The sequence below is a fragment of the Micromonospora thermarum genome (genome assembly GCF_012034245.1).
Taxonomy (GTDB): Bacteria; Actinomycetota; Actinomycetes; order Mycobacteriales; family Micromonosporaceae; genus Micromonospora; species Micromonospora thermarum.
Map to the genome: position 1 here is coordinate 1 of NZ_JAATEO010000006.1, position 113,212 is coordinate 113,212.

The 113,212-nt window shown below is 71.5% G+C and carries 107 protein-coding genes and 4 pseudogenes (1 of these 111 cut by a window edge); 54 read left to right on the forward strand and 57 right to left on the reverse strand.

Annotated elements, in window-relative coordinates:
• Positions 1-96: 96 nt before the first annotated feature.
• Together HCJ94_RS07325 and HCJ94_RS07330 are read left to right on the forward strand one after the other, a co-directional pair.
• A complete protein-coding gene (locus HCJ94_RS07325; RefSeq protein WP_240944031.1) occupies positions 97-579 on the forward strand; it encodes a pyridoxamine 5'-phosphate oxidase family protein in 483 nt (160 codons plus the stop codon).
• 195 nt (positions 580-774) lie between these two features.
• Complete coding sequence (locus tag HCJ94_RS07330; RefSeq protein WP_309227177.1) at positions 775-2,445, forward strand: glycoside hydrolase domain-containing protein; 1,671 nt, start codon at positions 775-777, stop codon at positions 2,443-2,445.
• 16 nt (positions 2,446-2,461) lie between these two features.
• Here the strand turns inward: HCJ94_RS07330 and aceE are convergent, their stop codons facing one another.
• Positions 2,462-5,152, reverse strand: a complete 2,691-nt coding sequence (aceE, locus tag HCJ94_RS07335) for a pyruvate dehydrogenase (acetyl-transferring), homodimeric type (RefSeq protein ID WP_168000216.1) — start codon at positions 5,150-5,152, stop codon at positions 2,462-2,464.
• Positions 5,153-5,489: 337 nt separating this feature from the next.
• Between aceE and HCJ94_RS07340 the strand changes: the two genes are divergently transcribed.
• Positions 5,490-6,371, forward strand: a complete 882-nt coding sequence (locus HCJ94_RS07340; protein ID WP_168000217.1) for an RNA polymerase sigma-70 factor — start codon at positions 5,490-5,492, stop codon at positions 6,369-6,371.
• 167 nt (positions 6,372-6,538) lie between these two features.
• Here HCJ94_RS07340 and HCJ94_RS07345 read toward each other — a convergent pair whose 3' ends face one another.
• The 5 genes from HCJ94_RS07345 to HCJ94_RS31110 form a co-directional block, all read right to left on the reverse strand.
• Entirely contained in the window at positions 6,539-8,131 is a 1,593-nt protein-coding gene (locus HCJ94_RS07345; protein WP_168000218.1) for a GGDEF domain-containing protein, read from the reverse strand.
• A 226-nt stretch (positions 8,132-8,357) separates the two neighbouring features.
• Complete coding sequence (locus HCJ94_RS07350) at positions 8,358-8,801, reverse strand: OsmC family protein (protein ID WP_168000219.1); 444 nt, start codon at positions 8,799-8,801, stop codon at positions 8,358-8,360.
• A gap of 100 nt (positions 8,802-8,901) precedes the next feature.
• On the reverse strand, positions 8,902-9,468 hold the full coding sequence (locus HCJ94_RS07355) for a hypothetical protein (RefSeq protein WP_168000220.1): 567 nt from the start codon (positions 9,466-9,468) through the stop codon (positions 8,902-8,904).
• Between the two features lie 140 nt (positions 9,469-9,608).
• Positions 9,609-10,577 (reverse strand): hypothetical protein, encoded by a 969-nt coding sequence (locus tag HCJ94_RS07360; protein ID WP_168000221.1) that lies wholly within the window; start codon positions 10,575-10,577, stop codon positions 9,609-9,611.
• A gap of 151 nt (positions 10,578-10,728) precedes the next feature.
• Positions 10,729-11,703 carry a TetR family transcriptional regulator gene (locus HCJ94_RS31110; protein ID WP_205800874.1) on the reverse strand — a complete coding sequence of 325 codons (975 nt, stop codon included), beginning with the start codon at positions 11,701-11,703 and terminating at the stop codon, positions 10,729-10,731.
• A gap of 152 nt (positions 11,704-11,855) precedes the next feature.
• Between HCJ94_RS31110 and HCJ94_RS07375 the strand changes: the two genes are divergently transcribed.
• A complete protein-coding gene (locus tag HCJ94_RS07375) occupies positions 11,856-12,365 on the forward strand; it encodes a hypothetical protein (protein ID WP_168000222.1) in 510 nt (169 codons plus the stop codon).
• A 120-nt stretch (positions 12,366-12,485) separates the two neighbouring features.
• Here the strand turns inward: HCJ94_RS07375 and HCJ94_RS07380 are convergent, their stop codons facing one another.
• The gene (locus HCJ94_RS07380) at positions 12,486-13,127 is read right to left on the reverse strand and encodes a TMEM175 family protein (RefSeq protein WP_205800875.1); all 642 of its coding nucleotides are present in this window, start codon (positions 13,125-13,127) and stop codon (positions 12,486-12,488) included.
• A gap of 195 nt (positions 13,128-13,322) precedes the next feature.
• Positions 13,323-14,108: an alpha/beta hydrolase gene (locus HCJ94_RS07385; RefSeq protein WP_309227178.1), complete on the reverse strand. Its 786-nt coding sequence runs from the start codon at positions 14,106-14,108 to the stop codon at positions 13,323-13,325.
• Between the two features lie 137 nt (positions 14,109-14,245).
• Here HCJ94_RS07385 and HCJ94_RS07390 point away from each other — a divergent pair, with 137 nt between their 5' ends.
• The 4 genes from HCJ94_RS07390 (at position 14,246) to HCJ94_RS07405 (ending at position 16,885) form a co-directional block, all read left to right on the forward strand.
• The gene (locus tag HCJ94_RS07390; protein ID WP_168000224.1) at positions 14,246-14,812 is read left to right on the forward strand and encodes a TetR/AcrR family transcriptional regulator; all 567 of its coding nucleotides are present in this window, start codon (positions 14,246-14,248) and stop codon (positions 14,810-14,812) included.
• 386 nt (positions 14,813-15,198) lie between these two features.
• Positions 15,199-15,876 (forward strand): hypothetical protein, encoded by a 678-nt coding sequence (locus HCJ94_RS07395; protein WP_168000225.1) that lies wholly within the window; start codon positions 15,199-15,201, stop codon positions 15,874-15,876.
• Entirely contained in the window at positions 15,873-16,265 is a 393-nt protein-coding gene (locus tag HCJ94_RS07400; protein WP_168000226.1) for a phage holin family protein, read from the forward strand. Before HCJ94_RS07395 ends, HCJ94_RS07400 begins: the two co-directional genes overlap by 4 nt.
• Positions 16,266-16,285: 20 nt before the next feature.
• The gene (locus HCJ94_RS07405) at positions 16,286-16,885 is read left to right on the forward strand and encodes a DUF3618 domain-containing protein (RefSeq protein ID WP_168000227.1); all 600 of its coding nucleotides are present in this window, start codon (positions 16,286-16,288) and stop codon (positions 16,883-16,885) included.
• A gap of 47 nt (positions 16,886-16,932) precedes the next feature.
• Here HCJ94_RS07405 and HCJ94_RS07410 read toward each other — a convergent pair whose 3' ends face one another.
• Positions 16,933-17,718, reverse strand: coding sequence for an alpha/beta fold hydrolase (locus HCJ94_RS07410; RefSeq protein WP_168000228.1), 786 nt, complete (start codon positions 17,716-17,718; stop codon positions 16,933-16,935).
• 78 nt (positions 17,719-17,796) lie between these two features.
• Between HCJ94_RS07410 and HCJ94_RS07415 the strand changes: the two genes are divergently transcribed.
• Complete coding sequence (locus HCJ94_RS07415; protein ID WP_168000229.1) at positions 17,797-19,188, forward strand: hypothetical protein; 1,392 nt, start codon at positions 17,797-17,799, stop codon at positions 19,186-19,188.
• 424 nt (positions 19,189-19,612) lie between these two features.
• Here the strand turns inward: HCJ94_RS07415 and HCJ94_RS07420 are convergent.
• A pseudogene (locus tag HCJ94_RS07420) lies at positions 19,613-19,741 on the reverse strand (zinc-binding dehydrogenase); the annotation flags it as partial.
• Positions 19,742-19,859: 118 nt separating this feature from the next.
• Between HCJ94_RS07420 and HCJ94_RS07425 the strand changes: the two are divergent.
• The gene (locus HCJ94_RS07425; protein WP_168000230.1) at positions 19,860-20,576 is read left to right on the forward strand and encodes a TetR/AcrR family transcriptional regulator; all 717 of its coding nucleotides are present in this window, start codon (positions 19,860-19,862) and stop codon (positions 20,574-20,576) included.
• A gap of 80 nt (positions 20,577-20,656) precedes the next feature.
• On the opposite strand, the gene katG is transcribed toward HCJ94_RS07425, so the two are convergent.
• The 3 genes from katG to HCJ94_RS07440 form a co-directional block, all read right to left on the reverse strand.
• Positions 20,657-22,933, reverse strand: coding sequence for a catalase/peroxidase HPI (katG, locus tag HCJ94_RS07430; RefSeq protein ID WP_168000231.1), 2,277 nt, complete (start codon positions 22,931-22,933; stop codon positions 20,657-20,659).
• A gap of 23 nt (positions 22,934-22,956) precedes the next feature.
• On the reverse strand, positions 22,957-23,385 hold the full coding sequence (locus HCJ94_RS07435; RefSeq protein ID WP_168000232.1) for a Fur family transcriptional regulator: 429 nt from the start codon (positions 23,383-23,385) through the stop codon (positions 22,957-22,959).
• Between the two features lie 467 nt (positions 23,386-23,852).
• Positions 23,853-24,506: a hypothetical protein gene (locus tag HCJ94_RS07440; RefSeq protein WP_168000233.1), complete on the reverse strand. Its 654-nt coding sequence runs from the start codon at positions 24,504-24,506 to the stop codon at positions 23,853-23,855.
• Positions 24,507-24,729: 223 nt separating this feature from the next.
• Here HCJ94_RS07440 and HCJ94_RS07445 point away from each other — a divergent pair, with 223 nt between their 5' ends.
• Positions 24,730-25,311, forward strand: a complete 582-nt coding sequence (locus HCJ94_RS07445; RefSeq protein ID WP_309227179.1) for a phytanoyl-CoA dioxygenase family protein — start codon at positions 24,730-24,732, stop codon at positions 25,309-25,311.
• Between the two features lie 49 nt (positions 25,312-25,360).
• Here HCJ94_RS07445 and HCJ94_RS07450 read toward each other — a convergent pair whose 3' ends face one another.
• A complete protein-coding gene (locus HCJ94_RS07450; RefSeq protein ID WP_168000234.1) occupies positions 25,361-26,749 on the reverse strand; it encodes a cellulase family glycosylhydrolase in 1,389 nt (462 codons plus the stop codon).
• 407 nt (positions 26,750-27,156) lie between these two features.
• On the opposite strand from HCJ94_RS07450, the gene HCJ94_RS07455 reads away from it, so the two are divergent.
• Entirely contained in the window at positions 27,157-27,471 is a 315-nt protein-coding gene (locus HCJ94_RS07455) for a hypothetical protein (RefSeq protein WP_168000235.1), read from the forward strand.
• Positions 27,472-27,661: 190 nt separating this feature from the next.
• On the forward strand, positions 27,662-28,432 hold the full coding sequence (locus HCJ94_RS07460; RefSeq protein WP_168000236.1) for an SDR family NAD(P)-dependent oxidoreductase: 771 nt from the start codon (positions 27,662-27,664) through the stop codon (positions 28,430-28,432).
• Between the two features lie 31 nt (positions 28,433-28,463).
• On the opposite strand, the gene HCJ94_RS07465 is transcribed toward HCJ94_RS07460, so the two are convergent.
• The 13 genes from HCJ94_RS07465 to HCJ94_RS07525 all read right to left on the reverse strand — a co-directional run bounded on the left by HCJ94_RS07465 (position 28,464) and on the right by HCJ94_RS07525 (position 43,497).
• Positions 28,464-29,036, reverse strand: coding sequence for a M20/M25/M40 family metallo-hydrolase (locus HCJ94_RS07465; RefSeq protein WP_240944032.1), 573 nt, complete (start codon positions 29,034-29,036; stop codon positions 28,464-28,466).
• Positions 29,033-29,887 carry an amino acid ABC transporter permease gene (locus HCJ94_RS07470; protein WP_168000237.1) on the reverse strand — a complete coding sequence of 285 codons (855 nt, stop codon included), beginning with the start codon at positions 29,885-29,887 and terminating at the stop codon, positions 29,033-29,035. The genes HCJ94_RS07465 and HCJ94_RS07470 overlap by 4 nt, the downstream gene beginning before the upstream one ends.
• A gap of 118 nt (positions 29,888-30,005) precedes the next feature.
• The gene (locus tag HCJ94_RS07475) at positions 30,006-30,845 is read right to left on the reverse strand and encodes a transporter substrate-binding domain-containing protein (protein WP_240944033.1); all 840 of its coding nucleotides are present in this window, start codon (positions 30,843-30,845) and stop codon (positions 30,006-30,008) included.
• Positions 30,846-31,041: 196 nt separating this feature from the next.
• On the reverse strand, positions 31,042-31,938 hold the full coding sequence (locus HCJ94_RS07480; protein WP_309227180.1) for a MurR/RpiR family transcriptional regulator: 897 nt from the start codon (positions 31,936-31,938) through the stop codon (positions 31,042-31,044).
• A gap of 134 nt (positions 31,939-32,072) precedes the next feature.
• Positions 32,073-33,137 carry a pre-peptidase C-terminal domain-containing protein gene (locus tag HCJ94_RS31115; protein ID WP_309227181.1) on the reverse strand — a complete coding sequence of 355 codons (1,065 nt, stop codon included), beginning with the start codon at positions 33,135-33,137 and terminating at the stop codon, positions 32,073-32,075.
• A 617-nt stretch (positions 33,138-33,754) separates the two neighbouring features.
• A complete protein-coding gene (locus tag HCJ94_RS31120) occupies positions 33,755-36,064 on the reverse strand; it encodes a tetratricopeptide repeat protein (RefSeq protein WP_168000238.1) in 2,310 nt (769 codons plus the stop codon).
• Between the two features lie 290 nt (positions 36,065-36,354).
• A complete protein-coding gene (locus tag HCJ94_RS07495; RefSeq protein ID WP_168000239.1) occupies positions 36,355-36,747 on the reverse strand; it encodes a hypothetical protein in 393 nt (130 codons plus the stop codon).
• A gap of 212 nt (positions 36,748-36,959) precedes the next feature.
• Positions 36,960-38,231 (reverse strand): ABC transporter substrate-binding protein, encoded by a 1,272-nt coding sequence (locus tag HCJ94_RS07500; protein WP_168000240.1) that lies wholly within the window; start codon positions 38,229-38,231, stop codon positions 36,960-36,962.
• Positions 38,232-38,280: 49 nt separating this feature from the next.
• Positions 38,281-39,414, reverse strand: coding sequence for a branched-chain amino acid ABC transporter permease (locus tag HCJ94_RS07505; RefSeq protein WP_168000241.1), 1,134 nt, complete (start codon positions 39,412-39,414; stop codon positions 38,281-38,283).
• A complete protein-coding gene (locus HCJ94_RS07510) occupies positions 39,411-40,289 on the reverse strand; it encodes a branched-chain amino acid ABC transporter permease (protein WP_168000242.1) in 879 nt (292 codons plus the stop codon). Before HCJ94_RS07510 ends, HCJ94_RS07505 begins: the two co-directional genes overlap by 4 nt.
• Positions 40,290-40,318: 29 nt before the next feature.
• Positions 40,319-41,041 (reverse strand): ABC transporter ATP-binding protein, encoded by a 723-nt coding sequence (locus tag HCJ94_RS07515; protein WP_168000243.1) that lies wholly within the window; start codon positions 41,039-41,041, stop codon positions 40,319-40,321.
• Positions 41,038-41,883, reverse strand: coding sequence for an ABC transporter ATP-binding protein (locus HCJ94_RS07520; protein ID WP_168000244.1), 846 nt, complete (start codon positions 41,881-41,883; stop codon positions 41,038-41,040). The genes HCJ94_RS07515 and HCJ94_RS07520 overlap by 4 nt, the downstream gene beginning before the upstream one ends.
• A gap of 81 nt (positions 41,884-41,964) precedes the next feature.
• On the reverse strand, positions 41,965-43,497 hold the full coding sequence (locus HCJ94_RS07525; protein WP_168000245.1) for a long-chain-fatty-acid--CoA ligase: 1,533 nt from the start codon (positions 43,495-43,497) through the stop codon (positions 41,965-41,967).
• A 324-nt stretch (positions 43,498-43,821) separates the two neighbouring features.
• Here HCJ94_RS07525 and HCJ94_RS07530 point away from each other — a divergent pair, with 324 nt between their 5' ends.
• The gene (locus tag HCJ94_RS07530) at positions 43,822-45,345 is read left to right on the forward strand and encodes an acyl-CoA carboxylase subunit beta (protein WP_205800876.1); all 1,524 of its coding nucleotides are present in this window, start codon (positions 43,822-43,824) and stop codon (positions 45,343-45,345) included.
• 14 nt (positions 45,346-45,359) lie between these two features.
• On the opposite strand, the gene HCJ94_RS30730 is transcribed toward HCJ94_RS07530, so the two are convergent.
• The 4 genes from HCJ94_RS30730 to HCJ94_RS07550 all read right to left on the reverse strand — a co-directional run bounded on the left by HCJ94_RS30730 (position 45,360) and on the right by HCJ94_RS07550 (position 50,150).
• On the reverse strand, positions 45,360-45,959 hold the full coding sequence (locus tag HCJ94_RS30730; RefSeq protein ID WP_168000247.1) for a TetR/AcrR family transcriptional regulator: 600 nt from the start codon (positions 45,957-45,959) through the stop codon (positions 45,360-45,362).
• A gap of 53 nt (positions 45,960-46,012) precedes the next feature.
• Entirely contained in the window at positions 46,013-48,232 is a 2,220-nt protein-coding gene (locus HCJ94_RS07540; RefSeq protein ID WP_168000248.1) for a molybdopterin-dependent oxidoreductase, read from the reverse strand.
• Between the two features lie 109 nt (positions 48,233-48,341).
• Positions 48,342-49,124, reverse strand: a complete 783-nt coding sequence (locus HCJ94_RS07545; RefSeq protein WP_373684214.1) for an SDR family oxidoreductase — start codon at positions 49,122-49,124, stop codon at positions 48,342-48,344.
• Between the two features lie 12 nt (positions 49,125-49,136).
• A complete protein-coding gene (locus tag HCJ94_RS07550; RefSeq protein ID WP_205800877.1) occupies positions 49,137-50,150 on the reverse strand; it encodes an NADP-dependent oxidoreductase in 1,014 nt (337 codons plus the stop codon).
• Between the two features lie 338 nt (positions 50,151-50,488).
• Here HCJ94_RS07550 and HCJ94_RS07555 point away from each other — a divergent pair, with 338 nt between their 5' ends.
• The 3 genes from HCJ94_RS07555 to HCJ94_RS07565 all read left to right on the forward strand — a co-directional run bounded on the left by HCJ94_RS07555 (position 50,489) and on the right by HCJ94_RS07565 (position 53,849).
• Entirely contained in the window at positions 50,489-51,694 is a 1,206-nt protein-coding gene (locus HCJ94_RS07555; RefSeq protein WP_168000250.1) for a cytochrome P450, read from the forward strand.
• Position 51,695: 1 nt separating this feature from the next.
• Positions 51,696-52,646 carry an alpha/beta fold hydrolase gene (locus HCJ94_RS07560; RefSeq protein ID WP_168000251.1) on the forward strand — a complete coding sequence of 317 codons (951 nt, stop codon included), beginning with the start codon at positions 51,696-51,698 and terminating at the stop codon, positions 52,644-52,646.
• A 141-nt stretch (positions 52,647-52,787) separates the two neighbouring features.
• A complete protein-coding gene (locus HCJ94_RS07565) occupies positions 52,788-53,849 on the forward strand; it encodes a right-handed parallel beta-helix repeat-containing protein (protein ID WP_168000252.1) in 1,062 nt (353 codons plus the stop codon).
• A gap of 306 nt (positions 53,850-54,155) precedes the next feature.
• Here HCJ94_RS07565 and HCJ94_RS07570 read toward each other — a convergent pair whose 3' ends face one another.
• The 4 genes from HCJ94_RS07570 to HCJ94_RS07585 all read right to left on the reverse strand — a co-directional run bounded on the left by HCJ94_RS07570 (position 54,156) and on the right by HCJ94_RS07585 (position 57,639).
• On the reverse strand, positions 54,156-54,707 hold the full coding sequence (locus HCJ94_RS07570; protein ID WP_168000253.1) for a DUF5872 domain-containing protein: 552 nt from the start codon (positions 54,705-54,707) through the stop codon (positions 54,156-54,158).
• Between the two features lie 104 nt (positions 54,708-54,811).
• On the reverse strand, positions 54,812-55,525 hold the full coding sequence (locus tag HCJ94_RS07575) for an NADPH-dependent F420 reductase (protein WP_168000254.1): 714 nt from the start codon (positions 55,523-55,525) through the stop codon (positions 54,812-54,814).
• 40 nt (positions 55,526-55,565) lie between these two features.
• Positions 55,566-56,597 (reverse strand): LLM class flavin-dependent oxidoreductase, encoded by a 1,032-nt coding sequence (locus HCJ94_RS07580; protein WP_168000255.1) that lies wholly within the window; start codon positions 56,595-56,597, stop codon positions 55,566-55,568.
• Entirely contained in the window at positions 56,590-57,639 is a 1,050-nt protein-coding gene (locus HCJ94_RS07585) for an LLM class flavin-dependent oxidoreductase (protein WP_168000256.1), read from the reverse strand. The genes HCJ94_RS07580 and HCJ94_RS07585 overlap by 8 nt, the downstream gene beginning before the upstream one ends.
• A 115-nt stretch (positions 57,640-57,754) precedes the next feature.
• On the opposite strand from HCJ94_RS07585, the gene HCJ94_RS07590 reads away from it, so the two are divergent.
• The 3 genes from HCJ94_RS07590 (at position 57,755) to HCJ94_RS07600 (ending at position 59,956) form a co-directional block, all read left to right on the forward strand.
• Positions 57,755-58,246 carry a MarR family winged helix-turn-helix transcriptional regulator gene (locus tag HCJ94_RS07590; protein WP_168000257.1) on the forward strand — a complete coding sequence of 164 codons (492 nt, stop codon included), beginning with the start codon at positions 57,755-57,757 and terminating at the stop codon, positions 58,244-58,246.
• 152 nt (positions 58,247-58,398) lie between these two features.
• Positions 58,399-58,806, forward strand: a complete 408-nt coding sequence (locus HCJ94_RS07595; RefSeq protein ID WP_168000258.1) for a YciI family protein — start codon at positions 58,399-58,401, stop codon at positions 58,804-58,806.
• A gap of 4 nt (positions 58,807-58,810) precedes the next feature.
• On the forward strand, positions 58,811-59,956 hold the full coding sequence (locus HCJ94_RS07600) for an RNA polymerase sigma factor (protein WP_168000259.1): 1,146 nt from the start codon (positions 58,811-58,813) through the stop codon (positions 59,954-59,956).
• A 92-nt stretch (positions 59,957-60,048) separates the two neighbouring features.
• Here HCJ94_RS07600 and HCJ94_RS07605 read toward each other — a convergent pair whose 3' ends face one another.
• From HCJ94_RS07605 to HCJ94_RS07620, 4 genes are all read right to left on the reverse strand, one after another.
• Complete coding sequence (locus HCJ94_RS07605) at positions 60,049-60,789, reverse strand: class I SAM-dependent methyltransferase (protein ID WP_309227186.1); 741 nt, start codon at positions 60,787-60,789, stop codon at positions 60,049-60,051.
• 122 nt (positions 60,790-60,911) lie between these two features.
• Complete coding sequence (locus tag HCJ94_RS07610; protein WP_073838002.1) at positions 60,912-61,115, reverse strand: cold-shock protein; 204 nt, start codon at positions 61,113-61,115, stop codon at positions 60,912-60,914.
• Between the two features lie 196 nt (positions 61,116-61,311).
• Positions 61,312-62,739 carry a DEAD/DEAH box helicase gene (locus HCJ94_RS07615; protein ID WP_168000260.1) on the reverse strand — a complete coding sequence of 476 codons (1,428 nt, stop codon included), beginning with the start codon at positions 62,737-62,739 and terminating at the stop codon, positions 61,312-61,314.
• Positions 62,740-63,299: 560 nt separating this feature from the next.
• Positions 63,300-63,863 (reverse strand): PadR family transcriptional regulator, encoded by a 564-nt coding sequence (locus tag HCJ94_RS07620; RefSeq protein ID WP_168000261.1) that lies wholly within the window; start codon positions 63,861-63,863, stop codon positions 63,300-63,302.
• Positions 63,864-63,939: 76 nt separating this feature from the next.
• Between HCJ94_RS07620 and HCJ94_RS07625 the strand changes: the two genes are divergently transcribed.
• The 6 genes from HCJ94_RS07625 (at position 63,940) to HCJ94_RS07650 (ending at position 70,232) form a co-directional block, all read left to right on the forward strand.
• Positions 63,940-64,356, forward strand: coding sequence for a nuclear transport factor 2 family protein (locus HCJ94_RS07625; RefSeq protein ID WP_168000262.1), 417 nt, complete (start codon positions 63,940-63,942; stop codon positions 64,354-64,356).
• 16 nt (positions 64,357-64,372) lie between these two features.
• Positions 64,373-65,398, forward strand: coding sequence for an LLM class F420-dependent oxidoreductase (locus HCJ94_RS07630; protein ID WP_168000263.1), 1,026 nt, complete (start codon positions 64,373-64,375; stop codon positions 65,396-65,398).
• A 242-nt stretch (positions 65,399-65,640) separates the two neighbouring features.
• Complete coding sequence (locus HCJ94_RS07635) at positions 65,641-67,923, forward strand: glycosyl hydrolase family 18 protein (protein ID WP_168000264.1); 2,283 nt, start codon at positions 65,641-65,643, stop codon at positions 67,921-67,923.
• Between the two features lie 134 nt (positions 67,924-68,057).
• Positions 68,058-68,210 carry a hypothetical protein gene (locus HCJ94_RS07640; RefSeq protein WP_168000265.1) on the forward strand — a complete coding sequence of 51 codons (153 nt, stop codon included), beginning with the start codon at positions 68,058-68,060 and terminating at the stop codon, positions 68,208-68,210.
• Entirely contained in the window at positions 68,207-69,673 is a 1,467-nt protein-coding gene (locus HCJ94_RS07645) for a carboxyl transferase domain-containing protein (RefSeq protein WP_168000266.1), read from the forward strand. The genes HCJ94_RS07640 and HCJ94_RS07645 overlap by 4 nt, the downstream gene beginning before the upstream one ends.
• A 217-nt stretch (positions 69,674-69,890) precedes the next feature.
• Positions 69,891-70,232: an ArsR/SmtB family transcription factor gene (locus tag HCJ94_RS07650; protein ID WP_168000359.1), complete on the forward strand. Its 342-nt coding sequence runs from the start codon at positions 69,891-69,893 to the stop codon at positions 70,230-70,232.
• 255 nt (positions 70,233-70,487) lie between these two features.
• On the opposite strand, the gene HCJ94_RS07655 is transcribed toward HCJ94_RS07650, so the two are convergent.
• A complete protein-coding gene (locus HCJ94_RS07655) occupies positions 70,488-72,143 on the reverse strand; it encodes a sensor histidine kinase (protein WP_168000267.1) in 1,656 nt (551 codons plus the stop codon).
• Positions 72,140-72,874 (reverse strand): response regulator transcription factor, encoded by a 735-nt coding sequence (locus HCJ94_RS07660; protein ID WP_168000268.1) that lies wholly within the window; start codon positions 72,872-72,874, stop codon positions 72,140-72,142. The genes HCJ94_RS07655 and HCJ94_RS07660 overlap by 4 nt, the downstream gene beginning before the upstream one ends.
• 179 nt (positions 72,875-73,053) lie before the next feature.
• On the opposite strand from HCJ94_RS07660, the gene HCJ94_RS07665 reads away from it, so the two are divergent.
• Genes HCJ94_RS07665 through HCJ94_RS07685 form a run of 5 tightly spaced genes read left to right on the forward strand, consistent with a single transcriptional unit; the run spans position 73,054 to position 77,081 of the window.
• A complete protein-coding gene (locus HCJ94_RS07665; RefSeq protein WP_168000269.1) occupies positions 73,054-73,221 on the forward strand; it encodes a hypothetical protein in 168 nt (55 codons plus the stop codon).
• Positions 73,218-74,420 carry an alanine racemase gene (gene alr, locus HCJ94_RS07670; RefSeq protein WP_309227182.1) on the forward strand — a complete coding sequence of 401 codons (1,203 nt, stop codon included), beginning with the start codon at positions 73,218-73,220 and terminating at the stop codon, positions 74,418-74,420. The genes HCJ94_RS07665 and alr overlap by 4 nt, the downstream gene beginning before the upstream one ends.
• Entirely contained in the window at positions 74,420-75,448 is a 1,029-nt protein-coding gene (locus HCJ94_RS07675) for a D-alanine--D-alanine ligase family protein (protein WP_168000270.1), read from the forward strand. Before alr ends, HCJ94_RS07675 begins: the two co-directional genes overlap by 1 nt.
• On the forward strand, positions 75,448-76,623 hold the full coding sequence (locus HCJ94_RS07680) for a UDP-N-acetylglucosamine--N-acetylmuramyl-(pentapeptide) pyrophosphoryl-undecaprenol N-acetylglucosamine transferase (RefSeq protein WP_168000271.1): 1,176 nt from the start codon (positions 75,448-75,450) through the stop codon (positions 76,621-76,623). The genes HCJ94_RS07675 and HCJ94_RS07680 overlap by 1 nt, the downstream gene beginning before the upstream one ends.
• Positions 76,620-77,081 (forward strand): M15 family metallopeptidase domain-containing protein, encoded by a 462-nt coding sequence (locus HCJ94_RS07685; protein WP_205800879.1) that lies wholly within the window; start codon positions 76,620-76,622, stop codon positions 77,079-77,081. The genes HCJ94_RS07680 and HCJ94_RS07685 overlap by 4 nt, the downstream gene beginning before the upstream one ends.
• A gap of 217 nt (positions 77,082-77,298) precedes the next feature.
• Here the strand turns inward: HCJ94_RS07685 and HCJ94_RS07690 are convergent, their stop codons facing one another.
• The 5 genes from HCJ94_RS07690 to HCJ94_RS07710 form a co-directional block, all read right to left on the reverse strand.
• A complete protein-coding gene (locus HCJ94_RS07690) occupies positions 77,299-77,601 on the reverse strand; it encodes a DUF4193 domain-containing protein (protein WP_168000272.1) in 303 nt (100 codons plus the stop codon).
• A gap of 209 nt (positions 77,602-77,810) precedes the next feature.
• Positions 77,811-78,941: an acyl-CoA dehydrogenase family protein gene (locus HCJ94_RS07695; protein ID WP_168000273.1), complete on the reverse strand. Its 1,131-nt coding sequence runs from the start codon at positions 78,939-78,941 to the stop codon at positions 77,811-77,813.
• The gene (locus HCJ94_RS07700; RefSeq protein WP_168000274.1) at positions 78,938-80,131 is read right to left on the reverse strand and encodes an acyl-CoA dehydrogenase family protein; all 1,194 of its coding nucleotides are present in this window, start codon (positions 80,129-80,131) and stop codon (positions 78,938-78,940) included. Before HCJ94_RS07700 ends, HCJ94_RS07695 begins: the two co-directional genes overlap by 4 nt.
• A 292-nt stretch (positions 80,132-80,423) precedes the next feature.
• Entirely contained in the window at positions 80,424-81,137 is a 714-nt protein-coding gene (locus HCJ94_RS07705; protein ID WP_168000275.1) for a VOC family protein, read from the reverse strand.
• A 136-nt stretch (positions 81,138-81,273) separates the two neighbouring features.
• The gene (locus HCJ94_RS07710; protein WP_168000276.1) at positions 81,274-81,615 is read right to left on the reverse strand and encodes an MmcQ/YjbR family DNA-binding protein; all 342 of its coding nucleotides are present in this window, start codon (positions 81,613-81,615) and stop codon (positions 81,274-81,276) included.
• A 507-nt stretch (positions 81,616-82,122) separates the two neighbouring features.
• On the opposite strand from HCJ94_RS07710, the gene HCJ94_RS07715 reads away from it, so the two are divergent.
• Positions 82,123-83,439: an endonuclease/exonuclease/phosphatase family protein gene (locus tag HCJ94_RS07715; protein WP_373684215.1), complete on the forward strand. Its 1,317-nt coding sequence runs from the start codon at positions 82,123-82,125 to the stop codon at positions 83,437-83,439.
• Here the strand turns inward: HCJ94_RS07715 and HCJ94_RS31425 are convergent.
• From HCJ94_RS31425 to HCJ94_RS07740, 6 genes and pseudogenes are all read right to left on the reverse strand, one after another.
• Positions 83,326-83,658 (reverse strand): annotated as a pseudogene (locus HCJ94_RS31425) (CU044_5270 family protein); the annotation flags it as partial. The gene HCJ94_RS07715 and the pseudogene HCJ94_RS31425 sit on opposite strands and share 114 nt — an antisense overlap.
• 72 nt (positions 83,659-83,730) lie before the next feature.
• Positions 83,731-84,111 carry a hypothetical protein gene (locus HCJ94_RS07720; RefSeq protein WP_168000278.1) on the reverse strand — a complete coding sequence of 127 codons (381 nt, stop codon included), beginning with the start codon at positions 84,109-84,111 and terminating at the stop codon, positions 83,731-83,733.
• Positions 84,108-84,575, reverse strand: a complete 468-nt coding sequence (locus HCJ94_RS07725) for an RNA polymerase sigma factor (protein WP_240944034.1) — start codon at positions 84,573-84,575, stop codon at positions 84,108-84,110. The genes HCJ94_RS07720 and HCJ94_RS07725 overlap by 4 nt, the downstream gene beginning before the upstream one ends.
• A 350-nt stretch (positions 84,576-84,925) precedes the next feature.
• Positions 84,926-85,069 carry a helix-turn-helix domain-containing protein gene (locus HCJ94_RS07730; protein WP_168000279.1) on the reverse strand — a complete coding sequence of 48 codons (144 nt, stop codon included), beginning with the start codon at positions 85,067-85,069 and terminating at the stop codon, positions 84,926-84,928.
• 149 nt (positions 85,070-85,218) lie between these two features.
• Positions 85,219-85,401 carry a DUF397 domain-containing protein gene (locus HCJ94_RS07735; protein WP_168000280.1) on the reverse strand — a complete coding sequence of 61 codons (183 nt, stop codon included), beginning with the start codon at positions 85,399-85,401 and terminating at the stop codon, positions 85,219-85,221.
• Positions 85,398-86,194: pseudogene (locus HCJ94_RS07740) on the reverse strand (helix-turn-helix domain-containing protein). Before HCJ94_RS07740 ends, HCJ94_RS07735 begins: the two are co-directional and overlap by 4 nt.
• Positions 86,195-87,257: 1,063 nt before the next feature.
• Here HCJ94_RS07740 and HCJ94_RS29560 point away from each other — a divergent pair.
• Positions 87,258-87,494, forward strand: coding sequence for a glycine-rich domain-containing protein (locus tag HCJ94_RS29560; protein WP_309227183.1), 237 nt, complete (start codon positions 87,258-87,260; stop codon positions 87,492-87,494).
• 15 nt (positions 87,495-87,509) lie between these two features.
• On the forward strand, positions 87,510-88,286 hold the full coding sequence (locus HCJ94_RS07750; RefSeq protein ID WP_168000281.1) for a phosphotransferase: 777 nt from the start codon (positions 87,510-87,512) through the stop codon (positions 88,284-88,286).
• A gap of 451 nt (positions 88,287-88,737) precedes the next feature.
• Here HCJ94_RS07750 and HCJ94_RS07755 read toward each other — a convergent pair whose 3' ends face one another.
• Entirely contained in the window at positions 88,738-89,121 is a 384-nt protein-coding gene (locus tag HCJ94_RS07755; protein WP_168000282.1) for a winged helix-turn-helix transcriptional regulator, read from the reverse strand.
• A gap of 63 nt (positions 89,122-89,184) precedes the next feature.
• On the opposite strand from HCJ94_RS07755, the gene HCJ94_RS07760 reads away from it, so the two are divergent.
• Positions 89,185-90,042, forward strand: a complete 858-nt coding sequence (locus HCJ94_RS07760; RefSeq protein WP_168000283.1) for an NmrA family NAD(P)-binding protein — start codon at positions 89,185-89,187, stop codon at positions 90,040-90,042.
• Positions 90,043-90,669: 627 nt separating this feature from the next.
• Here the strand turns inward: HCJ94_RS07760 and HCJ94_RS07765 are convergent.
• Positions 90,670-91,003: pseudogene (locus HCJ94_RS07765) on the reverse strand (transposase); the annotation flags it as partial.
• A gap of 214 nt (positions 91,004-91,217) precedes the next feature.
• Between HCJ94_RS07765 and HCJ94_RS07770 the strand changes: the two are divergent.
• Positions 91,218-92,054 (forward strand): alpha/beta fold hydrolase, encoded by an 837-nt coding sequence (locus HCJ94_RS07770; RefSeq protein ID WP_168000361.1) that lies wholly within the window; start codon positions 91,218-91,220, stop codon positions 92,052-92,054.
• A gap of 729 nt (positions 92,055-92,783) precedes the next feature.
• Here the strand turns inward: HCJ94_RS07770 and HCJ94_RS07775 are convergent.
• From HCJ94_RS07775 to HCJ94_RS07785, 3 genes are all read right to left on the reverse strand, one after another.
• Complete coding sequence (locus HCJ94_RS07775) at positions 92,784-93,134, reverse strand: VOC family protein (RefSeq protein WP_168000284.1); 351 nt, start codon at positions 93,132-93,134, stop codon at positions 92,784-92,786.
• Between the two features lie 38 nt (positions 93,135-93,172).
• Complete coding sequence (locus HCJ94_RS07780; protein WP_168000285.1) at positions 93,173-94,267, reverse strand: winged helix DNA-binding domain-containing protein; 1,095 nt, start codon at positions 94,265-94,267, stop codon at positions 93,173-93,175.
• A 116-nt stretch (positions 94,268-94,383) separates the two neighbouring features.
• Positions 94,384-94,572: a DUF397 domain-containing protein gene (locus tag HCJ94_RS07785; protein WP_168000286.1), complete on the reverse strand. Its 189-nt coding sequence runs from the start codon at positions 94,570-94,572 to the stop codon at positions 94,384-94,386.
• 298 nt (positions 94,573-94,870) lie between these two features.
• Between HCJ94_RS07785 and HCJ94_RS07790 the strand changes: the two genes are divergently transcribed.
• From HCJ94_RS07790 to HCJ94_RS07875, 18 genes are all read left to right on the forward strand, one after another.
• Entirely contained in the window at positions 94,871-95,323 is a 453-nt protein-coding gene (locus HCJ94_RS07790) for a hypothetical protein (RefSeq protein WP_168000287.1), read from the forward strand.
• Positions 95,324-95,829: 506 nt separating this feature from the next.
• Entirely contained in the window at positions 95,830-96,513 is a 684-nt protein-coding gene (locus tag HCJ94_RS31125; RefSeq protein WP_168000288.1) for an AfsR/SARP family transcriptional regulator, read from the forward strand.
• Positions 96,514-96,733: 220 nt separating this feature from the next.
• On the forward strand, positions 96,734-98,632 hold the full coding sequence (locus HCJ94_RS07800) for a phage tail sheath subtilisin-like domain-containing protein (protein WP_168000289.1): 1,899 nt from the start codon (positions 96,734-96,736) through the stop codon (positions 98,630-98,632).
• Position 98,633: 1 nt separating this feature from the next.
• The gene (locus HCJ94_RS07805; RefSeq protein WP_111134925.1) at positions 98,634-99,137 is read left to right on the forward strand and encodes a phage tail protein; all 504 of its coding nucleotides are present in this window, start codon (positions 98,634-98,636) and stop codon (positions 99,135-99,137) included.
• Between the two features lie 13 nt (positions 99,138-99,150).
• Positions 99,151-99,792 (forward strand): hypothetical protein, encoded by a 642-nt coding sequence (locus tag HCJ94_RS07810; RefSeq protein ID WP_168000290.1) that lies wholly within the window; start codon positions 99,151-99,153, stop codon positions 99,790-99,792.
• A complete protein-coding gene (locus tag HCJ94_RS07815; RefSeq protein WP_168000291.1) occupies positions 99,789-100,631 on the forward strand; it encodes a hypothetical protein in 843 nt (280 codons plus the stop codon). The genes HCJ94_RS07810 and HCJ94_RS07815 overlap by 4 nt, the downstream gene beginning before the upstream one ends.
• The gene (locus tag HCJ94_RS07820) at positions 100,628-101,827 is read left to right on the forward strand and encodes a Pvc16 family protein (protein WP_168000292.1); all 1,200 of its coding nucleotides are present in this window, start codon (positions 100,628-100,630) and stop codon (positions 101,825-101,827) included. The genes HCJ94_RS07815 and HCJ94_RS07820 overlap by 4 nt, the downstream gene beginning before the upstream one ends.
• Entirely contained in the window at positions 101,824-103,698 is a 1,875-nt protein-coding gene (locus HCJ94_RS31130; protein ID WP_168000293.1) for an ATP-binding protein, read from the forward strand. The genes HCJ94_RS07820 and HCJ94_RS31130 overlap by 4 nt, the downstream gene beginning before the upstream one ends.
• A complete protein-coding gene (locus tag HCJ94_RS07830; protein WP_168000294.1) occupies positions 103,695-103,871 on the forward strand; it encodes a hypothetical protein in 177 nt (58 codons plus the stop codon). The genes HCJ94_RS31130 and HCJ94_RS07830 overlap by 4 nt, the downstream gene beginning before the upstream one ends.
• The gene (locus tag HCJ94_RS07835; protein WP_168000295.1) at positions 103,865-104,485 is read left to right on the forward strand and encodes a hypothetical protein; all 621 of its coding nucleotides are present in this window, start codon (positions 103,865-103,867) and stop codon (positions 104,483-104,485) included. The genes HCJ94_RS07830 and HCJ94_RS07835 overlap by 7 nt, the downstream gene beginning before the upstream one ends.
• A complete protein-coding gene (locus HCJ94_RS07840) occupies positions 104,482-104,745 on the forward strand; it encodes a hypothetical protein (RefSeq protein WP_168000296.1) in 264 nt (87 codons plus the stop codon). Before HCJ94_RS07835 ends, HCJ94_RS07840 begins: the two co-directional genes overlap by 4 nt.
• The gene (locus HCJ94_RS07845; protein WP_168000297.1) at positions 104,738-105,832 is read left to right on the forward strand and encodes a phage late control D family protein; all 1,095 of its coding nucleotides are present in this window, start codon (positions 104,738-104,740) and stop codon (positions 105,830-105,832) included. The genes HCJ94_RS07840 and HCJ94_RS07845 overlap by 8 nt, the downstream gene beginning before the upstream one ends.
• Positions 105,829-106,311 carry a phage baseplate assembly protein V gene (locus HCJ94_RS07850; RefSeq protein WP_168000298.1) on the forward strand — a complete coding sequence of 161 codons (483 nt, stop codon included), beginning with the start codon at positions 105,829-105,831 and terminating at the stop codon, positions 106,309-106,311. Before HCJ94_RS07845 ends, HCJ94_RS07850 begins: the two co-directional genes overlap by 4 nt.
• Position 106,312: 1 nt before the next feature.
• Positions 106,313-106,642, forward strand: coding sequence for a hypothetical protein (locus HCJ94_RS07855; RefSeq protein WP_205800880.1), 330 nt, complete (start codon positions 106,313-106,315; stop codon positions 106,640-106,642).
• Positions 106,639-107,013, forward strand: coding sequence for a hypothetical protein (locus HCJ94_RS07860; protein WP_168000299.1), 375 nt, complete (start codon positions 106,639-106,641; stop codon positions 107,011-107,013). The genes HCJ94_RS07855 and HCJ94_RS07860 overlap by 4 nt, the downstream gene beginning before the upstream one ends.
• Positions 107,010-109,511 carry a baseplate J/gp47 family protein gene (locus HCJ94_RS07865; protein ID WP_168000300.1) on the forward strand — a complete coding sequence of 834 codons (2,502 nt, stop codon included), beginning with the start codon at positions 107,010-107,012 and terminating at the stop codon, positions 109,509-109,511. Before HCJ94_RS07860 ends, HCJ94_RS07865 begins: the two co-directional genes overlap by 4 nt.
• The gene (locus tag HCJ94_RS07870; RefSeq protein WP_168000301.1) at positions 109,508-111,913 is read left to right on the forward strand and encodes a baseplate J/gp47 family protein; all 2,406 of its coding nucleotides are present in this window, start codon (positions 109,508-109,510) and stop codon (positions 111,911-111,913) included. Before HCJ94_RS07865 ends, HCJ94_RS07870 begins: the two co-directional genes overlap by 4 nt.
• A protein-coding gene (locus HCJ94_RS07875; RefSeq protein ID WP_168000302.1) for a phage tail protein crosses the window boundary here: on the forward strand, positions 111,910-113,212 show its 5' portion. It continues 761 nt past the right edge of the window; 1,303 of the gene's 2,064 nt are visible here — the first part of the coding sequence; the start codon lies at positions 111,910-111,912; its stop codon lies beyond the right edge, outside the window. Before HCJ94_RS07870 ends, HCJ94_RS07875 begins: the two co-directional genes overlap by 4 nt.

Sequence of the window (113,212 nt, forward strand, 5' to 3'; positions counted from 1 at the left end):
GACGGCCGGAATGCCGCCATGCCTCGCCAAACAGGTCACCAGACCGGTCAGGAATCGAGAAGCCCCGGCCCACGAGCCGCACCTAGCCTGACTGCCATGGCAGCCATCGTGACTGGAGGAAGCATGACGGACGCACCGCCGCGTGGCCGTGCGGAGCGGGTGCGGGACACTCGCGCGAAGCTGGAGAGCGACGTCGATCTCTGGGTCGCGACGTCGGGATCCCCGGGCGGCGTCCACCTCGTCCCGCTCTCGTACCTGTGGGACGGGACCGCGTTCCTCATCTCGACGCCGCGCGCGTCGGTCACCGGCCGCAACCTGCTGGCGGACAGCCGGGTGCGCCTCAGCCTCGGGCCGACCCGCGACGTCGTCGTCGTCGACGGCACCGCCGAGCCGGTGGACGTCGCCGATCTCGCCCCTTCGACGGGCGACGCGTTCGCGACCAGGACCGGTTTCGACCCGCGCGAGCTCGACGAGCCCTACCAGTACTTCCTGATCCGGCCGCGGCGCATCCAGGCCTGGCGTGAGGCGAACGAGCTGCGGGGCCGCGACCTCATGCGCGACGGCCACTGGCTCGGCTGACCGCGCCGACCTGGACCGGTTGGGCCCCGGACTCGGACTCCCCCGGGCCGGTCCACACCGCCGCGAACACCGTCGCACGCATCCATCGACAGCCGTCTCTAGCGCGAACGACGCCCAGGTGGTAGGAATCTGCCAAGGCGTTCGGTCTGAAGCGAAGGTTTTCACCGAGAGGGCGTCGACGAGATGAGAAGGATCATGGGCAGCCTCATGGCCGCCACCGTCGGTCTGGCCGTGGCGGCCGCACCGACCTGGGCCGCCCCCGCGGACGAACGAACCGTCAGCTACCGCGGCTACCGCCTGTCGGTGCCCGCCGACTGGCAGGTCGTCGACCTGTCCACCGACCCGCACGCGTGCGTCCGGTTCGACCGGCCCGCGGTCTACCTCGGCCATCCGGGCGACGAGCCCTGGTGCCCTCCGCGGCTCGTCGGGCGAACGGCAGGACTGATCGTCGAGCCGATCGACTCCGTCACCACCGAGCGGCTCACGGCGGACACCACGATCACGGGGAGCGGGACGGCGACCGCGGGCAGGCCGGTCTCCCGCGACGGGTCGATCCGGATCGCGGTGCGCGACGCGGGCGTACTCGTCAGCGCCCTGCACACGCCGGACACCGAGCCGGCGGTCCGGCGCATCCTGGCCTCCGCCCGGCTCGATCCGGTTGCCCGGCCGGCGCCGGTGGGCGACGTGCGGACCGGCGCGAAACCCGCCACGGTGGCGTCGTCGACGGCGTCCGGTCCGCAGCCGGGCACCTACACCGGCAGGGGCTTCGACACGTGCACCGCCCCGTCGCAGTCGACGATGGACGCGTGGCGGAACGCGTCGCCCTACCGGGCCATCGGCATCTACATCAGCGGCTCCAGCCGCTCCTGCACGCAGGCGAACCTGACCGCGAGCTGGGTGACCAACCAGACCAACAACGGCTGGCACCTCATCCCCATCGAACTCGACCGCCAGGCACCGTGCGGCACCCGCACACCGAAGATGTCGTACGACCCGACCACGGCCCGGTCCGAGGGAGCGGCCCGCGCCACCAGTGCGGTGAGCGCGGCCCAGGCGCTGGGCATCCCCGCCGGAAGCGTGGTCTACAACGACATCGAGCACTACCCGTCGAGTGAGTCGTGCAAGGCGGCCGTGCTCTCGTACCTCTCCGGCTGGACCGAACGCCTCCACGCGCTCGGCTACCTCTCGGGCATGTACTCCAGCGGATCCTCCGGGGTCCGGGACCTGTGCAGCGCCTACCACGACAGCCGGTACACCCGCGTCGACCATCTCTTCTTCGCCTGGTGGAACGGCGTGGCCGACACCGACGCCGGCGACTACTGCCCGGACGCCTACTACGCCGACCGGCAACGCATCCACCAGTACACCGGTGACAGCTACGAGACCTGGGGCGGCGTACGGCTCTACATCGACCGCGACTACCTCGACGTCTCGACCGGGACGACGCCACCGACCGGGTTCAGCGTGACGGTCGACAACACCACCGCCGGTCGGTTCACGGCGAGCGCGAACTGGGGCACGTCGGCATACTCCGCCCAGCGGCACGGCACCGACTACCGGTACGCCGGCCCCACCCCGGCCAGCGACGTCGCCTGGTACCGGGCAGACGTACCGGAGACGGGCACGTACGAGGTATCGGTCTGGTACCCGGCCGACCCCGGCTACAACGACTCGACCCCGCACCTGGTGGCGACCACCAGCGGCAACCAGACGGTGCGGGTGAACCAGCGTCTCAACGGCGGCCGGTGGCTGTCGCTCGGCGTGTTCACCCTGTCGGCGGGCGACCGCAACACGGTGGGAGTGAGCCGGTGGACCAACGGCACCGGCTACGTCATCGCCGACGCTGTCCGCATCACCCGCGTCTGACGGTGTCACCCCGGGGTCAGTCGTCGGCGATTCCGTAGCGCCTGCGGGCCTCCCGAACGGTCTCGGGCTTGACCTCGCCCCGTCTGGCCAGGGCTGCCAGCGCCGCGACCACGACCGACTGCGGGTCCACCCCGAAGTGGCGACGGACGGCCTCGCGGGTGTCGGAGAGGCCGAAGCCGTCCGTGCCGATCGAGTGCCAGTCCTGCGGCACCCACTGGCTGATCTGGTCCGGGACCGCCCGCATCCAGTCGCTGACGGCGAGCACCGGGCCGGGGGCGCCGTCCAGCACCCGGGTGACGTACGGGATCCGCTCCTCGCCCTTGAGCTGCGCCGCGTCACAGTCCAGGGCGTCGCGGCGCAGCTCGCTCCAGGAGGTGGCGGACCACACGTCGGCCGCCACGCTCCAGTCGCTGGCGAGGAGCCGCTGGGCCTCCAGGGCCCAGTGGACGGCGGTGCCGGAGGCGAGCAGCTGCAGGCGCGGGGCGTCCGCCGCCAGCTCCCGGGCATCGGCTTCCCGGAACCGGTAGAGGCCCTTGAGGATGCCCTCCTCGACGGCCTTGCCCGGCGGCATGGGCGGCTGGACCTTCGCCTCGTTGTAGACGGTCAGGTAGTAGAAGACGTTCTCCGCGTCCGGCCCGTACATCCGGCGCAGACCGTCGCGGACGATCACGGCGACCTCGTACGCGAAGCCCGGGTCGTAGGCGATCGCCGCCGGGTTGGTGGAGGCGATCAGGTGGGAGTGGCCGTCCGCGTGTTGCAGGCCCTCGCCGGTCATCGTGGTACGGCCGGCGGTGGCACCGATGAGGAAGCCGCGGCCGAGCTGGTCGGCGAGCGCCCACATCTGGTCGGCCGTCCGCTGCCAGCCGAACATCGCGTAGAAGACGTAGAAGGGAATCATCGGCTCGCCGTGGGTGGCGTACGACGTGGCGGCGGCGGTGAAGTCGGCCATCGAACCGGCCTCGGTGATGCCCTCGTGGAGGATCTGGCCGTTCCTGGCCTCCTTGTAGTACAGGAGCGTGTCGCGGTCGACCGGGTCGTAGGTCTGGCCGTGCGGCGAGTAGATCCCGGCGGTGGGGAAGAGTGACTCCATGCCGAACGTCCGCGCCTCATCCGGAACGATCGGCACCCAACGCCTGCCGGTCTCCTGATCCCGCATCAGGTCCTTGACCAGGCGGACGAAGGCCATGGTCGTGGCGATCTCCTGACTACCGGACCCCTTGGCCAGGGCGTCGAAGGGCCGGGCGGACGGCTCGGGCAGCACGACCGGGTGGACCCGGCGAGCCGGGGCGGGCCCGCCCAGCGCGGCCCTGCGCTCGTGGAGGTAACGGACCTCCGGCGAGTCGGCGCCGGGGTGGACGTACGGCACCAGCTCGTCGTCGAGCCTGCTGTCGGGGATGGGGAGTTCGAGGAGGTCCCGCAGCGCGCGGAACTCGTCGCCGGTCAGCTTCTTCATCTGGTGGTTGGCGTTGCGCGACTCGAAGCCGGGGCCGAGCGTGTGTCCCTTGACCGTCTGGACGAGGATCACGGTCGGCGCGCCCCGGTGCTCGACCGCGGCCCGGTAGGCGGCGTACACCTTGCGGGGTTCGTGGCCCGCCCGCGAGGTGTGGAAGCACTCGGCGATCTTCGCGTCGGTCAGCACCTTCGCCATCTCGACGAGCGCCGGGTCGGCGCCGAAGAAATGGTCGCGGATGTAGCCGACGTCCCGGGCCGCGTACGTCTGGAACTGCCCGTCGGGGACCTCGCGCAGCCGGCGTACGAGCGCGCCCGTGGTGTCGAGCGCGAACAGGTCGTCCCAGGCCGAGCCCCAGAGCGACTTGACGACGTTCCAGCCCGCCGCGCGGAACTGGGCCTCCAGCTCCTGGACGATCTTGAAGTTGGAGCGCACCGGTCCGTCGAGCCGCTGCAGGTTGCAGTTGATCACGAAGGTGAGATTGTCCAGGCCTTCGCGACCGGCGAGGGCGAGTGCGGCGGTCGACTCGGGCTCGTCCATCTCGCCGTCGCCGAGGAACGCCCACACCCGCGAGGCGGAGGTGTCCTTGATGCCACGGTGCTGCAGATAGCGGTTGAACCGCGCCTGGTGGATCGCCGACAGCGGGCCCAGGCCCATCGACACGGTGGCGAACTCCCAGAGCCACGGCAGGCGGCGCGGGTGCGGATAGGAGGGGAGGCCGTCGCCGCCCACCTCCTGCCGGAACCGGTCGAGGTGGCCCTCGGTGAGCCGTCCGTCGAGGAAGGCGCGGGCGTAGATGCCGGGGGCGGCATGGCCCTGGATGTAGAGCTGGTCGCCGGAGCCGTCGGCCTCCTTACCGCGGAAGAAGTGCTGGAATCCGGTCTCGTAGAGCCAGGCGGCGGAGGCGAACGTGGCGATGTGGCCGCCCAGGCCGTAGCGGCTGCCGCGGGTCACCATCGCGGCGGCGTTCCAGCGGTTCCAGGCGGTGATGCGCCGCTCCATCTCCTCGTCGCCGGGGAACTCCGGCTCGGCGGCGGTCGGGATGGTGTTGAGGTACTCGGTCTCCAGCAGCTTGGGCAGGACGAGGCCGGAGTTCTCGGCGTGTTCCAGCGTGCGGCGCAAGAGGTACGAGGCGCGGTGCGGCCCGGCTGCCGCGGTGACGGCGTCGAGAGACGCGGCCCACTCGGCGGTCTCCTCGGGGTCGCGGTCCGGGATCTGATCGAGGCCGCTTGGCTGGTTTCGCCCGGTATCGGTCATGGTGGCCGCCTTCCGATGGTTCCGGACCTCTCGTCCGCAGGGCGGGAGGTCGACACGTGAGACAGGGGCTGCCGGCCGGCTCTGTCCCTACGCCTTCCTGTTTCGTGGGCGAGCTGCCTCGCCTGTTCGCCACCAAGGACCGGGTGACCTCGGGATTCGTGACAACCGGACCGGCGTCCGGCAGGACGTCGGTCGTCACTCCCGCGCCGCCGCAGCGATTCGGATCACGGAACGGGTATGCCGGCCCCGGACGCCGCACCCCGGTGCGCCGGAACCAGGTGGACAGGAGACCCCGGCAACGGCGACAGGCGGCTACCAACGGGAGGAAACAGACGTCATGCCCCACCGCGAGGTCTCGACGGATGCCCTGCGGGTCTTCGACACCGTCCGGCCCCGGCTGTTCGGCATCGCTTACCGGATGCTCGGCACCGTCCAGGACGCCGAGGACATCGTCCAGGACACGTGGCTACGGTGGCAGCACACGGACCGGAGCGCGGTACGGGACGCGACGGCGTTCCTCGTCACCGCCACAACCAGGCTCGCCCTCAACGCGGCGACATCGGCACGCGCCCGGCGAGAGTCCTACGTCGGCCCGTGGCTGCCCGAGCCCGTCCAGACGTCGGTCGACCCGGCGACCCGAGCCGAGCAGGGCGAGGCTCTCGGCCTCGCGGTGCTCCTCCTCCTGCAACGGCTGACCCCGACCGAGCGCGCCGTGTACGTGCTACGCGAGGCCTTCGACTACCCCTTCCGGCAGATCGCCGAGGTCCTCGACATCACCGAGGCGTACGCGCGCCAGCTCGGGCGCCGGGCTCGCACGCACCTCGCGGAGGAACGGCACACGCCGGTCGCACCCGCCGACCACGGCCGGCTGCTCCACGCCTTCCTCGCCGCCGCACGCTCGGGTGATCTCGGCCAGCTGGAGAAGCTGCTCGCGAACGACGTCGTCTCCTACGCCGACGGCGGTGGCATGGTCAGCGCGGCGCGGGTACCGGTCACCGGCCGGGCCACCGTCGCCCGCTACCTCGTCGGCCTCATGACCAAGTTCGGCAGGGATGTCTCGCTGGACGTCGTCGAGTCCAACGGACAGGAAGCCGTCCTCGTCCGCCGGGCAGGATCCCTCGTCGCACTGTGCGCGATCGATGCCTCCTCCGAGGGGATCGGACAAGTGTTGATCATCCTCAACCCGGCGAAACTCGCCCGGTTCGGCCAGGGCACCTGACGACACGGCAGGTGCCCTGGCCGCCGGGGACGCAGACCGCTAACCCGACGTGACCGCTCCACGCACCGCGACCGCGATGGCAAGCCAGACGACGTACGCGACGACACCGACGCCAACCATGATCAGCGCCTTGCCGGCGGACGGGACCCGCCCCGACCGGATCCCGCTCAGGTCACGCTGTGACAGCAGGTCGCCCGGTTGCCGCCCGCGCGCTTCGCGGCGTACATCGCGCGGTCGGCGTGTGCGAGGCTCTCCGCGACCGCGTACGCGGGGCCGCTGGCGACCCCGACGCTTACTCGTGCCCGCCACGTCGTCATGCCGGCCACGGCGTCCACGGCCCGCCGGGCGACGTGCGTGGCGGCCGCGGGGTCGGCACCCGGAAGGATGGCGACGAACTCGTCTCCGCCCAACCGGGCCACGAAATCGCCCTTGCGGACGCTGGCCGTGAGCACCTGCGCGACGGCCCGCAGCACGTCGTCGCCAGTGGCGTGCCCCAGCGAGTCGTTGATGTGCTTGAACCGGTCGATGTCCATGGTCAACACCGCGACCGGATCGTCGGCGGGGATGCCGGGGGCGGCCAGGTTCAGCAGGAAGTTGTCGAGACCACGGCGATTCGCCACCCCGGTCAGTGGGTCGGTCTGCGCCGCCCGCTCGGCCTGCTCGTGCTGCCAGCGCAGGACGTCGTACGACTGCATCGTCACCGCCGTGTGCAGCCAGCGGTGCCGCTGGCGCCACAGCAGCTCCGCGAGCGCGTCTCCGTAGGTCAGCCCCGGTACGGCGTCGCGCGACCCGTTCGCCGACAGCAGCACCGCGTGCGTACGGTGCAGCGCCGCCGAGATCAGCCAATCGGTGTCGGGTGACAGGGCGGCGACGGCGTGCTCGATGACGCGCAACGCCTCGTCCGGGCGTCCCGAGCGGCTGAGCGCGACGGCGTGGAAGGGCCGGCACAGCAGCAGCTCGTGCTGCTGTTCCGCCAGGCCGTGGGTCTGTAGGAGCGCCATGTACCGGGGGATGTCGGTCGCCGCGCCGGCCGGGTCCTGGCGGTCGGCGCGTGAGCACGCCGCGTACAGCAACGCCGAGAGCCGCCACACCTCCGCCTTGGGCCCGCAGGCCTCCGCCGCCGCCCGCATCGCGTACTCCTCGGCGGCGGTACTGTGCTTCTCGGCCTCGGCGACCTGACCGACCTGGTACAGCTCCAGCGCCCACGTCAGGTTCAGTTCCGCCAGATTGCACAGCCACATCGCGCGATTGCCGTTGTCCGGGTAGGACACCCGGCAGGTCGCCTCGTACGCCGCCTGGAACTGGGGTTCGGCCAGCTCGTAGAGGCGCAGTTGGGCGTAACCGATCGCGATCCCGGTGTGGGCGTTACCCGCGATCACCGGGTCCGGTTCCTCCGCGAGCAGGGCGGTCTCCGCGCTGACGAGATCCCTGAGCACCGCCTCGATGTCGTACTCGGCGATGTCCTGGTCGCCGAGGCGCAGCCGTCTGTTGGCACGGAGCGACAGCGCACAGGAACGCCAACCGACGCTACGTTCGCGGTCGGCGGCGGCCAGCATCAGGTCGGCGGCGGCGACAGCGGCAGGCAGGTCCCCCAACCGGGTCAACGCCACGACGCGCGCGAAGTGCATCGCCGCCGGACCATCGCAGATCTCTCCGCTGGCTTCGCGAAGCGCCGACTCGGCGGCCGCCAGCACCTGCGCCGCACCGCCGGCCTGCGCCTCCTCGAGGAGGCGCAGCGCCCGGAGGGTCACATCGTCCATGCGGTCGCCTCCGCACCGCCAGGGAAGAAACAGCCCGATGCTACGGGAATCGCTCCAATTCCAGGAGTGCAACCGGTCCCCGTCAGCAGCCATGCGATGGCCGGGGTGCGGCCCGCACGGGTGGCTGCGGGAGCAGGCCACGAGTCGCTGACGACCCGGCAGCCGTGACCGTCCGAATCCTGATCAGGGCCGCAGCCGCTGCCGGAGCACCGCGGGTGGCGAAACCTCAGTCCCCGGTGGAAGCCGTAACCTCGACGATCGAGACGGGAGTGCCGAGTTCGACGGTACGGGAGACGGTGCAGAGCCGGTCGTGCGACTGCTGCAACGACCGGGGCAGTGCCTCGCGCGCCCGGTCGCCGTCCGCGCCCGCCGGGAAGGTCACGGTGAACTCGACCTTGAGGTTCTGCATCCGGTTACCGCCGGCCTCGTCCCGGATCTTGTCACCGGTGACCTGGACGGAGAACTGGGTCGGCTCGGCACGGCGGCTCGTGACGTGGTCCACGTCCACCGCGGTGCAGCCGCCGAGGGCCGCCAGCAGCAGTTCCACCGGCGTGAAGCTGCCGTCCTCGCCCGTGCCCATCGACATCGATCCGCCGCGGACGTTCCGCACGACGTACTTTCCGACGCTGGTGCGCTCGATCTCCACCGAGCGGAAGGTGTCCTTACTCATGACAGGGAAGCTACCCAGGCCTTCCGGCCCCCGAGCCACCGGCCCGCCCGGCCGATCGGCCCCTCCTCAACCGGTGTACCACGTGGCCGTCCGGTCGCGTCTACCGCTGGGCATTGAGAAATCCGACGGCGGTGGCGGTCCACCAGCCGGCTTGGGAGATCACCATGACGAGGGCCGCGGTCAGCAGGAGCCGGCGCGGCGGGCTGACCCCGTTCAGTTCCGCCAGCCGCCGCTGCACCTGCCGCGCGCAGAGACCGTTGATGGCCACGGCCAGCACCGCAACCAGTTTGACCACGGTCAGCGGCGCGGACGTGTCGGGCGCGAGGACCACACCACTGAGCGCCAGCCCGCCCAGTCCGAGCCAGATCGGCGGGTGGACACCGCGCGCGACCTGCATGACGGAATCCAGGGTTCGGCGTCGCAGCAGCCACATCAGGGCGAACCAGTCCAGGGTCAGCACCGCGCCGAAGCCCAGCACCAGCGCGGCCAGATGGGCGAAGAGCGCCAACTGCCGGACACCCGTGCTCGCTGCTACATGCGGGGCGGCGAGGAACATCGCGGTCCAGGCGACCAGCAGCGCCAGCGCCACGAGATAGGGCGCGGTCCGGCGCCGGGTCCGGGAGCGGCGCGGCCGGGTGATGCGGCCGCTCCCGTCCAGAGCTGTCATGACAATCTCCGCACTGCTTACGAACAACCACCTTGGAAGGAAGGCCGGCGGTCACCGGGGTGGTGCGAAACGCTCGTGTGGTGCCGGACCGGCGTGGGCGGGCCGTGTCCTGCGGAGCCCGCCCACTCGGCGTCGCGCCGTCAGCGCTCGGCGATGTAGCCCGTCACGATGCCCATGACGTCCTCGTGCGGATGATCGGCGACGTAGCGGGCCGCGACCTCCAGGACATCTCCGCGACGGACGGTCGCGACCGGGGCGCCGATGCAGGGCGGCGCGCTGGAGATTTCCTTGTTGCCGTGCTCGTCGATGTACTCCGGCGTACCGCCGGAGACCACGGTGACCTCGCAGAGTCGCTGACCCGTGGTGGCGTTGGTGGTCGTGATGGTCCTACCGCCGTGGTGAAGGTGACCCTTCAGGTAGACGATCTCGCCGCTCACCGTCGACTTCCACCGCTTGGTCCGGGTGACCTCTCCGGCGGGAACGTCGAAGGTGGGGTTGAGGCAGCTGACCACGTCCAACCACATCGGGGTGACCGGCGTCAGTCGCCGCGCGGCGGGGCCGGTCACGTAGGTGTACTCGATGGAGATGTAGACGGTCCTCTCCTGGTGGGCGTGATTCATCAGGTCGTACACCATGCTCCAGCGGTCGCCGGAGTCGATCCGCAGCCCGTATCCGGCGGGCAACGTCACCGGGGTCCGTTCGTTGCCGGACGAGAACAGGCGCTTCGGGCCGAGGCCGCCGAGGCGGCATACCAGGTCCGGCTCGCCGAGCTGGCCGATCACGGCGTGGTGCAGCATCGGACCGGTGTTGATGTTGGCGTTCCTGCCGTCCTCGTACACCAGGTTCGGCTTGATCGCCGTCACCATGCAGTCCGTGCACGGCTTCTCGATGTTGAACGCCAGCCGGTTGCCGGTGCCGCCCATCTCGTCGTGGGTGTGGCCGGTGGCGGCGGGAATCGTCCACGGGCCGTACCGGATGGTCCTGGTCTCGGTCATCGCGGCCTGCGGCTCGCCACCGTCGGCGGCGCTCGCCACCGGGATGCCGGCGACCGCGGTGCCGGCGACGGCGACCGCAGCGGCCACCGCCAACGTCAGTCTGCGCAGAGACACCATGTCCTCCCTTGCCGATCGGGTCCTATCCGCAAATCGGTCCATACAGGGACGGATTTGGATAGTGACCGTTCAGTAACCTGACCATCACAGGATGGCCACGGCAACGACCGATGTCAATGGATGTGACGCTGAGCCTGAACGTGCTCGGCTACGAGAGGGCCTCGTCCACCGGCAGTCCGTGCTGGCGCGCGAGGGCCAGCAGGGCGACGCGCAACTGCGGTACGGGCAGCGACGTCACCGGACCGTCGAACCAGCGCGCGATCGCGGTCCCGCCGACCACGCTGAGCATGAAGCGGGCGAGTTCGTCGGCGACGGCCGGGCGGTCGACGAGGCCGAAGACGTGGCCGAGCGAGTCGACGGCCCACTGCCGCAGTGCCAGCCGGTACTCCCCCAGCTCGGCGATGGCCGCGACACCGGCGCCCTTCTCCAGCATGCCGAGATCGAGCAGCAGCCGTAGGTCGTGCGGGTGGCGCTCGAACGCGGCGTTCGCGCCGTCGAGGAACGCGGTCAGCCGCTCCCCCACCGTCTCACCGGACGGCGGCCCCGGGAGCGAGTCGACGAGGTTGTGGCGGGCACGGCGGAGCACCGCGAGGTAGATCCCGTCCTTGTTGCCGAAGTGCCAGTAGATCGAGCTGGCCGGTGACCCGGAGGCGGCGGAGATCTTCGAGATGGAGGTGCCGGCGTAGCCGAGCCGCGCCATCAGTGCCGTGGCGGCGTCGAGGATCACGTCGCGGGAAGGAACCTCGGCACCGTGAAGGGCGGCGTCGTGCATGGCGTCCAGCGTAGGTCCGACCGTCGCCGGGCAGCCAGTCAGGCGGGACGCAGGTGGGTGCGCCGGCTCTTGCGCCCTGCCTCGTACGCGGCCCGGGGCGGCCAGCAGCTCCTCGGCCCGGGCCACATCCCGCTCGGCGGGGCGGAACGCTTCGGCGATCACCGGCAGCTGCCGGGGGTGGATGGCGGCCCGGCCGAGGAAGCCGAGGCGCCGGCCGAGCGCACAGGAGGCGGCCAGCCCGTCGGTGTCGGCGACGTTCGCGTACACCGACATGGCCGGCGGGGCCAGGGCGGCCCGCGGCCGCGACCACCACCCGGCCGCGCGCCCGCGCCGGGCGGCCCAGGCGCTCACCGCGGCCAGCAGCGGCGACGGTGGCGACCACGGCAGCGATCGCCCCGGCGGGCAGGGGCCCGCCCACCGCGACCCGGCCGTCGGCAGTCGGGGTGACGGCCAGCTCGGCGCCGGTGACCAGGTCGACGTAGCGTCGGCCGGGACGCGGCTCGGTGACCAGCCACGGGCCGTCGTGGTCGTCGCCGGAGTTCACCACGGTCCACAGCGGCTCGCCGTCGTGCGTCCAGCGGGACGCGTACACCCGGCCGGTGCCGGGGTGGTCGGCGAGCGGGACCCAGTCCTCGGCGCGCAGCCACGCGGCGTGGCTGGCCTGCACGCGGCGCATGGCCCGCAGCACGGCCCGGTCCCGCTCGTTCCAGCCGACCCAGACCCCGAAGACGCTCTCCCACACCAGCACGCCGACGCCGTTGAGCCAGGCCGAGTGCAGCTCGTCGAGGTGGCTGCGGTGCCACCGGCGGGTGTGGTGCAGCACGTGCCGGCGTTCGAACCACTTCGTCCGCAGTACGCCGGGCACCTCGCCTCACCGGCTGGAGGCCCGGCTCGGCAAGGGGCCGGCGGCACAGGGGGCGTTCACCAGGACCGGGGTGTCAGGCGTGACCGCCCAGGAGCCGGACGGTGAGATCGTGCAACTCGGCCTGGATCTGCGGGTCGAGGACGAATAGCTCCCCTGCGCGAGGGTGAGGTCATCCAGGCGCAGCCTCGCCGACAGGTGGGTGGCCGAGGCGCACTGTCGACACGGCTCGCCTCCCTCGCCTCGGTGGCCGCGGACGGACGGGCGCCGATCAGCCGCGGCGGCCCGTCCTTCCCCACTGGAAGGTTCCAGCGCGGACGCCTTCGCTGGTGAAACCGTGATAGATGATCATCACGACGATGCCGAGCAGTCCGAACAGCGGATTCACGATCCAGCCGAGCAACCCGGTCAATCCGAAGAGGACGAGACCGATGATCGGGCGAGCCTGCTGCGCACGGACCTGGTCCTGGCCGACGTGACTCGCGCGCAGTGCCGGATGGCGGCGAAGGTAGGCGAAGAACACCAACCAGGGTGCTGACATCAGCGCCGCCGCGAGCGCGTACAGCACGACAGCCACCCGCAGGTCGTCGGTGTCGCCATTGGCGAGCGCCGACGCCAGAACCATGGTGGGGAACGGGATGAGGACCACACCGAAGAGAATGGCGAGATTGATCCAGTTGAGCGCGAGTGTGGTACCGCGGACCAGTTGTAGCACCGCGTGATGGTTGAGCCAGAGGACGCCGACGTAGACGAACGACACCACGAACGCCAGGAAGGACGGAGCCTCCTCGCGGAGTGACGCGGCCAGCTGGCCCTCGTGGAATTCCGGCACCCGCAAGTCCAACACGAGCAGGGTGATGACGATGGCGAAGACAGCGTCGCTGAACGCCGCCAGCCGACCGATGTCGGCCAACCGAGGACTGGGGCCGCTCGGCTGAACCTCCTCGGGAGCTGCGGACATTGCCGCAGGCTAACAGCCCGGTGACCGTGGGCGAGCACGGTCACCGGGGCAGCCCTCCTCCGAGGTCACACACCGGATCGGCCCGGAAGAGCGAAGGCCGTAGGCGGATGAAGCAGCTGACCTCCCGCGTACTCCTCCGCCCGTGGCTCAGGCGGTCCGGGTACGCACCCAGTCGAGGACGGGCTCGGCGACGTCGCGCCAACCGCTGTCGAACACGAGGGAGTGACCGCGGTCGTCGAGCTTTCGGTACTCGGTGTTGCCGCCCGGGCGGTAGAGCCCGGCCGCCTGCCGCGCCACCACCTCGGGGATGGTGTGGTCCCGGCCACCACCGATGATCAGCAGGGGACCCCGGTTGCGGTCGTCGAGATCGACCGCAACCGGCGACGCCGGGTCCTTCTTCGCCGAGGTCAGGTCGAAGATCGGCCGGCCCGGACCGGGGATGGCCCAGCGGTCGTAGAGCTGGTCGGACTCCTCGCGGCTCAGCGCGTTGCCGAAGGCGTACCGGAACTGGCGGCGACTGAGCATCACCGCCCGATCGCGGTTGGCCTTGCGGTACAGCACCGGCAGCGCCGACCAGACCTGTGAGAACGGCAGTGCTTTGACGCCCTTGATCGGGGCGGGGTCGATCGCCACCGCGGCCCGGGCGAGGCCCGAGGCGAGCAGCTTCTGGGCGACGAGCCCGCCGAACGAGTGCCCGATCACGATCGGCGGCTCGCCGAGCCCCGCGATCCGCGTGAAGTGGTCGGTGATCTCGCGTACGCCGTATCCGGCGACACGCTGCGGCTGCTGCCGCGTCTGCGTGACGGTCTCGCCGTCACCGGGCCAGCCCGGCGCCTCGGCCTCGTATCCGGCCGAGCGGAAGAGGTCGAGCCACGGATCCCAGGCGCGAGCGTGGATCCAGAGGCCGTGCACGAAGAGAACGCGAGTCGCCACGATTACTCCTACGAACGGTTAGAGAAAGAACGGTCGTTCTCTCTGATCCTGCAAGCTAGCCACGCTTCGCACTGTTCCGCAAGGCCACGGACGTGTGACAGAAAGAACGGTCGTTCCGGCAGGTGTACGATGCAGTGATGGCGAGTAGCAGGCAATCACCGCCCCGCGACCATCTCCTCGCGACGGCGAGCCGTCTGTTCTACAACGACGGCATCAACCGCGTCGGGGTCGACCGTGTCCTCCAGGAGGCCGGGGTCACCCGCGCCACGCTCTACCGGCACTTCGCCGGCAAGGAGGCGCTCGTCGTGGCGTACCTCGAACGCGAGGACAAGGTGATCCAGGCCCTCTGGAAGGAAGGGCTCGACCGCGCCGTCTCCGCCGACCACGCGCTCGAGTTGGCCATCGAAGGGATCGCCGACGACGCCTACCGACACCACACGCGGGGCTGCCCGTTCATCAAGGCAGCCGGCGAGTACCCCGATCCCGAGAGCCCGGTACGCCAGTTGATCAACAAGCACCGCGCCTGGTTCCATGCCGAGTTGCGGCGCCTGCTCGCCGAGGCCGGCCGCGACGACGTCGACGGCAGGGCCGAGATCCTCGCCATGCTGCGCGACGCCCTCATGGTCGGCTGCTTCCTCGACGACCCTGACGTCACCCGCCGCACGTTCGTCCGCGCTGCGCGCAGGGTGGCCGGCCTCCGCTGAGCGAGTGTCGCGATCGGGCTCTTGTGGCCCGCCGGCGTGGTCGTTCCACCCTCTCCCTGATCAACCGTTCTACCGCCTACCACCACATCCGTGCCATTCATCGCGGCCTGCCCCGTCCGACCGCTCCGCCGCAGGGATGGGACAGTCCGGCGCCTTGTCTCTGCCGCTCGGAATGTGAAGGCCCTCCCCTGGTCACGCGGTTGCTACCCGCCGACCCTGCCGCCCGATCTTTCGGTAGGAAACAACGGTCGACCCGGCTCGCCATTCGCAGCCCGTTCCCCGCGTCGATTCCACCGGCCCCCGGCGGTGATTGTGCTGAGGCGCGGCGGGTACGCCGATTGGGTTCCGGGCCCGCCTGTGGCCTGGAACCAGGAAGGGAGCGCGTGATGACGGCGACCAACCAGAACAGACCGACGCACGGAACCGCCGAGCAGGCTCGGCAGCAGGCGTCCAGGGTCGGCCAGCAGACCGCACAAGCGGGCGGTCAGATCGGTCACGCCGCGGCCGAGCAGGGCCGGCACGTGGCCGCGGAGGCGCGGCAGCAGGCACGGAACCTGACCGGGGAAGCCGGCTCCCAGCTGCGTGACCGGGCCCGGTCGCAGCAGCACCGCGCCGCCGAGGGATTGCGCGGGCTGAGCCAGGACCTCGTTTCGATGGCGGACCGGGGCGGAGCCTCCGGGCTCGCCGGCGATGCGGTCCGCGGGGCGTCCGACGTGGCGCAGCGGGTCGCTGGATGGATCGACGAGCGGGAACCTGGCGACCTGCTGAACGACGTGCGCGGGTACGCCCGGCAGCACCCGGGTGTCTTCCTTGCCGGGGCGGCGACGGCCGGACTGCTGGCCGGCCGGCTCGCCCGCAACATGACCTCATCCGGCAACGGGCACCGCGGCGGCATGCAGGGCGGTGGCATGCAGGGCGGTGGCTACACACCGTCCATGGCTGCCCAGCAGCAGGAAGTCAATGCCCCGTACGTCGGTGAGAGCCCCTACGCCGGGGCGGCGCGGGCGCAGAACGTGTCGCCGGCCGGCCAGCGGGAGCCGGACATGGGTCGGGTGGCGCCGTGAGTGCCCCGGCGAAGGAGCGCGCCCAGTCGGTCGGCCACCTGCTGGGTGACGTGACCCGTGACCTGTCCACCCTGGTCCGTCAGGAGATCGAGCTGGCCAAGGCGGAACTGCGCGAAGAGGTGACCCAGGCCGGCAAGGCCGGCGGCATGTTCGGTGGCGCCGCGGTGGCCGGTTTCCTCACCGTGCTGTTCGTCTCGTACGCCATTTGGTGGGGTTTGTCCAACGTGATGGACCAGGGCTGGGCCGCGCTCATCGTCGCGGTCGTCTGGGGCGTCGTGGCCGCCATCCTGTTCGCCAACGGGCGGACGAAGATGCGGCAGGCACGTGCGGTGCTGCCCCGGACGCAACAGACCGCACGGCAGATGCCAGATGCCCTACGTGGCCGGTGACCAGCCGGGAGGGAGCGAACATGTCGACCGATCCGGACCGGATCCGACAGCAGATCGAACACACCCGGAGCGAGTTGAGCAGCGACATCAACGCGCTCGCCGACATGGTCAACCCGCGGCGGATCGCCGGTGACCGCGTCGGGCAGGCCCGTGGCGCGCTCAACCGGGCGAAGGAGAAGGTGATGGGCACACAACAGATGGACGGCCATGGCGCCGCGCAGCGGATGTCGTCCGCGGCCGGCTCGGTACGCGACGAGGCCCGCTCGCTCGGACACCAGTCCCGGGAGCAGGCGCAGGGCAACCCGCTCGCGGCCGGTTTGATCGCCTTCGGCGCCGGGCTGCTGGTCTCCGCGCTGATCCCACCGAGCCGCTCGGAGCGGCAGTGGGCCGGGCAGGCCAAGGGAATGGTCAGCGAGCACTCCGGCGTGCTGCGGGAGCAGGCCAGCCAGATGGGCCACCAGCTCCGGGACGACCTGCGCCAGCCCGCGCAGCAGGCGGCCCGCTCGGTGGGGTCCACCGCCGTCCACGGCGCATCCGCCGTCGGCGAGCAGGGCCGTTCCGCGGCCCAGCAGGTGCGGGGGCAGGCCCAGGAGGCGGCCGGTGAACTCCGACGTCGCTAGATCGGAGGCGACGGGGCGACCGCTGGAGGGCGCCCCGTCGCCCGCCGTCACTCAGCCCTGAGCCTGGTCGCGAAGCGGCGTACCGGTTCCGACCACGCCTTCGGGTCCAGCCACGGGAACGTGTGGGCGCCGGCGACTTCGACGTACTCGCCGGTGGCCGTTAGGGACGACAACCGCCGGCCCCAGCGGGCCGTACTGATCACGTCGTCTCGGCCGCGGATGACCAGCAACGGGACCGTGAGACGGGCCACGGGTTCCTCGATCGAGTGGTCGAGGTGTACGCGTGCGAGGCGCAGCATGCGACGGAGGCCGGCCCGCTTCCACTCGGGGCGGTGTGACTCGGTCAACCCCGGTGGCTCCCGACGCCCGTCCAGTCGCCAGCGGATGACCAGACGCAGTGGGCCACGAGCCACGGGATCGATGGTGGGGCTGGCCAGGACGACACCACGCACATCGGGGTGACCCACCGTGGCCTGGGCGGCGACCTGGGTGCCGCTGGAGTGGCCGGCGAGCACCACCGGACCGAGTCGCCGGGCGGCGAGCCAGTCCGCGACCGCCTCGCCGAACTGCGCCACGTTCAGCTCGTGCGGCGGCTCACCGCTGCCCGCGAAGCCGGGCAACTCGACCAGGTGCGCACGGGTCCATTCGCCGAAGGCGCCGAGGCCGGGCATGAGGTAGTCGGCCACTCCCATCCCCTGGACGAGCACCAGCTCGGGCGTACCGGATCGGCGCTCGCCGACCGCCCGGCTGCGCATCCGGCCGAGCGGACCGTCGTGGTACGAGGTCGTCACGTCGGTGGGAAACGGCGGCGCGTACGGCTGACCCTTCCGCATATCCGGCTTTACCCCGCAGCCGCGGGCGGAACCGGGCCTACCGGACGAACTTCGGGGTAACCGCCCGCGGGAGGTGCGATGAAACTACCCCGCGAGGTGGCGTCGTTTGACTCCGCTTCGGCGATGGTCATGGCAACTGCCCGTTTCCTGCGGGACCGTGCCACCCCACCGTTGGGCACGCCGGCCGGCCGCCTTCTGCGTCCGCTGGCGGTCGCCGCCAACCGGCTCCCGGTCGGGGCGCGAGAGACGATCTACAGCCTCGCCAGCGGAGCCGAGGCGCGGCCGGCGGCGCGGCTGGCAACCCTCGACATCGAGGACGTCGCGGCCTCGATCGTCGGACTCTATCCGCGGCGCCGGTATCCGGCGGTCGTCGTCGGCTCCTCCAGTGGGGCGCTCGTGCATCTGTGCGCGGCCCTCGGTATCGCGTGGTTACCCCAGACGCTTCTGCTCCCACTGCGTCAACGGCACGTGCCCACGGATGATCCGATGCGGGCCCTCCACGCCTTCGACGCCACCGCCCGTGCCCTGTTGACTCGCAACCCTCACTTCGTGCTTCACCACATGCACGACCCGAGCCAGGATCGGTTGACGTCGCGGCGGATGGCCTACTTCCGGGTGAAACGCACCCGGCTCGGACCCGCGTACGAACGATTCCTGACCGACACGCTCGAGACCGGCGGCGTCCTCCTGCTCGCCGAATGCACCCGGCGATGGCCGACCACCAGGGTCGGGGAGCGACACGTCTTCCAGTTCGGTGCGGTCGGCGGGCTGGAGCCGTCGCAGTACCACCAGGGCGATCCCCGAATTGCCGCCTTCCTGCGCCGTTACGGTATCGAGCGGGCACGGTGGGAGGCGCCGCGGCCCGACGGCGACAGTCCTGAGGCGGAGTGGGGGTTCGATCCGGCGCTACGGGAGGACGTGGTCGCGTTCGCGCGCCGGCACGGCTATCAGGTACGGCGACTGACCTTCGACGACCCCGAGGACCTCAGCCCACTCGTCGCCGACCTCTACCGCTGGTGGAACCGCCGACGCGGCCTGCCGACCAATCGGCTGCTGGTGGACTCGTTCATCCTCCTCGAGCCCTGGTGGACGCTGCGGACCGGGTGCGTACCCTACTGGAGCACGTTTCCGGTCCAGTCGTCAGCCGACGCACTCGCCCACTATCTCCACCAGTCGGACGCCTACGACTTCATCCATCTCATGCTGTTCTGCCACGGCGCGGAATCCGCGGGACTGGCCACCGTCGACCAGTGGCAAGCGCTCCTCCAGCAGGCCCGAGTGGCGGGATCCTTCGCCGGAGTGGAGCCCGGGCGGTACCCGAGCGACCTCGCGACGTTCTTCCGCTACCAGTCGGCGCTGCGCGCCATACCGGCCCGGCATCCGATCCCCGAGCCACTCCCGTTGCGGGAGTTCGACGGGTTCTTCGCGCAGCATCGCCATCGCTACCCCGCGGTGGACATGGAAGGCTGACGGCCGGCCGCGTCGCTGCGGTCACGCCAACCCGCGCCGTGGCGCGCGCCCGGACCGGCTTGGACGGCGGACGTGGCGTGCGCCGGTGGCGCGAGGTCGTTTCTCTCGCAGGGTTCAGCCACGCCCGGCTGGTCCGCCGGTCACTCGCTGGGCGAACTGACGGAGTTTCTGCTGAGTGCTCGGTTTCGCCGCTTCACGTCGCCCCCGCTCGATGAGCTTGCGCCCCTGCGGGCTGTTCAAGAATCCCCTGATTCGCTGGCCAACCGGCATCATCACCACTCCTCCACTGATGGGCTCGCACGAGCTGCGATGCGTTGGTGCCACGTATGTCATCCCTCCGCCTACCCGACGACCGGCTGGCCATTCGCGGCCGCGGACATGTCGCGTTTTGTGTGGCCAGCCGGACCATGGCGGTAATGGCGCGTCAGATGGTGATGACGACTTTCGCCCGGGCGTGCTCACCTTCGAGGTACCGAATGGCTCGGGGCACCTCGTGGAGTGGATAGCTCCGGTCGATGACCGGTGTGAGGCGACCGGCCTTGGACGATCGCCTTCATCTTCCCCTCCCCTAGGTGTACGGCGTACACCTCCATGCGGAACACTGTAGGTGTACGCCGTACACCGGTCAAGAGGATTAGGGTTCAACCCGCCGCCGAAGGACGAGGAGCGAGATGGTCGAGCAGGCCGAGATGCCGCCCCGAACGCCGCTGAGCAGGGAGCGCATCCTGCGCGCCGCCATCGCGCTCGCCGACGAGGCCGGGATCGGGTCCCTCAGCATGCGCAACCTCGCCCAGGATCTCGGCGTCGTGCCGATGGCCCTCTACAAGCACGTGGCCAACAAGGACGAACTGCTCGACGGCATGATCGACGTGGTCGTCGACGAGATCGACCCGCCGGCCCCCGCCGCCGACTGGAAGCACGAGGTGCGCCGGCGCATCCTCTCGGCGCGACAGGTGCTGCGGCGCCACCCCTGGGCGCCGCTCGCGATCGAGTCGCGGAACATGGCGACGCCGGCCGTCCTCGCCTACCTGGACTCGATGGTCGGGACCTTCCGGGCCGGCGGGTTCTCCGCCGACCTCACCCACCACGTGATGCACGCGATGGGCAGCCGGATCCTGGGCTTCAGTCAGGAACTGTTCGACGCCTCCCGGAACGCCGGCCGGTCCGGCACGACCATCCCCGACCCGCCGGCAGCCCTGCCACCGGAGGTCGCCGCCCGGTTCCCGCACCTCGCGGAGATCGCCACGGCGGCATCCCACGACACCGCGTCGGTCGTGGGGCAGGGCTGCGACGACCAGTTCGAGTTCGAGTTCGCCCTGGACCTGCTGCTGGACGGCATCGAACGGCTGCACCAGCAAGGCTGGACATCGTCGCGCCGACCCCGGTGAGACGGCCAGCACGGATCCTCATGGGCGCACGCACGAGCCCCGGTCCATCGGTGGACCGGGGCTCGTCGTTCGAAGCCAGGTCAGGCGAGGTCGAACCGGTCCAGCTCCATGACCTTGGTCCAGGCCGCGACGAAGTCGGCGACGAACTTCTCACGCGCGTCCTGGCTGGCGTAGACCTCCGCGAGGGCCCGCAGCTGGGAGTTGGAGCCGAAGACGAGGTCGACCGCGGTGGCGGTCCACTTCACCTCATCGGTGGCCAGGTCCCGGATCTCGTACACGTGCTCGTCGGACTCCGACGCCTTCCACCGCGTGCCCGGGGAGAGCAGGTTGGTGAAGAAGTCGTTGGTGAGCACGCCGGGCCGGTCGGTGAGGACGCCGTGCCGGGTGCCGCCGACGTTGGCCCCGAGGGAGCGCAGGCCGCCGACGAGGACGGTCATCTCGGGCGCGGTCAGGTTGAGCATGTAGGCACGGTCGACGAGCAGCACCTCCGGCTGGGTCTTCTCGCCGGCACGCAGGTAGTTGCGGAACCCGTCGGCGCGCGGCTCGAGGACCCGGAACGACTCGACGTCGGTCTGCTCCTGGTTGGCGTCGGTGCGACCCGGGTGGAACGGCACGGTCACCTCGACGCCGGCGTCGCGCGCCGCCTTCTCGACCGCGGCCGAGCCGGCCAGCACGATCAGGTCCGCGAGCGAGATCTTCGCCCCGCCGGCCTCGTTGAACTCCCGCTGGATGCCCTCAAGGGTCGCCAGGACCGTCGCGAGCTGCTCCGGCTGGTTGACCTCCCAGCTGCGCTGCGGCTCGAGACGGATCCGCGCGCCGTTGGCGCCGCCGCGCTTGTCGGTGGACCGGAAGCTGGCGGCGGAGGCCCAGGCGGTGGAGACCAACTGGGCGGTCGTGAGGCCGGACTCCAGGACCTTCGCCTTGAGGGCGGCGACGTCGGCGTCACCCACGAGCTCGTGGTCGACGGCCGGCACCGGGTCCTGCCACAGCTGGGGCTCGGGCACCCACGGCCCGAGGAAGCGGCTGACCGGGCCCATGTCGCGGTGCAGCAGCTTGTACCAGGCCTTGGCGAACGCCAGCGCGAACTCGTCGGGGTTCTCCAGGAAACGGCGCGAGATCTTCTCGTACGTCGGGTCGAAGCGCAGCGACAGGTCGGTGGTGAGCATCGTCGGCTTGTGCTTCTTCGACGGGTCGAACGGGTCCGGGATGATCTCCGGGGCGTCCTTGGCGACCCACTGCTTGGCGCCGCCGGGGCTCGTGGTGAGCTCCCACTCGAAGCCGAAGAGGATCTCGAAGAAGCGGTTGCTCCACTGCGTCGGCCGGTCGGTCCACGTCACCTCGAGACCGCTGGTGATCGTGTCCGGGCCCTTGCCGCTGCCGTAGGTGCTCAGCCAGCCCAGGCCCTGCGCCTCCAGCGGGGCAGCCTCGGGCTCCGGGCCCACATGGTCGTCGGCGACGCCGGCGCCGTGGGTCTTGCCGAAGGTGTGGCCACCGGCGATGAGGGCGACGGTCTCCTCGTCGTTCATCGCCATCCGGGCGAAGGTCTCGCGGATGAAGTGGGCCGCGGCCAGCGGGTCCGGGTTGCCGAGCGGGCCCTCCGGGTTGACGTAGATGAGTCCCATCTCGGTCGCGCCGACGCCCTCGGCCATCTCCTTCTCGGAGACGTAACGCTCGTCGCCGAGCCAGGTGTCCTCCGGACCCCAGAAGATCTCCTCGGGCTCCCAGACGTCCTCCCGGCCGAAGCCGAAGCCGAAGGTCTTGAAGCCCATCGACTCCAAGGCGACGTTGCCGGCGAGTACGAGCAGGTCGGCCCACGAGATCTTCTGACCGTACTTCTGCTTGACCGGCCACAGCAGCCGGCGGGCCTTGTCGAGGTTGGCGTTGTCCGGCCAGCTGTTGAGCGGGGCGAACCGCTGACCACCGTCGCCGGCGCCACCGCGACCGTCGTGGATGCGGTAGGTGCCGGCGGCGTGCCAGCTCATCCGGATCATCAGGCCGCCGTAGTGGCCGAAGTCGGCCGGCCACCACTCCTGCGAGGTGGTGAGGACGTTGACGATGTCCTGCTTGAGGGCCTCGACGTCGAGCCTGGCGAACTCCTTGGCGTAGCTGAAGCTCTCCCCCAGCGGGTTGCCCTTCGGCGAATTGGCGTGCAGCACCGACAGGTCGAGCTGGTTGGGCCACCAGTCCCGGTTGGTGCGCGGGCGACCGCCGGTCTTCGGGGTCGGCGAGTCGATCGCCGGGTTCTCGCTCTCGCTGCCGTGCGCGGTCACGGAGTCGTGCGCGACCGGGCAGCCGGCCGCCGCCTTCTTGTCCACGCCCTGCGCGCTGACGGGGGCGTTGTCCTGGGTGTCGCTCATCTACTTCCTTCCGAACTGGCGGATCACTGGGAGGTGCGTTCGGTCGCACAGCCGGGGCAGGTGCCCCAGTAGACGACCTCCGCCTCGTCGACCACGAAGCCGTGGTCATCCGAGGCGGTGAGACAGGGAGCCTGGCCGACAGCGCAGTCGACGTCGGCGATCGCACCGCAGGAGCGGCACACGACATGGTGGTGGTTGTCCCCCACCCGGGACTCGTACCGTGCGGTGGCACCGGCAGGCTGGATGCGCCGCACCAGACCGGCGTTGGTGAGCGCACGTAGCACGTCGTACACCGCTTGGTGGGACACGGTGGGATGATCCGCCCGCACCAGGGCAATCACCGTGTCGGTGTCAACGTGCGGACGGTCGCGCAGGGCGGCGAGCACCGCCAACCGGGCCCGCGTCACGCGCAACGAGGCCGCCCGCAGCTGCGCCTCGAAGTCGGACGTCATGCGATGACCCTAGCCCACTCTTTTGGAATGAATCAAGTTTTACTGGGACCCGCTTCGGTCGTCTCGCCTGGCCCTGGCGGGCGGTACGCGGCGGGACCAAACGGGCATATATCGCACAATGCATCGTAAACGGAACGAGGGGCGGAGCGGGGGCCCACACCGCCAGCGCCATCAGCGAGGCGACGGGCGGGCTCGATCCGTACCGCCAGAACGGCGTCCGCAAGCACCGCTACCGGTCCGGCTCGGTCGGGCGCGCCATGGCGGCCAGGGCGTCCTGCGGCGCCGCCGCGCGGAGGTAGTCGCGGCGCATCGTCCGCCGCCTGCGACGACACTGTCGGCACGCCCACGGAAGCGGCCACCACCGGCCGCAGATCCAACACTTCACGTCGACCCCTCTGCTGACACCGTACGCGGAACGGCACCCTCATCGATTGCCGCCACGCTTCCGCCAGCGGTCGGGCACCGGGTCAGCCGCAGCCCCGGATCCAGGTCCACCCGACGAACCAGTGCCGGGCCGTGACGGCGAGCTCGCACGCGGCGGCGCCGTCCCCGGTCAGGGTCACCCTCAGGTCGTGGGTGTTCTGGTACCAGGTGCCGGTCACGTCGAAGACGCCGCGATAGCCGAACTCGGCATGCTGCTCCAGGCGTGCGTCGGGGCATGGCCGATCGCAGCCGCCGGCCTGCCATGACTGCGCCAGGTGCCAGCCGCCGCCCCACGGCTCGCGGTTCCAGTCGGTGTCCACGGCAGTGTCCACCCGGCTGATCCGGCCGTCGGCGGCGCTCCAGCTGTGGGTGGCGGAGAGGGCGTTCATCAGGATGCCGCAGCAGTCGTACATCCGCGACCACACCCGCAACCGGCGATCACCGCTGCGCTCCCGCGACGACGGCGCGGGCACCAACCGGACCGCGCCGGCCCGTACGACGCAGTTCTCGTCCACGGTGACCGACTGCTGCGCGGCCATCCCGTCCGGCGGGGCCGGCAGCGTCGCGTCGAGGCGTACGTCGGCGCACACCCTTCCCGTGGCGGCGGGGCCACCCGGTGCCGCTGCCGCCGGGGGGCCGGGTGCCGCGATCGTGATTCCCGTCAGGACGACGGCCGCCAGGGCGATCCGCTGCCGCACGTGATGCTCCTTCCCGGGCCAGGATCGGACAGACGAACGGTAAGCGTGCAATGTGAACATCCAGGGTCCGCAGAGGACGGACGTGGGCGGCGTCACGACAACCATGCGCGTCCGTGGAGCTTGGTCCGTCGATCCACACCGGGGCCCGGCCGTGGCCGGCTCCCACTCAGGGGCCCTTGCGGCCGGAGCAGCTGCGAGGCTTCGTCGACCTGGTGACGCATCCGTGGGTGGTCGCGGTCTGCCGGGCCGCGCTCGGCCCGAGTACGAGATCGTCGAGCTCGGCTTCGACGTCCCGTTCCCCGGCGCTGCCATGCAACCCTGGCACCGGGACTTCCCGATGCCGCCCGACACCCGCCGCCAGCGGCGGCTGACCTCCCTGGCGTTCAACCTGACCACGGTGGACACCGTGGAGGAGATGGGGCCGTTCGAGATCGCGCCGGGCACGCAGTGGGGCGAGGGGGACGACTTCGACCACGGGATGTTCCCACCCAAGGAGCGCTACCCTCGCTACCAGGCGCGAGCCGTACGCAAGTACCCTCGCCGCGGCGACATCTCCGGCCGCTCGGCGCTCACCGTCCACCGGGGGACCCCGAACGTCTCCACGCTCGCCCGCCCGGTTCTGGTGCTCGGCGTGGATGCTCCCGGCGCGGGCAACGCCGCGCACCACGACATGGCCGTCACCCGGGAGTACTGGGAGAACCTGCCCGCATCGGTGCGCGCGCACCTGCCGTGCCCGGTGGTGGAGACGCTCACGCCGATCCGCCAGAAGCACACCATCGAGGGCCTGGTGATGGGCGCGGAGTGAATCCCGGGGTGGGTGGCGGACCGGGGCGGGTTCACCCCGGCCGGGACCGTCAGAAGTCGTCCGCCGTGCGCATGCGGTCGCGTACCCAACTGCCGGCCGGCTTGAGCCGGCCCGTACCGCTGAACTGCCCGCTGCCGCACGTTCCGCTGGTGAAGACCGCGCCGGAGCGGACGTCGTCGGAGTAGTTCCAGTTCACCCAACTGATCTTCCTGCGCGCCATGAGGTCGAGGTAGCGCTGGGCCATCGTGAAGTCGTTCGGGCCGTCACCGGAGGCCTCCTGGGTGCCGAACTCGGTCACGAAGATCGGGAGCCGGTCCGCCGCCCGGGCCAACGTGTCGTAGTACCGGTCGCCGTGCGAGGCCGCGTAGAAGTGGAAGACGTACATGAGATTGCTCGCGGCCACCGGGTTGGCGGCGATGGTGTCGACTCCCCCACCGGTCCCGGAGACACCCAGCGACGACCAGTCGGGTGTTCCGACGAGCACCACGGCTTCCGGATCCCGCTGACGGATGACGGGGATGACCTGGTCGGCGTAGCTCTTGACGGCACTCCAGTTGACGCCGTTCGGCTCGTTGGCGATCTCGTAGAGGACGTTCGCCTTGTCGCGGTGGCGGTCGGCGATCTCGGCGAAGAAGGTCCGGGCCCGCGACAGGTTGTGGTTCGGGTTCCCGGGCGTGAGCATGTGCCAGTCGACGATCGCGTAGAGGCCACGGGCGGTGGCCAGCTCGATGTAGTGATGCACCAGGTCGGTGAAGCGGCGCGGGTCCGTCTCGTAGCCGCCCTCCTGGATGTACATCGAGATCCGTACGACGTCCGCCCGCCACTCCTGCGCGAGGACGTCGAGGGAGGCGGGGGTCACGCAGTTGGCGTACCACTGGAGGCCGTGCGTGCTCATGCCCCGCAGTTGGATCGGTTTGCCGTTCCGGTTGCACAGTTGCCGTCCGCAGACCTGGAGCTGCCCGTTCGCCGCCAGCGGTGTGCCGGCGGGGGGCGCCGTGGTCGGTGGAGGCGGGGGTGGGCTCGTCGTCGGCGGAGCCGTCGCGTCGCAGGGCTGGCCGTTGAGACGGCAACCGCGGGGGCTGCCGGACCCGTTGCCGAGGAAGCCGAACGTCACCGAGGCGCCGGGAGCGATCGTGCCGTTCCAGGACCGGTTGGTGAAGCTGTGGTGCTGCCCGTCCCGGGTCATCAGCGCATCCCAGTACGAGCCCACGCTGGTACCCGCCGGCAGTTCGAACTCGACGCGCCAGGAGGTGAGGGTGCTGCCGCCCCCGTTGGTGACGGTGTACCGGCCCTCCCAGCCGGATCCCCAGTCGGTGATCTTGACAAAGGCCGCGGTCGGCGTGGCCGCCGCGGCCGCGGTGGCGGTGACGGCCATGGGCACCGCCGCCATGACCGCGACGACGCCGGCCAGGACGAGATTCCTACCGCCCAGTCTCATCGGGTCCTCCGGTGGAGACGTCGCCCGAACGGCTCGCTGCGCCGACGCCGGGACGGCGCTCCGGCGAGCAGCAATCGAACTATAAACATACTTAAATATTTCTGGCAACGTCCAGCCACGAGGATCGTCGGCTCGGCCTCTGGGAGCGCTCCGATCCGAATCGGCTGCCACCGATCCACGGTGACGGCAGGACGTCGACCCGCCGCCCGCCCGCGGGGCAGGCCGTCGAAGTCGCCGCAGACCGGACCTGAACCGCGCTTACCGCCCGGACACGTGCAACAGACTGCCTATAGCAGCCGGAGACGCGTTCGCCTCAGAAACCCGGAAAGCGCTCCGACCGGACATGAATCCCTTTTATGTTCATCCTGGCTCGTCGCCCAGAGACGACCAGAAAGGGAGTGAGGGACATGTCGAAGAGGTTCGCGACCAGGCTCGCCGGCGCGGTGGCGCTGGGCAGCGCCGCCCTGCTGCTCGGTACACCCGCCGCCGCGTTCGCCGACCACGGAAAGGGTTCGGACCGCGACGGCGGGGTTACCTGTGGGACGGTCGAGCAGAGCAACAGGGCGTTCGTCGCCAACATCATCAGCGACAACGAAGTCGAGGACAGCGACGTCGCCGTCGAGCAGAACGTCTCGATCGACCAGAGGAACGAGAACCGGACCCAGCCCAACACCGTCATCGTGTGCATCAACGACGTGGAGTTGGAGCTGGAGCTGGACTAGGAACCGGCCCGACGCGAAGCCCGTCACCGGTGGTTCCGGTGACGGGCTCGCCATCTGCGAATGTCTCCGCGTAGCCGACGATGAGGCCTTCGGTCTCGGCTCGGCTCGGAGTGTGCCAGTGCGGGCGGAGTACGCCGAACGCCAATCCAGGGGCGGCGGCGCGTGCGACGATCTCGAAGGGTATCTGCCAATGCGCGGACTCAAGGACAAGGTTGCCATTGTCGCCGGTGCGGCGCCGGGCAACATCGGCGGCGCGACAGCGATCCGCCTCGCCGAGGAAGGCATGCTGGTCGTCGCGGCGGATCTGAACGAGGCCGCCGCCCAGGCCGTGGTCGACGGGATCACCAGCTCCGGCGGGACGGCCGTGGCACGCGGCTTCGACATCGCCGACGAGGGCTCGTACCGGGACCTGATCACCTTCACCGTCGACCGATTCGGTGGCCTGCACGGCCTGTTCAACGTGGCCGCGGACCTCTCGCCACGAACCATCGGGCGAGACACCGACGTCACCTCGGTGCCGGTCGACGTGTGGCAGCACACCATCGACGTCACACTCACCGGCTACATGTACGGCGTCCGGCACGCTCTGCCGATCATGATCAAGCAGCGTGACGGCTCCATCGTCAACACGATGTCGAGCGCGGTGTGGTTGGGCGAAACCGAACGGGTCGCGTACCAGGCCGCCAAGAGCGGCCTGATCGGGCTCACCCGGCACACCGCGACGCTCGGTGGCAAGCACGGCGTCCGTACCAACCTCGTGTCGCCCGGCGTGATCCTCACCGGGGCCGCGCTCAACGCCACCACCGTGGAGTGGCGCGACCAGATTCTCGCGACCGTACGCTCGCCGCGGCTGGGAAAGCCGGAGGACCTCGCGGCCATGGTGGCGTTCCTCTTCTCCGACGACGGCGCCTACATCAACGGCCAGTCCCTGCTCGTCGACGGCGGCGCCAGCTTCACGTGATCCCCAACCAGCGGGCACTCGCGACAGCGGGTCACAGTGCTCGGCTGACCTCGTGGATCAGGCCGGCGAGCAGCGCGGTCCGGGGAACGACGGAGTCCAGGTCGAGCCATTCGGCCGGGCTGTGGTCGGCGCCGCCGACCGGTCCCAGTCCGTCGAGGACCGCCGCACCGGTTTCGACCAGCAGGTTCGCATCGGCGCAGCCGCCGGTGGCGGTGTGCGACACGGGTACGCCGAGCCCCGCGCCCACCTTCGCGGCCAGTTCGATCAGTCGCTGGCCGGCCGGCCCGTGCTCCCACGGCGGGGTGGGTGCGTGCACCGCCAGGTCGGCGCGGACACCGGAGACCCGCGGTTCGGCGACCAGGCGGCGGATCTCGGCGAGCGCCGCCTCGTACTCGCGGGCGTGCCACGCGCGCAGGTCGACCAGCATCCGGGCCCGGTCCGGCACCACGTTCGGCCGCTCCCCCGCAGTGAGGTGTCCGACGTTGACCGTCACCCCGGGCCAGCGGCCGTTGAGCACCTCGACGGGGCCGAACTTCTTGCTGACTCCCTCGGCCCGCACCATCGGCCGGGTCGCGACCGCCAGCCTGTCTTCGACGGTTGTCATCGGACTCCTCCCCGGGCGAAACCACGGCCGAACCGGCGCTCGATCAGCCACTGGCCGGCGGACAGCAGGCTGACCAGGGCGAGATACCAGATCGCCGCCACCACGAGCAGCGGGATCACCTTGTAGTTGCCCTGGTAGACGGTCTGCACGGCGGTCATCAGGTCCCGGCCGGCGATGATCGAGACCAGCGCGGTGGACTTGAGCATGGTGATGGTCTCGTTGCCCATCGGCGGGATGATGACCCGCATGGCCTGGGGCAGCACCACCCGCCGCAGGGTCAGCGCCGGGCTCATCCCGAGCGCGGCGGCGGCCTCGGACTGGCCGGCGTCGACGGCGAGGATGCCGCCCCGGACGACCTCGGCCGCGTACGCCATCTCGTTGAGCGACAGCGCCAGCACGGCGGCGACCGTGCCGGTGACCACCACGCTGGTCGGCTGGTCGAAGAGCACCGTGTCGGTGAACGGCACGGCCAGCGTGAGCCGGGGGAACAGGGCCCCGAGGAAGCCGAAGAAGATGATCTGCACCAGCAGCGGGGTGCCCCGGAAGACCCAGATGAAGGCCCAGGAGACACCGCGCAGCACGGGGTTGGCCGACAGCCGCATCACCGCGAGCAGGACGCCGCCGACGGTGCCGAGGACCATCGCGAGCAGGGTCAGCCAGAGCGTCGTGACGACGCCGTCGAGGATGTAGTCCTTGAACAGGTACGCGCCGATGGTGCCGGGTTCGAGGTTGGGGCTGTCCAGCAGCGCCCGGAGGAAGAGGGCCGCCATGCCGACCACGAGGATCGCGGTCAGCCAGCGACCGTAGTGCCGGACGGGGACGACCCGTACGGTCTCGGTGTCGCTCGTCATTGAGGTGCCTCCAGCGGGGACGGGGTGCGGCGGTCGCCGGGCGCGCCGTCCGGGCCCGCCCTCACGGAGTCGGAAGGGCGCCCGGCGACCGCGGTTCAGGGAGTCGTCTCCGCCGTGGTCAGTCGATGGCCTGGTCGATCGTGGCCTGCTTGATGGCGATCGGCTGCTGCTTCCACCAGGCGAGGATCTTGGTGTACGTGCCGTCGTCGATCAGCGACTGCACAGCCGCCCGGTACGCCTCGGCCAGCTCCTTGTTGGCCTTGAGGAAGCCGAACCCGTTCGGGCTGGCGAGCCAGCCGTTCGGGGCGGACGGGTCGTCCACCAGCTCGGCCTTGCCGCTCAGCGAGGCGGCGGTGTCGACCAGGTTGACCTTGGTGGCGGCGACCACGTCGACGTTGCCGGCGATCAGTGCCTGCACCGCCTGCGGGTTCTCCGGGTACTCCTTGACGTCGATATTCTTCCCGGCGCAGCTGGACTTGCTGTAGTCCGCGAGGTTCTTCGACTGGTTGCTCGCCTTCTGCACGGCGACCTTGCGGCCGCACAGGTCGGCGACGGTCTTCACACCGACCGGGTTGCCGGTCCTGACGAGGAAGCCGGCGCCGGAGGCGGAGTAGTCGACGAAGGTGGCGACCTGCTGGCGCTCCTTCTTGTCGGTGATGCCGCCGACGATCGCGTCGTACTTGGCGGCCTGCAGGCCCGGCACCAGGCCGTCGAACGGCTGCTGGCTGAAGGTGGCCTTGATGCCCAGTCGGGCGGAGGCGGCCACGAACAGGTCGTAGTCGAGGCCCTTGAACTCGTCCGCCCGGCCCTCGGTCTTGAAGTCGATGAACGGCTCGTAGGGGGCGTTGGTGGCGACGGTCAGGGTGGCCCGGTCCCGGATGGTGGCGGGGACCTTCTTGGCGAGGTCGGCGTCGGTGGCGATCTCACCGACGCCCTCGATGGTGACGGAGACGGTCATGACCTCGTCCCGCCGGAGGCGGTGGAGGAGTCGCCGCCGCAGCCGGCGGTGACGGCGAGCAGGGCCGTGGCCGCGGTGGCCAGGGCGAGCTGACGGATGCGCATGGGGCGTCCTTCCGGGTGCCAGACGAACCAGCTCCCAGACTGTAACGCTCATTACGATCCTTGTGAAGTTACAGATTCTTGTAACGTCGGGTTCAGCTCTCCCTGTAGGTCTGCTGCGCCTTCTCCATCGCCTTCAGCCGCTTGCCGGCGACCGGTCCGAGCCGGTCCATCAACGCCGCGACCAGCGTCTCCACCAGCGCCAACGTGGGCACGAAGCTGTCGTACGGCGACGGCGAGTCGACCCGGCTGGGCAGGACCACCTCGGCCAACCCGGCGATCGGCGACAGCCACCGGTCGGTGAACAGGACCACCCGGGCGCCGCGGGCGGTGACCTCGCGGGCCAGGGCCAGCGTCGGCTCCTCGTACCGCCGGAAGTCGAACAGGGCGAACAGGTCGCGCCGGCCGACGTCGACCAGCATGTCGGTGCGCTCCACCGGGGTGGCGGGGAGCAAACGGCTGTTGCCGCGCACCTGCATCAAGTGCAGCACCAGGTAGTGGGCGAGCAGGCCGGAGAACCGTCCGCCGGCCGCGGTGACCCGCAGGTGCTGGTCGGCGAAGAGGCGGACGGCGGCGTCCAGCTCACCCTGGGGCACCTCGGCGAGGGTGCCGGCGACCGCGTCGGGCAGGCTGGCCGCGGCCCGCGACAGCGCCCCGGCGGGCGGGACGCCGGTACGCTCCGCCGCCCGGTACGCGGTCAGCGGCGAGGTCTCCCGCTCGGCCAGCTCGTCCCGCAGGGCCCGCTGGAACTCCGGGTACCCGCCGAAGCCGAGCCGGCTCAGGAAGCGCAGCACCGTCGGCCCGCTCACCTCGGCCCGCTCGGCCAGCGAGGCGACCGTGCCCAGCCCGGCGGCTGGATACGAGGCCAGCAGGGCGCGCGCCACCCGGCGCTCCGCAGGGCTGCACTCACCCAGCCGCTGCCGGATCAGCGCCGCCACCCCGGGATGCTCGGTCGCCGGTGCGGATCCGCCGACAAGATCAGAGTTCGACACGGACCGAGCCTAACCGCCGGACGGCAGCGGCCCGGCACACCGCGCGCCGGGACGGGGGTGGTCGTCAGGCAGACTGCCGCCCCCGTCGGACGAGCGCGCGGCCGGCAAGGGGTGAGCGGGCCCGCGCCCGGGCATCAGGACCTGGAGGCCGTGCAGGTGTAGTCGGCGGCGCCGGAGCCGGAGTACGCCTCGACCTCGACGTAGTAGGTGCCCGTGCCGGACGCCGTCCGGGTCAAGGAGGCGGACTCGTCCGCTCCCGCGCCGTCGTTGACCGACCGGGTCACCGTGGTCCCGTTCGCGTCCAGCAGGTACAGGTCCGCGTCGTAGGCGGACGGGATGGCGCAGCTGACGCCCAAGGTCTGGCCGCTGGCCACGCTCAGCTTGAAGTAGTCGCGGTCGTTGCCGCTCTTCATGTCACCGGTGACGGTCAGGGGGTAGCTGTTGGCGGTGACGTCGTTGGCAGCGCTGCGCGAGTCGTTCGGCTCGACCTCGGTGTAGCTGGAGCCGCCGCCGGGCGGCGGCGGGTTCGTCGAACAGTCGGTGACCGGGGTGCCGGTGTAGAGGTTGCCGCTCGGGACTCCGTTGGTCACGCTGCGGAGGTAGTAGCCGCAGGTCGGCCGGTTCGCGAAGTTGTAGGTCTGGCCGTTGGTCACCCGCCAGATCTTGAAGTTCGCGTAGGTGAGCGGCTGCCCGGAGACCGCCACCTCCGGCTGGTGGTCGCCGAGGACGACGTACGCGCTCGAACCGCTCAGCGTGGCGAGACCGTTCCTGTCGACGAACAGCGACGCGCCCTCGTTGACGCCGACGCCCCAGGCCGCACCGCCGCTGGTCCGACCGTCCTTGACGGCCCGGGCGACGAACGCCATCGTGCGACCCATCCGGTCGCGCTCCGCGACGTGCGAGTCGTTGATCGTGTTGGCGTAGTGCGGCCAGCGGAACATGCCGGTGGTGAAGGTCAGCGACCGGTCGTACGGGTTGTTCAGCGCGATCGACGAGGTGGCGCTGCCGCCGCAGGCGTCGTACACGATGTCGCTGTTCACGTGGTGGCCGGCGCTGCCGCCGCCGACGCCTCCGCCCTTGGCCACGACGGACTCGACCGACGCCTCCAGCGCGGTCCCCTTCCAGGCCGCGTACCGGCACTGGTCGCGGGGTGCCGCCGTCCGAGCCGGCCAGCACCACCACGTCGATGGTGCCGGCACCGCCGCGGATCGCGTTGATCGCCTGCGTCATGGTCGCGGCCACCACGGCACCGGACCCGTTGAACGTGTACGCCGGGCCGGACCAGGCGGCGCGGCTCACGTCAGTCGTGCTGCCCTGCCGGTCGCGGATGACCTGGGCGTGGGCCGCGGTCACCCCGACCGGGACGGCGGCGGCGACGAGGCTGGCGGCGGTGACCACCGCGAGCCGGGCGCGAAGGACGTTGCGGGCAGAGGACATGGGCACCTCCGAGGGGCCACGAATCGATGAAACGACGCCAAGCCGTCGGCGAAGCAACTGCGGACGATCCGGGGCGGCTTCCACTGCGGCTTCATCGACAGCTCGCCTAGGGAAGTGGGCCGGGGCCGTCGTTAGCTTCGAGCACCACCGCGGACGGGGTCGGCTGCCCGTACCGCCCTGAGCTTCCTCCGCCAGCTCTTCTCCCGTGGCACGAGACGCATACACCGGGAACCTGACGGCGGGTAGGGGTCCACGTTCTGCCACCTTCCGGTCACTGTGGGTTCGAGAGTATTGATGGCGTCAAGAACCCCGAATGTGACCGTGACCCGAGTGGCCCGGCGAGGACCTGGCCGGAACGGCACGGCCCCGAGGAACGTGGTCAGTTGTGGACCACGATCTCGAAGCGTGCGTGGTCCGCGATGGCGGAGAGGTCGACGGGCCCGGGATCGACTGGTCCACCTCGGGTTACCTGTACGGTGCCGGCGTCAACGAGTACGCCCAGTGCGTGGCGCACCCAGTCGACATCGGTGCCGAGGTCGCCGGCGAGCCGGGTCAGGGTGGTCTGGTGGCGCCGACCACCGCGTGCGGTACGCAGTCGGTGCACGAGCCGGCCGTGGAGCGCCTCCTCGATACCGTTCACGGCTTCCCTGGTGCTGTTCGTACCGGGGTGGTTCACGCCCAACAGCCGGACCTGGTCTGCCAGCAGGTCTTTCAGAACGCGGTACGCACCAATGGCGTCGCCCTGGTCGGTGAGCATCCCGGCGAGGTCGCGGCGGAGCGCCAACGCCGCCGGGTGGTCGGGGTCCACGTGCTGTTCATAGTCAGCGATCAGAGCGGTGAGCTCGCCGATCGCCTGGGCCGGCTGCCCGGCGTTGCTGTGCAGCATCGCGAGGTTGCGTCGGGTACTCAAGGTGTCGGCGGAGTAGGCGCCGAAGACGCGCGTCTTCACGGGGAGCAGGCGGGCGAGTTGGGCCGCGCCCACTGCGGGGTTCAGCTCACCACGCCAGGCGGCCAGCTGGCTGTAGGCGGTGAGCGTCTCCGGGTGCGTGGCGCCGTACACCTCCGTGAACAGGGGAACAAGCTCGGTATACATCCGTACCGCGCGTGGGATGTCGCCGCTCTCACCGCACCAGCGCGCCAGGTTGGCCCGGGTGATGAGGGTCTTGGGATGGTTCGGCCCGTGGATCTCGGCTCGGCGCTCGGCCAGGCCCGCGAAGGTCCGCAGGGCCACCTCGACGTTCCCGGTCTCGCCGCGGTAGGTGGCGAGGTTGGCCATGTCGTTGAGGTTGTCGATGTCGTTCTCGCCCAGGGCGCGCGTGCGGTCAGCGATGACCTGTTCGAGTTCGGCCACGGCCTGAGCCGGATGTCCCGACTCGGCAAGCCAACGCGCGTGGCGGGAGCGCGCGAGGAAGGTGTCTCGGTGGCTCGGTCCGAGGTGTTCGGCCGCGGTACGCGCGAGGTCCCGAAAGTGGGCGGCGGCTTTCCGGACGTGGCCGGATCCGCCGAGACTTTCCCCGAGCCCGAACAGCACGGTGTGTCCGTCGGGATCCCAGAGCTCACCTCCGCCGTGGCCGATCAGCGTGCGGGCGTTGTGCCACACCATCTCGGTCAAGTCCCGCTGCGGCCACGGCTGGTTTCCGACGGCCACCACCGCGTCGGCCGTGGCGTGCACCAGGCGGCGCCAGTCGTCCGGCGTCGACTCGCGCCGGGTGGCCTCCCTGGTGGCGCGCTGCACAAGGGCGTGGACCCGGACCGTGTCGGCGGCGACGGTGGCGAGATTGAGTCGATGCAGGTTGCGTAACCCGTCGTTGACGTCGTCCGGGGTGACCTCGCCGCCGGCATCGGCCACGTCCGCCTTGTCTGCCGGTACGCGCCGGGCGGCCAGCCAGGCCAGGACGGCGTCGGTGGTGAACAGGGCGAGGGGGATGTTGTTGGGGTCGAGCAGGCTCGCCAACTCCAGCAGGGGCCGCGCCGACCCGGCCGGGTCGAGGGCGTCGGCGACATCGATCGACAGCGACCAGGTCGCCGCGACGGTCGACGTGTGGTCGTCCGGCAGGGCCCCGCCCTCGGGGACCAGTTGGTCGAGGGTCCTTCTCCGGTCGGCGAACCGCGCTCGGTACTCGGCACAGGTCAGCCCGCGGTCGATCATGTAGGTGGCGGCCTGCGCCAGGGCCAGCGGCAGCAGTCCGAGGTCGGCGGCCAAGCCATCGATCTCGGCGTCCTCGTCGCCTGCGCCGGGCCGGTTGGCGAGTTTCGCCGTCAGGTAGGCCCGTGCCTCGCTGGGCGTGAACAGGCCGACGTCGACCAGGGTCCGGCCCGAGCCACCCAGGGCATCGTCACGGCGGCGGGTGGTGACCACCGTCGCTCCGGCCCCCGCGCTGGGCGGCCACAGTCCGCGTAGATCACCGGGGACGGTCAGGTCGTCGAGAACGACCAGCCACCTCTTGTCCGTGCCGGCAAGCCAGGTCAGCAGTCGGGCCGCGGCCCGTTCGGCGTCACGGTCGCGGTCGTCGACCAGGCCGATCGCGATGGCGGTCTCGGCATAGCCCTCGAGAATCTGCTCCCGGCTGGCCGCCGTGATCCACACCAGCAGGTCCACATCGTTCGCGTTCCACCGCGTGCGGGCGTAGTGGGCGGCGAGCTGGCTCTTGCCTACCCCACCGAGACCGGACAGGACCTGGCACACCACCGCCGTACCACCGTCGGCCGCCGCCGATGCCAGATCAACACCGGCGGCCCGGGGTTGGAAACAATCCACCTCCAGCGGTGCCGCACCAACCCGTTTCGGCCACACCACCTCCCGCCTCGCATGGACGTGGATGTGTCGGCTCTGGTCGACGTTGGTGCTGACCGAGCCGAAGTTGTGCCCGCCGACCGTGACGGCGCCATCACCGGTACCGGCTGGTAAGACGGCATCGGCGGGCGGGGCGGGTGCCGGCACCACGTGACCGCCAGCGGTGGGCCGCCGCCGTTTGAATCTCACGGCTGTGGGGTGCGGTCGAGGTCGACCCGGGTGGTGATCGGCGCGCTGCTGCTACCTCCCACCAACACCGATCCCGCACCGGCACCACCCGCCGCCGGCGGTAGGGTTCGGCCGGACACCGACGTGGAGATCGACCCGAAGTTGTCCTGTCCGACCACGACACCCCCGGAACCCGCAACGGAGAGCTGAGGCGTCGTGACAGGGCCACGCAGCGTCCGCCACGCCAGTGCCGCCGTGGCCACCGACAGCAGCGTCGACGCGAAGAACCCGACCACGGTCACCCACCGGTCGGCGTTCTCGAGCCCCTGCCCGGTCAGAAACACGGCCCAGCCCACAAGCGACGACCCGAACAACACCACGGCGGTGATCACTGACAGTGTCCGGCGCATGCACTCACAACTACCATCGCCGGCCCGCCGCGAGCAACGGACCTCGCCCATCCGGATCTCGCTGTCTGCACGCGCCACGTGCGTCGTGTCCGAGGGCCGACACTCGCCCGACGCCCTTCGCCTCAGGATGTGCGGCGGCATCGGAACGGGCCGCCACAGCGCGTGGCGGCCCGTTCCCGATCCCTCCGCCGGCCTGGCGACCGACGGCCGGGTCAGGATGTCGGAATGGCGTCCTCGGGCGGTGCGACCGGCGGCTCGGGGAACTCCCGGACCTGGTCCTCGCCGTCGTCGGTGATGTAGGTCGGACCGAAGTAGGACTGCACTCCGTTCTGCACCTTGTTCAGCCGGACGCCGCTGTAGCCGGCGTGGACGAACTTGCTGTACCGGAACGGGGTCAGGCCCGGTCCCCGGAAGCCGCCCTTCTGCACCGCCTCGACCAGCTTCTCCCGGGTGAGGTCCGGCCCCGCTGAGAGCAGCGCCTGAATGAAGGTGTACGCCATCGAGTAGCCGTAGATGGCGTTGCCGTCGAGCGGGTTCGCGGCGTTGTAGTGCTCGTGGATCTTCCGGAACGCCCGGATCCACGGGTCGTTCGCGTCGCCGGCCATCGGCAGGTAGTTGTCGGCGATCATGCCCTCCAGGATCACCTTCTTGTCGCCGAGCTGCTTCGACAAGGTGGTGTAGTCGGCGCCCACGTTGGACACGATCCACTGGGCCTTGAATCCCTGGGCGGCGGCCTGGCCCATGGCGAGCGCGGTGAAGCCGGGAATGGTCGCGGAGACGACCACCTCGCAGCCGGCTGCCTTCAGGGCGCCGATCGCCGGGCCGACCTGCTGGTTCGTGGTGGTGTAGGTCTGCTTTGCCGCCACCGGCCCGAGGATCTTCTCGACCCCGGCGAGGGAGTCGCGCCCGAAGTCGTCGTTCTGCCCGAAGTGGCACACCTTCCGGTTCGGGAACTCCTTCTTCACGAAGGTGGCCAGGATCTTGCCCTCCACCGTGTAGTCCGGCTGCCACCCGAAGGTGGTCGGGTACCTGTCGGGCTGGTTCCAGGTGCGGCTGCCGGAGGAGACGAAGAGGTCCGGCACTTTCTGAGCCTTGACGAACTCCAGCACGTTGGTGTGGGTGGGGGTGCCCAGGCCGCCGAGGAGCGCGAAGACGTTGTCGTCGAGGACGAGCTTGCGGACGACGTTCTCGGTGTTCGCGGGGTTGTAGCCGTCGTCCATCACCTTGTAGACGATCTTCCGGCCGTTCACCCCGCCGTTGCTGTTGACGTGCTCGAAGTACGCCTTGGTGGCGGCGGAGATTCGGGAGTAGCCGGGGGCGGCCGGGCCGGTGAGCGGTTGATGGGTGCCGATCACGATCTCGCTGTCGGTGACGCCCGGGACGTTCTCGGCCGCCTGCTGGGCGTCGTTGGCGCAGGCCGAGGCGCCGACCAGCAGGGCGAGGCCGGTGGCCGCCGCGAGACCGCGGCGTGCGATGGGATACATGGTTCTCCTGTCCTGTACGAGGGTGGTGGGGGTGGATGCGATCGGTGGCTCAGCGGCTCGGGGCTCTCCGCCGGAGCCGCGCGGCCAGCGAGCGGGCGGCACCCTGCAGGCCGACGGGAGCCACGAGCATGACGACGATGAGGATCAGCCCGAACACGGCCAGGGCGAGGTTGCCCTCCAGCCGCTGGGCCAGGTCCGAGGGCAGGGTGAAGGTCTCGGTGATCAGGCTCGGCAGGTCCTGCAGCGCCACCAGCAGGATCGCCCCCCAGACCGCGCCGACGAGGCTGCCCAGGCCGCCGATCACGATGGCCATCAGCAGGAACAGCGAGAGGTCGAGCGCGAACTTGCCCGGGGCGACGGTCGCCGTCAGCACGGCGTACACGCCGCCGCCGAGGCCGGCGCAGGCGGCGCTCACCACGAAGGCGAGCACCTGACTACCGGCGACGTGGATCCCGGAGAGCCGGGCGGCCACCTCGTCGTCGCGGACGGCCCGCAGCGAGCGGCCGAACCGGCTGCGCACCAGGTTCGCCATGAGCAGCATCGTCAGCAGCGCGGCGACCAGCGCGATCCAGGCCAGCCAGCGCTCGGGCTGGAAGTACGCGCCGAGGAACGCCGGCGGCGTCTCCGTCGGGAAGCGCAACCCCTGCTCCCCGTTGAAGACGTCGGTGAAGATCGTCGTGATCGCCGGGACCAGTGTCGCGACGGCGAGCGTGACACCGGCCAGGTAGGGCCCGCGCAGCCGGGCGGCGGCCAGCCCGATGACCAGGCCCACCACCGCGGTCACCGCGACGGCGAGCAGCAGCGACAGCGGCAGGATCCACCGGCCCTGCACCGCCCGTTCGTCGAAGGCCTGCTGGGTCAGGGCCACGGTGTACGCGCCGGTCGCCATCAGCGCCCCGTGCCCGAGGGAGAGCTGGCCGTTGAGCCCGACCAGCACGGTGTAGCCGGCGGTCACGCACAGGAACGCGCAGACCCGGGCCACCTGGAGGTTCTGGTACGGCTCGAGCTGGTTGGTCACGAGCACGACGACGGTGCCCGCGAGCACGGCCAGGACCAGGTGGCGCAGCAGGGTGGAGCCACCGGTGGCGGGGGTGCCCGGCGGGCCGGGCAGCAGCCGGCGTAGCGGCGACGGCCGGGTGGGCTGCGGATCTGGTGTGGACACGTCGGTCCGAGTGGCGGTCACACGTGCCTCGCTTTCACGCTGGAGAAGAGGCCACCGGGGCGGACCAGGAGGACCGTCAGAAGCAGGACGAGGACGGCCAGCGGGGTGGTGTCGGGGCCGAGATAGCCGGTGACGTAGGACAGGATCAGGCCGACCAGCAGCCCGCCGACCACGGCTCCGGCCGGACTGTCCAGGCCGCCGACCACGGCGGCGGTGAACGCGACGACGAAGACCATGTCCATCGCGTGCGGGTGCAGTCCCAGCCCGGTGGGGATGACCAGCATCCCGGCGAGGGCGCCGACCGCGGCGGCCAGGGCCCAGCCCACCGTGAGCATGCGGCCGACGTTGACGCCGAGCAGCCGGGACACCTCGGGCGCGAAGGCGGACGCCCGCATCCGCAGGCCGATCGGCGTCCGGGTGAACAGCAGCGCGAGCAGCACCACGACCACCATGACCGCGCCGAACACCCACAGGTCGTACGGCGAGACGGCGGCGATCCCACCGACCGAGAGAGCGTCGGTGTCGAACGGTACGGTCGCCGGCCGGTACTCGCTGCCGAAGACCATGCCGAGCACCGCCTGGATCAGCAGCACCAGGCCGAGGGCGACGATGACGTCGCCCAGCGGATTGGCGTGCCCGACGAAGCGCATCAGCACCCGTTCCACGAGCGCACCCAGGGCCAGACCGGCCAGGACGGCCGCGCCGAGGCCCAGCCAGTACGAGCCGGTCGCGGAGACGACGGCGTAGCCGACGTAGGCCGTCGCGACCGCCATCGCACCCTGCGCGAAGTTGACCAGGCGTGCCGCCCGCCAGATGAGCACCAGGGCGAGGGCGAACGCCGCGTAGACGGCGCCGGTGGACAGGCCGTCGAAGGTGAGGAACAAGAACCGGTCCAACCGGAGGATCCTTCCTGGAGACGGGCTTGTCAGAACCCGAGGTACGCGTGGCGGAGCTTCTCGTCGTCGCGCAACTGCGCCGCCCCGGTGGCCATGACCACCCGGCCGAGGGACATGACGACCCCCTGGTCGGCGACGGCGAGGGCACTGCGCACGTTCTGCTCGACGAGCAGGACGGTCAGCCCCTCGCTGTCGCAGAGGCGGCGCAGCAGCGCCATGATCTGCGCGGTCACCCGGGGGGCGAGCCCGAGCGACGGCTCGTCGAGCAGCAGCAGCTTCGGGCGTCCGATCAGCGCCCGCCCGAGGGCGAGCATCTGCCGCTCTCCGCCGGAGAGCTGGTGTCCCGCGTGCCGGCGCCGCCGGGCCAGTGGCTCGAACAGCTGGTACACCTCGTCCTGCGCCAGCCGGGCGTCGGCGCGGTCCCGGCGCCACAGCCCGCCGAGGCGCAGGTTCTCGTCGACGGTCAGTTCGGCGACGATGCCGCGCCCCTCGGGCACGTGTGCCAGGCCCCGCCGTACGAGGCCTTCGACGCGGACGGCCCGTAGGTCGGCGCCGTCGAAGAGGACCCGGCCGCCGGTGGGTCGGAGCAGGCCGGAGAGCGTGCGCAGCAGGGTGGTCTTGCCGGCACCGTTGGCCCCGAGCACGGCGGCGATGGTCCCGGCAGGCACGCTGAGCGTGACCTCCCGCAGTACCGGCACCGGGCCGTAGCCGGCGCTGAGCCCGTCGACCTGGAGGATGGGGTCGACGCTCATGAGCCGGCCCCCCGGCTCGGCGCGGTCCCGGTCACCTCGGTCGGCACGTCGGCGCCGAGGTAGGCCTCGGTCACCTTCGGGTCGTCGCGCACATGATCGGGCGGCCCGGCGGCGATGACCTTGCCGAAGTCGAGCACCACGATCTCGTCGCAGACGGACATGACCAGATCCATGTGGTGCTCGACGAGCATGATCGAGCACGCGCCGTCCGCGTGGCCCGGCAACGCGGTGATGAGCTCGCCGAGCTCGGCGATGTCGTCGGCGCCGAGCCCACCGGCCGGTTCGTCGAGCAGGAGCAGGCGAGGTCGGGCGATCAGGGCGCGGGCCAGGGCGACGCGTTTGCGCACGGCGTACGGCAGGGTGGCGGGGGCCGCGGCGGCGTGCTGCGCGACGCCCAGCTCGGCCAGCAGGTCCAGGGCCCGTTCCCGCAGCCGCCGTTCGTCGCGGTCGCTCCTCGGGAGGCCGAACAGGGCCGCGGCGAAGCCGGCGCGGGCGGCGTGGCTCGCGCCGGCCATCACGTTCTCCAGGACGGTGAGGCCCGGGAACAGGCCGACGCCCTGGAGCGTGCGGGCGATGCCGAAGTGGGTCAACCGGTGCGGGCGCGGCCGGAACGGTCGGCCGTCCAGGGTGAGCGATCCGCTGGTCGGCGCGACGAAGCCGCAGACCACGTTGAACAACGTCGTCTTGCCGGCGCCGTTGGGGCCGATCACGCCGACGATCCGGCCGGCGGGTACCCGCAGGGTGACGTCGTCGAGCGCCACGAGCCCGCCGAAGCGCACGCCGACCTGGTGCAGCGCCAGGTCGATGCCGTCAGAGGGAGTGCCGGGTGGTGGGTGGGTCATCTTCACCTCGTGAGGGACGCGGCGTCGGTTACGCGCGGTGCGGGGTCGGGCGAGGCATGGGGGTGGTCCTGCGTGTCCGCGTCACCCGTACAGCTCCTTCTTGATCTCGCGCTTGAGGAGCTTGCCGGTCGGGCCCTTCGGCAGTTCCTCGACGATGCGGACCTGCCGGGGGTACTTGTACGCCGCCAGCCGCTCCTTGCAGTAGGCGACCAGGTCGTCGGGCGTCACCTCGGCGTCCGGCTTGACGCTGAGCACCGCCACGACCTCCTCGCCGAGCTTGTCGTCGGGACGCCCGATCACCGCGGCCTCGGCGACCGCCGGGTGTGCGTACAGGACCTCCTCGACCTCACGGGGGTAGACGTTGTAGCCACCGCGGATGATCAGGTCCTTCTTGCGGTCGACGATGAAGAGGTAACCGTCCTCGTCGGCGTACGCCAGGTCTCCGGTGTGGAACCAGCCGCCGCGGAACGCCCCCGCGGTCGCCTCGGGGTTCTTGTAGTAGCCCTTCATGACGTTGTGTCCGCGCACGACGATCTCGCCGACGTGCTCGGGCCCCGGCGGCAGCGGCCGGTCGAGATCGTCGACGATGCGGGTCTCCACACCCCAGATCGGCTTGCCGATGGAGAGCACCTTGCGCTGCTCGGCGCTGATGTTGAAGGTCGTCGTGCTGGCCGTCTCGGAGAGGCCGTAGCCCTCCAGGATCACCACTCCGGGGACCTTCTCCTCGAAGGCCCGGATCACCTCGCCGGGGATCGCCGCGCCGCCGGAGACACCGACCCGCAACGACGAGACGTCCCGGCCGGTGAGGTCGGCCTGCAGCAGCGCGAAGTACATGGTGGGCACCCCGGCGAAGATCGTGCAGCGGTGCCGCTCGATGGCGTCGACCACCGGCTCGACCTCGAAGCGGGGCACGAGCACGATGGTCCCGCCGTACCGGACCGATACGTTGAGCACGCTGGAGAGCCCGAACACGTGGAACAGCGGCAGCACAGCCACGCTGATGTCGTCCTCGGCGAAGCCGAACAGCTCGCCGCCGACGGTGCAGTTCATGTAGAGCTGGAAGTGGGTCAGCTCGGCGCCCTTGGGCTGGCCGGTCGTGCCGCTGGTGTAGAGCAGCACGGCGGTGTCGTCGGCCTGGGTCGGCTCGATGTCTCCGGTGTCCTCGGCGCGGAAGAGTTCGTCGTACGACCGGGTCCCCTCGGGCCGCCGGTCACTGCCGGGCAGGTTCACCACGTACGTCGTCACGCCCTCGACCTCGGCGGCCCCCTTGGCCGCCTCCTCGGCGAAGAGTTCGAAGGTGACGAACACCTTCGTGTCGGAGTCCGTCAGGTGGTAGGCCACCTCGCCGGCGCGCAGCAGCGGGTTCAGCGGGACCATCACCATGCCGGCCTTGAGGATGCCGAAGTACGTGAAGAGGAACTGCGGCAGGTTGGGCAGCTGCACCGCCACCTTGTCGCCGCGGCGCAGGCCGAGCCGCAGCAGGCTGGCGGCCACCCGCCCGGAGAGCTCGTCGACCTGGGCGTAGCTGAAGGTCAGGTCGTTGACGTGGCAGAGCGGCTTGTCCGGGTGCTCCCGGCGGGGCTCCCGGAGGATGGTGGCGAGGTTGAAGCTCATGCTGCTCCTCCTGAGGCGGAGAGTCGCGGTATGTCGAGCGACCTGACAGCCGGCCTACGCCCCGCACCCGTGGACATCACGGCATGACGAGGCTCACCCGGGTTGTCACGTTCGCTCGGTCACGTTCACTGGACGCCGTACCGACCAGTCGGTATGTTCTGCGTCCGGCGACGGTAGCGAGCCGCCGGCATGTGCGTCAATGGGCAGACAGGTGGGGCCTTCGAACGCGCGAGGCTGTGGACTACCCGCACCGGCCGCGGGACCCCGGCGCCAGGCGACCGGTCGGGCCCCCGCGCTGAGGCGAGCCGGACGGGAGCGTGCGACGTGAGCGGTGACGAGCCGTCCACCGGGGAGACCGCCGCGGGCGGAGACCCGGTCCCGGCCGAGCTGGCCGAGGTGCGGGAGCGCCAGGCCGCGCTGCTCGACCCGGCCCGCGCCGAGGCGGTGGCGAAACGACACGCGGCGGGGCGGCGCACCGTACGGGAGAACCTCGCCGACCTGCTCGACGAGGGCACCTGGCTGGAGTACGGCGGCCTGGCCGTGGCGGCGCAGCGCTCCCGCCGGCCGCTCGCGGAACTCACCGAGGCGACCCCCGCCGACGGCGTGGTCGTCGGGGTCGGCCGGGTCGGCGGTGCCCGTGTCGGCACGGTCGCGTACGACTACACCGTGCTGGCGGGCACCCAGGGTCTGACCGGGCACCGCAAGACCGACCGGCTGTTCGAGATCGTCGCGCGGGAGGACCTGCCCGTCGTCATCTTCGCCGAAGGCGGCGGTGGCCGCCCCAGCGACACCGACCATCCGACCGTGGCGGGCCTGGAGCTGACGACCTTCGCGTCGCTGGCTCGGCTGCGCTCGCTGCGGGTCGGGATCGCGGCCGGCTTCTGCTTCGCCGGCAACGCGGCGCTGCTGGGCACGTGCGACGTCACCATCGGCGTCGCGGGCGCCAGCATCGGCATGGGCGGGCCGGCGATGGTGGAGGCGGCCGGGCTGGGCACGGTCGCCCCGGCGGACGTCGGCCCGCTCGAGGTGCACCTGGCCAGCGGCGCCGTGGACATCCGCGCGGCGGACGACGCCGACGCCGTGCGCCTGGCCAGGCTGGTGCTGGGCTATGCGAACGGGCGACCGGTGAACGGAAGCCACGAGGACCAGCACCACCTCCGCCGCGTCATGCCGGAGAACCGGCGCCGCGCCTACGACGTACGCGGTGTCATGCGCCTGCTGTTCGACGTGGGTTCGGTGCTCGAACTCCGGGAGCGGCACGGTCGGTCCCTGGTGACCGCGTTCGCCCGCCTCGACGGGCATCCGGTCGGCGTGATCGCCAACAACCCGCTGCACCGCGCCGGCGCCATCGACGCCACCGCCGCCGGCAAGGCGACCCGTTTCCTGCGGCTCTGCGACCGCCTCGGCCTGCCCGTGGTGAGCCTCTGTGACACCCCGGGGATCATGGTGGGTCCGGACGCGGAGCGGACCGGGCTGGTGCGGGCGGTCGGGGATCTCTTCACGGCCGGCGCGGCGCTGCGCACCCCACTGGTGACGGTGGTGCTGCGCAAGGCGTACGGGCTCGGCGCCATGGCGATGGCCGGCGGAGGCTTCCACGAGTCCCGCCTCACCCTCGCCTGGCCGACGGGTGAGGTCGGCGCGATGGGTCTGGAGGGGGCGGTGCGGCTCGCGCACCGCCGGGAGCTGGCGGCCATCGACGACGACGCCGAGCGCCAGCGCCGGTACGACGAGCTGGTGGCGCTCGCCTACGCCCGCGGCAGGGCGCTCTCCGCCGCCGCGAGCTTCGAGCTCGACGACGTGGTCGACCCCGCGGACACCCGGACGAGGCTCCTCGCCGCGCTCTTCTGACGTCCCGATCCGGGTCAGCGGGCCGGTTCGGGACGCAGGGAGGTCAGGAGCAGGTCGGCGAAGTGGTCGCCGACCTGCTCCGGGGTGAGCCGGCCGCCGCTGCGGAACCACGCGCCGAGGTGGTGCACCGCGCCGAAGAAGTAGTCCATCACCAGGTCGGCCGGCACGTCGGCGCGGAAGGTCCCGGCGCGCTGCCCCTCCTCGACCAGCGAGCGGAAGCGCTCGTGGTACTCCCGGCGCGCCGCCCGCACCGCGCGCTGGCGGTCGGCGGAGAGCAGGTGCATCGACTGCAGGAAGATCGTGGCGTCGTCGAGGTTGGCGATCGCGGTGACCACGACGTCGGCCGCGGCGGCGTGCAGGCGGCGCGCCACCGGCTCCGGGCCGGCCATGATGGTCTCCAGGCGGTCGCGCTGCATGCGCAGCAGCCGCTGGTAGATCTCCTGGAGCAGGTCATCCTTGGCGGCGAAGTAGTGGTACATCGCGCCCTTGGTGACCCCGGCCGCCTCGACGATCTCCTGGACCGAGGTCTTCTCGAAGCCCTTCTCCGCGAACAGCCGGGTGGCGACCGCCAGCAGCCGCTGCGGCAGTGCCTCGCCGCCGACCGTACGCCCCACCGTCGCCTTCCCTTCCGGGCCGCCGACCGGCCCGGTGCGCCAGCGTACGCGCGTCAGGCGGGCTCGACACGCACCGGGATGCCGTTGAGCACGACGTTGCCCGAGAGCGGATCGACGGCCGCCTCGTCGGTGAGAACGTTGCTGTTGACGCCGGGGTGCGCACGGGCCACCGACTGGCGGGTGCCCGGGACGTCGTGTCCCCACCCGTGCGGCAGGCTGACCACGCCCGGCATGGTCTCGGCGGTCACCTCGACGGGGACGACGACCGACCCGACCCGGGAGGAGACCCGGGCGGCGTCCCCGGGAGCGAGCCCCAGTTTGGTCGCGTCCTCCGGGTGCACCTGCAGGGTGCAGCGGTCGCGCCCCTTCACCAGCGCGGGCACGTTGTGCATCCAGCTGTTGTTCGACCGCAGGTGCCGGCGGCCGACGAGGACGAAGCCGTCCGGTGGCGCGTCGCGCGCATCGCGGAGCCGGGCCACGTCGGCGGCGATCGGCGGCGGGCAGAGCTCGATCGTCCCGCTCGCCGTGCGCAGCACCTCCGGCAGCCGCGGTTGCAGCGGCCCGAGGTCGACGCCGTGCGGGTGGTCGAGGAGCCGGGTCAGGGACAGGCCGTCCGGCCGCGCTCCGAACTGGTCGCCGTAGGCGCCGAGCCGCAGCCGCGCGTCGAGCAGGCGCTCGGCCGGACGGTCCCCGGCGACCAGGGCGCGTAGCTCGGCGGCCGGCCGGCCCAGCATCTCGGCCGCGTCGGCGAGCGTCTGGCCGAGCAGGTGCTCGTGCAGCTCCGCCGGATCGGCGCCGGCGCCCCGTCGGGCGGCGATCAGGGTGAGCCGGGCGAGGATGTCGCACTCGTCGAGGCTGTCGGGCTCCGGCGGCAGGGCGGGGGGCGAGTAGCTGGCGACGTTGCGGACGGCCAGGCTGAGGAACGCGAAGTCGTAGTGGCCGGCGCGGGCGGCATCGGGCGGCGGCAGGACCACGTCGGCGTGCCGCGTGGTCTCGTTCAGGTACGGGTCGATGCTGACCATGAAGTCGAGCGAGGCGAGGGCGCGGTCCAGCCGCCGACTGTTGGCGGTGGAGAGAACGGGGTTGCCGGCGATGGTGATCAGCGCCCGGACCTGCCCCTCCCCCGGTGTCTCGATCTCGTCGGCGAGCGTGGCGACCGGGAGTTCGCTCTTGACCTCCGGCAGGCTGCGCACCCGGCTGGTCCAGCGTCCGGTGCGGAAGCCCTTGCCGGGCCCCGGGGCGCGGGTGCGCTGGTGGGCGGCGAGGGGGAACATCGCCCCGCCCGGCCGGTCGAGGTTGCCGGTGAGCACGTTGACCACGTCGACCAGCCAACTGGTCAGCGTGCCGAAAGCGACGGTGCAGGTGCCGATGCGGCCGTAGACGGCGGCCGCGGAAGCGGCGGCGAGCTCGCGGGCGAGCCGGCGGATGCGCGGCGCGGGCACCGCGCACCGGTCGGCCACCCGCTCGGGGGCGAACGCCGCGGCCAGGTCCCGGACGTCGTCGAGGCCGGTGACATGCTCCGCCAGCCGGCCGAGCCGTACGAGGTCCTCGTCGAAGAGGGTGTGCACGACGGCGAAGAGCAGCAGCGCGTCGGTGCCGGGCCGGATGGGTAGGTGCTCGTCGGCGGCGGTGGCCGTGCGGGTGCGTCGGGGGTCGACGACGAGGAACCGGCCGCCGCGGGCCTGCAGCGCCCGCAGGCGGCCGGGGAAGTCGGGGGCGGTGCAGAGGCTGCCGTTGGACTCGAAGGGGTTGGCGCCGAGCAGCACGAGCAGGTCGGTGCGGTCGAGGTCGGGCACCGGGATGGCGTTCGGGTCGCCGTAGAGGTAGCCCGAGGAGACATGCTTGGGCATCTGGTCGACGGTGCTGGCGGAGTAGACGTTGCGGGTGCCGAGCGCCCGGACGAGGGGACCGACATAAAGCCCGCCGGCCATGGTGTGCACGTTGGGGTTGCCGAGGTAGACGGCGATGGCGTCCCGGCCGCCCGAGCGGGCGGCGGCGAGTCCGGCCTCGACGGCGGCGAACGCCTCGTCCCAGCCGACCTCACGTAGCGCGCCGTCGACGCGCAGCAGCGGCCGGCGCAGGCGGTCCGGGTCGGCGAGGAGCTGCGGAAACGCGGCTCCCTTCGGGCAGACGAAGCCGTGGCTGAAGACGTGGTCCCGGTCGCCACGGGCGTGGGTGACCTGGTCGCCGGTGATGGTCAGGGTCAGGCCGCAGGTGGCCTCGCAGAGCGGGCAGGTGCGGTACGCGGTGCGCGTCGCGGTCGTCGCCGCCATCGGGGGCCCCTTCCGGTGGGATACCGACTGGTCGGTATGGTGGCACGGCCGGCGGGTGGCTGTCACCCCCCGAGCGCTTTCGGGCGGGCGCCTCGACCCGCGGGTCGGTTCACCCGGTGCCGGCGGCCTCGTCGATGCGCCGACGAAGGCGGCCCATGGCACGGAGCCACCGTTCGGTCTGGGTCGCTCGGAAGGCGTAGTGGTCCCGCACCTCGGGGTGGGGCAGGATGAGGAATCGTCCGTCCGCGAGTCCCGCCATGACCGCGTCGGCGACCTGCTCCGGCTCCAGGACCTCGCCGGCAAGGACCGCCTTGGCGGCCGGGTCGGTGCGCTCGTACATCTCTGTGCGCACCCCAAGCGGGCAGATGACCTGGACCGTCACTCCTTCGTCGCCGTAGCTGGCCGCGAGCCACTCGGCAAAGGCCAGCGCGCCGTGCTTGGTGACCGAGTACGACGCGGACCCGAGGTGGGTGAGCAGGCCGGCGGCGGACACGGTGGCCAGCAGGTGGCCCCGTCCCCGCGCCAGCCAGGGCCCGAGCAGGTGTCGAACCGCCCGCACGTGCCCCATGACGTTGACCTGCCACACCCGGTCCCACGTCTCGTCCGGGGTGTGCACTCCGCCGCCCGGCTCGATCCCGGCGTTCGCGCAGTACAGGTCGATCTCGCCGAGGTGGGCGCGGGCGGTCGCCACCAGCGCGGCCACGCTCTCCTCGGCGCTGGCGTCGCCGGCCACGGAAATGCCCCCGACCTCCGTGGCAACCCTGGCGGCAGCCTGCGCGTCCAGGTCGTTGACCACGACCTTGGCGCCCGCGGCGGCGAATCGGCGGGCGAGCGCGGCGCCGATGCCCGAACCGGCTCCGGTGACGACGACACCGGCGCCGCTCAGTTCGATGGCCGGCATCCCTTACTCGTCCGCGACCTGGAGCACCAGCTTGCCGCGGTTCTCGCCGCGGAACAGCCGGAGCAACGTCTCGGGGAACGCGCTCACCCCGCCGGGAAACACGTCCTCCATCGATCGCAGTTGGCCGGCCGCCAACCACTCGGCCAGCTTCGCGACGGCCTCGGAGTACCGGTCGGCGTAGTCGAAGACGACCATCCCGGTCATGGAGGCGCGGTTGACGAGCAGCGACATGTAGTTGCTCGGGCCCTTGACCGGTTCGGTGTTGTTGTACTGGGAGATGGCACCGCAGATGACGATCCGGGCACCTCGGGCCAGCCGGGTCAGCACCGCGTCGAGGATGTCGCCGCCGACGTTGTCGAAGTACACGTCCACCCCGTCCGGGGCGTGCTGGCGTAGCGCCTTCTGCACGTCCTCGGACCGATAGTCGATCGCCGCGTCGAACCCGAACTCGTCCACCACCAATCGGCACTTGTGCTCGCCGCCGGCGATGCCGATGACCCGGCAGCCCAGCAGCTTGGCGATCTGGCCGACCACGCTGCCGACCGCGCCGGCCGCCGCGGAGACCACGACGGTCTGCCCGGGCTGCGGGCGGCCGACGTCGAGCAGGCCGAAGTAGGCCGTGATACCGGTCATGCCGAGGGTGCCGAGATAGACCGGCAGCGGTGCGAGCGCAGGGTCCACGATGGTGACGTCGCGCCCGTCCGACACGCAGTACTCCTGGACGCCGAACGCGCCGGACACGTGGTCGCCGACCGCGAACCCCGGGTGCCGCGAGGAGATGACCCGGCCCACCGCGCCGGCGCGCATCACCTCGCCGATCTCGACCGGCCGGATGTACGACCGGCCCTCGTTCATCCAGCCGCGCATCGCCGGGTCGAGCGAGAGGTACCGCACCTGCACGAGGAACTCACCCTCGTCCGGCTCGCCGACCGGCACCTCCAGCAGCTTCCAGTCGGTTGGCCGGGGCAGCCCCACGGGACGCGCAGCCAGGAGCAGTTGACGGTTGATGCGCTTCATCTCGGCGGTCCCTCGATTGTCGCGGTTGACGGATGGCTGGCGTGCACGGCGACAAGCCCGTGCCGCAGATCGATGTGGCCACCACCGGTTCGCCTACCGACCGGTCGGTATGTAGGGTCAAGCTACGTTCGCACCGCAACGGAAGCAAGCGCCACCCGAGGACGGGACGGCGACCACGGGTGAGATCTGCCTCTCACTCCCGGGCCGAGCCAGCGGCGCTCCAACCCCGCGACACATCGTGAATTGTTGATTACAGGGGGTGTCGCCAACGGGGGTCGCGTGGCTACCGTGGCCGGGGCATCGATTCATGTACCTAGATCATTCGATCAGGAGCGACGATGACGACGACCCCCGCGGTAGATCTTCCGTTCCTCGACATCACCGCACCGGACTTCCGGTTCGACTCCCCCGCGGTCGCCGCGGCACGCGAGGCCAACTGGTGTGCCATGACGCCGATGGGACTCATCGTGCTGCGCCACGCCGAGATGCACCAACTGCTCCGCGACCCGAGGCTGGCGCAGAGCGGCGAGCGCTACCTGGAGCTGATGGGCATTTCCGACGGACCACTGTACGACTGGTTCGCGCCGATGATCCTGCACCAGCGCGGTGCCGACCATCTACGCCTGCGGCGCCTGGTCAGCAAGGCGTTCTCGCCCCGGATGACCGAGAGCCTGCGGCCATTCATGCGGGACACCGCGACCAGTCTGACCGCGGTGATCGCCGAGCGGGGCGAGTGCGAGTTCATGGCAGACTTCGCCGACCCGATGCCGGTGCGGGTGATGTGCGCGCTGCTCGGCGTCCCACCAACCGACTACGAGGCGTTCCGCCGCTGGTCGACAGATGTCGGACTGGTCTACAGCTTCACCCTGCCGCAGCTGCGTACGCGGGTGGAGGAGGCCGTCGTGGGGCTGCGGGCGTACGTCGACTCACTGATCGAACAGCGCCGCGCGGAGCCGCGGGACGACCTCCTGTCGGCGCTCATCGCCGCCGAGGAGAGCGGGGACCGGCTCAGCACCGAAGAACTGCGCAACCTCGCCCTGACCCTCGTGTTCGCCGCGCACGACACGACCCGTAACCAGCTCGGTCAGGCGCTGGCGACGTTCACCGAACACCCCGACCAGTGGCGGCTGCTCGCACAGCGCCCGGAGCTCGCGCCACAGGCCGTGGAGGAGGTCATGCGGTGGGCGCCGGCGGTACCGACGATCTTCCGGTTCCCCGTCGAGGACCTCGACCTGCACGGTGTCCACGTCCCGGCGGGCACCTTCCTCCTGCTCGGCACGCACGCCGCCAGCCGCGACCCACGCGCTGTCGGCGACGGCGACAGTTTCGACATCACGATCCACCGACCGGTGCCCCACCTGACCTTCGGCGGTGGACCGCACTACTGCATCGGCGCACCGGTCGCCCGCGCCGAGCTGGTCGAGTCGCTGGTCGCCCTCAGCAGCCAACTGCCGCCACCGTCGATCGCCGGCCCGGTGACCTGGCGTCCGCCCACCGCCATCCATGGACCCGAGAGCCTGCCGCTCCGGTTCGAGCGGCGTTGAGATGCGCCGCGCCTGGATCGCCGGCGGCACGGCCGTCGCGCTGCTCGGTGCCGCGACCATCGGGGCGGTGCGGGCGGCGGTCGCCAGGATCGAACGCAACCCGGACCCCTTGCCGTACGAACGGCTCGTTCGGGAGCCGCAGGGCGAGGAGGTGCTCGTCCCGCGCCCGGACGGAACGGTGCTGCGCGCGATCGTGGCCGGGGACGGCCCGCCGGTCGTGCTGGCGCACGGATACGGGGCCTCGCCGCTGGAGTGGAACGTGGTGTGGGAGACCCTGGTCGCCCGCGGTCACCGGGTCATCGCCTTCGACCAGCGCGGCCACGAGCGCTCGACGCTCGGTTCCGCCGGTATCGGCTCGAAACCCATGGCGGCGGACTACGCCGCGATTCTGGAGCACTTCGACGTGCGTGACGGCGTGCTGGTCGGCCACTCCATGGGCGGGTTCATCGCGATCCGTGCCGTCCTCGACCACCCCGAACTGTCCCGGCGCCTGCGCGGCCTGGTGCTGTTCGCCACCTGGGCAGGCCGCATCCTCGACCAGGCGCCACAGAATCGACTCCAGATTCCGCTGCTGGAGACGGGTGTCCTGCAGCGGCTCGCGCGTACCCGTACCGGTGGAGTGCTGTTCGGAGCCGCGCAGTGCGGCACCCGGCCGTCGCCGGCCATGATCTCGGTGTTCCGGGACGTCTTCCTCCGTCAGAGCCACCAGCCGCTCATCCCGATCGTGCGGGCCTTCAGCCGAGAGGACCACTACCCGCGGCTGGGCGAGATCACCGTACCGACCGTCGTCGTGGTGGGCTCGGCGGACCGCTCCACGCCCCCGAGCCACTCACACCGGCTCGCCGCCGGTGTGCCCGCAGCGCGGCTGGTGACCGTGCCCGACGCCGGACACATGCTCAACTGGGAGGCGCCTGACGTTCTGGTCGAGGTCATCGCGTCACTCCAGCGGTGAGCACCCGTGCGGCCGACCGGTCCCGCGATGGGCCCTAAGGGACCGTGATGAACCGGTGGTTAATTGGCTGGATGCGATGGTTCACTCCCTTTGGTCTGCTTCGCTCGTTTGGGGGGCTTACCTGGCGGTAGCTAATGGCGCATGAAGAACCTGACGAATGCGCCACGCATCGGCGCGAGCGCACTGGCCGTCTCCTTGACCCTCGTCGTCGCCGTCGCTGGTGCCCCCGCCTCGGGCAGTGCGGTGGCCCAGCCACCAGCGAGGTACGAAGTGGACAGCACCTCCGACGCCCCCGACCGGGCGCCCGGAGACGGCCGGTGCCGCACCGCCGACGGCGCCTGCACGATGCGTGCGGCGGTGATGGAGGCCAACGCACAGTCGGACTCGACCATCGTGGTCCCCGCCGGCCGGTACACCCTGCGCATCCCGCCGCTGGCCGGGCGCGCCTTCACCGACTACGCCCTGGCCGACACCGCGCACGGCAACCTGAAGATCTTCAAGCCCACGACCATCCTGGGCGCCGGCCGGGACCGCACGGTGATCGACGGCGGGCGACTCGACCGCGTCTTCACCGTGATGCGGCCGGCCACCATCTCGGACCTCACCATCACCGGGGGCGTGTCGGCACCGGTTGCCTCGGTCTACAACTACTACGGCGGCGGCGCCGCGTTGAACGCCTCGGAACTGACGATGGAGCGGGTCCGGCTCACCGGCAACAGCGCCCGCTTCGGCGGTGCGGTCCAGAGCATCCCGTTCACCTCGTTCACCCTGCGCGACAGCCTGGTGGACGACAACGAGGCGGGTGAGGCCGGCGGGTTGCGGTTCGACTCGGTCGGCCTGGTCGAGCGTTCGACGATCACCCGCAACAGGGTCACCAATCCGCACGACCCGACCCGCCCCGGGGAACTGGCCGGGCTCGGCGGCGGTATCGACGTCCGTGGCGTACGTACGGTCACCGTCATCGATTCGGAGGTGACCGAGAACTACGCCGAGGACGGCGGGGGCGGCATCAACATCACCCTGGCCTACCTTCCGGGGAGCGACGAGGACCCGTCCGGACCCGGCGCGGTGGAGCTCAAGGGTTCCGTGATCAGCGGCAACACCAGCCGGAGCGGTCCCGGCAACTGCCGGGCCGTCCGGGCACGCATAGTCGACCTGGGCGGCAACACCGACTCTGACGGCACCTGCGCGACCACCCGGTAGCCCAACCGGCGGCGTCGCACGGGTCACCGGAGCGGCACCGGCGAAAGGCCCCGCCCACGGTGTGGAGAACCGAGAACCGGCCGGAGCGGGGCCTTTCCGCCAGGTCTGGATAGCCTGCGATGCCGCGACCCGTCCCGCTTCCAGGCTCAGCCTTCCACTCCGGTGGCGGCGTGCGGGGCGCCGACCGGCTTGGATTGCGACGATCCCCGCTGTCGCACTCATTCCGAGTAGCGCCGCGTCACCGCGAGTCCTCGTGCTCACAGGCCGAGCGACCCGGCCGGTAGGGATTCAGCGGACCATCGTCTGTCAGCGCCGGTCGAGCTCCGCCTGCATTCTCTGGACGAGCGTCTTGCGGGACCTGCCCTCGCGCTCGCGCCGCAGTGCGTCCTTGAGCTGACCGGTGTCGAGGCCGCGCAGACGCTTCGCCGCGTCGGCGACCCGCATGTCCAACAGTCGCTCAACCAGCGTCGTGTCTCTGCGCGCACGTCTAGCTGGAGCAGTGTTGGCGACGTACTGCCTGCCGGACGCCGATGCCCGCTTCTTCTTCGCGTCGGTCGCGCGGCGTTCCTCGTCGGACAGCCGCTCCCAGGCACGCTTGGGCAGGTACCGACTCGTCTCGCCGTCCTTGCGCGCTCGCGTGTCGCCCTTTCTGGTCTGCCACTCCTCGGCACCCCACCGCTGCAGCGACCGCTGGCGCTCGTCCTTCGGCCCCTGGTAGCCCCCGCCGCGCTTCTCGTATTCCTTGGTCAGCAGCTGCGACTTGCGCGCCGACCACTGTCCCGGCCGCCCTCCCTTGTCGGAGGCCCGGATGTCGTCCTTGATCTGTTCCCGCAGCTTCGGATCCGTGTACCGCGCCATACCGACGGGCTACCCGACGCTGGGGTTGGTATACCGACGGTCAGTAGCACTGGAGCGATCGCCGGCGGGACAAACCGCACAAGGAGCTCTGAACGTAGTGATGGTCAGGCCGCCGCCGGCCTGCGGGCCCGCGCGTGGGCGACGGCCCGCCCGCGTTCCGACTCCGGAAAGCGGTCGAGCATGGCGCGCACCTCGTCGGCGCTCACGTTGGCACCGAACAACTCACTGCCCGGTTCGAGCCGTACGCCCTCGGCGAGGGGACCCGCGACGACCGGATCGAAGCCGAGCCGGTCCACCAGGGACGCGACGACGGCGAGGTCGGCGGTGTCGTCGCCGGCGATCGCGATGGCCTTGCGACCGGTCGCGCCCTCCGGCCGCGCCTCGTCCTCGAGATCGTGGTATCCCATGTGGTTGAACGCCTTGACGACGCGGGAACCGGGCAGGAAGGCCTGCACCGTCTCGCTCGACGAGGTGCGCGGGTCGGTGAGGTCGTCCCGGATGCCGTCGACCTCCCACCAGTAGTTCATGGCGTCGACGACGAGCTTGCCGCGCAACGCCTCGGCGGGAATCCTGCGGTACTTGCCGAGCGGGAGGGCGAGGATGACGACGTCGGCGCCGGCCACGGCGTCGGCCGCGGTGGTGGCGACCGCTCCGGGCGTGAGCACCTCGACGGTGAGGGCGATCCTCGCCGGGTCACCCGAACCGGCGATGAGCACCCGGTAGCCGGCGGCGAGGGCGAGCCGGGCGAGCACGGTGCCCACCTTGCCGGCCCCGAGGATGCCGAGGGTCTGTGGCCCGTTCAGGGCGCTCTCGTTCATGTCTTCCTTCCGGGTGCCGACGGGGCGTCCGTGGGCACGGTCAACTGGCCAGGATGTCGCGCACCAGGGGGATCACCCGCGTGCCGTACAGTTCGACGGCGCGCATCCGGGCGCTCACCGACTGCGCGCCGGCGGTGTAGATGAGGTCGAACCGGCCGACGCCGAGGCTGCGGATCGCGCGGGCCATGCGGCGAGCCACGGTCTCCGGAGAGCCGATGTAGAGAGAACCGTGCGCCACCTCGGCGTCGAACTCCTCGCGACGGATCGGCGGCCAGCCCCGTAGCGCACCGATCCGGTCCCGCATGACGCGGTAGTGCGGCCAGAACAGTTCCTTCGCCTCCTCGTCGGTGTCGGCGGTGAATCCTGGCGAGTGCATCCCCACCGGGTACGCGGTCGTGCCGAACTGCTCGGCGGCCCGCCGGTACAGGTCGATGTAGGGCGCGAAACGCTCGGGAGCGCCGCCGATGATGGCGAGCATGAGCGGGAAGCCGTAGTGGGCGGTACGCACCACCGACTGCGGCGAGCCGCCGACGCCCACCCAGGTGGTGAGGCGCCCCGATTCCGTCTTCGGGAAGACGTCGGCGTGCTCGAGCGGCGCACGCATGGTGCCGCTCCAGGTGACCGGCTTCTCCTCCAGCAGCTTCGCGAACAGCTCGATCTTCTCCTCGAACAGCACGTCGTAGTCGCTCAGGTCGTAGCCGAACAGAGGGAAGGACTCGGTGAACGAGCCGCGACCGAGAATGACCTCGGCCCGGCCGTTCGACAGCGCGTCCACCGTCGCGAAGCGCTGGAACACCCGGACCGGGTCGTCCGAGCTCAGCACGGTCACGCCGGACGCGAGCCGGATGCGCGAGGTACGGGTGGCGATCCCTGCCAGCACGGTCTCGGGCGTCGACACCGAGTACTCCGGCCGGTGGTGCTCGCCGAGGGCGATGACGTCGACGCCGAGATCGTCCGCCAGCACCGCCTCGTCGACGACCTGCCGGATCGCCGCAGCGTAGGACACGGGCTTGCCGGAGTCGTCCTCCGGCACGTCGCCGAAGGTGTCGAGGCCGAACACGAGGTCAGACATGGGTGGGCTCCTTTGCCAGCAGCTCCCGGACACGCGGGGCGACCTCGCTGCCCAGCAGCTCGATCGTGCGTGCGCGTGCCTCGCGGGGCAGGTGCATGATGTCGTACTTGAGGTCGAAGCGGCTCAGCCGCAGATCCCGGGCCACCGTGGCGATCTTCCGCGCGACCGTCTCGGGTGACCCGACGAAGAGCGCCCCGTGGTCGATCTCGGCCTCGTAGCGTCGGCGGTCCGGCTTGTAGAACCCGCGTTCCTCGGCGGCCCGCGCGACGACCGGCTGCCAGTACCGCCACCAGGTCTCCACCGCCTCCTCGTCGGTGTCCGCGACGAGGCCGAGCGAGTGCTGCCCGATCGGCTGGACGGAGTGCCCGACCTGTTCGAGCACCCGGAGGTAGAGGTCGACGTGACCGGCGAACCGCTGCGGGCGGCCGCCGATGATCGCGAGCATGAGCGGGAGTCCGTAGCGAGCGGCGCGGATCACCGAATTCGGGCTCCCGCCGACGCCGATCCAGGTCGGGATGCCTCCCGCCCGCATCCTCGGATGCAGCCGCTGCGCGACCAGGGGGCTGCGTACGGTACCCGACCAGGTGACCGGTTCGTCCCGCTGCAGCCGTACGAAGAGATCGAGCTTCTCCTCGAACAACCGGTCGTAGTCCGCCAGGTCGTAACCGAACAGCGGGAACGACTCGGTCGCCGACGCGCGGCCGAGGACGACCTGGGCGCGGCCGTTCGAGACCGCGTCGAGGGTCGAGAACTCGTGGTAGAGCCGTACCGGGTCGTTGGTGCTGAGCACGGTGACCGAGGTGCCGAGACGGATGCGGTCGGTCGCCGTCGCGATCGCCCCGAGCAGCACGGGCGCCGCCGAGTCGGTGTGACCCTCCCGGTAGTGCTCGCCCACGCTGAACACGTCGAGCCCGACCGACTCCGCGAGCCGCGCCTCGTCGACGAGCAGCCGCACGGTCTCGGCGTCGCTCAGGATCCGGTCACCGTCGCCGGCCACCTCGCCGAACGAGTTGAGCCCCAGTTCGAAGCCGTCCGCTGTCACCGGCTCCTCCTCCCGTCGTCCCCCAGGTGGGCTACCCGCACCAGCGGGCGCCCCTCCACGATTGACACGTCAACCATGTTAGCCTGCTAATTGACATGTCAATCAGGAGTGGAAGATGACGAAGGCCACACCCCACCGGCGGAGCCGCCGTCAACTGCCGACCGCCGACGAGCTACGGATCTGGCGGGACTTCATCGAGACGGCGGAGGCGCTCAGGTCCCGGCTCGCGTCGCGCCTCCAGGTCGAGTCCTCGCTCTCGCCGAGCGACTACGCCGTCCTGCTCGCTCTCAGCGAGGCACAGGACCGGCAGCTGCGCTCCTCGGAACTCGCGGCGCACATCGGGTGGGAACGTAGCCGGCTCTCCCACCACCTCGGCCGGATGGAGCGGCGCGGGCTCATCCGCCGCCAGGAGTGCGCAACCGATCCCCGGGGGGCGGAGGTCCACCTCACGCCGAGCGGGGCCGAGGCGTTCCGCGGCTCCACCGTCCCGCACCTGCGCGCCATCCGCGAATTCTTCGTCGACGCCCTCACGCCGGAGCAGCTCCGCGCGGCGGGCGAGATCGCCGCGGCACTCCGCGTACACCTGGACGCGCGGGACAAGGAATGATCACCGGGGAGCGATGCCATCGACCAAGACGAGCCTCATCCAGGAGAGCCCAAAAAAATCTCGGACGGCGATGTCGAGAACCCGTGGCCGGCTCCGTCCCGGGGGTGAGCGCGACCAGAATGGGTCGCGCACCAGCATCGAGGAGAAGCACGATGGCCAAGTACCTGCTGCTCAAGCACTACCGCGGCGGTCCGGCGGCGGTCAACGACGTGCCCATGGACCGGTGGACGCCGGAGGAGATCTCGGCGCACATGCAGTACATGCACGACTTCGCGGCCCGGCTCGAGGGGACCGGCGAGTTCGTCGACGGTCAGGCGCTCGCCCCCGAGGGGACGTGGGTCCGGTACGACGGTGAGGGGCGCCCGCCGGTCACCGACGGCCCGTTCGCCGAGACCAAGGACCTCATCGCCGGCTGGATGGTGATCGACGTCGACAGCTACGAGCGCGCCATCGAGCTGGCCGGGGAGCTGTCGGCCGCCCCCGGGGCGGGCGGGAAGCCGATCCACGAGTGGCTCGAGGTGCGTCCTTTCCTGACCGCGCCGCCCACCATCACGGAGTGACCTGATGGACGAGGCCCTGCTCCGGAGCCTCACGCCGACCGTGCTCGGCGTCCTCGTCCGCCGCGGAGCCGACTTCGCAGCGGCCGAGGACGCCGTGCAGGACGCGCTGGTCGAGGCGCTCCGCGTCTGGCCGGCCGACCCGCCGCGGGACCCGAAGGGCTGGCTGGTCACCGTGGCCTGGCGCCGGTTCCTCGACGCGACCCGGGCCGACGCCGCCCGCCGCCGACGTGAGGACCTCGTCGACGAGGAGCCGGCACCCGGCCCCGTGCCCGCGGTCGACGACACGCTCCAGCTCTACTTCCTGTGCGCCCACCCGTCGCTGACGCCGTCGTCCGCGGTCGCGCTCACGCTGCGCGCCGTCGGTGGGCTGACCACCCGCCAGATCGCCCAGGCCTACCTGGTGCCCGAGGCGACCATGGCGCAACGCATCAGCCGGGCCAAGCGCACCGTCTCCGGCGGGCGCCTCGACCAGCCCGGCGACGTCGCCACCGTGCTGCGCGTTCTCTACCTGGTCTTCAACGAGGGCTACTCCGGCGACGTCGACCTGGCCGCCGAGGCCATCCGGCTCACCCGGCAGCTCGCAGCCGCGATCGACCACCCCGAGGTGGCGGGGCTGCTCGCCCTCATGCTGCTGCACCACGCCCGCCGCGCCACCCGGACCGCGCCCGACGGCAGCCTGGTGCCGCTCGCCGAGCAGGACCGCCGCCGATGGGACACCACGTCGATCGCCGAGGGCGTCGAGATCCTGCAGGCGGCCCTGGCCCGTGACCGCCTGGGCGAGTTCCAGGCCCAGGCCGCCATCGCGGCACTGCACGCCGACGCGCCCACCGCCGAGGAGACCGACTGGGTGCAGATCGTCGAGTGGTACGACGAACTCACCCGCCTGACCGACAGCCCGGTCGTCCGGCTCAACCGCGCGGTGGCCGTCGGCGAGGCCGACGGACCGCGCGCCGGGCTGGCGGCGCTCGCCGCGCTCGACGACTCGCTGCCCCGCCACGCGGCGGTGGCAGCGTACCTGCACGAACGCGACGGCGACCTGGCGACGGCGGCCCGGCTGTACGCCGAGGCGGCCCGACGAGCACCCAACCTCGCCGAGCGCGACCACCTGACGCGCCAGGCCGCCCGGCTCAACGCCCGGTGGGGTCGCTGACCCGCCGGTGCGGCGCCAGCTTCGCAAGAACGCCACTTCGGCCTCCCCGAAGAGTGACCGACAGCGCCACTGGCGCTGGCAACAGCTCCGGCTCACTCACGGGTGCGGCAGTCATGGAATTCACTCCGCAGCCGTGTGGCCCGGCCCCGCCGGTCGTCCACCTTGTCGCGTCGTGGCTTGAGCACGCTCGTCAGATGAAGTTGCGCGTCTTCCGGAGCGCCGTTCATCGGCACCTCGTACGTTGCCACCCGCTCCAGCCAGTCATGGGCCAGGTGGCCCCGGTCCGGATCGCCAACGAGGACTCGAGCGCCGTTCGCCACGACGCGGGCGAAGAATGGCAGCATCCGGGCCGCGACGGACGGGTGGTAGAGCGCGTCGCCGGCCAACACCACATCCACGCCGTCAACGTCGCCGTCCAGCAGGTCACTCGACGACAGGGTCAACTCGACGCCGTTCGCGTGGGCGTTGGCGTTGATTGCCGCGATCGAGTAGGGGTCGATGTCGTTGGCGGTGACCCCGGCGGCGCCGGCTATCGCCGCGGCGATAGCGACCAGTCCGGAGCCGGATGCGACATCGAGGACATGGCGACCGGCCACGGTGTCCGGGTGATCGAGGATGTACCGCGCAAGACCCTGCCCGCCGGTCCAGGCCGACGCCCAGAACGGCGGCGGGAGAACGTGCCCCGCCTCGGCTTCGAGCCGTGCCCAGAGGACGATCGCGTCCTCGGCCATGACCAGTCGCACCTCTGGCACCAGCGGCACCGCGGCCAGCCGGAGCCGGTCGACGCTGGCGGTCTCGGCCGTGCACTCGGGGGCGGACAGCGCTTGCGACACGAGCGGTTCGAGGCCGGGAAGAACCGCGGTGTCGGAACGGACCGGCATTCGCCGGCCCGTGGTCTCGGCCGCCGCCGTGACGACGGGCGGGGCCTCGTCGCCACGGCTTGGCGGAGTCAACCTCAGACCAGACGGATGTTGGCGGCCTGAAGGCCCTTCTGGCCCTGCTCGACGTCGAACTCGACCCGCTGGTTCTCTTCGAGGCTACGGAACCCGCTCGACGAGATGGCGGAGAAGTGCGCGAAGACGTCAGCGCCGCCGCCATCCTGCGCGATGAAGCCGAAGCCCTTGTCCGCGTTGAACCACTTGACTGTGCCGAATGCCATGTCTTCTCCTTTGAAGTAGCTCATCGAGCCACGCACGGACCCTCGGTTGCCGCCACTGCTGTTCCGGTAGAACCGGCAGGACAAACAGCGCCTGGCGGGTTGGATACCCACCAGGCGCTGGCAAAGTATGCGGCAATCGAAGGTTGCAGTCCGGTGAGGCTAGCACGTGCACGCCGCCCACGCGGTGTTTTCGTCGTCAGCGCTGACCGCGCCGGCCACCAACCCGCGTACGGGACGAGAACGCCGCCGCACCCCGTGGCCCGGACGTGGATTCCGCGGCACTCGCCCGACCACTGTCCGAGCCTCTCCCGCGCGTTGCGCTGGCGGTCGATCCGCCCGTCGCCGTGCGCTGATCTGGTCGCCGCGTGGCGCTGTGGCCTCGTCCGTGATGCGGCGACGTCGTCGCTACGGGAGGCGTCACGAAGCGGCGCTCGCCCGGGGCGAGTTCGGTGAGCAGCGAGTCACCGGGCCCAAGCCGGGTGACCGTCGGGTTGATGCCCGCCTGACGGGTGAGGTCGCGCACGTCGGTGGCCTGGTCGTCGGTCATCAGGGTGACGACGGTGCCGCTCGCTCCGGCACGCGCGGTCCGCCCCGAGCGGTGCAGGTATGCCTTGTGCTCGGCGGGCGGGTCGGCGTGGATCACGAGAGCTACATCGTCGACGTGGATACCGCGCGCCGCGATGTCGGTCGCGACAAGTGTGCGGGCGTCGCCGGCGGAGAAGGCTGCCAGATTGCGGGTACGGGCGTTCTGCGCCAGGTTACCGTGCAGCTCCACGGCGGGCACACCCGAGGCGACCAGTTGAGTGGTCAGCTTCTTGGCGCCCCGCTTGGTGCGGGTGAACACGAGCGTGCGCCCCGGGGCGGCCGTCAGGTCGATCAGGACGGGGAGCCGGTCATCGTGACGCACCTGGAGCACGTGGTGGGTCATCGCGGCGACCGGAGACCTCGCTGAGTCGACGCTGTGGGTGACTGGGTGGGAGAGGTACCGCCGCACGAGGACGTCGACGCCCGCGTCGAGCGTCGCCGAGAACAGCAGCCGCTGGGAGCGGGGCGGTGTCTTGTCGAGGAGTCGCCGTACGACCGGCAGGAAACCGAGGTCGGCCATATGGTCCGCCTCGTCGAGCACCGTGACCTCGACGGCGTCGAGGATCGCGTGGCCGGTCGAAACGTGGTCGGCGAGCCGGCCGGGGCAGGCGATGAGGATGTCGACTCCGGCACGTAGTGCACCGGCCTGTGGCCGCGCGCTCACCCCGCCGAAGATCGTCAGGGTCCGCAGCGACAGCGCGGCGACCAGCGGTGCGATCGTCGCTTCGATCTGGGTCGCCAGCTCGCGAGTGGGCGCCAGGATGAGCGAGCGCGGGCGGCCGGGCAGCCGCGGAGACGTGGCGGCCGAGAGCCGGGCGAGGACCGGGAGAGCGAAGGCGTACGTCTTGCCCGATCCCGTCCTGCCACGACCCAGCACGTCGCGTCCGGCGAGTGAGTCCGGGAGCGTCGCGGCCTGGATCGGGAATGGCGTGCTGATGCCCACCTGCTGGAGCGCGGCGACGAGGCGGCCGGGCACACCGAGGTCGGCGAAGGAGGTGGGTGTGACGAGGGGTGTCTTGCTGGGGCGGCGTGCCGCCATGTGGGTCTCCGAACGTGGAAGGGGTCGTCCTGCACGGCGCTGACCGGGTTGGTCGCGGCGCGGGTGGTCGACATCAGATGCAGGCCGTGGTCGGAACCGGCGGACTGGTTGATCAATCTACCCGTACCCTGACCCCAGGCCGTACACGATGGCTTTTTGGGTTAGGGTTTCGACGGGCCGAGCGGAACGGATTCAACGCCACCGGCGAGCGGCCGGATCGTCCCACTCATCTTCCGCACCCGGCTTGCATGAGCGAGCGGGTGGGCCGCGCGCTGGCGCGCAAACGTGGAGCAGCTCTTGACTGATGTAACCGCACATGACTCGAATTTGTTTCGTGACGCACCGGGAGCAGACGCTCCCTTCGCCCACACACCCGCCGTCGACGTGAGTTCGGCTGCGATAATCCGCCTGCGCACCCCGTTCCGCGTCGAGGGTGACGACGACCGGAAGCGGTCGTCCGCGCCCATCGCCGCTCGTTAGGCGTCACGACGCCACGGAGCCGAGTCGGTAAGGGCTACCACGCGTGTCGGTTCGACGCGTCGCAGGTACCGACGCGCGGGTCAGCCCGACAGCGGCGCCCGGGCGCGCAGCAGCGCTGCGGCCTGGTCGCACCAGTCGCGATTCTCCTGCTCGAACCGGCGGCCGCGCAGACACGTCAGGTACGGCCCGATGCGGTCGCCCTCGCGCAGGAACGTCTCCTCGTCCAGGTCGCCACGCAGCCGCTGCAGCATCCGATCGAAGATCTCCACCTTCGCCGCCGCCGTGACCGCACGCTCCTCGAGCTGGGCGATGACCGGGGCCGGGTCCAGCCGGTCGACGGCCTGGACCATGACGAGCAGATCCTCCCGGATGGACGACGGCTTCGACGGCGTCGCGGCGAACGTGGCCAGCTCCGCGAGGCCGGCGTCGGTGACCGTGAACAGTCGCTTGTTGGGCCGGTCCCGCTGGATGACCTGCCGGCCGGAGATCAGCCCCTCGCGCTCCAGCTTGGCCAGCTCGGCGTAGAGCTGCTGAGGTACCGCGTACCAGAAGTTCGACAGCGACACGTCGAAGATCTTGGCCAGCTGGTACCCGCTGTACTCGCCGTCGAGCAGCGCCGCCAGCACCGCGTGGCGCAACGCCATCGGCCACACCTCCCACTTCCCTCGCTGCCTAGTCAATGATATGACTACTCCTATCGTAGACTATAGGGGAGGCGCCGTGACGACCGTCGAGCGGTTTCGTTCCGCCGTCGAGGCCGGGGACCTGGACGCGTTCGACGGGCTGTTCAGCCCGGACGTCCGCTTCTTCAGCCCGGTGAAGTTCACACCGTTCGAGGGGGCGCAGGCCGTCCACGGGCTCCTCCGCGTGCTCCTCCGCACGTTCGAGGATTTCCGGTACGTCGGGCAGCTGGCCGGCGAGGCCGAGATCGGCACGGGGGGCCGGTCGGTCGAGTCGCACATCCTCATCTTCCGCGCGACGGTGCGCGGCAAGCAGATCCACGGCCTCGACCTGCTCCAGCTCGGTGACGACGGCCTGATCGAGGAGTTCACGGTCATGGTCCGCCCCCTGTCCGCCGTCACCACGTTGAGCGAGGCGGTCGTCGCCGGTCTCGCCGCCGACGGCATCGCCCCGTGACACGGAAGGTCGCGCGATGAAACTCGGGTACACCACCGGCTACTGGTCCTCCGGCCCACCCGCCGGCGTCACGGAGGCCGTCGCGGAGGCCGACCGCCTCGGCTTCGACTCGGTCTGGGCCGCCGAGGCGTACGGGTCGGACTGCCTGACGCCGATCGCCTGGTGGGGCGCCAGCACCTCCCGCGTGCGGCTGGGCACCAACATCATGCAGATGTCGGCCCGTACGCCGACCGCCGCCGCGATGGCGGCGCTCACCCTCGACCACCTGTCCGGCGGCCGGTTCATCCTCGGGCTCGGCGCCTCCGGCCCGCAGGTCGTGGAGGGGTGGTACGGCCAGCCGTACCCGCGGCCGCTGGCCCGCACCCGGGAGTACATCGAGATCATCCGCGCCGTCCTCGCCCGCAGCGGCCCGGTCGAGTACGACGGCGAGTTCTACCAGCTGCCGCATCGCGGCGGCACCGGCCTGGGCAAGCCGCTGAAGTCCACCGTCCACCCGCTGCGCACCGACATCCCCATCTTCCTCGCCGCCGAAGGGCCGAAGAACGTGGCGCTGGCCGCCGAGGTCGCCGACGGCTGGCTGCCGTTGTTCTTCTCCCCCAAGGCGGACGGCTTCTACCGCGCCGCGCTGGCCGAGGGCTTCGGCCGACCGGGCGCCCGCCGTGACCCGGACACGTTCGAGATCGCCGCGACCGTGCCGATCGTCGTCGACGACGACGTGGAGCGGGCGGCCGATCGCATCCGGCCGTTCGTCGCGCTGTACGTCGGCGGCATGGGCGCCAAGTCGGCCAACTTCCACCGGGACGTCATCGCCCGCCTCGGATACGAGCGGGAGTGCGACGTCATCACCGAGGCCTACCTGGCGGGCAACAAGCAGGAAGCGATCGCCGCCGTGCCGACCGCACTGGTGGAGGACATCGCGCTGATCGGTCCGGCCGCGAAGGTCAAGGATGAGCTGCAGCGGTGGCGCGAGAGCGTCATCACCACCCTGCTGGTCCAGGGCGGCCCGCGGCAGCTGCGCCAGATCGCCGAGCTGGTCGACTGACGAGTTCCCTCCGCGCGGCCGGTTCCTCGACCGGCCGTAGCGGCAGTGCCGCTGGCCTGGGCCCACCGCCGGCACCTCTCGCCGCTACCTCCTGACCGGCCCGCTCCAGCCTGACGGCGTCACCTCGACTCCGAGGTCCATCGACCGATAGCTATTGACGGCGCTCTATTAGGAAACTTTACTAAGGATTGACGTCCATCGCTGCGGGCGCCGGTCCCGCCAGGTTTCACAAGGAGCGCGCCATGCATCTACCGCGCCGCGCCACGGTCGCGGCCCTCGCTCTGCTGCTCCCGCCCACCGCCGTCGTCACAGCCACGCCAACGGCAGCCGCCGCGGGCCTGACCGCCACCTTCTCCAGCGCCGACCACGGCTCCTGGTGGCAGTCCAAGTACGTCATCGCCAACCCGACCAGTGCTGCCATCACCGGCTGGACGCTGGAGTTCGACCTGCCGTCCGGCGTCACCATGAGCAACTCGTACAACGGCAAGGCCACCGTGTCCGGAAGTCACGTAACCGTCGTCAACGAGCACTACAACGGATCGGTCCAGCCCGGCGGTAGCACCGAGCCACACAGCTTCTGGTTCATCGCCTCGGGACCGGGCACCCCGACGAACTGCCGGATCAACGGCAGCAGGTGCGACGGCAGCGCCGACCGGCCACCGTCGCCCCCGACCGGCCTACGTTCGACCGGCCGCACCACAAAAACGGTGTCGCTGGCCTGGGACGCGGCAGCCGGCGGGGACTTCCCGGTGGCCGGGTACGACGTCTACCGCGGCGGCACTCTCGCCACCAGCGTCACCGGCACGTCGGCTGTGGTCACCGGATTGTCCCCCAACACGGCGTACACATTCACCGTGAGATCGAAGGACGCTCGTGGGAATCAGTCCGCGGCGAGCGCACCGGTCACGGTGACCACGCTCAACCCGTCCGACGACAACACGGCGCCCAGCCCGCCGGGCAACCTGCGCTCGACGGGCAGGACGTCCAGCAGCGTGTCGTTGGCCTGGAACGCCTCGGCTGACGCCAGCGGGATCGCCGGCTACGACGTCTACCGGGGTGGCACCCTGGCCCTCTCCGTCACCGGCACCACCGCGACGGTGACCGGGCTTGCGCCGACGACGGCCTACACGTTCACGGTGAAGGCCCGCGACACGTACGACAACACCTCGGCGGCCAGCAACGCGGTCACCGTTACGACAGATGACGTGGTGGGCGGCGGCAGCTACGCCCGGGTCGGATACTTCGTGCAGTGGGGCATCTACGGCCGGCAGTACTTCGTCAAGAACCTGGACACCACCGGCGCGGCGGCGAAGCTGACCCACATCAACTACGCCTTCACCAACCTCGACCCGGTGAACCTGACCTGTCTCAACGGCGTCACCAAGGGCACCACCCCCGACCCGCAGGACCCGGACCAGGGCACCGGCGCCGGTGACGCCGACGCCGACTACGCCCGACCGATGAGCGCGGCGCAGTCCGTCGACGGGGTCGCCGACACCGGCTGGGAGGCACTGCGCGGAAACTTCAACCAGCTCAAGAAACTCAAGGCCAAGCACCCGCACCTCAAGGTGCTGATCTCGCTCGGCGGCTGGACGTACTCGAAGTTCTTCTCCGACGCGGCGGCCACCGACGCGGCACGGAAGAAGTTCGTCAAGTCCTGCCTCGACATGTACATCAAGGGCGACCTGCCGGCGTACAACGGCGCCGGCGGCGCGGGCGTGGCCGCCGGCATCTTCGACGGCATCGACCTGGACTGGGAATGGCCCGGCGCCGAAGGACACGCGGGCAACCACTGGGGCCCGCAGGACAAGGCGAACAACCTGCTGCTGTTCGCCGAGTTCCGCCGGCAGCTCGACGAGCTGGGCGCGACCACCGGCAAGCGGTACCTGCTGACCGCGTTCACGCCGGCCGACCCCGCGAAGATCGCTGCCGGCTGGGACATCAACACCTCCGACGGCACCCCGAGCGTGTTCGACTACATGGACTTCGCCAACGTGCAGGGATACGACTTCCACGGCGCGGGCAGTGACAACTCATGGGAGCCGAACCGTACGGGACACGCCTCGAACCTCTACACCGACGCGCAGGACCCCTACACCGTCCACTTCAGCTATGACGACGCCATCCAGGTCTACCTGGCCGCCGGCGTGAACCCGCGCAAGCTCACCATCGGGCTGCCGTTCTACGGCCGCGGCTGGCAGGGCGTGACCGACGGCGGGGTGCACGGCGAGTGGCAGGCCGCAACCGGCGCGGCGCCCGGCCAGTTCCCCGAGGAGGCCGGTACGCGGGGCTACAGCAACCTGATCGCGAGCGTGCCGGGCTGCACCGTCCACCACGACGAGCAGTCGATCTCGACGTACTGCTACACCGGGCCCGGTGGCCAGTGGTGGACGTTCGACGACCCCTGGTCCCTTCAGCGCAAGGCCGCTTGGCTGAAGTCCAAGGGTCTGCTCGGCGTGATGATCTGGGAGATGTCCGGCGACACCGGGACACTGATGAGCGCCGTCGACGGCGGACTGAACTGAGCAGGTTCGCCGGGTGGCGGAGTTCGGCCGACCCCGCTCCGCCACCCACGTTCGCTGGAACGATCCGGTCACCGCCCCACCGTGGCGTGGGACAAGGTGAGCGTCGCCGAGTGCGCGACGACTACGGTGTCGTCATGGTTGGCGACCAGATCGACGAGGCGGCGTCGGACGCGCTCCGTGCGGCGCCGCGGACCCGCCGCACCGGTGACGAATCCTTCGTCGATCGGGGTCCGGGCTATGCCCGGCCCTCCGGCGGCCGCCCGTACGCGGAGGTCGACCGGGCGTGAGGAGAACGGCACGGGGTTTGATCGACCTGGTCATCGAGCCCGGAACCTGGGAGTCGTGGGACGAACCCGTTGCGGACCCAGCCCCGCTCGACGCCGACTACGCGGACGCGCTGGCGGCCGCGCGCCGGACCGCGGGCGTTGACGAGGCGGTCATCACCGGCGCGGGCCGGCTCGGCGGGCGGCGGGTCGCCGTCGTCGCCGGCGAGTTCGCGTTTCTCGGCGGCTCGATCGGTGTCGCGGCGGCCGAGCGGCTCACCCGGGCCGTCGAGCGGGCGACCGCCGAGCGGATTCCGTTGCTCGCCGCGCCCGCGAGCGGCGGCACCCGGATGCAGGAAGGCTCGATCGCGTTCGTGCAGATGGTGAAGATCAGCCAGGCGATCACCGCGCACAAGGTCGCGGGGCTGCCGTACCTCGTCTATCTGCGGCACCCGACAACCGGCGGCGTGTACGCGTCGTGGGGGTCCCTCGGGCACCTGACGGTCGCCGAGCCGGGCGCGCTGATCGGCTTCCTCGGGCCGAAGGTGCACGAGGCGCTGACCGGCTCCCCGTTCCCGGCCGGCGTACAGGTCGCCGAGAACCTCCACAAACACGGTCTGATCGACGCGGTCGTCGCGCCGGAGCAGGTGGCGCCGCTGGCCGAGCGGGCGCTGGCCACGCTCAGCGCGCCGCGCCGCCTCCCCCGTACCCCGATCCCGATGGAGGACCCGCCCGGCGAACCCACCGCCTGGGACGCCGTCCGGCGATCCCGCCGGGCGGACCGTCCCGGAATCCGCCGACTGCTGAGACACGCCGGCCGCGATGTCGTGCCGCTGCACGGTACGCAGAGCGGCGAAACCGGAGCCGGTGTGATCGTGGCGCTGGCCCGCTTCGGGGAAGCCCCCGCCGTGGTCGTCGGACACGACCGGCGCGACAGCCCGCCCGACCCCGCCGGCCTGCGGGCCGTCCGGCGGGGGTTCAAGCTCGCCGCAGAGTTGGGCCTGCCCGTCGTCACCGTCGTCGACACGCCGGGCGCCGCCCTGTCGCCACAGGCCGAGGAGGGTGGCCTGGCCGGAGAGATCGCCCACTGCCTCGCCGATCTCGTCACCCTGCCGGTGCCGACCCTGTGCGTGTTGTTGGGTCAGGGCAGCGGCGGCGCCGCGCTGGCCCTGCTGCCGGCCGACCGTGTCATCGCCGCAGCGCACGGCTGGCTCTCGCCGCTGCCGCCGGAGGGCGCGTCGGCGATCCTCCATCGCACCGTCGAGCGGGCGCCGCAGGTCTCCTCCGCGCAGGGCATCCGCGCGCAGGACCTGCGGGCAAGGGGCATCGTGGACCGGATCGTGGCCGAGCGACCCGACGCCGCCGACGAGCCCGCGGCGTTCCTCGACCGGCTGGGGGCCGTACTGGCGCACGAGCTGGCCACCCTGCTCGACGTCGACCCGGCGGACCGCCTCCAGGCCCGCCGGGTCCGTTACCGTCAGCTCTGACCGCAGACTCTCGCCGAACGGAACCCGTTCGTTCGGCTGCACGTCCGCCGGTCACCCGTCGGCCTGCCGGCCGACACTCGCTCATCCGGCCGCTGGCCCGGCCGGGAACGTTGACACGGTTTCCTGCCCGCAAACTGATGGTGGCCGGTCCCTGGTTCAACCGGCATATCGATGGTATTGGTGCGAGGATGAAGGCGTGGGACCTGTGAAAGCTGCGATGCCTGCCATCTCGCCGCTCACCGGCGAGCCGATCAAGCGCGCCGATGCCGAGCGGCTCGCGGGAGTGCTGAAGGCAGTCGCCGATCCGGCCCGACTGCGACTGCTCAGTCTGATCCAGTCCGCCCCGGACGGCGAAGCGTCCGTGAGTGACCTGACCGCGCCGCTCGGTCTCTCCCAGCCGACGGTGAGTCACCACCTTCGGATCCTCACCGAGGCCGGCCTGCTCGAGCGCGAGAAGCGCGGCGTATGGGCGTACTACCGCCTGGTGCCGTCCGCGATCGCGGCGATCGCCGACCTGTTGACGCCGCCCCGCAAGCGGGCGACGAAGAAGTCGCGCTGAGCCGTCGTAGGACGCTCAGCCTCGTCTGGCGTCATAGCAGTACCTCCACGTCTCGGCGCCCGGATCATGCATGATCCGGCTGACGAGGACCAGCCTCGATGATTCGCGCCTGACGCCGGTTCGCCTGGCCCGGCCGAGCGGGTCAGCCCGAGAGATCCTGATCGATTCGACACCGTCAGTTTCCCTTGCTGGAGAGGCACCAACCCGTGAAACCCCTACACCGCAACAAACGCCACCGAACCTAACAAAGCACTACTAGTCGGCGCGGGGAAGCGTGATGGTGAAGGTCGTCCCGACGCCGGCCTCACTCGCGACCGTGATGGTGCCCTGGTGATCGGTGACGATCTGCCGGGCGATCGCGAGGCCGAGGCCACTGCCCCCGGTACGGCGGCCGCGGGCGGCGTCGGCCCGCCAGAACCGGTCGAACACGTGCGGCAGCGCGTCCGCTGCGATTCCCGAGCCGGTGTCGACGACCTGGACGGTCGCCTGCGTGTCGGTGTGGCTCGCGACCAGCCGGACGCCGCCGCCCGCAGCGGTCGCCCGTAGCGCGTTGGTGACGAGATTGCCCACCACCTGGCGGAGCCGGTCGGGATCGGCGTGGACCGCGACCGGCTCGGCCGCCACGCGCAACGACACCCCGGCTGACTCCGCCCGGGCGTGGTGGGCGGTGCGGCAGGTCTCCAGGAGTTCGGCCAGATCCACCGTGACCCGGTGGTACGCCAGGTTGCCGGCCTCCGCCAGGGCCAGGTCCTGCAGGTCGTCGACGATGCGCTGTTGCAGCACCGCCTCTTCGAGCAGCGAGGCGAAGAGCTCCTGATCCGGCGTGATCACGCCGTCGGAGAGCGCCTCGAGATAGCCGCGCAGGTTGGCCAGCGGGGTGCGCAGTTCGTGTGCGACGTCGGCGACCAGCCGGCGCTGGCGCTCCTCCCCACGCTGCAAGGAGTCGGCCATCCGGTTGAACGACCGGGCCAACTCCGCCAGCTCGTCGTTGCCCCGCACTGGCACCCGTCCGGTGAGGTCGCCCCGGCCGAGCCGCTGAGCGGCCGCCGTGAGCGTGTCGATGGGGCGCAGCACCTGCCGGCTCAGCAGCACGGTGCCGATGATCGCGACCGTCGCAACGCCCGCTGCCGCGGCGAGCAGTGGACCGGCGGCCAACACGGACGCCGGATTGGCGCGAGCGCCGAGGTAGACCCGGGCGGGTGCCGGCGCGACGTCACTGATCTGGTAGGTGAATGCCTGGGCCAGGCAGGCATCCAGTAGTTGCTCCGTCGAGGTGCCACAGACCTGCACCGGGCCGGCCTCCGCCAGGTCCCGGCCCGGCTCGGCCGCCACGTAGGCGCAGCCGTCGACGATCTCGCCGACACCGGGGCGATCGCGCACGTCGGCCGCGCTCAGGTCGGCGTCGAACTGCGGAACGCCCGTGCGGGTGGGTGAGGCGACGACAGGGATGGATGCCCGTGTCAGGCAGGCCGCGAACCGCACGCCCGTGCGGTAGCCGGCGATCGCGGCGGCCACGCCCTTCTGCCGGGCCGCCGGCTCGGCCGGCAACGCGGCCAGGTTCAGTACCGGCCGCGGGTCGACGACCCCGACCATCGTGCCGAGCGGCCGGGCGGTCCGGTTCTCCTCGGTGTCCGTGTCCACGATCACCTGGCCCGTGTCGGCGACCAGATGGATCCGCTGACCGGTCTGGGCGCGCAGGTCCCGCACCAGGCCGGGCACACCCTCCCAGGTGCCGTGCAGGCTGCCGTACGTCTCGAGTCGGCTGACGACCTCGTCGAGTTGCGCCCGGTCGGTGGTGGCCGACTCGTTGATCTGTTGCGAGGCCTGCCGCAGGGTCAGCCACGCGGTCGCCGCGGTCGCGCTCACCGCGACGAGGATGACCAGCCAGAGCACCCGGAGCCGGAAACTCACCGGCTGGCTCCGGGCGTGCCCTCGGGCGTCGGCGGCGCCGCCGGCTCCGGTTCGGCGAGCCGGTAGCCGCGGCCGTAGACGGTCTGCACGTACCGCGGCTCGGCAACGTCGTCCTCGATCTTGCGGCGGAGGTTCATCACGTGCGCGTCGACGGTGCGTTCGAGCACGAAATGGTCGAATCCGAAGGCGCGGTCAATGATCTGCGCCCGGGTGAACGCCCGCCCGGGCTCGCCGGCGAGCACCTCGAGGATGCCGAACTCCTTGGCCGTCAGGGCGACCGGCCGGCCGCCGACGCGTACCTCGAACCGGCCGGCGTCCACCTCGAGGTCGCCGACGCGCAGCACCGCCCGGTTGTCGGCGCTCACCACCCGGGCCCGGCGCAGCAGCGCCCGCACCCGGGCGGCCAACTCCCGGGGGCTGTACGGCTTGGTGAGGTAGTCGTCGGCGCCGAGGTCCAGGCCCAGCAGGACGTCGTCCTCGGTGGTTCGGGCGGTCAGCAACAGGATCGGGATCTCCGATTCGGCGCGCAGGATCCGGCACACGTCGAGGCCGTTGACGACCGGCATCATCACGTCGAGGACCACCAGGTCCGGCCGGCGGGACCGGCACTGGTCCAGCGCGGCCCGCCCGTCGCCGACCAGCAGCACGCTGTGCCCCTCGCGTTCGAGATAGACCCGCACCAGGTTGGCCTGCTTGGGGTCGTCCTCGGCGACCAGGATCCGCGCGCTCATGATTCCCCATTCTGCCTGGTGGTGGCGGGGGTCAAGCAAACCCGAAACTCGTGAAGATCCGATGCGGGCGGCCTTCGGACGGCGGCGAGCGGGATATCCGCACAGCCGGCCCACGGCTTCTTCAAGGGTTCTTCACAACCGGCTGCCTACCGTTCCGGCGTGTCAGTCAGGAGCCGGACATGATCTTCGAGCCAGCACACCCGGGCCGCCGCGACGAGCGGCAGCGGCGGGCGGTCCGGCGGCGGATCCGGGAGACGCTCGCGGTGCGCCGGGCCACCGCTGTCGGCAGGCACGGGGCCGCCGAACCGACGGATGAACCGCCCGTCGAGTCCAGGACCGCCGGGTGACGCCGGGTACGCGCGGTCGGCGCGCGGGGACCGATGTGATCGACGAGAGCGCCCACCTGGCCGAGGCCGTGATCGATCTCGCGGCGATCGCGGAGAACATCCGGACGATCGCGGCGATCGCACGTACCGGACTGATGGCCGTGGTGAAGGCCGACGCGTTCGGGCACGGCGCGGTGCCGGTGGCGCGGACCGCGTTGGGGGCCGGCGCCGGATGGCTGGGTGTGACCTCGGCGACGGAGGCGGTGGCGCTGCGATCGGCGGGCATCGACGCACCCGTCCTGAGCTGGCTGCACCGGCCGGACGAGGACTTCACCCGCCTGATCGCCGCGGACATCGACATCGCGGTGTCGACCCTGACCCACCTGCGGGCGATCGCCGACGCGGCCACGGATCTCGGTGTGCCCGCCGCGGTCCACCTCAAGGCGGACGTCGGTCTGTCACGCAACGGCGCCAGCGGCGACGAATGGCCCGAGCTGGTCGCCTGGGCCCGCAAGCACGAGGCGGAGGGCACCGTCCGCGTACACGGGGTGTGGTCCCACCTGACCAACGCCGACGTGCCCGGCTGCCCGAGCATCGCGTGGCAGCTGTCAACGTTCCGGGAGGCGCTGCGGGTCGCCCGGGATGCCGGGCTCGACCCCGAAGTGGCGCATCTGGCCAATTCGGCGGCGACACTGGCCGCCCCGGAGACCCGGTTCGATCTCTGTCGGATCGGCCTGGCCATGTACGGCGTCGACCCCTTTGGCGCGACCGGTCCCCGCCGTTTCGGCCTGCGACCCGCCATGACCCTGCGGTCACGGGTGATCAACCTGAAGCGCGTGCCCGCCGGGACCGGCGTCTCGTACGGGCCCGACCACGTGACCGATCGGCCGACCACGCTCGCCCTGCTGCCGCTCGGGTACGCCGACGGTCTGTCGCGCACCGCCGAGGGCCGCGCGTGGGTCTGGCTCGCTGGTCGACGATGTCCGATCGTCGGCCGCATCGCCATGGACCAGTGCATCGTCGATGTCGGCGATCTACCGGTGGCGCTCGGCGATCCCGTGGTCGTCTTCGGTCCCGGCACCGAGCCGGGCTCGCCGGACCCGGCCGAGCCGACGGCCACCGAGTGGGCGCGGTGGACCGGCACCAATCCGCACGAAGTCTTGACCGGAATCGGCGCGCGAGTGGCGCGCGTACACCAACGCGGGGAAGCGGCGACATGATGACTGTTCGTCTGGCGGTGCTGTTCGGCGGGCGCAACGGGGAGCACGACGTCTCCCGGCGCTCGGCGGAGAGCATCCTGGCCCATCTCGACCGCGACACGTACGACGTGACCGAGGTGCTGATCGAGCGGGACGGCCAGTGGCGGGTGGACGGCGACCGGGCCACGTTCGCGCAGGCGCTGCGGATCCTGGGCGATCAGGACGTGGTCTTCCCGGCGCTGCACGGCCCGTACGGTGAGGACGGCACCGTCCAGTCGATGCTGGAGTGGCTCGGCGTCGCGTTCGTCGGAAACGGTGTCTTCGCCAGCGCCGCGGGGATGGACAAGCCGGTCACGAAGAAACTCCTCGCCGCCGACGGCCTGCGCGTGGCCGCCGGGGTGACGCTGCGCCCCGACGAGGAGCTGTCGTCGCGTGACCAGCAGCGACTGGGACTGCCCGTCTTCGTCAAACCGGCCCGGGCCGGCTCCAGCCTGGGGGTCTCCAAGGTCGAGCGGTGGGCCCAGCTGCCCGCCGCCCTGCGGCTCGCCCGGGAGAGCGACGCGAAGGTCCTCGTCGAGCGCGGGGTACGCGGGCGCGAGATCGACGTCGCCGTCCTCGAGCACCCCGACGGCCGCGTCGAGGCCGGGCCGCCGCTGGAGATCCGGGTGGCGAACGCCGCCTTCTTCGACTACGACGCCAAGTACGACGGCGGCGCCGACTTCCACATTCCGGCCCCACTCGACCCCGGCACCACCCGGCTGCTGCAGGACCGCGCGGTGCGGGCATTCCACGCGCTCGGCTGTCGTGGGCTGCTCCGCGTCGACTTCTTCCTGCCGGATCCGGACGCCGAGCAGGGCGACGGGTGGACCGGAGACTGCCGGGAGCCGGTGATCAACGAGGTCAACACCTTTCCCGGGTTCACCGCCGCCTCCCAGTACCCGCAGATCTGGCAGCGGGCCGGGATCGGCTTCTCGGCGCTGCTCGACATCCTGATCGAGGGCGCGCTGCAGCGGCGCGACGCCGTCTCCCCCTCTCCGGCGCCCTGCTGATGGCCGTCTACACCGCGGAACATCTCCGTGGTCTCCGCATGATCGTCACGGGCGGGGGAACGGGCGGACACACCTATCCGGCGCTGACCACGGTCCGTACGCTCCGCGACCGGCTGGCGGCAGCCGGCACCGCGCCGGACGTCCGTTGGGTGGGCGTCGCCCGCGGCCTGGAGGCCAGCATCGCCCGGCAGGAGGGCATTCCCTTCACGGCGATCACCACCGGCAAACTGCGCCGCTCGCCGAACCTGCACGAGTGGGGCCGCAACATCGCCGACGCCTTCCGCGTGCCGCTCGGCATCTTCCAGGCCATCATGATCGTGGTCCGCAGCCGGCCGGACGTGGTCTTCTCCACCGGCGGGTACGTCTCCGTCCCGATCGGGATCGCCGCCTGGATGACCGGCCGCCCGCTGGTCATGCACGAGCAGATCCTCACCCTCGGGCTGGCGAACCGGATCCTCGCCCACCTGGCCGACCGGGTCCTGCTGAGTCACGAGTCGTCCATCGACCATCTGCCCGCCCGGGCGAGAGCCCGCGCGGTGGTCACCGGCAACCCGGTCCGCCCCGAGATCCTCGGTGGCAACCGCGACCGGGCGCTGGCCGCGTACCACCTGGATCCCCACCTGCCGCTGGTGTACGTCACCGGCGGCGCCCAGGGTGCCGTCCAGGTCAACAACCTGATCGCCGACATCCTCCCCGGACTCCTGCCGAGATGTCAGGTGCTCCACCAGTGCGGTGACTTCTCCCTCGATCGCATGCGGCAGGTCGCCGACGCCCTCCCGGAACATCTGCGCGGCAGGTACCGGGTGGTCGACTACGTCCACGGCGAGCTACCTGACGTCCTGAACGCAGCGGACATCGTCGTCGCGCGCAGCGGCGCCGGCACCGTCGCCGAACTCACCGCCCTGGGCAAGGCATGCGTCTTCATCCCGCTCATCCCCACCGGAGGCGACGAACAGCGGCGGACCGCACGGCACCTCGCCGAGGCAGGTGCGTCCCGCATGCTCGCCGGCCCCGACGCCTCCGCCAACCGCCTCTATGAGGAGATCATGGTGCTGCTCGACCACCCGGGGCGACGCCGGGAGCTGGCCAACGCCGCCCGTCAACATGGCCGCCCCCACGCGGCCGCAGCCGTGGCCAGCGCGATCATCGACGCCGCCGGCCGGTGCCGGTCATGATCCTGCTGTCTGATCGGCGAGTTTCGGCCATCCCGGTGAGCGACAACGGGGAAGCCCTGGTCGACGTGCGCCAGGTTGCGGAACTTCGGGTTGACGATCGCCTGGCCGACGCCGCCGGGGCCTACGCCCACCTCCGTGAGGCAACGGTCCAGCGTTTGCTCGCCGCCCAGCGGACCCTGCCCCGAGGGCTGCGGCTGCTGATCATCGAGGGGTACCGGCCGCTCAGCCTGCAGACGACCTACTTCGAGAGCTACAAGGACGAACTGCGCCACAGGTACCCGGAGTGGGACTCGGCGCGCCGGCACGTGGAGGCCAACAAGTACATCTCGCCACCCGGACACGGTACGGGCCGGTGGATCTGCCGTGAAGCGCCTGTAGAAGATCGACCACCTCCCCCCAAGATCACTATTACTCGTCTTTCCGCAGGCGGTGCTATACGGTCAGCAGGTGAGAGTTGAGCGTCACTGGTGGAACGGGGACCGCAGTCCACGAGGGCGTCGCGACGTCTACATCCGCACGGACGGCCAGCGATGGGAAGTAGAGGCTCAGACCGGCGGCACGGCAGGCCGGTCGGAGCTCCACCCCTGTCCGAGTCGGGCGTCGGCAGAGATCCTCGCGGACGCATGGCGGTGTGGCCGCCCCGGTTGGCGGGAAGTGGTGGCCTGACAGCGGACGTCAGGAGCACTCCTGGCAGATCTCCCGGCCGTTCGACTGCACAGCGAGCTGACTGCGGTGGTGCACCAGGAAGCAGCGCGCACATCGAAACTCGTCCGGCTGCATCGGCACGACCGTCACGGTCAGTTCCTCGCCGGACAGGTCCGCGCCGGGCAACTCGAAGTTCTCCGCGGCCTCAGCCTCGTCGAGGTCGACCGCCGCTGACTGCGACGCCGCGCCGCGTGCCTTGAGTTCCTCCAGGCTGTCGTCCTCAACCTCGACGGCGGGTCGGCGCGGTTCGTCGTAATCCCTTGGCTTGCTCAACGTGACGCCTCTCCGGCTCGGTTCATGGATTCACGACGGCGGACCGCAGGGGGTCACGTCGTGACGCTCGAGAGAGCGCTGGAAGAGTAGCGCTTCCAGCGGGCTGTCGAGCCCGTGCGGACGCTCTCGGACTGATCTGTAGCCGGTGCGACCGCGACATACGCGGTATGGAACCGCTTGCCGTCAACGCGTTCGCCGTGCTCGACGAGCTACGACCGATCGCCCTGCCGGTTGGCCGGCGCGGAGCCCGGCGGCGGGAGGTCGACCAAGCCGGCCAGCCGGGCACGGTGCCCACCGGCGGTGCCCAGGGCGATCTGGTCGGCCTTCGCGCGCTTGAGGTAGAGGTGCACGGGGTGCTCCCAGGTCATGCCGATGCCGCCGTGAAGCTGGAGCGCCTCCTCGGCGGCCCGGACGGCGACGTCGCTGCAGTACGCCTGCGCGACGGCGGCGGCGATCTCCGCGTCGGGGTCACCGGCCGCCAGGGTGGCGGCGGCGTAACGGGCGGCCACGCTGGCCTGCTCGACATCGGTGAACAGGTCGGCCAGCCGGTGCTTGAGGGCCTGGAAGCCGCCGACGATCCGACCGAACTGCCGGCGTTCCTTCAGGTATGTGATGGTGGTGTCCAGGCACCACTGCGCGACACCGACCTGCTCGGAGGCGAGCAGGGCCGCCCCTGCGGCGAGTGCCCGCTGAACGGCGGGCTCCGCGTCGGCGAGGACCGGCTGGCCGGTCGCGCCGTCGAAGCGGACGTCGGTGAGCTGCCGGGTCATGTCGAGGGAGACCACCGGAGTCAGGGCGGCCTCCGTGGCGGGCACGGCGTACACCGAGACGCCGTCGCCGGTGCTGGCGGGCACGAGCAGCACGTGGGCCTCCAGGGCGCCCGCCACGCTGGTCACGGTGCCGGTCAGGCGTCCGTCCGCGTCGGCCCGTACCAGCGGCAGCGCGGACCCCGGCGCCGTCGACAGGGGTACGGCGAGGGCGGCGGTCCGCTCCCCTGAGGCGAGTGCCCGCAGCAGCTCACTGTCGCTGCCCAGCAGGACGGTGGTCGCGATCACGGCGCTGGTGAGGAACGGGACCGGAGCCACCGCGCGGCCGAGCTCCTCCAGGACGACGGCGGCCTCGCGGGCCGACGCTCCGGCGCCGCCCCGCTCCTCGCTCACCAGCAGGCCGGCCAGGCCCAGTTCGGTGGCCAGCGCCCCCCAGAGCCCACCGACGACCGAACGGTCGCCGTCGTACACGGCAGTCACCGCGGTCGGGTCACAGCGGTCGGTGAGCAGGTCGCGCACGGCGGAGCGCAGGTCGTCCTCGACATCGGTGGAGAGCAGGTTGACCTCGCTCACTTCTGGAGCTCCTTCCAGGGGATGTCCTTGTCGACGCGGGGTTCGGCGGGCAGCCCGAGGACCCGCTCGGCGACGATGGTGCGCAGGATCTCCGAGGTGCCGCCCTCGATGGAGTTGCCCTTGGCGCGCAGATACCGGTAGCCCGCGTCCCGCCCGGTGAAGTCGACCCGCTCGGGACGGACCATCGTCCAGTCGGAGTAGCGCAGGCCGTCCTCGCCGAGCAGCTCCAGTTCCAGGCCGGACAGCTGCTGGTTGAGCCGGGCGAAGGTCAGCTTCATCGTCGAGCCCGCCGGTCCCGGCTGGCCGAGCGCCAGCTTCTGCCGCAGCCGCTGGCCGGTGAGGCGGGCCACCTCCGCGTCCACCCACAGCCGCAGCAGCCGGTCGTGCAGCTCAGCGGTGCGGCGCTCGGGGTGCTCACGCCAGGTGCGCGCGACCACGCCCACCATGCCGCCCTCGCGGGGCGCGGCGGCGTCGCCGATCGCCACCCGCTCGTTGTTGAGGGTGGCGGTGGCTACCTTCCAGCCCTCCCCCTCCGCACCGAGCCGATGGGTGTCGGGAATCCGCACGTCGGTGAGGAACACCTCGTTGAACTCCGCCTCGCCGGTGATCTGCCGCAGCGGGCGCACGTCGACGCCCGGATCCGTCATGTCGCAGAGGAAGTAGGTCAGGCCGGCGTGCTTGGGCACGTCCGGGTTGGTGCGGGCGACCAGGATGGCGAACCGCGCATTGTGCGCGACCGAGGTCCATACCTTCTGGCCGTTGACCACCCAGGTCTCACCCTGACGCACGGCACGGGTGGCCACCGCGGCGAGGTCGGAGCCGGCGCCGGGCTCGCTGAACAGCTGGCACCACACCTCCTCACCGGTCCACAGGGGCCGGAGGAAGCGTCGCTTCTGCTCCTCGGTGCCGAACGCGAGAATCGTCGGCGCCGCCATGCCCAGCCCGATGCCGTTGACCTCCCGGTTGTTGTCCGGTGCGCCGGCGGACTCGAACAGCCGGTCCACCTCGGGCTGCAGCGCCCGCGGGAGGCCGAGGCCCCCGTGGCCCTCGGGGAAGAACACCCAGGCCAGCCCGGCGTCGTAGCGCGCGCGCAGGAACGCCGACCGCTCGGTCGTGGCGGGGTCGTGGGCGGCGAGGAAGTCGGCGATCCGACGGCGCAGTTCCTCACGCACCGTGCTGGGGTCAGACATGGCTGCTCCGCCCGTCAGGAGGTTACTAAGCGCTTGCTTAGAGACTTGAGGGAGTGTGCGACAGCGCGGCGGCCATCGTCAACAGGTCCGACCCCGGTGGCGGTCTCCGCAGGAGTACGCCCTGGCCGCCACCCGACGGATCTTGGGCACATCGCCGGGCATTGCATCAGCTGGAGCAGGGCCGCTACGGAACCTGCGAGGGCTGTCACGGCGACATCCCGATCGAACAGCTGGCGCACCCGCCGTCAGCCCAGGTCTGCACCGCACGCCGACCGGGCGGACGGGTGGGGGGCTACACGGTCCAGAGCAGGCAGAACGGCTTACCGGCCGGGTCGGCGTAGACCCGCCAGTTGTCGCCCTCGCCGGGAAGCCGCCGCGCGCCGATCGCCAGCGCGGCGCGCTCGCCCGCCTCGATGTCGTCGACCACGACGTCGAGGTGGAACTGCTGCGGATGCGCCGGATCCGGCCACTGCGGCGGCGTATAGGTCTCGACCTGCTGGAACAGGACCGGCCGCGCGCCCTCTTCGCCGATCATCGCCATGCCGTCGCCCTCGTAGGTGACCGGCTTGCCGAGCAGCTCGCTGTAGAACGCCGCGAGCTCCTTGGCGTCCGGACAGTCGAGCATGACACCCATCAGTGTGGTCCTCGGGTCGTCGGTCTTGAGGCACAGGTCGAAGGGGTGCCCGGCCGGGTCCGCGAGCGTGTGCCAGGTCTCGTTCTCCCGGAGCAGGGTCGCGCCCAGTGCGACCGCCCGCGCGGTGCCGTCGGCGAGGTCCGGCACGCGCAGGTCCAGGTGGGCCTGCTGCGGGTACGCCGGATCCGGCCAGCGCGGCGGCACGTGGTCGGGCGCGTGCTGGAGGCCGATGCGCCACCCGTCGTCGGTGGTCATCGTGATCCATTCGTCGTCCGCATAGCGCTGCGTCCACCCGGCCAGCCCGGCGTAGAAGGCGGACAGCCCCGAGATGTCGGGCGCGTCGATGACGACGGTCTTCAGTTCTCCGATCATGTCTACCCATCCTGCCCGGCCCCACCGACATCCTTTTTGATCGTTGCTCCAGCCAGGTGGCGCCGCGGACCGCCTGGCCCGCCGGCGGCCCGGTCAGCGGCTAACCGGTCTTGCCCGCACCGGTCGGCGGCCCGGTTCAGCCGCCCAGCCGCTGGCGGGCAAGGAACTTCGGCACAACCATCCGCCACGCCTCGCTCACCAGCTCGGTCATTCGGTCGTGGTCGAGGCGGTCGAGGTGGCAGCAGACCCACTGGAAGCGCAAGTCGGCCGCGCCGGGCAGGAAGAACAGCTCCGGCTCCGTGGCGACCAGGGCGGCGCGTTCCTCCCTGGGAAAGCCGAAGCCCATCGTCATCTCGTCGCGGGAGAACGCGACGTAGACGATCGCGCCGACCCGGAACTTCACCCGGTCGCGGATCAGGTGCTCGGTGGTGCGGGGCAGGGTGAGCGCCAGCGCCCGCACGTCGGCGACGGTGACCATGCGTCCGACCGTAGCGGCGCCATGCGACAGGCCGGGCGATTTGCCTGGACCGCGCCGGCCAGCGATGCCGAACAGCGCGCCCAGCAGATGCGTCTTGGATGGCCGCCTCGGCACCGCCGGCGGTGGCCTGCGTCGCCGTGCCGGCCGTCACATCCACGATCTTCTGCAGGCGCCTCGATCGGCCGTCACCGGCCCTGACCAGGGGCCCGCTGCTCGCCTGCCGACTGCAGCCGGCACCCTGTCCGATCTGGGTAACCGCCCGAACGGTGGTACCCGGGGCAGACGCCGCGGCACTACCGTACGGGACCCGCGATGTGGATCCTCGACGGAGAGGCCCAGGCCATGAACGGAACGGCTCGCCTACATCGTCTGGCCAGGCTGGTCACCGTGGCCGCTCTGGTCGCGGGCACCGTCGGGCTGGCGGCTCCGCCGGCGTCCGCCCAGACGGGCGCCAAGATCACCGTGATGACCCGCAACGTCTACCTCGGCGGCGATCTCACCCCGTCGATGACCGCGCCGAACCTGCCGGCGTTCCTGGCCGCGAACGCGGCCCTGCTCAGCCACGTGGATCTGGTCAACTTCCCGGCTCGGGCGAAGCTGATCGCGAAGGAGATCCGCGAGCACAAGCCCGATGTGGTCGGCCTGCAGGAGGTGGCGCTCTGGCGCACCGAGGCGTTCCTCGACCCGGCGGCGGCCACCACGGTCCGGTACGACTACCTCGCGCTGCTGATGCGGGAGTTGGCCACCTCCGGCCATCCGTACGACGTGGCGGTGGTGCAGGAGCAGGCGGACCTGGAAGCCCCGGCAGGGGCACCGCACAACGTGGACGCTCGGCTCACCATGCGCGATGTCATCCTGGTCCGGCACGGCGGCCGGGTAAAGGTGACCGGAACGTCGTCGGGCAACTTCGCCGAGAACATGGCGATCGCACTTCCGGCCCCCCTCCCCACCGTGACGAGCACCCGGGGTTGGACGGCGGTCGACGTGGTCCACGGCCGACAGACCTTCCGGGTGGTGAACACCCACCTGGAGGCGTTCCACCCGGTGGTGCGCGTGCGGCAGGCCGAGGAGTTGCTGGCCGGCCCGCTGAAGCACACCGGGCGCGTCATCCTCGTCGGGGATCTCAACACCGGGCCCGAACTGCCCGTGCCGGCCAACCGGGCGGCGTACTTCACCCTGGTGGCCGGCGGCATGGTCGACACCTGGCCCGTCCTGCATCCCGGCGAGCCGGGATACACCTCCGGCCTGGGCGACGACCTGATCCAACCGGCCGACGACGTCGAGCACCGGATCGACATGGTGATGGTCCGTGGCGCCGTCGTCCCGGTGGCGAGTGAGGTCTTCGGCACGGCCACTACCCGGTCGCTACCCACAGCACGTCCGGCACTGGATCCGGCTACACCCTCGTCGACACTTTCAACCAGGGCGGCTCGTCCATCGGCGGCGGCACCAGCCCGTATCAGTACTTCCCGTAAGAGGTCTGATGTGAGCAGGGGGTGGCCCTCGCCCCGGCGGCCACCCCCTGCTCGCTGTCAATCCTGCGATTGCCGCCTACGACGTCTGGCCGACGCGGTCGACGACGATCACACCGAGAATTACCTCGCGCCGAGATTGCTGAACAGCGTTGTCAGCCTTCGGCACCACCTGCCAGCCAAGGAACCGATAGGTCTTCGGCTCGAAGATCAGGTCATACCGGTCGATGTCACCTGCGAGGGACACCCCGATGCCGGAACGGCCCGCGGCATCCGTCATGGCGGAAGAGGCGACCACTCCCGGGATCTTCGTCGCCGCCTCATACAGCGCCGCTCTCGACTGTGCCGGTAGATACCCCTGACGGATCAACACTCCAACGTTGGCGAACGTCTCCTCGTCGCTTGCCGTGGCACCGCCGCTCATCCCTCGCAGGTAGTTCAGCATCTCCGTAGCATCGGTCGGCAAGCCCTTGAGGTAAGCCGGCGCCAGCGTGCACGGCCGGGTGGAACTCTGCAGACTACCGTCCGGCGCCCACTCTGCGGCCCGCCCGTTCCGGCAACCGGGAATCACCGTCGACTGCCGACCTCCGGCCGGTGGATCACTAACCCAGATCAGGCCATCCTGAGTGCCATCGACCGACAGTCACGACCGCGTGAGAGTCGTCGCGGGCTCACCCTGCCTGCCGACAGGGGCAAAGGCCTTCGTCGTAGTCAGAATGAACTGGTCGGCACGTGGGGCCGGAGACGAGTCGGCCCGAGCGGTGTCAGCGGCCCGGTGGAGAATCTCCGCTGCCTGAGCACTGGCAGCTGGCGGTTCCCCGTCGATGCTGACCACCGAGCCGACAAGCAGCGCGAGGACACCGATCGAGGCGGCAGCACCAACCGTGGCGAGCTTCCAGAACCGCGTCCGCGCCGACCGCGTAGATCCATCAATCATCCGGTTCACCTTGCTTCGCAGGTGCGGTGGCGGCTTCACCGGCACGAGCAACGTCCTGACCTGGTCGATCATCTGCTGGTCGTTCACATCGTCTCCTCTACCACCCGCGTCGGGTCGTCACCGCCGAGCGCGCTACTGACTTTGCGGCGAGCACGGTTGAGCCGTGACCGCACAGTTCCCACGGGAATGCCGATCGCCTGGGCGGTCTCCTCGTAGCTCAGTCCACCCCACGCGATGAGCAACAGCACATCGCGGTCCCTGGCCGGCAGGTCGGACAAGGCCCGGGACAGCGGCAACCGCAGCGCGAGTGCCGCCGCTGTCGCGACCGCCTGTTCCGCCGAATCAGGCGAAACGTCGGGCAGGCCGGACCGGGCCACAGCCCGGTAGTGCGCCCTTTCCCGCCGCCGATAATGCGAGATCTCCTTGGTCAGGATCCCGAACAACCACGGTCGCGCGTCCGGCCGAGACACGTCATAGCGGTGCCGGCGGCGGAAGGCGACCAAGAACGTCTCCGACCACGTCGTCCGCGACGTCCGCGCCAACCCGGCCATGTGCGTACCGGTACAGGGACTCCGCATGCCGATCGTAGAGAACCGTAAACAAGGCATGATCGGTCAGTGAGGCCTGCACATATCAGGCGTCCGATTCCTGCTCGACGACGAGCCGCCGGTCAACCAGCATGTACGGCACACCTTCTAGCTCGCCCCACCTTGCAGACCCCCTCCAGACCTACCGGCTCTCACCCATATATCGCCACCCAGCCGCCTTCGAGTTCACGGATCAAAAATCGCAATCCATGCCGATCGCCGCCGCGTGGGCCGTGTGCAGCCCGGACGGTCGCTGCCAGCCGCGCGAGGCCGCCAGCGCCGGCCACGATGCGAACCCCGGCAGTGCGCCGCCATCAGCACTGCGGCGGGGGCCCGAACTCCCGGCCGGGACGGACCGCGTCGATCAGGCCGGCGGTCCGGAGGCGGTCCAGGCGGTGGCGAACCGTGCCGACCAGCGCACCGGTGGCCCGGGCCAGATAGTCGGTCGTCAGCACCACGTCAACTCCAGTGCGAACTCGGCGCTGCGCGCGACACGCCACGCCCGCCGCGCGGCCAACCGCCGCGCCTGCGCCCCATCATCAGAGACGGGCCATAGACGCGAAGGCCCGGCTCCCTACTCGGGGGCCGGGCCTTCTTGCATTTCGGGTTAGTGGGTCTTGGCGAAGTTGACGAACGCTTGCCAGACCTTGGGGTTGAACTGGAGCGTGCCGCCATCCCGGTCCTTGGTGTCGCGCACGAGCACGACGTCGGGCAGGTTGTCGGCCACCTCTACGCACGACCCGCCGTTGGTGCCGGAGCGAGTCGACTTGTGCCATCTGGCCCCGCTCATGTCCATGTCTGTGCCGCTTCCTTGAGAAGTTCGAGGGACTGCCTACGAGGGAGGGCTTCTCCTCTGACTGCCTCCCACGTCCGCTGGAGGGTAGCAAGGTCATCGGTTGCGTTCACTACCTGTGCTCGTACCTGGTGGTCGAGGTGTGCAACCACCGAGCCGTCGCCCAGGGTGGCCAGGATGAAGCTTCCCTGCAAGCCAGGGTAGACCCCTGCGTCCTCAGTGACTACGAGTATTTGGACGTGCGGCAGCTCTGCCATCTTGACGAGGTGCTCGACTTGCTCCCGCATGACGCCGGGGTGGCCGTTGATCTGCCGGCGCAGCACCATCACGTCGAGCACCGCCACCAGCGGCACGGGGGCCGCCCGGGTGAGGATGTCCTGCCGGCCGAGCCGGGACGCCACACGCTGCTCGACGTCGTCGGGTGAAGCAGCCCGGTCGCGAACATCGCTCGCGCGTACGCCTCGGTCTGGAGTACGCCGGGAACGAACGCCGGCTCATACCAGCGCAGCAGGGTGGCGTCGCGCTCCAGCTCGATCCATTCCCGCAGCCAGGCGGGTGCCTGGTCCAGCTTCGACAGCTCCCGCAACATGCGGGCGAATCGCTCTGCGGTGTCGTGCGTCCGGTCGATGGCCTCCATGTAGTCCCTGGTGGGCGGCCGACCGCCGGTCTCCACGGAGCTGACGTGCGACCCGGAGTAACCGATCCGCCGGCCGAATTCGTCCTGGCTCAGCCCGAGCTGGGCTCGGAACAGCCGCAGTTCTTCACGCACGTACTCGATGGCGGTCCCCATCTATCGCTCACCCCTGCCCAGTTCTGCCCACGTGTCTCCCATGCCTGCCCACCTGGCCGCCGACCTGCCCGGATGCGGTGAGCGCATATCGACAGTAGTCCCGTCCTATTCAGACTGTCACCCAACAGGACCGCTCGGACCCAATCCGAATGGACGGGCGGAACTGGCAGGGGCCGCCCGGTTCCCCCCGTGCGGGGCGGCCCCTTCCCAGCTTCGAGGAGGAGGTCGACGTGGGTATTCGATGGCCATGGCGAGACGACGCCCCGAAGCCTCCTCGCCTGCGGGGGATCAGTGCGCCGAGCTGGACGTGGCAGCCGACTCGGGCCTTCCCGACCGTCGACCACGGCCGGGCCGGCAGGCTGACGCCGGCCCAGGAGTTCCGGGCTAACGGAGGGCGCCAGCCGTGACGGTCCGCCGGGTGATTCCTCATGAACCGATGCGCCCGCTGTGGCGGTGCCGCAGGTGCGGCGCGCAGTGGCCCTGCCAGCCAGCCCGCCTGTCCCTGCTCAGCGAGTACCAGGGCAACCGGACATCTCTGCTGATCTACCTCAGCGGGCTGATGGAGGAGGCCGCCCCGCAGCTCGCGCGACTCAACTCCCACCAGGCGCCTGACCTGCGAGATCGGTTTCTCACCTGGGCCAGGGCCAGATGAGCTACTACGCGCCTCGGGAGCGGGGTCCTCCGCGCGGCCGGCTCTCTCGCAAGTCATCCGCAAATGTGATCGCAAAGCGGCAACAGGCACGAACGCAACCCAGCGCCGAGGGCGGCACGCCGTGTGCACCCCCGGCTGGCCACAGGATGAAGGAGAAGTCGTGAGCATCACCGTAGACCGATCCACGGTCGCCGCAGACCCCCGAACCCTCGTCGACCCCGAGACGTTCGGCAAGCTGGTCGACTACTTCGCCGCCGACCGGCACGTCACCCGCGCCTACGCGGAACGAGCCGTCGAGCAGTTCCTCGTGTTCCTCAAGGCGCACGCCGACAACGTGAACAACCCGGACTTCGGGATGCCGCTGCCGGACGGGTCGATCGGCCGCGTCGTGCCGACCCTCCGGTGGACGCGGTGTGGCACTCCGTGTTGCAGCACACCGTGCCCTACGCCGCCGCCTGCGAGCAGATCGCGGGCGGCTTCGTCCACCACATCCCCATCCTCACCGAGGGGATGATGGACGGCACCGCCGTGACCTTCACGCTCGCGGCGCTGCACGCCACCGGCTACCGGGTCGACATGGAGTTCTGGCACGGTGAGGCGGAGTCCTGCTGCCCGCCCAACCCGCCCGTGCCCGGCGTCGCCAAGTAACAGCGAAGGTGATCCATGCGTAGTGACTGGACAGCTCTGCCCGAAACCGTCACAGCGGAGATAGCCGAACGAGTCGGCGGCATCATCGACGTGTGCCCGGCTCCGCGTGGCAATCACGCGGAGATCGCGTCGACCGTCACCGGCTCCACCGGGAAGGTCTTCGTCAAGGCGGCTTCCTCCGAGCTGAGCGTCCGGTCGCTGCGCTACGAGCTGGCGGCAACCAGCTCGGTCGACTGGTATCCGCCCGACGTGCTGTGGCATTTCGAATCCGATGGATGGTTGGTGGTGGGGGTCGAACACCTGGACGGCCCCCACCCCGACCTGTCCCCCGGTGGCGCCGGCCTAGACCTGCTTGCGGTGACGTTGAAGGGCCTTCAAGAAACCCCAGCACCAGAGGGGACGTGGTTCACACCTGCGTCCCGGCTCGGGTTCACCATCCCAGCGATGGAAGGTCGGATGTTCGTACACTCCGACCTGAACCCCGCCAATCTGATTGTGACGGGCCGCGGCCTCCGGATCGTTGATTGGGCCTGGGCAACCGAGGCGGCTCCTTGGGTTGAACTCGCGCTACTCATCCAATGGTTGATCGGCTGCGGGCACACGCCACAACAGGCTGAGGCGTGGATGGCGCAGTTTCCCGCGTGGGCGGGAACGCCGAGCGGCGTACTGGACGAGTTCGCCTCAAGGAACGCTGAGAAGTGGTCGGCCAAGTCACAGCAGAGCGCGCAGGGGTGGATGCATGACTTGGCGCTCTGGACAGGCCAATGGGCCAGCTACCGGCGCACCACCTGACTTTCACCCCCCGGCCTTCGGTTGGGGACATCTGGTGGTGCTTCGCCGGGTTTGACAAGTTTGCCGGGAATGTCCCAGCGGTTCGCGTCAACGCTCACCCATACGCCTCCGTCGCGCACGTCTTCGGCGCGGAGCTACTTCTCCCCATCAGGCCGGCGGTCAACCAGCGAGGATGATGTTGTGAAAGGTTGGCGATGCCCGGAAGCGGCGGCGGCCAGTGTGTGGGCGGCGCGGTGCCTGCGTGGACAGCTCTTAGGCCAACTGGTTAGGCGGCCTGGCAAGGCAGCACCGTAACAGGATCGACCGTGTGCAAGCTACGGCCGGGCACCGGCGACATCGGTTTTTGGTTCGTCAGGTTTCCCCTCGGCCTCAAAGCGGAAGAATAGGAGATCTTTCCCTAGGTGTCAGGAGGCGAGCTCAGCGAACCAACAACCGACGCGCAAGGCTCCTGTCAGCCGATGTGCGCGGTGCTGGCGTCGGCAGCGTTCTGGGTCGCGGCTGACGAGACGCTGTGAGATTCGGGGTCCGGGATGGAGGTTGCCCAGGCGGCCATGGCGTCGAGTACCTCGCGCAGCCGCTGGCCAGCGGCGGTCAACCGGTACTCGACACGTGGAGGGATTTCGGGGTAGGTGGTGCGGATGACGATGCCGTAGGTCTCGAACTGACGCAGCCGGCTGGTCAGGGTGTGCGGGCTGATGCCGGGCAGGGCCTCGCGCAGTTCGGTGAAGCGGCGGGGGCCGGGCAGCAGTTCACGCACGATCAGGGTGGCCCACGGCCCGTTGAGCAAAGCGAGGAACCGGGCGACACCGCACTCGGGCAGGCATGTGACGGTCATCTCACGACCATACCCCATTAGTGCAGTTGAAGTAACCGGTGCATCCTGTGCACTAATGGGGTCATGACCTACGTGATTCATGGCGCCACCGGCGCCCAAGGCACCCCCGTGGCCTCCGCTCTCACCGCCGCAGGCAAGCCCGTGGTCGGTCTGACCCGCAACCCAGATGCTGCCGTACCCGGGGCGCGAGTGGCGGCCATCGACTACTCCTCCGCGGCGGACTTGACCGAGCTGTACCGGGACGCTGCTGGGGTGTTCGTACACCTGCCGGTGACCACCGAGGAAGCCCGTCGGGCCTATGCGCGCAACATCGTCGCCGCCGTCCGTGCGGCCCAGCCAGCACGAGTCGTGTTCTCCACCAGCGGTTATGCCCTCGGCAGCGGCGACGACGACGATCCCGCGCGGGGTGCAGTCGTGACCCTGTTCCGCGGACTGGCCGACAGCGGAGTGTCCTATGCGGCGATCGCGCCGGAGCTGTTCCTGGAGAACCTGCTGATGCCGGATCTCATCGCGGCGGTCCGCGAGCAGGGTGTGCTGCGCTACCCGCTGCCAGCCGACTTCCGCGTCTCGTGGGCCTCACATCTGGACATCGCCGACGTCGCGGTCGCGTTGTTCGAGCAGCCGGAGGTGAGCGGCGTGGTCTCCGTCGGGCAGTACCCGGCGATCACCGGACCGGACCTGGCCGAAGCGTTCGGTACCCGGCTCGGCCGCGACGTGGCCTACGAGGCGTTGGATCCCACGGCGTTCCGCGCGTTCCTCATCCCCATGATCGGGGAAGGACCCGCCGCAGACATCGCCGACAGCTACCGTGCCATGGCCGCGCTCCCGGACCGCTCGATCGCACCCGAACGCTCAGCCCAGAAATTGCTCGGCGTGACTCCCCGGACTCCTGGCCAGTGGCTGGCCGATATCGGCTTGTGAGCCCTCGCCGCCGGGGCCCAGCCCGAGCAGGTCGCCCGAGTCGATCGGCTCAGGCTGGCCCCGGCGGCGAAACGGCGCATCGGCGCCCATGCCGCCAATCGGAACCGGCTGGGCGGTGGTGCGATCCATGTTGGACAGTCATCGCGTGGCCGCCAGTAGCCGACCGGTTGTCGGTTCGCCAGGTTTCCCCTCGGTGGCATATCCGAATAATCGGACACCTTGTCGCATATCATCAAGGGCAACCACGGAGAACCAAGAACCGCTCCTGGCAGAGCTGTGTCCCCGTAGAACGCCAAGCCGGCTCGTTGGGTGGCATGCCGGCAATGCCGCCTACCTCGGCTGTTCCGCCGCCGACCCGCAGATCCTGCTGGTCGTACACCGCTTTCGGAGCCAGATGCCGAACCGGTCCGGCGCGGGTTGGCCGAGGTGGTCGGTGACCCATGCTTCGGTGGCGTTGGCCTCGTCCTGGTAGTCGCCGTAGCGGCTGAGGCGGGCACGGTTGCGGTCAGGACGCGGTAATAGGTAGACGTGTCCGTAACGGTGAGTTCGTTGAGGACGAGGCCGGCGATCGGCGTGATCAGGCGCCTGACTGCGGGGGGCTGCGGCTGGTGCCGGCGGGTTGGGGCGTCATGCTGCCACCGCGTCGGCGGGTCGTTCGAAGAGGTGCCCGTCGCGGAAGGTGGCGCCGACGCGGACCAGGGCGACCAGGTGCGGTGCGTTGACTGCCCGCCAGCGTTGTTGGGCGGGCTCGATGAGCTTGAACGCCATGGCCAGCCCGGCGGCGCGGCTGCCCGGGCCTTTGGTGACACGGGTGCGGTGTGCGCACCGTGGCGAAGGTCGACTCGATCGGGTTCGAGGTGCGCAACTGGATCCAGTGCTCCGCCGGGTAGTCGTAGAAGGCCAGCAGCACGTCCAGGTCGTCGGTGATCTTTGCGGTCGCCTTGGGCAACCTTACCCCGTACGTTGGTGAACGCCTTCGCAGCGGCGTGGGCGTGCGGATAGCCCGTTCGCCCATCCCCATCGCCGCGTCGGCGGTAGCGTCATTTCTGATGGTGCCTGTCTTGAGCCCGCTGGACGGGCCTGCGGCGAGCGTCATCGCCTCGGCCGCCGCCGGTGCCCTCGTCGAGCAGCGGCCTGAGCACAGTCTTGGTTGCACTCGCCTTGAGGAGCATGGCATGGCACACGTAGCGGTGGGCGAGGAGAACGGCGCCCCGATTCAGCTGTACTACGAGGACTACGGTTCCGGACGGCCAGTGGTGTTGATACATGGGTGGCCGCTGAGCGGGCGCTCCTGGGAGAAGCAGGTGCCCGCCCTGGTCGACGACGGTTACCGCGTCATCGCGTACGACCGCCGCGGGTTCGGTGCCTCCTCCCGACCGTGGGAGGGGTACGACTATGACACCTTCGCCGCCGACCTGCACACCCTTCTGGAACACCTGGATCTGACGGACGTGGCGTTGGTCGGCTTCTCGATGGGCGGCGGCGAAGTGGCCCGCTACGTCGGCCGGTACGGCACCGACCGAGTCACCAGGGCAGTGTTCGCGGCAGCGATCCCGCCTTACCTGTACAAGACCAACGACAACCCCGACGGCGGAATCGACGACGCGACGCTCACCGCGTTCCACGACGGCATCCGAGCGGACCGGTTTGCCTTCGTGGACCAGTTCGTGACGAACTTCTTCGCTGTGCGCGGCCGCACCGACCTGGTCAGCGAATCGTTGCGGCTGGCCAATGTCGCCATCGCCGCCGGCGCCTCGCCGAAGGGCACGCTGGACTGCACGACCGCGTTCAGCAAGACCGATTTCCGGCAGGACCTGCAGGCGTTCACCATCCCGACGCTGGTGATCCACGGCGACTCCGACGCCATCGTGCCGTTCGAAGTAAGCGGCCGGCGCACCGCCGAAGCCATCAAGGAGAGCAGGCGGGTCGTCGTGCCCGACGCGCCGCACGGCCTCAACGTCACCCATGCCGACGTCTTCAACGCCGAACTGCTGACCTTTCTACGCACCTAACGAGGTTACGAGCGCTCACCGCGCGGGCGGGCTGGTCCTGACCTACCGGGCTCGACCTCAAGGGACCATCCGCCGCCGGCGGACGTGTTCGCTACGCTGCCGGGCCGTGCAGGCATTCAGACCGTCTTGTCCAGCAGGAACTTTGCCGCGATGCGAGCCTGCCGGGCCGAGTCGCCGACCCGGCGGACGCGGTGTTCAGGCCCTCAGGCATCTCGATGTACGCCGGGCCAGACGCGGGCTTGGCGCTATCAAGGCACCCCGCAGCCGGGCGGTGCGACCGCGAGCCGCCACGCTCGCTGACGGCAGCGCGATTCCGCCCGGCTGGAGATAGCGGGCGCGGGTGACAGTGACCCCGGAGGACGTACCCGCTGGTCCCGGCGGTGATTAATAGCTGGTGGCGTTTGGGCCTGCGCCCGATCCACCTGCCCGGCATTCCTCGTGAGTGTCTATAGCCGGGGTGAGGTGGCGACTAGTTGGACGCCGTAGTGCCCGGCCGTGTAGAGATTTGCGAGCGCGGGCAGCACGTGTCGGTCGGCGTCCGCACTGCACGGTAACGCCTGCAGGTCGAACATCGCGTTCTGTGCCCACAGTACGTCGAACCACCCAGCGATGAGCAGGACGGCTCCGAACGCTGGCGGCGACTATCAGTCGCACAACGGCACCCTAGTGATTCGGTGTTCCGAGCGGCAACGCTGCCCGCATTATCCTGCCGGCCGCGGATGCGGGGGCTCAACGCCTACTCACGTCCAGAGGGCCGCCTCGTGGTCGAGATCGCCTTCCCGCTGCACAGCCACCCACCGGGAACCTGATACCGGTTCTTGGTTCATCACGTTTCTCCTCCGGCACCTGCTGGAACCAGATCCGCGGCCCCCGTCCTGCGGGATCGACGATGGACTCCGACAGTTCCCCGGCGCCAGGGGGCAACTCGTCCTCGGGCACGCCCATGTCGACCCAGTAGTCCCGCCACGTCTCGTGGCCGCCCGGTGGCGCCTCGGGCACGTATCCCAGCGCTTCTGCCCAGAAGGGGACCAGAAGACGGGGGCCGTTGCAGTCGATCACCAGTTGCAACGTCATCTCCATGCCTGGCCCCTCTCAGGCGGCTACGACAGGCACCCGCGTCAAGCGTCCGTGATCAAGACGTGGTTGGTGCGCCGTGCCTCGGGCTGAAACATGGTCAGCAGGCTCTCGCCCTCGGCGACGACGGCGTCGCGCTCGCCCGTCGTGAGCGCGCGCAGCGGCGTGATCCGCAACGTCGCCGCGCTGTCGTCGGCGGTGACCGCCCAGGTGCCCGCGACCCGGCCGTCGACCAGCAGGAACCGGGCACCCGTGACGCTCAACCCGCGATGCTCGGTGTCGATGACACGGCTGCGGTCGTCGTAGCCCAGCACCGCGTTGTCGAACGCCGGCAGGAAGCGCGGCGGAGCCGGGGTCTCCGGGTCGGGCAGCGCTCCGTCGGGCACGTCGAGCAGTTCGCGGCCGCGCCCGTCGCGGAACGTCCGCAACCGCGGTCGCAACCGTTGGACGGACTCCCGCAGCCCGCTCAGCCCCGACCAGGCGCGGATGTCAGCGCTGGCCGCCGGGCCGTAGGCGGCGAGGTAGCGCAGGACCAGCGCGTCGACGCTGGCCGGCGACTCCGGCTCCAGCGGGCGGCCCAGCCACGCCTCGATCGTCGTGTTGTACGCGGCGCCGCGCTCGCCCCAGACACCGCGGGGTGGCACCTGCACGAGGGGCACGAGTGTGCTGAGCGCGTCACCCAGCGAACGCGGCTCCACCCCCGGCCAGCGGTCGGCGATCGCGCGGGCCGCCTCGGTCAGCATGCGCGGCCGCTCCTCGAACAGCGGCCGGCCCAGTGTCGCCAGCTCGTCGAGGTCGACACCGGGCAGCACCCGGCGCAACGTCGACCACATGCGTGAGACCAGCATGGCGTGGTGCACGGGCCGCAGCGCGAGGCAGTCGCGCGCGGTCACCAGGTGCAGGGTGCGGCGCATCAGCAGCGTGCGGACCGCCCGGCGGTTCAACAGCAGCTCGGCCAGCGCCGGCGGCTGGAAGCCGGCCAGCCGGCTCCACAACCCGACGTACGGCTCCAGTGGCTCCTGCGCCTGCAACCCCACCAGGTGCTCGAGGGCGTCGGCGACCGGCATGTCGTGCCGCTGCAGCAGGAGCTGGCGGGCCAGAAGCGCCCGGTTGAGGGCGCGGCGGTCGAGCACGCTCATGGCGGTGACGCTATCGCCCACGCCAGACACTCTCCCCCTCCGACGTCGCCCAGTGGAGTCCGAAAGAGGCCTGACCCCTAGGTTCGGGGGCCTGCCTCTTCCTCACCGCAGAGCTGTCAGAAGTCTTGACCGGCGCGGACGCTGGCGACGAACGCGTCCCACTCCTGCGCGTTGAACACGACCTGCATGTGCGGCTGCTGCGAGTTGCGCACGATCCGGTTCTGCTTCGTATCGACGGCAACCTCCACGCAGTTGGGACCACTGTTGTCGCAGCGGTTGGGGCGGACGAACGTAAGCTCCTGCATGACGTGTCTCCTTGGAATCACCAGCCGTCGTTGACGGCCGGTCGGTACTGGGGTCATCGATGCAGGCGACGAACCGCGTGAAAACGTCACTGAGGCCCGTAGGCAGGCCGAGACGGCTGCCGCCGGGCCGGCCTTACCGGGCGACAGCGGTCTTGATCCCGTCGGACACCCGGATTTGAGTGAGGGGGCCATCACCCGGTTCGCCCTCTACGACCAAGCCTTGCTACCCCGCCCTGTCCGCACCACGCTCTGCCCTGGTGGGCGATGTAGCAGGGCGGCAGACGAGGCGTGCGGCGCGTTGGCTGCCGGCCGTGACTTTGAAGATCATCAGCCGGATCGGCGCGACAAGCTGCGGGGCGCTGCTCGCATTGTCCGGCTGCACGTCCCCCGACCGCGACGACTCCCCCACCTCACCGACAGCCGTGCCACCGACGGTCCGGCCGGCACGGCGGGCACCTCGCGATCCGCGCGGGAGTCGGAGGAGATTCCGCCGCTGACCCAGCAGCGGTGGTGGACGTGGGCCGCTGCGGAGCCGACTGCCACGAACCCGGTCGCCGACCGCCTCGGCGACCACTGCGCCCGCAACCAGCGCGCCGACGTATGGTTCGCCGCCGGCACCTTCGGCGGTCGCGTGACGCGGCGCTGCACCCTGCCGGCGGGCCGGCCGATCGTCGCCCCACTTGTCAACCAGGTCACCACCGACGAGGCCGACTACGACGACTTTCTCGAGGCCGCGGACGGCTGGCGGTGATGGCCGGGAACGGGTGACACCGGAGAAACTCACCAGCGAGCGGGTCCGGTTCGATGTCGCGGCCGGAAGCCCGCTCTTCGACTCCGAGGGCGGCCCCTTCCCGGGCGTGGCGTGCGGCCTGTGGATCGCCCTCCCGCCCCCGGAAGCCGGAGAGCACCAACTCGTCATCCGAGGCAGGGCCGGCGATTCCAGGTCTGGGTCGAGTACGTGCTCGAGGTACAGCCTTAGCCGGACCCCGGGCGGTCACACGTAGTTGCGGACCGTCTCTGCGGACAGCCCGAGCCACGGAAAGCTTGCATCGGCTTTCTTACACACCCTCGCCCGGCCGCTGTCGGGCCTGCCAAGATGCCCTCAGAAAGATCGCGAAGCGTCTCTCAGCTCCGGTCGTAGCCCGAGCACCCGTGCTGGTCACGCCACGACGTGGCCGTGTCCCGGGTGCGCGGCGTTTGGAAGCGGCACTGGCGGGAGGGCCGGTGGGTGGTACATCGGTAACTCAAGCCCGGCACGTGCGCGTCGAGGTACTGCACCGCTTCCGCGTGCTGGTCGACGGACGGTTCGTCGCGCTGTCCGAGGGCAGTCAACGGTTGATCGGCTGCCTGGCCGTCGCCGACCAACCCCGCCCTCGGACCACCCTGGCCGGAACACTGTGGCCGGAGCGCAGCGAGCGCGACGCGCACGCGTCGCTGCGGCAGGCGCTGTGGCGGCTCAACCGGCACGTGTCCGGGTTGCTGGAGCAGGAGAACCAGCACATCGGGCTGGCCCGGGGCACCGAGGTCGACCTGCACGAAATCTACCGGCTCTCCGAGGCGGTCTCCGAGAGCGACCCGGGAGTGAACCGGCAGGCGGTACGCCTCCTGGAGGGCGACCTGCTGCCGGAGTGGTCGTACGACTGGCTGGACGGTCACCGCGAGTCGCTGCGCCAGGTGCGGCTGCACACGCTGGAGGCACTGGCGCGCAACGACCTGAACGCCGGCCGTACCGCGACCGCCCTGGTGGCCGCGCTCGCCGCGGTGGGCCTCGACCAGTTGCGGGAGAGCGCCCAACGGATCGTGATCGCCGCTCACCTCGCCGAAGGCAACACGGCGGAGGCGGTCCGCCAGTACATCCGCTTCCGGGACCTGTTGTGGGACGAGTTGCAGCTGCGACCCAGCCGCCAGCTCCAGGAGATGCTGCCCGACGTGGCCAGCTGACCCACGCGCACCCGCCCGGCTGATCCTTCCCTCGACCACGCGGTCGATCCTTCCTGCCCTTTCGGCCGTCGCCGGCTCGGCGTACCGTCCCGACCCGGGATGCTCGCTGTCCGTCGAAGCTCGGCGCGTGCGTCCGCGGAGACGCGCCGACAACGCGCGCGCGACGGCCCGGCCACGATCGGGAGACGGGCCGACGACGATCGCCGACGAGAATCCGCCCATGAGCGTGCAGACGACATACCCCGGCGTGTACGTCCTCGAACGTCCGTCCGGCAGCCACGCGATCACCGGTGTGTCGACGTCGTTGACCGCGTTCGTCGGCGCCGCCCGCAAGGGCCCGGGCGACACCCCCGTGCCGGTGTCCAGCTTCGCCGACTACCTACGGCGGTTCGGCGACGTGATGGACACCGCGCACCCGATGGGTCACGCCGTCGGGCAGTTCTTCGTCAACGGCGGCGCCCAGGCCGTCGTGGTCCGGGCGCTCGGGGCGGGCGCGGCCGCGGCGACACTGGCCCTGCCCGCCGTGAACGGGCTGACGGTGACCCTCACGGCCCGCTCGCGCGGGGCGTACGCGAACGGCAGCGGCGCCGGGACGACCGCGCAGACCGGCCTCTTCGCCCAGGTGCAGGCGGCCGACGACTTCCCGTCCGACCGGTTCAACCTGGAGCTCACCGAGTGGACGCCCGGCGCCGGCGGCGGGCCGGCGACGGTGACCGTCAAGGAGGTCTGGCGGGAGCTGTCGATGTCCCCCGCCAGCACCCGTTACGTGGTGTCGGTGCTCAACGCCAGCACCCTGGTAACCGCCCAGGTCACCGGCACGCCGGCGCCGGCGCCCTCGGCCGGGACGTCGACCGGGGCGCTGAGCCCGGCCAACGTCACGGTGACCGGCAAGGCGTTGCGGCTCTCCGTCGACCAGGGCCCGGCGAACGACTACGTCCTCTTCCCGACCGAGGACCCGCCCGTCTCGCACACCCTCGCGCAGGTCCGCGACCACATCAACGCGCCCGGTTCGATCTGGCCGGTGACCGCCAGCGTTTCCGGCGGCAAGCTCGTGCTGACCAGCAAGACCAGCGACCTGAACAGCGCCGTCGTGGTCGGGCTGAGCGGGCTGAACGACGCGTCGGCCGACCTCGGCCTGGGCGTGGCCCGCGGCGGCGTCGAGGTGAGTGCGAGCGCGCCGTACCGGCCGGCCGTCGCCGCGGCGGCGCCACTGGCGGGTGGCTCCGACGGGGCGACCGTCGGCGCGAACGAGATCGTGTCGGCCACCGTCGGCCAGGGCCTGCTCGCCCTGGACACGTTGGACTTTCCCCGGTTCAACCTGCTCTGCCTGCCGGGCGTGACGACCGCGGACGCCGCCGCGATCACCACGGCGCTGGACTACTGCCGCCGGCAGAACGCGTTCCTGGTGATCGACCCGGCGCCCGGGCTGAACCCGGCGCAGCTGAAGACCGCCGCGAACCTGCTGCGGGCGCAGGGCGCCCACGGCGCGGTCTACTGGCCCCGGCTGGTCACCGTCGACGGTGGCGCGGACGGGTGGGGTCCCAGCGGCGCGGTCGCCGGGATCATGGCCCGCACCGACGCGTCGCGCGGGGTGTGGAAGGCCCCGGCCGGGCTGGAGGCCGGCATCGCCGGCGCGGTCGGGCTCACCGCGCCGACCAACGACGACGTCTCCGGCGCGCTGAACCCGCTCGGGCTCAACGTGCTACGCACCTTCCCCGGCGTCGGCATGGTGGTGTGGGGCGCCCGGACCCTCGCCGGCAGCGACGTTCTCTCCAGCGACTCCAAGTACGTCCCGGTCCGCCGGCTCACCGACTACATCTCGGCCAGCCTCTACCTGGGAACGCAGTTCGCCGTCTTCGAACCGAACGACCCGGACCTCTGGGCGCAGCTGCGCCTGGCGGTGGGGGGCTTCATGCGCGGGCTGTTCCGGCAGGGCGCGTTCCAGCAGTCCGAGAAGCACGCCGAGTCGGACAGCTTCTTCGTCGTCTGCGACTCGTCGGTCAACCCGCAGACCGAGATCGACAACGGCCGGGTCAACGTCGTGGTCGGGTTCGCCCCGCTCAAGCCCGCCGAGTTCGTGATCATCACCATCACCCAGCTGAGCCAGGCAGGAGAGTGACATGGCCGAGTTCAGCGTGAACCCCACACGCTTCGACCCGTACAAGAGCCACATGTTCCGCGTCCGCTGGGACGGCGTGTACGTGGCGGGGTTGTCGAAGATGTCCCCGCTGAAGCGGTCGACGGCGCCGGTCACGCACCGGGTCGGCGGTGACCCCGGCCACGACCGCAAGAGTCCCGGCCTGACCACGTACGACGCGGTCACCCTGGAACGCGGCGTCACGCACGACCTCGCCTTCGAAGCCTGGGCGAACAAGGTCTCCAGCCTGCGCCAGCCGGGCATCTCCTTGCGGGACTTCCGCAAGGACCTCATCGTCGACGTGTTCAACGAGGCGAACCAGAAGGTGCTCAGCTACAAACTGTTCCGCTGCTGGGTCTCCGAGTACCAGGCACTGCCCGCGCTGGACGCCGCCACGGCAGTGGTCGCCATCCAGAGCATCAAGCTGGAGCTGGAGGGTTGGGAGCGCGACACGTCGGTCACCGAGCCCGCCGAGCAGAGTGTCTGAGGAAGGCCCGGTCATGTCGGCGGCACCCGGTCTGGCGCGGCTGGTCGCCGCGCTCGACGACGGCGACGGTCTCCTCGCGCAGGCCGTCGCCGTGCTGCGCGCCGCCGCACCCGAGCCCGACCCGGCGTACCTGCCGACCGGCACCGCCGACCGGCAGCTGCTCACGGTGCACGAGCGGGCGGTGGGTCGTCCCCTCGAACTCACCGTCGCCTGCCCGGCCTGCGGTGCGCTGACCACCCTGCAGCTCGGCCGGGCCGACGTCGGCGAGCACCACCCGCGCAGCGCGTGGTGCTCGCCCGGGGTCGGCGTCCGCGAGCCCAGCTACGCGGACCTGCTCGCCGCCGCGGGCGACCCGCACCGACTGCTCGCGCTGTGCCGGGTCGGCGAGGGCGCCACGCTCGACGACCTGGCCCGCGTCGAGGGGTCGCTGTGCGGGCCGCTGCGTTCGTCGTGCTGCGACTGCGGTGGGCCGCTGGAGGTGGACGTCGACGTGGTCGCCCTGGTGCTGCGGGCGCTCAGCGGCCTACGGGTCGACATCGACCGGGAGGTGCACCTGCTCGCCTCCCGGTACGGCTGGGACCTCGCGGTGATCGAATCGCTGCCGGACGAGCGCCGTCGCCGACTGGCCGCCCTGGTCGCGGAGACGACGCCGTGAGCGTGCCGCCGGCCGTCGCGCGGCTGGTCGCCCGCGCCACCCGGCCCCCGGTCACCGCCGACTCGCCGCTCGCCGCCCACCTGCACGACCCCGGGACGGCACTCCCGACCGTGGCCGTACCGCCGGTCCCCCACCCGTCCCGCGCGGCGCCGCCGGTCCCCCACCCGTCCCGCGACATCCCGCCGGCCCCGAACGATCACCACCCGGTCGAGTCGCCGAACGGCCACCACCCGGCGGGAACGCCGTCGCCCGGCCGGCCCGCCGTGCCGCGCCCGGGCACGCCGGCCCCGACCCCACCCCTGTCGTCCCCGGCACGACGGTCTCCGCCGGCCGCCCAGGTCGGGCTGCCGTCTCCGGGCGCGACCGCCTGGACAGCCGCCGATCCCGTCGGCGAGCCGCCGACCGCGCCGGTGTCGGTCGTCGGTGCCACCGTCGCGGACGCCGAGGGGTTCCCGGCCGCGCCGCCCACCGGCGCGCCCGCCCGACCCGTTGTCGCCGGCTGGCCGTACCAACCGGAGGGCGGCGCCGCGCCGGCGCCGCCGAGTGCCGGGCCCGCCGCGTCGACCCGCACGCCCGACGTCGCGGCGGCGCCGACCGACCCCACCACCCCCACGCCCGTCCCGGCGGCACCCAGGCCGGGCACGCCGGCGTCGGACCGCGCGACGCCGCCGGTCGACGCCCCGGCGCCGCGCGAGACGGCGAAACCCGCCCCCGTGCCACCGGTACAGATCGGACGCATCGAGATCCAGGTCGCCCCGCCGCCCGCCGAGATCGACCCGTTCAGCGGCTGCCGCGCGCTCGAAGGGGGCGTCACCGCCCGGCGAGGGGGTGGCTGGTGAGCCTGTTCAGCCCCGGCCCGCCCGTGCTGGCCGGCGTGGACGAGGTGCTCCGTGTGCTGACCACCGAGGCACTGAAGGGACTGGCCACGCCGGTCGGGGTCAGCGTCGGGCCGCTCGACCGCCCCGTCGACGGACCCCGGCTCAACTGGTTCCTCTACCGGATCGAGCCGGCGCCCGCGTACGCCAACATGGAGTCGCCGCAGCACGGCTGGCGGACCCGGCGCGGCCGGCCGCCGCTCGCGCTCACGCTGCACTACCTGCTCACCGCCGACGCCGGTGAGCTGACCGAGAGCGGCACCGAGGACGACGTGGTGCACGCCGCCCTCTCCGCGCTCATGTCGGCGCTGCACGAGAACGGGATCTTCGGCGCGGACACCCCGGTCGCGACCGGTCCCGACCGCTCCGTCACCGACGTCGCGGCCGCGCTGGACGGCATGGTCGAACCCCTGCGGATCACCATCGAGCAGGTGCCGATGGAGACGATCACCGCGCTGTGGAACACCGGCTCGCACGCCCTGCGGCTGTCGATCGGCTACCAGGTCAGCCTGGTCACCGTGCCGGCGCTGACGGCGTACGCGCCGGGGCCGCCGGTGCGCGCCCGCCGGGTCGGCGTGGCGCCGTCGCCTGCGCCGGTCGTCGACGACGTCCGGCCGGCAGTGGCCTGGTTCGACCAGGCTCTGACCATACGGGCGCACGGCGTGACCGACCTGCGCCAGGTGACGTTGGGCCGGTTACCCGGCGATCCGGACGACCCCACCGACGGGCGTCCCGACCCGGCCACCACGCACAGCACCGGGCCGTGGCGGCTCACCGCCGGCCCGGCACCGGGCGGCCTCACCGTGCACCTGCCCAACGGTGAACTCGTCCCGGGTACCCGGCCCCTCACGGTCACCAACCTCGCCGACGGGCTGGCGGCCGGCAGCGGGCACGCGACGGTGACGGTGGTGCCGGTCGTCGTGTCCGCCGCCGCGCCGCTGGCCTCCGGCGACATGGCGACGCTGACGGTGCGGCACGTCACCGACGGCGGTCAGGCGTTCTTCGCCGGGCGGGCGGTGCCGTACACCGCACTGTCGGCGACCTCGATCCAGGTCGTCGTGCCCGCCCTGCCGCCCGACTCCCTCGGCGCGACGGTCCCGGTGAGCCTGCGGTGCGGCACGGTCGCCGGGCCGGCGACGGACCTGGCGGTGGCACCGTGAGCATCGCGACGGTCGAGGCGCCCGCCCGGGGGACTCCCTCGGCGCTGACCGATCCGCGCCTGCTCGCCTGGCGGCACCTCTTCGTCTCCGGCGCCGCCGACGTGCTGCGCCGCTACCGCGCGGCGTGGGCCGACCCGACGCTGGACGACGCGGCCCGCGCGGTCGCCGCCGTCGGTGTCGTCGACCCGCACCCCCGCGTCGCGCTACTGCCGCTGCCGACCGAGGGCGAGTTCGCCGAGCTGGTCCGGGTCACCGGCATCGACGCCGCCGCCGAGGCGGTACTCGCGGTGGCCTGGTGGGCGGCGGTCGAGCCGCAGGTGGCGATCGTCTGCGGCTGCGTGCACGACGACGCCGGCCGCCGCTGGCCGAGCCTCGGCCTGCTCGCGCACGTCTTCGCCGGTGTGGGCGTGACCGTACCGCTGACCGTGGGCGCCACCCACCCGCTGGTCCGCCGCGGGCTGCTGGACGTCGTGGTCGACCCCGACGCCCCGATCCGGCTGCCCACCACCACCGTCGCCGCGATCGCCGGCCAGCGCCCCGCACCACCCGCCCCGGGCGCGGTCGCGCCGCGGGTGGCGGCCGCCGCGACGCGGGTCGCCGCGCTGCTCGACGCGGGCGTCCCGGTGCTGGTCCGCTGCGAGGTGCCCGACGACCGTGCGCCGGTGCGTGACGCCGTGGCAGCGCAGCTCGGCATCGCACCGGCTCCCGGGGTACGGCCGCCGGCGGTCGCCCGGCTGCTGCTGCACCTCCGGCACGAGCTGCCCGCGGTCCTCCTCGAGCCGGGCGACGCGCCGCCGGACGGGACGGTTCTCGCGCTGGGCGGCGCGGACGAGCCGGGTCCGCCGGGGTGGCACCTCGTCGAGCTGGCCGCGCCGCCGCTGGCCGTAGCCGAACAGGTCTGGCGGCGCGCGCTGCGGCAGGCCGGCGTCGCCGTGAACCCGGACGAGCTGGCCGACCTGGTCGGACGGCTGCCGCTGGCCGAGCCGACGATCGCCGCCGTGGTGGGGCGCGCCCGCGTGGCGGCGGCCGTGGACGGCCGGACCGCGACGGCCCGGGACGTGAGCGCCGCGCTGCGGTCCCAGCCCCGCCACGACCCGGGCGGGCTCGCCCGCCGGCTGCCGCCGACGACCACGCTCGACGACCTCGTCCTCCCCCCGGCGACCCTCGCCGCGGTGCGGGACGTGGTCGCGCACGCCCGCCACTCCCCCGCCGCGCACGACCGGCTGAGGCTGACCGGCCGGCGCGGCCGGGCCGTCATCGCGCTGTTCCACGGACCGTCCGGCACCGGCAAGACCGCCGCCGCCGAGGCGGTCGCCGCGGCGATCGACCGCGACCTGTGGACCGTCGACCTGGCCCGGGTGGTGACGAAGTGGCTGGGAGAGACCCAACGCAATCTCGACACCGTGCTGCGCGACGCGGCGGCGGCCGGCGCGGTGCTGCTCTTCGACGAGGCGGACGGGCTGTTCGGCAAGCGGGGCGACGTCACCGACGCCCGGGACCGCTACGCCAACCTGGAGATCGACCACCTGTTGCAGCGCATCGAGGTGCACGCCGGCGTGGTCGTGCTGACCAGCAACCGCCCGTCCGCGCTGGACGAGGCGTTCGCCCGTCGGATCCGGCTCGCCGTCCGGTTCGACCTGCCCGACCACGGCGAGCGGGAACGGATCTGGCGCCGCCACCTGCCCCACGTCGACACCGCGGCGGTCGCCCGCGAGGAGCTGTCCGGGGCCACCATCCGGGCCGCCGCGCTGGCCGCCACGGTCAGCGCCATCGCCGCGGGCACGGACGTGCGAGCCGAGCACCTGCACGCCGCCGTCCGCCGCGAACTGGAGAAGAGCCGCCGTCCACCCACCGCCCGGAGGCCCCGGTGACCGACATCCACGTGAACGTCGACCAGCCGCCCGAACCGGGTCTGCTGCGCGCCGCCATCGAGGCCGCGTTGGCCGGCCGGGCCTGGCCGGACGGGCCGGAGGCGGCCGTCGCGCGAGCCGTCGCCGACCACGTCACGGGCACCGACCACGGACCCAGGAGCAGGCCATGTTGATGCGCGGGATGCTGCTGTCCTTCTCCGACCCGGTGGCGGGCATGGTGCCGAGCCTGGTGCCGTTTCAGTACAACCCGGCCGAGGTGACCCGGGTGCTGCGGGTGCAGTCCGGCACGTCCGGGGGGTCGGGGCTCCGGGTGGGCGGACCGCCGGTGGAGTCGTACACGTTGAAGATCGAGCTCGACGCGCTGGACGCGATCGACAAGCCGATCACCGGGTCGCTCGGCATCGGACCGCTGCTGGCGACCATCGAAGGGCTGCTCGAGCCGGGCGGCGGCGGGTTGGCCGCGCTGGTCGGAGCGATCAGCGGCGCACTCGGCGGCGGCGGTGGCGCCGCGCCGGTGCCCGCGCCGTCGCTGCCGCTGGTGGTACTCGCCTGGAGCCTGGAGCGGATCGTCCCGGTCCGGGTGGACAGCTGCACCATCCACGAGACCGGCTTCGACGCGTTGTTGCAGCCCGTGCAGGCCACCGTGGACCTGTCGCTGACCGTGCTGCGCAGCCGGGACCTCAGCCCGGACCTGAAGCTGGCGAACGTGCTGGCGACGGCCTACCAGGCGGTACGCACCGCCAGTGCCACCGTCGGCATCGCGCAGGGCGTGGAGTTGATGCTGTGACCGGCCGGTACGCGGACCAGCCGCAGCTGGACGTGGCGCAGGACGACGGCACGACGCGGCCGATGTCGACGCCGCGGATCAGCGTCGCGCCGAGGACCGACGTGGTGTACCCCGTCCGCGCCGGCGACCGGCTCGATCTGCTCGCGGCGGCGGCGTTGAACGACAGCACCCGGTGGTGGGTGATCGCCGACGCCAACCCGGCCGCCGACGCGCTCACCCTGGAGGAGCCGGGGACGATGCTGGCGGTGCCCGATGCCTGAGACGCGCACCGTGATCACGGTCGACGGGACGCCGCTGACCGCGCACCAGCTGGAGCTGGTGCAGAGCGTCAGTGTCGAGGAGTCGCTCGGCAGCCCGGACAAGGCCAGCGTCACCGTCGCGATGGACACCGACAACAGCAGCGCGTGGAACAGTTCGCTGGACGCGCTGGTCGCGCCGGTCACCCCGTTCACCGTGCGGGTGAGCCGGGGCGGGACCAGCTACGAGATCGACGCGCGCAGCGTGAGCGCGAACTGGAACTTCGCTCCCGGCGGCCTGTCCACGTTGACCGTGGAGGGGATGGACCGCAGCGTCGAGATGGACCGCCGCGACGTGCAGCGGCTGTGGCAGGACACCACCGACTCGACGATCGCGCAGACGCTGTTCACGCAGTACGGTCTGGCCGCGCAGGTCGAGTCGACCCCGGCCGGGACGGACTCGGCCACCTACTCGCCGCAGCAGAGCGCCACCGACTGGGCCTTCCTGCGGGGCCTGGCCGGGCGCAACGGGTTCGACCTGCACGTCGAGTCGATCGGCGGGGTGGTCACCGGGGTGTTCAAGCGGATCGACCCGACGGCGGCGGCGCAGACCACGATCCGGCTGGGCTACGGCGAACTCGGCGGCCGGGCCACCGCGTCGGTGCAGCTGCTCGCCGGCCAGGAGGTGCACCTGACCCGGACCGTCCCGGGCACCACCGACACCGACGTGGCCAGCGACCCGGGCACCGGGCACGCGATGGGCCCGCGGTCGCTCGGCGGGGCCACCCTGATCCGTACCCACGCCGCGGCCGGCATCAGTGTGCTGGACGCCCGGACGACCGCCACGGCGATGGCCGAGCGCAGCGCGTTCGGCGCGTCGCTGTCCACCACGCTGACCGCCCCCGACATGCCGCTGGTCCGCGCCCGCCGCACCATCACGGTCGCCGGGCTCGGCCCGACGCTGGACGGGCTGTGGCTGGTGAAGTCGGTGCGGCACACGATCACCGCCGGCGGGCACAGCCAGGCGCTGGGCCTGATCCGCAACGCCCTGGGCAGCGGCCCGGCAGGTGCCGGCGGGCTGGCCGCCCTCGCCGCGGGGGTGGCGCTGTGAGCGCCGGCCACGTCGGGCTGTTCCCCGGCACGGTGCACGACAACGACGACCCGGAGAAGAAGTGCCGGATCAAGGTGAACGTCCCGGAGCTGCTCGACGGCCCGACCGGATGGTGCCTGCCCGCGCTGCCGTACGCGGGGGATGGGTGCGGCTTCGCGTTGGTCCCCCCGGTCGGCGCGGCCGTGCTGGTGCAGTGGCCGCGCGGCGACCTCTCCGCGCAACCGGTCTGGTCGGGTGCGAACTGGAGCGCCGGACAGGCGGTGGAGGGTGCCGGGCCGAACACGGTCGTCCTGCTCACCCCGGGCGGGCACCGGCTCGAACTGTCCGACGAGGAGGGCGCGCTGACCGTCACCTGCTCGGCGGGCCCGGTCATCACGCTCGATGACGACGGCGTGCGGATCGACAACGGGTCCGGCGCGACCATTGTCATGCAGAACGGGCAGGTCGACATCAACGACGGCGCCCTGGTGGTGAAGTGACGTGCCCGGCTACCTGCTCACCACCGCCACCGTGGCGACCTGCCCGCACGGCGGGTCGGCGAGCTTCACGGCGAGCCAGGACCGGGTGCTGGCCGACGGTGCCCCGGTGCTCGTGGTCTCCGACAGCACGACGATCGCCGGCTGCCCGTTCATGGTCGGCACCGTCGCCAGCCCGTGCACGACCGTGCGGTGGCAGTCGCCGGCCATCCGGGTCACGGCCGGCGACCCGGTGCTGCTCGACACCAGCGTGGGGCTGTGCCTGAGCGCGGCGTCCGCGCCGCAGGGAACGCTCCAGATCAGGTCGAACCAGTCGAAGGTGGAGGGCACGTGAAGCGTTTCGCCGCCCAACCCTGGGCCGTCGGCGCCGGACGCCGGCTGGCCACCCGGTCCGCGCTGGAGCACCTGGACGACCTCGTCCGCCTGGTCCTGCTCACCGGGCCGAACGAGCGGCTGCACCGGCCGGGATTCGGCGCCGGGCTGGGCCCGTCGACGCTGTTCCAGCCGCTCTCCCCGGACCTGGCCGGCACCGTGCGGGCCCGGGCCCGGGGCAGCCTCACGGACGCGCTCGGCGACCGCCTCGACGTCGTGGACGTGACCGTGACCGTCGCTGACTCGACGGTGTCCGCGCAGGTGGTCTACCGCCCCCGGCCGGCGGGCGAGACCCGGACGGTCACCCTCACCCTGCCGGCGGCGGCGCTATGACCACGTTCGACGCCTACACCGAGCCGGTGCAGCCGCAGGCCAGTCCGCTGCGCCGGCCGGAGGCGCTGTTCGCCGGGGGCAGCGTCATCGGGCTGCGCGCGGCCAGCGCGACCGGCTCGGGAACCACCCGCACCGTCTCGGTCTGGCTCTACGACGACCCGCCGGCCGGGCTGACCGCCGCCGAGCTGTGGACGTTCCAGGGCCGCCCGGCGGTCACCGTCACCGGGCCGGGGACGGTCGTCGCGGCGACCACCGACCCGGACGGGAACCCGGTCCCCGCGCACCTCGACCTGCCCGTGCAGGCGGTGGGCGCGGCGCTGCCCGGACGCGCCCCGTACCGGCTGGGCGTCGACCCGGCGGGCCTGGCCGGGCTCGGGCTCCAGGTCGACCCGCTGCGCCGGCACGTGCCGGTACGGCTCCGCCCGGAGTGTGGCGACGTGCCGGACTGCGTGCGGATCCCGGAGCAGCCCGCCCCGCTCACCCCGCCCGACTACGACACCCTGGCCCGCGACTACGCCGGGCTGCGGGCGATGCTCCTGGAACGGCTGGACGTCCTCGCGCCGAACTCCGACCACTCTCCCGCCGACGTCACGGTCACCCTGCTCGAACTCATGGCGCACCTCGGCGACCTGCTGCACTACCGCCTGGACCGGATCGCCACCGAGACCTGGCTCGGCACCGCCCGCCGCCGCGCCAGCGTCACCCGGCACGCCCGCCTGGTCGACCACCCGGTGCCGCCCGCGATCAGCGCCGCCACGTTCGTGCAGGTGCGGCGGGCCCACCCGAACGCCGGACCGACCGACAGCAGCTTCGTCGTGCAGCCGGGAGACACCGCGACCGACGCAGTCGGCGACCCGGACCGGTCGCCCGACGCCGCGCACTTCACGGTGGAGACCGACGCGCCGGTCACCGTCTTCGCCTCGCACGCCGAGGTGCCGCTCTACGACTGGACCGAGGCGGACGCGGTGCTGACCGCCGGCGCGACCAGCGCGGTGCTGGTCCGCCCCCGCCCGGCCGACGGCGCACCGCTGGCGACCTGGCTGCCGGTGGGCTCGCTGCTCGCCTTCGAGGTGGTCGCCCCCGGGCCGGCCGGCGCGCAGCAGGACTGGGCGCGGCGGGTCACCAACTGGCCGCCGGACGACGGCGGCGGCGAGCAGATCCGCCTCCCCCTCGCCTCGTACCCGGCGCAGGTGGTCCGGGTGACCCACGCGGTCGAGATGACCGACCCGCTCTCCCCCGGGCTGCCGCTGGTGCGGGTGTTCTGGGACGCCGCCGACGCGCTGACCCGGCCGGTGCCGGTCAGCGTGGACCACTCCGGCGGCACCCCCCGCGTCGGCGTGGCCCGGCTCGGCGTCCTGCCCGCCCACCACGGTCTGCTGGTCGACGGTCCGGCGGCGATCGCGCCGCTCGACCCGCTCACCGGCGGCCGACCCGACCCGGCCCGGGAGCAGGTCGCCGACTACCTGCTCGTCCGCGCCGCGACGGCGGGACTGTCCTGCGCGCCCGGCGGCCGGCCGTGGCGGCTGGCCACCCGGGTCGCGCTGCCCAGCGGCGTCACCGTCGGGGCGACCCGCGTGACGAGCCTGCTGCGAGCGACGGCGGAGGGGTTCAGCGTCGTGGTCGACCACGACGACGACCACCCGCCCCGGTTGCGGTTCCGCACCGGCGTGCTGGGCGTGGTGCCGCCGGCCCGGTCGACGGTGACCGTGCGCTACGAGGTCGGCGCCGGCCCGGGCGGGCTGATCGCGGCGAACACGTTGACGCGGCTGGTGCGGACCACCTCACCGGCCGGGCAGCCGTGCGTCTGGGCGGAGGCCGACGCGAGGGTCACCGCGCGCAACCTCACGCCGGGGGTGGGTGGCACCGCCGCCGTACCGCTCGACGACGTACGCCGGGACGCTCCGCAGGCGTACGCGGCGGTGCCCCGGCGGGCGGTGCTGGTGAGCGACCTGCCGCCGTTCGCGACGCAGATCCCTGGAGTGGCCCGGGCCGCGGCGCGCCGGTCGTGGTCGGGGTCCTGGCCGGTCGGCCTGGTGGCCGTGGAGGCGGGGACCGACCTGGACGACCCGTCGGTCCACGCGGCGGTGGCCGAGGTGATGGACGCGGTGCGGATGGTCGGTACCGAGGTGGTCACCCTGCCGGCGACCCCGGTGGGCCTGCTCGTCGCGGTGACGGTGTGCCTGACCCCGGGGACCGATCCCGCGCTGGCCCGGCTACGGATCCTGGCGGCGCTGCGGCCGGGCCGGCCGGGGGCGGTCTTCTCGCCCGCCGCTCACCCGCTCGGCACCTCGGTGTACGTGTCGACGGTCGTCGCGGCCGTCGCCGGGGTGCCCGGAGTGGACGCGGTGCGGGTGACGGAGGCGCGCCGGCTGTCCGAGCCGGCCGGGACGTACCACGAGGTGCTGGTGGTCGGGCCGGACGAGATCGCGGTCTGCGACGACGACGCCGCCGCGCCGGACCGGGGCCGGATCGAGCTGACCGTGGAGGGTGGCCGATGAGCGCCCCGGAGCCCCGTGAGCTGACGCCCCGGCCCGACCCGCCGCCGGGGCTGCCCCGGCTGCGCCGCCGGCTCGCCGACCGGTACGACTTCCGCGACGGGCTGCTCGCCGGGATCGCCGGGGTGACCGGGCCGGGCGGGGCGGGACCGCTGGGCGCGCGGCTGGACGTGGCGGGCGACCCGGCGGTCGTCACCGCCGCCGAGCTGTGGTCGCGGGTGGCCGACTCGGTCGCCGCGTACACCGAACTCACCGCCGGCGAGCGGTACCTGGGCACCGCGCAGGACTGGACAGACCTGCGCCGGACCATCGACCTGCTCGGCCACCGGCCGACGCAGCGGGCCGCGGCGCGCGGCTGGATCCGCTGCACGACGGACACCGGGGCCAGTCCGCTCGTCCCGGCCGGCACCCGGGTGCAGGCGCCGGGCACGCCCACCCGGGCCGCGCAGACCTTCGAGGTGGTCACCGACACGCAGCTGCGCGCCGACTGGGCCGACCTCACCGTCACCGCCGTGCCGGCTCCGCAGCCGCCACCGGGCCGCGCGCTGCGGCTGCTCACCGATCCCGGCTTCGGGGCCGGGGACCGGGTGGCGCTGGTCGCCGAGAAACCCTCGGGGTACGTGCCGATGCCGTCGACCTGGTGGGGCTGGCTCGGCTGGATGTCGATCGTCTACACCCTGTTCGCCAGCAACCTGACGCTGCGCGCCGTGGTGACGGTGACGAAGAAGTCCGACGACCTGGGCGCCTTCCTGGTCACCACCGACCGGGAGCTCGCCGGGCTGCTGGCCCCGGCCAGCGGCACCACCTACGCCGCCTACCGGGTACGCGCGAAACTGTCGCTGGCGCACCGGCTCAGCAAGCTGTCCTACGTGAACTCCTCCGGCGCCGCCGCCACGGCCGCCGTCAGCTACCCGGGCGAGGCCGCGGCGGTCGGCTCCGGCCACCTGCTGGTGACCGACGCGAGCGCGGCGAGCCCGGGTATGAACATCCTCGTCTCGAACGCGTACGGCGCGTTCGTCACGACGGTCAAGTCGGTCAGCGGCGTGGACTGGTCGGTCGCCCCGGGGACGAAGCACCACGTCGGCCGGATCGAGCTGACCGACCCGCTGCCGCCGGCCCAGCGGGACGACGACATCGAGATCCTGCTCGTCGACCACCGGGTAGTCGCCCAGCACCACGAGCTGCCGCCGCTGGCCCCCGGCGGAACCCGGCTGCGGGTGCACCCCCGCCCCGCCGAGGCGCCCACCCGGATCGCCGTGCAGACCACCACCGGCTGGGAGCTGGCGGACTGCTCACGGGACGCCGGCGACACCACCGACGACGTAGGGGGCATGCTGCTCGTCCTCGGCTCCGGGCTCACCGGGACGGCCGCGAAGGCCCCGGCGACCGCCAACCTCGTCCCCGTCCGGCACGGCGAGACGCGCCGCGGACCGCTGACGGTGGCCGACGGCGGCACCGTCGTCCCCGGCCCGGTCACCGCCGACGTCGACCAGTCGGGCCGGGTCACCGACAGTCTCACCCTCCGGGTCGGCGGGGTGGCCTTCGACGAGGTCGACAGCCTGTACGGGCGGGACCCGACCGCACCGGTGTTCACCACCCGACTCGCCGCCGACGGCCGCCTCGTGGTCCGCTTCGGCGCCGAGGCGGTACGCGGCGAGGTCACCGCGACCTGGCGGATCGGCGGCGGCCTGGTCGGTGAGCTGGACGCGACGCAGATCGACACGTTGCTCGGCAGCGTGCGGGGCGTCCGCAAGATCGCCGGAGTGGGCCGTACCACCGGCGCCGCGGACCAGGAGGACTCGCTGCGGATGCGGCGGGCCGCCGCGGCCCGGGTCCGCGCGCTGGACCGCGCGGTGTCGCTGGACGATCTGGCCGACCTGGCGCTCGGCGTGCCAGGGACGAGCCACAGCGTGGCGTGGCGGGGCGCGGGCCCGGTGGGCTGCCCCTGCGGCGGCAGCGGCCCGCATGTGGCGTCGCTCCGGTTCGGCGACACGGGGGTACGCGCACCGCTCCCCGCCGAGCTGGCCTCGCTCGCCGGCTACCTGGACGCCCGGCGGGACACCTCGGTGGGCCTGTGCGTGTGCGCGGGCGTGCCGAGCGCGCTGACCGCCACGCTGACGGTGACCGCCGACCCGCGCCGGGACCCGGTGACGGTACGGGAGGCGGTCGGCGCGGCGCTGCTCGACCCGGCCGGCCCACTCGCGCCCCGACCGCGCGACCTCGGCGTGCCGGTCGACGCGAGCGACGTGCTGGCCGTGGCGCAGGCGGTCACCGGGGTCGTCGGCGTGGTCGCGCTGTCGGTCAGCTCGGGCGTCCGCGCGCCGTCCGCCGCCGAGGCCGCGATCGGCCGGACGCCGGCCGAACGGTACGAACTGCTGAGCGTGACGGCGGTGACGGTCCAATGAGCGAACGCTTCCTGCGTATGGTGCCGCCGGCCCTGCTGAACGCCGGGCCGGCCGGCGCCGACACACCGCCGCTGCTCGCGCTGCTGGTGGCGCTGGAGGAACAGTGGCTGCTGCTCGCGGCGGACGTCGACCGGGTGCTCGACGACGCCTTCCCGGACAGCGCCGCGGACTGGGCGCTGCCGTACCTGGGCGCGCTGCTGGGGCTGCCGCCCGACGCCGACCGGCGCGAGATCGCGTACGCGACCGCGCTGCGCCGGCGCAAGGGGACCCCGGCCGCCCTGGAGGACTTCGCCGAGGTCGTCACGGGCTGGTCGGCACGGGTACGCGAGGGCTGGGCGGCGACGGTGTGGTGCCAGCAGCTGCGGCACCCGGTCCGGCGTACCGCCTCGCTGGACCTGCGCAACGGCGAGCACCTGCTGGCGGGCACCGGGCTCGACCCCGCGCGGCGGTCGGTCACGCCGGGCGGGTCGTACCACCCGGCGGCGGCGACCGTGCAGGTGTTCCCGTGGCAGGTGCTGGGCTACGAACAGGTCCAGGTGGCGCCACTGGGGGGCGGCCGGTTCGCGCTGCACCCGCTCGGCGGGAGTGCACCGCTGTACCTGCGGCCGCGACCGCTGGAGATCGCCAGCGACGCCGAGGACGAGCGACCACCCGGCGAGCCGCCCGTGCCGCGCCGTCCGCGCACGCCGGGCGAGCTTCCGGTACGGGCCACGTGGCGGCTGATCGACGCGCTCGGCGACGTGAGCTACGGGCCGGTGTGGACGCTTGCGGCCGACCATCCCCTCACCGGCGACGGGCCGGCGCTGCTGGAGTTGACCGTGGACGGCGCGCCGCTGCCCTGGGCGAAGATCGGGCTGACCGCCCTGCCGCCCGCCGGGTCCCCCGCCGCCCCGGCGGGGACGGTGCTGGTCGACCCGTACCGGGGGGTGGTGAAGCCGGCCGGGGACGTGACGGGCACGCTCCGCGCCACCTTCTACCGGGCCGTCCCGGGCCGGCTCGGCGCGGTGGCGAGCACCGCCGAGACCCGCGACGACGCGGGCGTGGTGATCGTGGTCGATCCGGCGTCGGGCCCGCACCCGGCCGGGCAGATCGTCGTGCCCACCCTGACCGCGGCGTTCGCCGCCGCCACCGCGGCGACCAGCAGTCCCAGCGAGCCGGACGCCCCGCAGGTGGAGATCCGCCTGCTCACCAGCGACCGACTCGCCGCGCCGGCCGCGCCGGTGACCGGCGCCCCGACGCTGACCCGGTGGCGGGTCGTCGCCCCGACCGGCTGCACCCCGGTGGTCACCGGGGACCTGT

What these genes read in the sequence shown, in the direction of transcription:
- HCJ94_RS07325 (WP_240944031.1), top strand. Translation starts at nt 97, where the DNA reads ATGGCAGCCATCGTGACTGGAGGAAGCATGACGGACGCACCGCCGCGT.
- HCJ94_RS07330 (WP_309227177.1), top strand. Translation starts at nt 775, where the DNA reads ATGGGCAGCCTCATGGCCGCCACCGTCGGTCTGGCCGTGGCGGCCGCA.
- aceE (WP_168000216.1), bottom strand. Translation starts at nt 5,152, where the DNA reads ATGACCGATACCGGGCGAAACCAGCCAAGCGGCCTCGATCAGATCCCG.
- HCJ94_RS07340 (WP_168000217.1), top strand. Translation starts at nt 5,490, where the DNA reads ATGCCCCACCGCGAGGTCTCGACGGATGCCCTGCGGGTCTTCGACACC.
- HCJ94_RS07345 (WP_168000218.1), bottom strand. Translation starts at nt 8,131, where the DNA reads ATGGACGATGTGACCCTCCGGGCGCTGCGCCTCCTCGAGGAGGCGCAG.
- HCJ94_RS07350 (WP_168000219.1), bottom strand. Translation starts at nt 8,801, where the DNA reads ATGAGTAAGGACACCTTCCGCTCGGTGGAGATCGAGCGCACCAGCGTC.
- HCJ94_RS07355 (WP_168000220.1), bottom strand. Translation starts at nt 9,468, where the DNA reads ATGACAGCTCTGGACGGGAGCGGCCGCATCACCCGGCCGCGCCGCTCC.
- HCJ94_RS07390 (WP_168000224.1), top strand. Translation starts at nt 14,246, where the DNA reads ATGGCGAGTAGCAGGCAATCACCGCCCCGCGACCATCTCCTCGCGACG.
- HCJ94_RS07395 (WP_168000225.1), top strand. Translation starts at nt 15,199, where the DNA reads ATGACGGCGACCAACCAGAACAGACCGACGCACGGAACCGCCGAGCAG.
- HCJ94_RS07405 (WP_168000227.1), top strand. Translation starts at nt 16,286, where the DNA reads ATGTCGACCGATCCGGACCGGATCCGACAGCAGATCGAACACACCCGG.
- HCJ94_RS07410 (WP_168000228.1), bottom strand. Translation starts at nt 17,718, where the DNA reads ATGCGGAAGGGTCAGCCGTACGCGCCGCCGTTTCCCACCGACGTGACG.
- HCJ94_RS07415 (WP_168000229.1), top strand. Translation starts at nt 17,797, where the DNA reads ATGAAACTACCCCGCGAGGTGGCGTCGTTTGACTCCGCTTCGGCGATG.
- HCJ94_RS07425 (WP_168000230.1), top strand. Translation starts at nt 19,860, where the DNA reads ATGGTCGAGCAGGCCGAGATGCCGCCCCGAACGCCGCTGAGCAGGGAG.
- katG (WP_168000231.1), bottom strand. Translation starts at nt 22,933, where the DNA reads ATGAGCGACACCCAGGACAACGCCCCCGTCAGCGCGCAGGGCGTGGAC.
- HCJ94_RS07435 (WP_168000232.1), bottom strand. Translation starts at nt 23,385, where the DNA reads ATGACGTCCGACTTCGAGGCGCAGCTGCGGGCGGCCTCGTTGCGCGTG.
- HCJ94_RS07450 (WP_168000234.1), bottom strand. Translation starts at nt 26,749, where the DNA reads ATGAGACTGGGCGGTAGGAATCTCGTCCTGGCCGGCGTCGTCGCGGTC.
- HCJ94_RS07455 (WP_168000235.1), top strand. Translation starts at nt 27,157, where the DNA reads ATGTCGAAGAGGTTCGCGACCAGGCTCGCCGGCGCGGTGGCGCTGGGC.
- HCJ94_RS07460 (WP_168000236.1), top strand. Translation starts at nt 27,662, where the DNA reads ATGCGCGGACTCAAGGACAAGGTTGCCATTGTCGCCGGTGCGGCGCCG.
- HCJ94_RS07465 (WP_240944032.1), bottom strand. Translation starts at nt 29,036, where the DNA reads ATGACAACCGTCGAAGACAGGCTGGCGGTCGCGACCCGGCCGATGGTG.
- HCJ94_RS07470 (WP_168000237.1), bottom strand. Translation starts at nt 29,887, where the DNA reads ATGACGAGCGACACCGAGACCGTACGGGTCGTCCCCGTCCGGCACTAC.
- HCJ94_RS07475 (WP_240944033.1), bottom strand. Translation starts at nt 30,845, where the DNA reads ATGACCGTCTCCGTCACCATCGAGGGCGTCGGTGAGATCGCCACCGAC.
- HCJ94_RS07495 (WP_168000239.1), bottom strand. Translation starts at nt 36,747, where the DNA reads ATGCGCCGGACACTGTCAGTGATCACCGCCGTGGTGTTGTTCGGGTCG.
- HCJ94_RS07500 (WP_168000240.1), bottom strand. Translation starts at nt 38,231, where the DNA reads ATGTATCCCATCGCACGCCGCGGTCTCGCGGCGGCCACCGGCCTCGCC.
- HCJ94_RS07515 (WP_168000243.1), bottom strand. Translation starts at nt 41,041, where the DNA reads ATGAGCGTCGACCCCATCCTCCAGGTCGACGGGCTCAGCGCCGGCTAC.
- HCJ94_RS07520 (WP_168000244.1), bottom strand. Translation starts at nt 41,883, where the DNA reads ATGACCCACCCACCACCCGGCACTCCCTCTGACGGCATCGACCTGGCG.
- HCJ94_RS07525 (WP_168000245.1), bottom strand. Translation starts at nt 43,497, where the DNA reads ATGAGCTTCAACCTCGCCACCATCCTCCGGGAGCCCCGCCGGGAGCAC.
- HCJ94_RS07540 (WP_168000248.1), bottom strand. Translation starts at nt 48,232, where the DNA reads ATGGCGGCGACGACCGCGACGCGCACCGCGTACCGCACCTGCCCGCTC.
- HCJ94_RS07550 (WP_205800877.1), bottom strand. Translation starts at nt 50,150, where the DNA reads ATGAAGCGCATCAACCGTCAACTGCTCCTGGCTGCGCGTCCCGTGGGG.
- HCJ94_RS07555 (WP_168000250.1), top strand. Translation starts at nt 50,489, where the DNA reads ATGACGACGACCCCCGCGGTAGATCTTCCGTTCCTCGACATCACCGCA.
- HCJ94_RS07560 (WP_168000251.1), top strand. Translation starts at nt 51,696, where the DNA reads ATGCGCCGCGCCTGGATCGCCGGCGGCACGGCCGTCGCGCTGCTCGGT.
- HCJ94_RS07565 (WP_168000252.1), top strand. Translation starts at nt 52,788, where the DNA reads ATGAAGAACCTGACGAATGCGCCACGCATCGGCGCGAGCGCACTGGCC.
- HCJ94_RS07570 (WP_168000253.1), bottom strand. Translation starts at nt 54,707, where the DNA reads ATGGCGCGGTACACGGATCCGAAGCTGCGGGAACAGATCAAGGACGAC.
- HCJ94_RS07575 (WP_168000254.1), bottom strand. Translation starts at nt 55,525, where the DNA reads ATGAACGAGAGCGCCCTGAACGGGCCACAGACCCTCGGCATCCTCGGG.
- HCJ94_RS07580 (WP_168000255.1), bottom strand. Translation starts at nt 56,597, where the DNA reads ATGTCTGACCTCGTGTTCGGCCTCGACACCTTCGGCGACGTGCCGGAG.
- HCJ94_RS07590 (WP_168000257.1), top strand. Translation starts at nt 57,755, where the DNA reads ATGACGAAGGCCACACCCCACCGGCGGAGCCGCCGTCAACTGCCGACC.
- HCJ94_RS07595 (WP_168000258.1), top strand. Translation starts at nt 58,399, where the DNA reads ATGGCCAAGTACCTGCTGCTCAAGCACTACCGCGGCGGTCCGGCGGCG.
- HCJ94_RS07600 (WP_168000259.1), top strand. Translation starts at nt 58,811, where the DNA reads ATGGACGAGGCCCTGCTCCGGAGCCTCACGCCGACCGTGCTCGGCGTC.
- HCJ94_RS07610 (WP_073838002.1), bottom strand. Translation starts at nt 61,115, where the DNA reads ATGGCATTCGGCACAGTCAAGTGGTTCAACGCGGACAAGGGCTTCGGC.
- HCJ94_RS07615 (WP_168000260.1), bottom strand. Translation starts at nt 62,739, where the DNA reads ATGGCGGCACGCCGCCCCAGCAAGACACCCCTCGTCACACCCACCTCC.
- HCJ94_RS07620 (WP_168000261.1), bottom strand. Translation starts at nt 63,863, where the DNA reads ATGGCGTTGCGCCACGCGGTGCTGGCGGCGCTGCTCGACGGCGAGTAC.
- HCJ94_RS07630 (WP_168000263.1), top strand. Translation starts at nt 64,373, where the DNA reads ATGAAACTCGGGTACACCACCGGCTACTGGTCCTCCGGCCCACCCGCC.
- HCJ94_RS07635 (WP_168000264.1), top strand. Translation starts at nt 65,641, where the DNA reads ATGCATCTACCGCGCCGCGCCACGGTCGCGGCCCTCGCTCTGCTGCTC.
- HCJ94_RS07640 (WP_168000265.1), top strand. Translation starts at nt 68,058, where the DNA reads ATGGTTGGCGACCAGATCGACGAGGCGGCGTCGGACGCGCTCCGTGCG.
- HCJ94_RS07650 (WP_168000359.1), top strand. Translation starts at nt 69,891, where the DNA reads ATGCCTGCCATCTCGCCGCTCACCGGCGAGCCGATCAAGCGCGCCGAT.
- HCJ94_RS07660 (WP_168000268.1), bottom strand. Translation starts at nt 72,874, where the DNA reads ATGAGCGCGCGGATCCTGGTCGCCGAGGACGACCCCAAGCAGGCCAAC.
- HCJ94_RS07665 (WP_168000269.1), top strand. Translation starts at nt 73,054, where the DNA reads ATGATCTTCGAGCCAGCACACCCGGGCCGCCGCGACGAGCGGCAGCGG.
- HCJ94_RS07675 (WP_168000270.1), top strand. Translation starts at nt 74,420, where the DNA reads ATGACTGTTCGTCTGGCGGTGCTGTTCGGCGGGCGCAACGGGGAGCAC.
- HCJ94_RS07680 (WP_168000271.1), top strand. Translation starts at nt 75,448, where the DNA reads ATGGCCGTCTACACCGCGGAACATCTCCGTGGTCTCCGCATGATCGTC.
- HCJ94_RS07685 (WP_205800879.1), top strand. Translation starts at nt 76,620, where the DNA reads ATGATCCTGCTGTCTGATCGGCGAGTTTCGGCCATCCCGGTGAGCGAC.
- HCJ94_RS07700 (WP_168000274.1), bottom strand. Translation starts at nt 80,131, where the DNA reads ATGTCTGACCCCAGCACGGTGCGTGAGGAACTGCGCCGTCGGATCGCC.
- HCJ94_RS07705 (WP_168000275.1), bottom strand. Translation starts at nt 81,137, where the DNA reads ATGATCGGAGAACTGAAGACCGTCGTCATCGACGCGCCCGACATCTCG.
- HCJ94_RS07710 (WP_168000276.1), bottom strand. Translation starts at nt 81,615, where the DNA reads ATGGTCACCGTCGCCGACGTGCGGGCGCTGGCGCTCACCCTGCCCCGC.
- HCJ94_RS07715 (WP_373684215.1), top strand. Translation starts at nt 82,123, where the DNA reads ATGACCGCGCCGAACCTGCCGGCGTTCCTGGCCGCGAACGCGGCCCTG.
- HCJ94_RS07725 (WP_240944034.1), bottom strand. Translation starts at nt 84,575, where the DNA reads ATGGCCGGGTTGGCGCGGACGTCGCGGACGACGTGGTCGGAGACGTTC.
- HCJ94_RS07735 (WP_168000280.1), bottom strand. Translation starts at nt 85,401, where the DNA reads ATGAGCGGGGCCAGATGGCACAAGTCGACTCGCTCCGGCACCAACGGC.
- HCJ94_RS07750 (WP_168000281.1), top strand. Translation starts at nt 87,510, where the DNA reads ATGCGTAGTGACTGGACAGCTCTGCCCGAAACCGTCACAGCGGAGATA.
- HCJ94_RS07755 (WP_168000282.1), bottom strand. Translation starts at nt 89,121, where the DNA reads ATGACCGTCACATGCCTGCCCGAGTGCGGTGTCGCCCGGTTCCTCGCT.
- HCJ94_RS07760 (WP_168000283.1), top strand. Translation starts at nt 89,185, where the DNA reads ATGACCTACGTGATTCATGGCGCCACCGGCGCCCAAGGCACCCCCGTG.
- HCJ94_RS07770 (WP_168000361.1), top strand. Translation starts at nt 91,218, where the DNA reads ATGGCACACGTAGCGGTGGGCGAGGAGAACGGCGCCCCGATTCAGCTG.
- HCJ94_RS07775 (WP_168000284.1), bottom strand. Translation starts at nt 93,134, where the DNA reads ATGGAGATGACGTTGCAACTGGTGATCGACTGCAACGGCCCCCGTCTT.
- HCJ94_RS07780 (WP_168000285.1), bottom strand. Translation starts at nt 94,267, where the DNA reads ATGAGCGTGCTCGACCGCCGCGCCCTCAACCGGGCGCTTCTGGCCCGC.
- HCJ94_RS07785 (WP_168000286.1), bottom strand. Translation starts at nt 94,572, where the DNA reads ATGCAGGAGCTTACGTTCGTCCGCCCCAACCGCTGCGACAACAGTGGT.
- HCJ94_RS07800 (WP_168000289.1), top strand. Translation starts at nt 96,734, where the DNA reads ATGAGCGTGCAGACGACATACCCCGGCGTGTACGTCCTCGAACGTCCG.
- HCJ94_RS07805 (WP_111134925.1), top strand. Translation starts at nt 98,634, where the DNA reads ATGGCCGAGTTCAGCGTGAACCCCACACGCTTCGACCCGTACAAGAGC.
- HCJ94_RS07810 (WP_168000290.1), top strand. Translation starts at nt 99,151, where the DNA reads ATGTCGGCGGCACCCGGTCTGGCGCGGCTGGTCGCCGCGCTCGACGAC.
- HCJ94_RS07835 (WP_168000295.1), top strand. Translation starts at nt 103,865, where the DNA reads ATGTTGATGCGCGGGATGCTGCTGTCCTTCTCCGACCCGGTGGCGGGC.
- HCJ94_RS07845 (WP_168000297.1), top strand. Translation starts at nt 104,738, where the DNA reads ATGCCTGAGACGCGCACCGTGATCACGGTCGACGGGACGCCGCTGACC.
- HCJ94_RS07865 (WP_168000300.1), top strand. Translation starts at nt 107,010, where the DNA reads ATGACCACGTTCGACGCCTACACCGAGCCGGTGCAGCCGCAGGCCAGT.
- HCJ94_RS07870 (WP_168000301.1), top strand. Translation starts at nt 109,508, where the DNA reads ATGAGCGCCCCGGAGCCCCGTGAGCTGACGCCCCGGCCCGACCCGCCG.